Annotated in this window: 101 protein-coding genes and 2 pseudogenes (1 of these 103 only partly in view); 46 read left to right on the plus strand and 57 right to left on the minus strand. The window is 46.1% G+C overall.

Annotated features, from left to right (window positions below; all coding sequences use genetic code 11):
- Window position 1: 1 nt before the first annotated feature.
- Entirely contained in the window at window positions 2-454 is a 453-nt protein-coding gene (locus tag AC0VXX_RS12035; protein ID WP_110458556.1) for a YaiI/YqxD family protein, read from the minus strand.
- Between the two features lie 209 nt (window positions 455-663).
- On the opposite strand from AC0VXX_RS12035, the gene AC0VXX_RS12040 reads away from it, so the two are divergent.
- Both AC0VXX_RS12040 and AC0VXX_RS12045 read left to right on the plus strand, forming a co-directional pair.
- The gene (locus tag AC0VXX_RS12040) at window positions 664-1,368 is read left to right on the plus strand and encodes a DUF2461 domain-containing protein (RefSeq protein ID WP_475514436.1); all 705 of its coding nucleotides are present in this window, start codon (window positions 664-666) and stop codon (window positions 1,366-1,368) included.
- Between the two features lie 113 nt (window positions 1,369-1,481).
- Window positions 1,482-2,111, plus strand: coding sequence for a glutathione S-transferase (locus AC0VXX_RS12045; protein ID WP_475514437.1), 630 nt, complete (start codon window positions 1,482-1,484; stop codon window positions 2,109-2,111).
- 287 nt (window positions 2,112-2,398) lie between these two features.
- Here the strand turns inward: AC0VXX_RS12045 and AC0VXX_RS12050 are convergent, their stop codons facing one another.
- Both AC0VXX_RS12050 and AC0VXX_RS12055 read right to left on the minus strand, forming a co-directional pair.
- Window positions 2,399-3,181 carry a 2OG-Fe(II) oxygenase family protein gene (locus AC0VXX_RS12050; protein WP_475514438.1) on the minus strand — a complete coding sequence of 261 codons (783 nt, stop codon included), beginning with the start codon at window positions 3,179-3,181 and terminating at the stop codon, window positions 2,399-2,401.
- Between the two features lie 122 nt (window positions 3,182-3,303).
- Window positions 3,304-4,635, minus strand: a complete 1,332-nt coding sequence (locus tag AC0VXX_RS12055; protein WP_475514439.1) for an aldehyde dehydrogenase family protein — start codon at window positions 4,633-4,635, stop codon at window positions 3,304-3,306.
- 161 nt (window positions 4,636-4,796) lie between these two features.
- On the opposite strand from AC0VXX_RS12055, the gene AC0VXX_RS12060 reads away from it, so the two are divergent.
- Complete coding sequence (locus AC0VXX_RS12060; protein ID WP_475514440.1) at window positions 4,797-5,132, plus strand: winged helix-turn-helix transcriptional regulator; 336 nt, start codon at window positions 4,797-4,799, stop codon at window positions 5,130-5,132.
- A gap of 531 nt (window positions 5,133-5,663) precedes the next feature.
- On the opposite strand, the gene AC0VXX_RS12065 is transcribed toward AC0VXX_RS12060, so the two are convergent.
- The 11 genes from AC0VXX_RS12065 to betI all read right to left on the minus strand — a co-directional run bounded on the left by AC0VXX_RS12065 (window position 5,664) and on the right by betI (window position 16,366).
- On the minus strand, window positions 5,664-6,464 hold the full coding sequence (locus tag AC0VXX_RS12065; RefSeq protein ID WP_475514441.1) for a PhzF family phenazine biosynthesis protein: 801 nt from the start codon (window positions 6,462-6,464) through the stop codon (window positions 5,664-5,666).
- A 95-nt stretch (window positions 6,465-6,559) separates the two neighbouring features.
- Entirely contained in the window at window positions 6,560-6,955 is a 396-nt protein-coding gene (locus tag AC0VXX_RS12070; protein WP_475514442.1) for a DUF3465 domain-containing protein, read from the minus strand.
- Window positions 6,956-7,052: 97 nt separating this feature from the next.
- Entirely contained in the window at window positions 7,053-7,475 is a 423-nt protein-coding gene (locus tag AC0VXX_RS12075) for a VOC family protein (protein WP_475514443.1), read from the minus strand.
- Between the two features lie 263 nt (window positions 7,476-7,738).
- On the minus strand, window positions 7,739-8,140 hold the full coding sequence (locus AC0VXX_RS12080) for a carboxymuconolactone decarboxylase family protein (RefSeq protein WP_475514444.1): 402 nt from the start codon (window positions 8,138-8,140) through the stop codon (window positions 7,739-7,741).
- Between the two features lie 214 nt (window positions 8,141-8,354).
- Complete coding sequence (locus AC0VXX_RS12085) at window positions 8,355-9,209, minus strand: patatin-like phospholipase family protein (protein WP_475517014.1); 855 nt, start codon at window positions 9,207-9,209, stop codon at window positions 8,355-8,357.
- 407 nt (window positions 9,210-9,616) lie between these two features.
- A complete protein-coding gene (locus AC0VXX_RS12090) occupies window positions 9,617-10,093 on the minus strand; it encodes a MarR family winged helix-turn-helix transcriptional regulator (protein WP_475514445.1) in 477 nt (158 codons plus the stop codon).
- A gap of 274 nt (window positions 10,094-10,367) precedes the next feature.
- Complete coding sequence (locus AC0VXX_RS12095) at window positions 10,368-11,099, minus strand: TorF family putative porin (RefSeq protein ID WP_475514446.1); 732 nt, start codon at window positions 11,097-11,099, stop codon at window positions 10,368-10,370.
- A gap of 57 nt (window positions 11,100-11,156) precedes the next feature.
- Window positions 11,157-12,374 carry a BCCT family transporter gene (locus tag AC0VXX_RS12100; RefSeq protein WP_475514447.1) on the minus strand — a complete coding sequence of 406 codons (1,218 nt, stop codon included), beginning with the start codon at window positions 12,372-12,374 and terminating at the stop codon, window positions 11,157-11,159.
- 225 nt (window positions 12,375-12,599) lie between these two features.
- On the minus strand, window positions 12,600-14,297 hold the full coding sequence (betA, locus tag AC0VXX_RS12105) for a choline dehydrogenase (protein ID WP_475514449.1): 1,698 nt from the start codon (window positions 14,295-14,297) through the stop codon (window positions 12,600-12,602).
- Window positions 14,298-14,306: 9 nt separating this feature from the next.
- On the minus strand, window positions 14,307-15,770 hold the full coding sequence (gene betB / locus AC0VXX_RS12110; RefSeq protein WP_475514450.1) for a betaine-aldehyde dehydrogenase: 1,464 nt from the start codon (window positions 15,768-15,770) through the stop codon (window positions 14,307-14,309).
- Window positions 15,761-16,366 carry a transcriptional regulator BetI gene (gene betI / locus AC0VXX_RS12115; RefSeq protein WP_475514451.1) on the minus strand — a complete coding sequence of 202 codons (606 nt, stop codon included), beginning with the start codon at window positions 16,364-16,366 and terminating at the stop codon, window positions 15,761-15,763. Before betI ends, betB begins: the two co-directional genes overlap by 10 nt.
- 892 nt (window positions 16,367-17,258) lie before the next feature.
- On the opposite strand from betI, the gene AC0VXX_RS12120 reads away from it, so the two are divergent.
- Window positions 17,259-18,662: an RsmB/NOP family class I SAM-dependent RNA methyltransferase gene (locus tag AC0VXX_RS12120; RefSeq protein ID WP_475514452.1), complete on the plus strand. Its 1,404-nt coding sequence runs from the start codon at window positions 17,259-17,261 to the stop codon at window positions 18,660-18,662.
- A gap of 250 nt (window positions 18,663-18,912) precedes the next feature.
- Complete coding sequence (locus tag AC0VXX_RS12125) at window positions 18,913-19,401, plus strand: glutathione peroxidase (RefSeq protein ID WP_475514453.1); 489 nt, start codon at window positions 18,913-18,915, stop codon at window positions 19,399-19,401.
- Between the two features lie 1,278 nt (window positions 19,402-20,679).
- Here AC0VXX_RS12125 and AC0VXX_RS12130 read toward each other — a convergent pair.
- The 7 genes and pseudogenes from AC0VXX_RS12130 to AC0VXX_RS12160 all read right to left on the minus strand — a co-directional run bounded on the left by AC0VXX_RS12130 (window position 20,680) and on the right by AC0VXX_RS12160 (window position 28,657).
- Window positions 20,680-22,464, minus strand: a pseudogene (locus AC0VXX_RS12130) (M1 family metallopeptidase).
- 538 nt (window positions 22,465-23,002) lie between these two features.
- A complete protein-coding gene (locus AC0VXX_RS12135; protein WP_475514454.1) occupies window positions 23,003-23,974 on the minus strand; it encodes a PstS family phosphate ABC transporter substrate-binding protein in 972 nt (323 codons plus the stop codon).
- A gap of 292 nt (window positions 23,975-24,266) precedes the next feature.
- On the minus strand, window positions 24,267-25,574 hold the full coding sequence (gene phoR / locus AC0VXX_RS12140) for a phosphate regulon sensor histidine kinase PhoR (RefSeq protein ID WP_475514455.1): 1,308 nt from the start codon (window positions 25,572-25,574) through the stop codon (window positions 24,267-24,269).
- Window positions 25,575-25,668: 94 nt separating this feature from the next.
- Window positions 25,669-26,358 carry a phosphate regulon transcriptional regulator PhoB gene (gene phoB / locus AC0VXX_RS12145; RefSeq protein ID WP_475514456.1) on the minus strand — a complete coding sequence of 230 codons (690 nt, stop codon included), beginning with the start codon at window positions 26,356-26,358 and terminating at the stop codon, window positions 25,669-25,671.
- Window positions 26,359-26,607: 249 nt separating this feature from the next.
- Window positions 26,608-27,432, minus strand: a complete 825-nt coding sequence (locus tag AC0VXX_RS12150; RefSeq protein WP_475514457.1) for a mechanosensitive ion channel family protein — start codon at window positions 27,430-27,432, stop codon at window positions 26,608-26,610.
- A gap of 32 nt (window positions 27,433-27,464) precedes the next feature.
- Entirely contained in the window at window positions 27,465-28,028 is a 564-nt protein-coding gene (locus AC0VXX_RS12155) for an OmpA family protein (protein ID WP_475514458.1), read from the minus strand.
- Window positions 28,029-28,252: 224 nt separating this feature from the next.
- A complete protein-coding gene (locus AC0VXX_RS12160) occupies window positions 28,253-28,657 on the minus strand; it encodes a PACE efflux transporter (RefSeq protein WP_475514459.1) in 405 nt (134 codons plus the stop codon).
- Window positions 28,658-28,742: 85 nt separating this feature from the next.
- Between AC0VXX_RS12160 and AC0VXX_RS12165 the strand changes: the two genes are divergently transcribed.
- On the plus strand, window positions 28,743-29,630 hold the full coding sequence (locus AC0VXX_RS12165; RefSeq protein ID WP_475514460.1) for a LysR family transcriptional regulator: 888 nt from the start codon (window positions 28,743-28,745) through the stop codon (window positions 29,628-29,630).
- 84 nt (window positions 29,631-29,714) lie between these two features.
- Here the strand turns inward: AC0VXX_RS12165 and AC0VXX_RS12170 are convergent, their stop codons facing one another.
- Both AC0VXX_RS12170 and AC0VXX_RS12175 read right to left on the minus strand, forming a co-directional pair.
- Window positions 29,715-30,167, minus strand: a complete 453-nt coding sequence (locus tag AC0VXX_RS12170; RefSeq protein ID WP_475514461.1) for a DUF924 family protein — start codon at window positions 30,165-30,167, stop codon at window positions 29,715-29,717.
- Window positions 30,168-30,425: 258 nt separating this feature from the next.
- A complete protein-coding gene (locus tag AC0VXX_RS12175) occupies window positions 30,426-30,986 on the minus strand; it encodes a DUF4136 domain-containing protein (RefSeq protein ID WP_475514462.1) in 561 nt (186 codons plus the stop codon).
- Between the two features lie 176 nt (window positions 30,987-31,162).
- On the opposite strand from AC0VXX_RS12175, the gene AC0VXX_RS12180 reads away from it, so the two are divergent.
- From AC0VXX_RS12180 to ruvX, 4 genes are all read left to right on the plus strand, one after another.
- On the plus strand, window positions 31,163-31,474 hold the full coding sequence (locus AC0VXX_RS12180; RefSeq protein ID WP_475514463.1) for a hypothetical protein: 312 nt from the start codon (window positions 31,163-31,165) through the stop codon (window positions 31,472-31,474).
- Between the two features lie 198 nt (window positions 31,475-31,672).
- Entirely contained in the window at window positions 31,673-32,002 is a 330-nt protein-coding gene (yciH, locus tag AC0VXX_RS12185; RefSeq protein ID WP_475517015.1) for a stress response translation initiation inhibitor YciH, read from the plus strand.
- A gap of 17 nt (window positions 32,003-32,019) precedes the next feature.
- Window positions 32,020-32,577: a YqgE/AlgH family protein gene (locus AC0VXX_RS12190; RefSeq protein ID WP_475514464.1), complete on the plus strand. Its 558-nt coding sequence runs from the start codon at window positions 32,020-32,022 to the stop codon at window positions 32,575-32,577.
- 19 nt (window positions 32,578-32,596) lie between these two features.
- Window positions 32,597-33,016, plus strand: coding sequence for a Holliday junction resolvase RuvX (ruvX, locus tag AC0VXX_RS12195; RefSeq protein ID WP_475514465.1), 420 nt, complete (start codon window positions 32,597-32,599; stop codon window positions 33,014-33,016).
- 232 nt (window positions 33,017-33,248) lie between these two features.
- On the opposite strand, the gene hemH is transcribed toward ruvX, so the two are convergent.
- The 4 genes from hemH to AC0VXX_RS12215 form a co-directional block, all read right to left on the minus strand.
- Window positions 33,249-34,265, minus strand: a complete 1,017-nt coding sequence (gene hemH, locus AC0VXX_RS12200) for a ferrochelatase (RefSeq protein WP_475514466.1) — start codon at window positions 34,263-34,265, stop codon at window positions 33,249-33,251.
- Between the two features lie 23 nt (window positions 34,266-34,288).
- Window positions 34,289-34,831 carry a glutathione peroxidase gene (locus tag AC0VXX_RS12205; RefSeq protein WP_475514467.1) on the minus strand — a complete coding sequence of 181 codons (543 nt, stop codon included), beginning with the start codon at window positions 34,829-34,831 and terminating at the stop codon, window positions 34,289-34,291.
- A gap of 177 nt (window positions 34,832-35,008) precedes the next feature.
- The gene (locus tag AC0VXX_RS12210; protein ID WP_475514468.1) at window positions 35,009-36,121 is read right to left on the minus strand and encodes a PilT/PilU family type 4a pilus ATPase; all 1,113 of its coding nucleotides are present in this window, start codon (window positions 36,119-36,121) and stop codon (window positions 35,009-35,011) included.
- A 14-nt stretch (window positions 36,122-36,135) separates the two neighbouring features.
- Complete coding sequence (locus tag AC0VXX_RS12215; protein WP_110458530.1) at window positions 36,136-37,173, minus strand: type IV pilus twitching motility protein PilT; 1,038 nt, start codon at window positions 37,171-37,173, stop codon at window positions 36,136-36,138.
- 35 nt (window positions 37,174-37,208) lie between these two features.
- Here AC0VXX_RS12215 and AC0VXX_RS12220 point away from each other — a divergent pair, with 35 nt between their 5' ends.
- The 7 genes from AC0VXX_RS12220 to hemW all read left to right on the plus strand — a co-directional run bounded on the left by AC0VXX_RS12220 (window position 37,209) and on the right by hemW (window position 42,306).
- Window positions 37,209-37,904, plus strand: coding sequence for a YggS family pyridoxal phosphate-dependent enzyme (locus tag AC0VXX_RS12220; protein WP_475514469.1), 696 nt, complete (start codon window positions 37,209-37,211; stop codon window positions 37,902-37,904).
- 243 nt (window positions 37,905-38,147) lie between these two features.
- The gene (gene proC, locus AC0VXX_RS12225) at window positions 38,148-38,966 is read left to right on the plus strand and encodes a pyrroline-5-carboxylate reductase (RefSeq protein ID WP_475514470.1); all 819 of its coding nucleotides are present in this window, start codon (window positions 38,148-38,150) and stop codon (window positions 38,964-38,966) included.
- A gap of 27 nt (window positions 38,967-38,993) precedes the next feature.
- The gene (locus tag AC0VXX_RS12230; RefSeq protein WP_475514471.1) at window positions 38,994-39,542 is read left to right on the plus strand and encodes a YggT family protein; all 549 of its coding nucleotides are present in this window, start codon (window positions 38,994-38,996) and stop codon (window positions 39,540-39,542) included.
- Complete coding sequence (yggU, locus tag AC0VXX_RS12235) at window positions 39,542-39,835, plus strand: DUF167 family protein YggU (protein ID WP_475514472.1); 294 nt, start codon at window positions 39,542-39,544, stop codon at window positions 39,833-39,835. The genes AC0VXX_RS12230 and yggU overlap by 1 nt, the downstream gene beginning before the upstream one ends.
- Before the next feature lie 124 nt (window positions 39,836-39,959).
- Entirely contained in the window at window positions 39,960-40,394 is a 435-nt protein-coding gene (locus tag AC0VXX_RS12240; protein WP_475514473.1) for a DUF4426 domain-containing protein, read from the plus strand.
- Between the two features lie 170 nt (window positions 40,395-40,564).
- Window positions 40,565-41,167, plus strand: coding sequence for an RdgB/HAM1 family non-canonical purine NTP pyrophosphatase (rdgB, locus tag AC0VXX_RS12245; RefSeq protein ID WP_475514474.1), 603 nt, complete (start codon window positions 40,565-40,567; stop codon window positions 41,165-41,167).
- Window positions 41,167-42,306 (plus strand): radical SAM family heme chaperone HemW, encoded by a 1,140-nt coding sequence (hemW, locus tag AC0VXX_RS12250; protein ID WP_475514475.1) that lies wholly within the window; start codon window positions 41,167-41,169, stop codon window positions 42,304-42,306. The genes rdgB and hemW overlap by 1 nt, the downstream gene beginning before the upstream one ends.
- Before the next feature lie 786 nt (window positions 42,307-43,092).
- Here hemW and AC0VXX_RS12255 read toward each other — a convergent pair.
- From AC0VXX_RS12255 to trmB, 5 genes are all read right to left on the minus strand, one after another.
- On the minus strand, window positions 43,093-44,034 hold the full coding sequence (locus AC0VXX_RS12255; protein ID WP_475514476.1) for a LysR family transcriptional regulator: 942 nt from the start codon (window positions 44,032-44,034) through the stop codon (window positions 43,093-43,095).
- A 343-nt stretch (window positions 44,035-44,377) separates the two neighbouring features.
- Window positions 44,378-45,142, minus strand: coding sequence for a YggN family protein (locus AC0VXX_RS12260; protein ID WP_475517016.1), 765 nt, complete (start codon window positions 45,140-45,142; stop codon window positions 44,378-44,380).
- 315 nt (window positions 45,143-45,457) lie between these two features.
- The gene (glsB, locus tag AC0VXX_RS12265; protein WP_475517017.1) at window positions 45,458-46,372 is read right to left on the minus strand and encodes a glutaminase B; all 915 of its coding nucleotides are present in this window, start codon (window positions 46,370-46,372) and stop codon (window positions 45,458-45,460) included.
- Complete coding sequence (locus tag AC0VXX_RS12270; protein WP_475514477.1) at window positions 46,372-46,695, minus strand: YggL family protein; 324 nt, start codon at window positions 46,693-46,695, stop codon at window positions 46,372-46,374. Before AC0VXX_RS12270 ends, glsB begins: the two co-directional genes overlap by 1 nt.
- Before the next feature lie 80 nt (window positions 46,696-46,775).
- On the minus strand, window positions 46,776-47,492 hold the full coding sequence (trmB, locus tag AC0VXX_RS12275; protein WP_475514478.1) for a tRNA (guanosine(46)-N7)-methyltransferase TrmB: 717 nt from the start codon (window positions 47,490-47,492) through the stop codon (window positions 46,776-46,778).
- A 283-nt stretch (window positions 47,493-47,775) separates the two neighbouring features.
- Between trmB and mutY the strand changes: the two genes are divergently transcribed.
- Both mutY and AC0VXX_RS12285 read left to right on the plus strand, forming a co-directional pair.
- A complete protein-coding gene (gene mutY / locus AC0VXX_RS12280; protein WP_475514479.1) occupies window positions 47,776-48,861 on the plus strand; it encodes an A/G-specific adenine glycosylase in 1,086 nt (361 codons plus the stop codon).
- Window positions 48,862-48,863: 2 nt separating this feature from the next.
- Window positions 48,864-49,142 carry an oxidative damage protection protein gene (locus tag AC0VXX_RS12285; protein ID WP_119977858.1) on the plus strand — a complete coding sequence of 93 codons (279 nt, stop codon included), beginning with the start codon at window positions 48,864-48,866 and terminating at the stop codon, window positions 49,140-49,142.
- A gap of 622 nt (window positions 49,143-49,764) precedes the next feature.
- Here AC0VXX_RS12285 and AC0VXX_RS12290 read toward each other — a convergent pair.
- On the minus strand, window positions 49,765-50,715 hold the full coding sequence (locus AC0VXX_RS12290; protein WP_475514480.1) for a porin: 951 nt from the start codon (window positions 50,713-50,715) through the stop codon (window positions 49,765-49,767).
- Window positions 50,716-51,017: 302 nt separating this feature from the next.
- On the opposite strand from AC0VXX_RS12290, the gene rdgC reads away from it, so the two are divergent.
- The 6 genes from rdgC to AC0VXX_RS12320 all read left to right on the plus strand — a co-directional run bounded on the left by rdgC (window position 51,018) and on the right by AC0VXX_RS12320 (window position 59,295).
- Window positions 51,018-51,929 (plus strand): recombination-associated protein RdgC, encoded by a 912-nt coding sequence (rdgC, locus tag AC0VXX_RS12295; protein ID WP_110458676.1) that lies wholly within the window; start codon window positions 51,018-51,020, stop codon window positions 51,927-51,929.
- Window positions 51,930-52,540: 611 nt separating this feature from the next.
- Complete coding sequence (locus AC0VXX_RS12300; RefSeq protein WP_475514481.1) at window positions 52,541-54,694, plus strand: tetratricopeptide repeat protein; 2,154 nt, start codon at window positions 52,541-52,543, stop codon at window positions 54,692-54,694.
- A 188-nt stretch (window positions 54,695-54,882) separates the two neighbouring features.
- Window positions 54,883-56,439 (plus strand): GGDEF domain-containing protein, encoded by a 1,557-nt coding sequence (locus AC0VXX_RS12305; protein WP_475514482.1) that lies wholly within the window; start codon window positions 54,883-54,885, stop codon window positions 56,437-56,439.
- Between the two features lie 143 nt (window positions 56,440-56,582).
- Entirely contained in the window at window positions 56,583-57,935 is a 1,353-nt protein-coding gene (ppnN, locus tag AC0VXX_RS12310; RefSeq protein WP_475514483.1) for a nucleotide 5'-monophosphate nucleosidase PpnN, read from the plus strand.
- Between the two features lie 65 nt (window positions 57,936-58,000).
- Complete coding sequence (xni, locus tag AC0VXX_RS12315; protein ID WP_475514484.1) at window positions 58,001-58,768, plus strand: flap endonuclease Xni; 768 nt, start codon at window positions 58,001-58,003, stop codon at window positions 58,766-58,768.
- Between the two features lie 140 nt (window positions 58,769-58,908).
- A complete protein-coding gene (locus tag AC0VXX_RS12320; RefSeq protein ID WP_475514485.1) occupies window positions 58,909-59,295 on the plus strand; it encodes a DUF3192 domain-containing protein in 387 nt (128 codons plus the stop codon).
- 70 nt (window positions 59,296-59,365) lie between these two features.
- On the opposite strand, the gene AC0VXX_RS12325 is transcribed toward AC0VXX_RS12320, so the two are convergent.
- Together AC0VXX_RS12325 and AC0VXX_RS12330 are read right to left on the minus strand one after the other, a co-directional pair.
- On the minus strand, window positions 59,366-59,944 hold the full coding sequence (locus AC0VXX_RS12325) for a methyltransferase family protein (RefSeq protein WP_475514486.1): 579 nt from the start codon (window positions 59,942-59,944) through the stop codon (window positions 59,366-59,368).
- Window positions 59,945-60,038: 94 nt separating this feature from the next.
- Window positions 60,039-62,867: an alpha/beta hydrolase family protein gene (locus AC0VXX_RS12330; protein ID WP_475514487.1), complete on the minus strand. Its 2,829-nt coding sequence runs from the start codon at window positions 62,865-62,867 to the stop codon at window positions 60,039-60,041.
- 289 nt (window positions 62,868-63,156) lie between these two features.
- On the opposite strand from AC0VXX_RS12330, the gene AC0VXX_RS12335 reads away from it, so the two are divergent.
- Window positions 63,157-64,164 carry an isocitrate dehydrogenase gene (locus AC0VXX_RS12335; protein WP_475514488.1) on the plus strand — a complete coding sequence of 336 codons (1,008 nt, stop codon included), beginning with the start codon at window positions 63,157-63,159 and terminating at the stop codon, window positions 64,162-64,164.
- Between the two features lie 79 nt (window positions 64,165-64,243).
- Here AC0VXX_RS12335 and rlmM read toward each other — a convergent pair whose 3' ends face one another.
- The 4 genes and pseudogenes from rlmM to AC0VXX_RS12355 form a co-directional block, all read right to left on the minus strand.
- Window positions 64,244-65,329: a 23S rRNA (cytidine(2498)-2'-O)-methyltransferase RlmM gene (gene rlmM, locus AC0VXX_RS12340; protein ID WP_475514489.1), complete on the minus strand. Its 1,086-nt coding sequence runs from the start codon at window positions 65,327-65,329 to the stop codon at window positions 64,244-64,246.
- 94 nt (window positions 65,330-65,423) lie between these two features.
- Window positions 65,424-65,813, minus strand: coding sequence for a DUF423 domain-containing protein (locus AC0VXX_RS12345; protein ID WP_475514490.1), 390 nt, complete (start codon window positions 65,811-65,813; stop codon window positions 65,424-65,426).
- Window positions 65,806-66,552 carry an alpha/beta fold hydrolase gene (locus tag AC0VXX_RS12350; RefSeq protein ID WP_475514491.1) on the minus strand — a complete coding sequence of 249 codons (747 nt, stop codon included), beginning with the start codon at window positions 66,550-66,552 and terminating at the stop codon, window positions 65,806-65,808. Before AC0VXX_RS12350 ends, AC0VXX_RS12345 begins: the two co-directional genes overlap by 8 nt.
- A pseudogene (locus tag AC0VXX_RS12355) lies at window positions 66,533-67,445 on the minus strand (transcriptional regulator GcvA). The gene AC0VXX_RS12350 and the pseudogene AC0VXX_RS12355 overlap by 20 nt, the downstream one beginning before the upstream one ends.
- Window positions 67,446-67,626: 181 nt before the next feature.
- Here AC0VXX_RS12355 and AC0VXX_RS12360 point away from each other — a divergent pair.
- Window positions 67,627-67,860, plus strand: coding sequence for a hypothetical protein (locus AC0VXX_RS12360; protein WP_119977868.1), 234 nt, complete (start codon window positions 67,627-67,629; stop codon window positions 67,858-67,860).
- Window positions 67,861-68,330: 470 nt separating this feature from the next.
- Here AC0VXX_RS12360 and thiI read toward each other — a convergent pair whose 3' ends face one another.
- The 3 genes from thiI to pomA form a co-directional block, all read right to left on the minus strand.
- A complete protein-coding gene (thiI, locus tag AC0VXX_RS12365) occupies window positions 68,331-69,785 on the minus strand; it encodes a tRNA uracil 4-sulfurtransferase ThiI (protein WP_475514492.1) in 1,455 nt (484 codons plus the stop codon).
- A 166-nt stretch (window positions 69,786-69,951) separates the two neighbouring features.
- Window positions 69,952-70,893: a flagellar motor protein MotB gene (locus tag AC0VXX_RS12370; protein WP_475514493.1), complete on the minus strand. Its 942-nt coding sequence runs from the start codon at window positions 70,891-70,893 to the stop codon at window positions 69,952-69,954.
- Between the two features lie 4 nt (window positions 70,894-70,897).
- Window positions 70,898-71,665, minus strand: coding sequence for a flagellar motor protein PomA (gene pomA / locus AC0VXX_RS12375; protein ID WP_475514494.1), 768 nt, complete (start codon window positions 71,663-71,665; stop codon window positions 70,898-70,900).
- Window positions 71,666-72,062: 397 nt separating this feature from the next.
- On the opposite strand from pomA, the gene xseB reads away from it, so the two are divergent.
- The 3 genes from xseB to dxs are packed head-to-tail and all read left to right on the plus strand — an operon-like array spanning window position 72,063 to window position 75,075.
- A complete protein-coding gene (gene xseB, locus AC0VXX_RS12380) occupies window positions 72,063-72,302 on the plus strand; it encodes an exodeoxyribonuclease VII small subunit (protein WP_110458496.1) in 240 nt (79 codons plus the stop codon).
- On the plus strand, window positions 72,303-73,184 hold the full coding sequence (gene ispA / locus AC0VXX_RS12385) for a (2E,6E)-farnesyl diphosphate synthase (protein ID WP_475514495.1): 882 nt from the start codon (window positions 72,303-72,305) through the stop codon (window positions 73,182-73,184). It begins immediately after the preceding gene.
- Window positions 73,185-73,206: 22 nt separating this feature from the next.
- Entirely contained in the window at window positions 73,207-75,075 is a 1,869-nt protein-coding gene (gene dxs / locus AC0VXX_RS12390) for a 1-deoxy-D-xylulose-5-phosphate synthase (protein ID WP_475514496.1), read from the plus strand.
- Between the two features lie 87 nt (window positions 75,076-75,162).
- Here the strand turns inward: dxs and grpE are convergent, their stop codons facing one another.
- Window positions 75,163-75,798, minus strand: a complete 636-nt coding sequence (grpE, locus tag AC0VXX_RS12395; RefSeq protein ID WP_475514497.1) for a nucleotide exchange factor GrpE — start codon at window positions 75,796-75,798, stop codon at window positions 75,163-75,165.
- Between the two features lie 100 nt (window positions 75,799-75,898).
- Between grpE and nadK the strand changes: the two genes are divergently transcribed.
- Window positions 75,899-76,777, plus strand: a complete 879-nt coding sequence (gene nadK, locus AC0VXX_RS12400) for an NAD(+) kinase (RefSeq protein WP_475514498.1) — start codon at window positions 75,899-75,901, stop codon at window positions 76,775-76,777.
- Window positions 76,778-77,033: 256 nt separating this feature from the next.
- On the opposite strand, the gene AC0VXX_RS12405 is transcribed toward nadK, so the two are convergent.
- From AC0VXX_RS12405 to AC0VXX_RS12425, 5 genes are all read right to left on the minus strand, one after another.
- Window positions 77,034-78,098 carry a TonB family protein gene (locus tag AC0VXX_RS12405; RefSeq protein WP_475514499.1) on the minus strand — a complete coding sequence of 355 codons (1,065 nt, stop codon included), beginning with the start codon at window positions 78,096-78,098 and terminating at the stop codon, window positions 77,034-77,036.
- Window positions 78,099-78,223: 125 nt separating this feature from the next.
- The gene (locus AC0VXX_RS12410) at window positions 78,224-79,564 is read right to left on the minus strand and encodes an MATE family efflux transporter (protein ID WP_475514500.1); all 1,341 of its coding nucleotides are present in this window, start codon (window positions 79,562-79,564) and stop codon (window positions 78,224-78,226) included.
- A 130-nt stretch (window positions 79,565-79,694) separates the two neighbouring features.
- A complete protein-coding gene (locus tag AC0VXX_RS12415) occupies window positions 79,695-80,801 on the minus strand; it encodes a CobW family GTP-binding protein (RefSeq protein WP_475517018.1) in 1,107 nt (368 codons plus the stop codon).
- Between the two features lie 202 nt (window positions 80,802-81,003).
- Window positions 81,004-82,275, minus strand: coding sequence for a DEAD/DEAH box helicase (locus AC0VXX_RS12420; RefSeq protein WP_475514501.1), 1,272 nt, complete (start codon window positions 82,273-82,275; stop codon window positions 81,004-81,006).
- 127 nt (window positions 82,276-82,402) lie between these two features.
- Window positions 82,403-85,462 carry an EAL domain-containing protein gene (locus AC0VXX_RS12425; RefSeq protein WP_475514502.1) on the minus strand — a complete coding sequence of 1,020 codons (3,060 nt, stop codon included), beginning with the start codon at window positions 85,460-85,462 and terminating at the stop codon, window positions 82,403-82,405.
- Between the two features lie 697 nt (window positions 85,463-86,159).
- Here AC0VXX_RS12425 and AC0VXX_RS12430 point away from each other — a divergent pair.
- Window positions 86,160-86,600 (plus strand): thioesterase family protein, encoded by a 441-nt coding sequence (locus tag AC0VXX_RS12430; protein WP_475517019.1) that lies wholly within the window; start codon window positions 86,160-86,162, stop codon window positions 86,598-86,600.
- 10 nt (window positions 86,601-86,610) lie between these two features.
- On the opposite strand, the gene AC0VXX_RS12435 is transcribed toward AC0VXX_RS12430, so the two are convergent.
- A complete protein-coding gene (locus AC0VXX_RS12435) occupies window positions 86,611-88,116 on the minus strand; it encodes a putative bifunctional diguanylate cyclase/phosphodiesterase (RefSeq protein ID WP_475514503.1) in 1,506 nt (501 codons plus the stop codon).
- 71 nt (window positions 88,117-88,187) lie between these two features.
- Window positions 88,188-89,030, minus strand: a complete 843-nt coding sequence (locus AC0VXX_RS12440; protein WP_475514504.1) for an HDOD domain-containing protein — start codon at window positions 89,028-89,030, stop codon at window positions 88,188-88,190.
- 904 nt (window positions 89,031-89,934) lie between these two features.
- On the opposite strand from AC0VXX_RS12440, the gene trhP reads away from it, so the two are divergent.
- A complete protein-coding gene (trhP, locus tag AC0VXX_RS12445; RefSeq protein WP_475514505.1) occupies window positions 89,935-91,299 on the plus strand; it encodes a prephenate-dependent tRNA uridine(34) hydroxylase TrhP in 1,365 nt (454 codons plus the stop codon).
- Between the two features lie 13 nt (window positions 91,300-91,312).
- Complete coding sequence (locus AC0VXX_RS12450; protein WP_110458198.1) at window positions 91,313-91,573, plus strand: YfhL family 4Fe-4S dicluster ferredoxin; 261 nt, start codon at window positions 91,313-91,315, stop codon at window positions 91,571-91,573.
- Between the two features lie 294 nt (window positions 91,574-91,867).
- Here AC0VXX_RS12450 and ubiT read toward each other — a convergent pair whose 3' ends face one another.
- The gene (gene ubiT, locus AC0VXX_RS12455) at window positions 91,868-92,380 is read right to left on the minus strand and encodes a ubiquinone anaerobic biosynthesis accessory factor UbiT (protein ID WP_475514506.1); all 513 of its coding nucleotides are present in this window, start codon (window positions 92,378-92,380) and stop codon (window positions 91,868-91,870) included.
- A 196-nt stretch (window positions 92,381-92,576) separates the two neighbouring features.
- Between ubiT and ubiU the strand changes: the two genes are divergently transcribed.
- Together ubiU and AC0VXX_RS12465 are read left to right on the plus strand one after the other, a co-directional pair.
- Entirely contained in the window at window positions 92,577-93,578 is a 1,002-nt protein-coding gene (gene ubiU, locus AC0VXX_RS12460; RefSeq protein WP_475514507.1) for a ubiquinone anaerobic biosynthesis protein UbiU, read from the plus strand.
- A gap of 18 nt (window positions 93,579-93,596) precedes the next feature.
- Window positions 93,597-94,484 carry a U32 family peptidase gene (locus tag AC0VXX_RS12465; RefSeq protein ID WP_475514508.1) on the plus strand — a complete coding sequence of 296 codons (888 nt, stop codon included), beginning with the start codon at window positions 93,597-93,599 and terminating at the stop codon, window positions 94,482-94,484.
- On the opposite strand, the gene AC0VXX_RS12470 is transcribed toward AC0VXX_RS12465, so the two are convergent.
- Entirely contained in the window at window positions 94,481-95,137 is a 657-nt protein-coding gene (locus AC0VXX_RS12470; protein ID WP_475514509.1) for a hypothetical protein, read from the minus strand. The two genes, AC0VXX_RS12465 and AC0VXX_RS12470, sit on opposite strands and share 4 nt — an antisense overlap.
- Before the next feature lie 424 nt (window positions 95,138-95,561).
- Here AC0VXX_RS12470 and AC0VXX_RS12475 point away from each other — a divergent pair, with 424 nt between their 5' ends.
- The 3 genes from AC0VXX_RS12475 to AC0VXX_RS12485 all read left to right on the plus strand — a co-directional run bounded on the left by AC0VXX_RS12475 (window position 95,562) and on the right by AC0VXX_RS12485 (window position 99,852).
- Complete coding sequence (locus AC0VXX_RS12475; RefSeq protein ID WP_475514510.1) at window positions 95,562-97,115, plus strand: methyl-accepting chemotaxis protein; 1,554 nt, start codon at window positions 95,562-95,564, stop codon at window positions 97,113-97,115.
- A 718-nt stretch (window positions 97,116-97,833) separates the two neighbouring features.
- Window positions 97,834-99,111: a YjiH family protein gene (locus AC0VXX_RS12480; RefSeq protein ID WP_475517020.1), complete on the plus strand. Its 1,278-nt coding sequence runs from the start codon at window positions 97,834-97,836 to the stop codon at window positions 99,109-99,111.
- Window positions 99,112-99,447: 336 nt separating this feature from the next.
- A complete protein-coding gene (locus AC0VXX_RS12485; RefSeq protein ID WP_475514511.1) occupies window positions 99,448-99,852 on the plus strand; it encodes a CBS domain-containing protein in 405 nt (134 codons plus the stop codon).
- Between the two features lie 105 nt (window positions 99,853-99,957).
- Here the strand turns inward: AC0VXX_RS12485 and AC0VXX_RS12490 are convergent, their stop codons facing one another.
- Window positions 99,958-101,316, minus strand: coding sequence for an NCS2 family permease (locus AC0VXX_RS12490; RefSeq protein WP_475514512.1), 1,359 nt, complete (start codon window positions 101,314-101,316; stop codon window positions 99,958-99,960).
- Window positions 101,317-101,833: 517 nt separating this feature from the next.
- Between AC0VXX_RS12490 and torE the strand changes: the two genes are divergently transcribed.
- From torE to torD, 4 genes are read left to right on the plus strand one after another with little or no spacing between them, the layout of a single operon-like run.
- Entirely contained in the window at window positions 101,834-102,004 is a 171-nt protein-coding gene (torE, locus tag AC0VXX_RS12495; protein ID WP_475514513.1) for a trimethylamine N-oxide reductase system protein TorE, read from the plus strand.
- A 39-nt stretch (window positions 102,005-102,043) separates the two neighbouring features.
- The gene (gene torC, locus AC0VXX_RS12500; protein WP_475514514.1) at window positions 102,044-103,222 is read left to right on the plus strand and encodes a pentaheme c-type cytochrome TorC; all 1,179 of its coding nucleotides are present in this window, start codon (window positions 102,044-102,046) and stop codon (window positions 103,220-103,222) included.
- 13 nt (window positions 103,223-103,235) lie between these two features.
- Complete coding sequence (torA, locus tag AC0VXX_RS12505; protein WP_475514515.1) at window positions 103,236-105,728, plus strand: trimethylamine-N-oxide reductase TorA; 2,493 nt, start codon at window positions 103,236-103,238, stop codon at window positions 105,726-105,728.
- 28 nt (window positions 105,729-105,756) lie between these two features.
- Window positions 105,757-106,407 carry a molecular chaperone TorD gene (gene torD / locus AC0VXX_RS12510; RefSeq protein WP_475514516.1) on the plus strand — a complete coding sequence of 217 codons (651 nt, stop codon included), beginning with the start codon at window positions 105,757-105,759 and terminating at the stop codon, window positions 106,405-106,407.
- 56 nt (window positions 106,408-106,463) lie between these two features.
- Here torD and AC0VXX_RS12515 read toward each other — a convergent pair whose 3' ends face one another.
- Window positions 106,464-107,687: a DEAD/DEAH box helicase gene (locus AC0VXX_RS12515; RefSeq protein WP_475514517.1), complete on the minus strand. Its 1,224-nt coding sequence runs from the start codon at window positions 107,685-107,687 to the stop codon at window positions 106,464-106,466.
- Window positions 107,688-107,835: 148 nt separating this feature from the next.
- Window positions 107,836-110,835 (minus strand): TMAO reductase system sensor histidine kinase/response regulator TorS, encoded by a 3,000-nt coding sequence (torS, locus tag AC0VXX_RS12520; protein ID WP_475514518.1) that lies wholly within the window; start codon window positions 110,833-110,835, stop codon window positions 107,836-107,838.
- Window positions 110,836-110,931: 96 nt separating this feature from the next.
- Between torS and torT the strand changes: the two genes are divergently transcribed.
- Window positions 110,932-112,023: a TMAO reductase system periplasmic protein TorT gene (torT, locus tag AC0VXX_RS12525; RefSeq protein ID WP_475514519.1), complete on the plus strand. Its 1,092-nt coding sequence runs from the start codon at window positions 110,932-110,934 to the stop codon at window positions 112,021-112,023.
- Here the strand turns inward: torT and torR are convergent.
- Window positions 112,020-112,730 carry a two-component system response regulator TorR gene (gene torR / locus AC0VXX_RS12530; protein ID WP_475517021.1) on the minus strand — a complete coding sequence of 237 codons (711 nt, stop codon included), beginning with the start codon at window positions 112,728-112,730 and terminating at the stop codon, window positions 112,020-112,022. The genes torT and torR overlap by 4 nt on opposite strands.
- Before the next feature lie 323 nt (window positions 112,731-113,053).
- Here torR and AC0VXX_RS12535 point away from each other — a divergent pair, with 323 nt between their 5' ends.
- On the plus strand, window positions 113,054-113,422 hold the full coding sequence (locus AC0VXX_RS12535; protein WP_475514520.1) for a PilZ domain-containing protein: 369 nt from the start codon (window positions 113,054-113,056) through the stop codon (window positions 113,420-113,422).
- A 242-nt stretch (window positions 113,423-113,664) separates the two neighbouring features.
- Window positions 113,665-114,150, plus strand: coding sequence for a mechanosensitive ion channel family protein (locus tag AC0VXX_RS12540; RefSeq protein ID WP_475514521.1), 486 nt, complete (start codon window positions 113,665-113,667; stop codon window positions 114,148-114,150).
- Between the two features lie 265 nt (window positions 114,151-114,415).
- Here the strand turns inward: AC0VXX_RS12540 and radA are convergent, their stop codons facing one another.
- Window positions 114,416-115,343: the 3' portion of a DNA repair protein RadA gene (radA, locus tag AC0VXX_RS12545; protein WP_475514522.1), read on the minus strand. It continues 446 nt past the right edge of the window; 928 of the gene's 1,374 nt are visible here — the last part of the coding sequence; its start codon lies off the right edge, out of view; the stop codon is at window positions 114,416-114,418.

The raw sequence follows: 115,343 nt of genomic DNA on the forward strand, positions 1-115,343 counted from the left end.
ATTAACGCTTATGGTGCTTAGTAATAAACTTATCTAGCTGATTACCAAAGGCCTGCTTCTCACTTTGGCCAATCGCCGCGGGGCCTCCCGTTTGCACGCCACTGGCGCGCATGGTGTCCATAAAGTCACGCATATTAAGAATCGATTTGATATTTTGCGTGGTATACAGCTCACCTCTTGGATTTAACGCAAAACCGCCTTTATCAATCACCTCTGAAGCCAGTGGAATATCGGCGGTGATCACCAAGTCGCCTGCGCTTAAACGTTTGACTATCTCATCATCGGCTACATCAAAGCCTGACGAGACAGTTACTAAATTGATGAAGCGTGACGGCGGAATACGCATTACATGGTTCGCCACTAACGTGACCTCGATTTCGGCGCGATCGGCAGCGCGAAATAGCATCTCTTTTATTACCCCAGGACATGCGTCGGCATCGACCCAAATTTTCATTTACCCCTCCAGCTCGTTTGAGCAAACACTTATGTGCCTAGCATATAGGCCCTGTCGCAGCATGTTTGATTGGCGCCGACTATAGCATAAATCCGCTTAGCGACTGAATATGCCCAGTGCGCTTTTTTGGCCGAGTATCGATTAACACTTTGGTAAAAGATATGGTATTTTTATCCCACAATCAGGGCTTTATTAGTAATCAATTTATTATGACAGTAGTTACCACCAACGCACCTGCGCCAGTCTTTACGCCAGACACCTTCGCCTTCTTAGCTCAGCTGGAAGCGAACAATCACCGCGACTGGTTTAAGGCCAATCAAGCCGACTATGAAGATAAGGTGCGCACCCCTGCACTTCAATTTATTGAAGCGATGGCGCCGCATATTCAGCAACTATCGCCTCGCCTAACGGCGGTGGCCAAAAAGGTCGGCGGCAGCCTAATGCGCCCCCAACGCGATGCCCGCTTTAGCAAAGATAAAACCCCCTATAAAATCAATGTCGGTATCCAGTTTCGCCACTTCCAAGGCAAGGATGTACATGCACCGGGTTTTTACCTGCATATTGCCAACGAAGGTTGCTTTATCGGCGCTGGTATTTGGCACCCTGACAGCAAGGCGTTAAACCACATTCGTAGCTGTATCCTTGACAACCCTAATGCCTATAAACAAGCCTTAAAGCAACTAGCTGATGCCGGTTTCGCCATGGAGGGCGACAGCCTAATCAGGCCACCGAAAGGATTTGATAAAGACCACCCTATGATTGATGAGCTTAAGCGCAAAGACTTTATCGCCATCAAAGCCATCAGCACAGAGCAACTATTTGCCGACGATTTTGAGGTATGGTGCGCCAAGCAATTTAGCCACGCCAACAAGCTTATGGGTTACCTTTGCTTTGCATTAGATCTAGATTATTAACCGTAACCCGCTAAGTTCACGGTGCGTGACGAGCATTAGCACTACACTGTCTATCAGCCCTTTAGCAATGGGCATTCCCGCAGCCATTTACACCATCATGCAGGAGAGAAAACATGAAGCTATATGAACTAGCCATGACCCCGAGTGCGAGGCGGGTCAATATTTTCCTTAACGAGATGGGAATTGAACTTGAGCGTGAAACCGTCAACCTTAGAGCTGGCGGCAACCTTAGCCCTGCATTTAAGGCGCTTAGCGTCAACGGTCGTATTCCGGTGCTGCAGCTTGATGATGGACAAACCTTGTGTGAGTCCATAGCAATATGCCGCTACTTTGACGAGATCTATCCAGCGCCGCGTTCGCTATTTGGCAACGCTGCACTTGAGAAAGCCCAAATTGAGATGTGGCAACGTATCTGTGAGCTACAAGGTTTATTCGTCGCGTTTCAGGCCTTTAGAAATATCACTAAGATTTACCAAGACCGTGAGCGCTGCATCGAAGCTTGGGGGGAAGAGTCACGCCAACGCGTCATCGAATTTCTGCCCACACTCGACATTCAGCTCAGCAAGCAGCCCTATATCGCTGGCAAACATTTTTCGGTCGCCGACATTACCGCTTATGTGATGCTGAGCTTTATCAAACATCTTGAAATAACCCCTGATGAGGCTCAAATACATCTCATCGCTTGGCTAAATCAAATGGAGCAACGCCCCTCGATTCAAGCGGTTAACTCAGGTAAGCACTAACAAGTGACTCAGCCTCAGCACGAATGTCAGTGCTACAAGGTAAATACAGTAATGTAAGTAACTAATGTAAGTGTAAGTAACTAATGTAAATCGCTAATGTGAGTCACTAATCTAAGTCACTACTGTAAGTCACTAATGTAATTCACTAATGTAAGTCACTAAAGGCAAATTGACTGCTGCACTGCGGGTTAATCGGCTGAGTAACGGCGCTGCACCGCCGCTGATCACAGCCTAAGTGAGGCCAATCGGGCTTCACTTAGGCGTAACCGATATAAAGACTAGGGCAGTTAGAGGCTAAATAATACATCGCTGCGAATGATATATTTTACCCCTTTGGTTATCGCCACAGAGCTATGAATACAGTGCATTGGATGCATGCCATGTGGGAAACATAACACGCTACCGGCTGGGGTTCTGACATCGACATTGGTCACCTCATCCCCGGCTTTAGCCGGTTTAGCGGCATCGTTAGCGTTGACCATAAAGCGGGTTTCTCCGCCTTCAAAGTCATCACTTAACAAGATTAAAAAGGTCATTTGGCTAAAACGATCTGGGTAGGCATTGGCAACAAGTTGGTTGTCGATAATGCGGCTACCCGACCAAGCACCATCCGAGTGAGGTTTGAAATAGTCATCTTGGCTATAACGATAAAAACGAAACCGCGCATTGATGCCTAACGCCGTCGCACCGTTAAAAATCCCCTGCCTATCGTCCATCAGATGTGCCACTCGTTGCCAAATTATGCCATCGGTATGAGTATCAACGACCCAAGTTAAGCTATCGTTATGACGAACACTGCGCGGCAGTGATACTGCGGCGTCAGGTAAAAAGCCCAGCTGCTCGCTGAGCGCAATCAATCTCGCGCATTCATCCTTAGACAATACATTTAGTAACTGAAACGCCCCGGGGACATGGGTTAACTCGCGGCGCATGATCTGGCTAATATCAAAGTCACGGCTTAACATGGCCGGGTTAGCAGCAGAGTTTCCCCATGCCGGCAACGCCGGATGCTCAGCCCCTGGCTCAAAGGCGGCAACAAAAAACGATTCTGGCTTATTTTCAGGTTTCATATTTATCTCGAATTACAGTTAATTTTGCGGTGATTAAGCGGCGCATCACTGGCAAACAATTTTCATCTATATCATTAATATCAATTTGATAAGTAACAATTGGCTTATATTATCCAACCGCGTTATCGGCTGAGTACTCTCACCTGCGCAAATTGGCGATGCCCAGCAGCCGTGCCATGAAAACCAAAGCCACTTTGTTTAGCCCCAACCCATGGTCCGACACCACCAGCGCCCTGATTAATCCCCACCATACCCGCTTGCAGCTGCTCGGCTACATCCGCGGCGCCAACACCGCCAAACACAGATGCGCCCAGCCCATAAGGAGTGGCATTCGCTCGCTCAATCGCTTGAGATATATCAGTGAAGCGGCTAATGGCCACAACTGGGCCGAAGGTTTCCTCTTGCTCTAATTGCATGTCGGCGGTGATATCGGCCACTACCGTTGGCTGTATAAATGGTGGCTCATAATGCGCCTGACCGAGTAGGAATCGGGCGCCTTTATCTTGAGCATCGATAAGCTGTGCCATCACGCTCTGATGCTGCTTATGGTTGACTATCGGCCCAATGTTCACATTAGCCTGATCCCAAGCTCCCACGCGATAACGGCTAGCTAGAGCCACCACTTTTTGCTCAAATTCATCAGCAATACGAGCATCGACATAGATACGCTCGGTCGAGGTACACATCTGCCCCGCATTTTCAAAGGAGCTCGCCACAGCAAACTGCACCGCGTTATCAATATCCGCGCTTGCCATGACGATTAATGGATCATTTCCGCCAAGCTCCATGACTAAGCGTTTTAATGAAGATGCCGCTGACGCCATTATGTGTTTACCCGCAGCAAGCGAGCCGGTGAAGGCCACCATATTAATATCGGCATTGACTAAAGCCTTCCCCGTTTCCGCCCCGCCATGGGCAATTTGCAATAGGCCTTCGGGCAACACCTCATTTAACGTGTTCACAAATAAGTCTGCCACCAAAGGGGTTTCCTCTGATGGTTTTAATATCACGCTGTTACCTGCCATTAGCGCAGGAAGCAACAAGTTGTTCGCCATCGCAAGCGGATAATTCCATGGAGAAATCACCCCAACCACGCCTAAAGGTCGGTATTGCAACTCGGCGCCGCGTCCTAAAGGCTCAGCCTTTAGCGCAGCGGCAATCTCTTGGCAAAAATACTCGGCATTTTGTACCGTGCCTGCGGCTTCATAACTCGCTCTGCGATGATCTTTACCCATCTCTTTACTGATTAATAATGCCAGTGATGGTTGGACTTTTGTGAGATTGGCATATGCCTGAACCACTTTTTGCTGCCGCGCGCTTAAGGATAATTGCCCCCAAGAGCGCTGCGCGGCTTGTGCCCGTTTAACTCGCAAAGGCATTTGTGCAAGAGTGGTAATGGCAACCTCACCGAGCGCTTGTTGATCGATTGGGTTGTAAGAGGTGAGCATAGACATCAATTGGTTTCCTTCAAAGGCATTAACTTAGGCTCATGCCAGATACATTATCTTTGGTGATTGAGACATAGTTTGCTAGAGTGGTAAATTAAAGCAACCAGTATACTTTTAGTAACCACCCATATTTTAACGACAATATTAAAAATAATAGTTTAAATACAATGGCTAAAGATAAAGAAATAAATTCACCAAGCTGTGAACAACCTTGTCTGATCGAGCGCGGCATGCGGATTTTAGGCGGAAAGTGGAAGGCATCCATTTTATGGCATTTAAAAGATGGCCCAGTGCGCTTTAATGAACTGTCACGCATGCTGGCAGGCGCCAGTAAAAAAATGGTCGATCAACGCCTTAAAGAACTAGAAGCCCAAGGGCTGGTGACCAGAGAGATCATCTGTACTCGTCCTATTGCTGTGACTTATGAAATCACCGACTTTGGCCGCACTGCACTAGCGATATTAGAAAAACTCAAAGATTGGACCGAAGAGAATAACCTTTAACAGAGATTAACCGTGCGCAGCACTGGGCGATCACATCGCTCAATGCATGTTTATATCGCCGCGGTAACATTAGCTGTACCACTAAACTAGCGTCAGGTTGAGTGTCGTGTTGACCACTCTGACACTGACGTCTTTGGTGCGGGCCTTGGGCTTAGTGGTTACATCAATAATACAGATGTAATCACTACGCCTTAGATTAAGCCACCCAATCGCTTATTCGGCGTTATTTTTGATGACTTTTATAATTAACATCATTGATCACCTAAGCTCATCGTGCCAGCCTATTATCTCGATTAACTTAATTGATGGTTTTGACTCCAATAACGATTGAATATCAAACCTTGCGATACTTTTGATAATAAAGAGTGAGGAGATATGAGTCTCAACAGTGCGACGATACTTAATCACTTCAGCACCTAAGAATGACGTAATTCTTTTCCATGGTAAAAATCATTATCTAACGGCGCCCGCGTTCTAGCCTAATGTCACGCGTTGGACGCCTGTGTTTCATCTTTAGTGCTGAATGCTATGTTATGCGATTTTCATTTGTCCTTTCAGTACCGTAATCGCCTGACCTGATAGTTTAATCAAACCTGATGCCAACAGCTCAACATCAACATAGCCACCTCGCGAAGAGGCCTGAAACCCCTGCATACGAGATTTGTGCAACTTTTCTGACCAATAGAGACACAAGGCACAATGGGCAGATCCCGTCACAGGATCTTCATTAACCCCCACCCAAGGCGCAAAGTAACGGGAAATAAAATCAACTGCGGAGTCTGATTTAGCCGTGACAAGCACACCACGACCTTGAAGCTCTGCTAGACGGCCGAAATTAGGCGAAAGCCGCTTGACGCTATCTTCACTATCGAGCACGATTATGTGTTTAGTATCAAAAGTGCCAGAATCGATAACACTCTCTGCGGTCATACCTAATAACTGAATAAGCGCAGGATCCATGTCACGGCTCATATTTAACCGTGGGGCGGGAAACAATAGATGAATACAATCGCTATCCAGCTCTGCTTGTAATACTCCCGATAGCGTATTGAACTCAATGATGTCACCAGCATGATTGCGCCCCTGTTCTTTAAGTATATGCGCAACGGCTAAGGTTCCATGGCCACACAAGTTGACTTCAACGTCTGGTGTAAACCAGCGTAATTGCATCGTATCAAGTGCTAAAAATGCCGTTTCTGACACCGCCATCTCACCTGAAATGGCCAACATAGTACTCTTATCGAGACTCTGCTCTGTAATACATACCCCTGCTGGATTGCCTTTAAAGACTTCAGATGTGAACGAGTCAACTTGATAAATATTTACTTCCACGGCATCTTCCTAATTGATAATGGTAGGCTTATGGTTGATGAGGCGATGTTCGCGTTGCCGGTAACGGTTTAACAGCACACAGGAGCAACGCTCACTCATTGGTACTTTATCCCTTTGTGCTTTAACCAGCCATGAGGGTGACGGTTTTTAGGATCTTGGTGCGTCCAGTGAATGACGCCGCCTTTTTTATTCCACGCATATTCGCCATAAAATTGCACTGAGTCGCCAATTGCTAGGTTAGGGATCTTGGGGGCGATATCGATATTATGTGCAATTAAAATACTCTGTCGATTATCAAGACGTAAAATAAAGCGTTGGTGTCTTGAGCCTTTATTATCATCAGCTAACAAACGAATCACTGTGCCCTCGCCTTGCACCTGAATATGACTTTGTTGTGATTCATAAGCCTGTTGTAAAAGCGCATCATTGGCCCACACAGGCAAGGACAATAGGCTTAAGCTCAATAGAATACAGGTTAATATCCGCTTCATTCTCACCCTCTCTTGAACCTGGCGCCTATCCACAAGAGACGCGATAACCAGTTCAATCTAATGCTTAAGGCTCATCTGAGCCATTGTCGTTATACCGTTATGCGGTTCTTGATACCATTGGATGATCTGGCTTTAATTGCAATAGATCCCAGCGGTTGCCGTAGAGATCTTCAAACACAGCGACTGTGCCATAATCTTGCTCTGCAGGCTCTCGAATAAAGTTAACCCCAACAGAGACCATGTGATGATAGTCACGCCAAAAATCATCGGTATTAAGGAATAAAAAAACGCGTCCACCGGCCTGATTGCCGATAAAGGCCTCTTGCTCAGGTTTAGATGCTTTAGCGAGCAGTAGACTCATGCCAGTTGAACCCGGCGGCGCGACCACCACCCAGCGTTTATCTTGTTCAGCTTGGTAGGTATCTTCGACCAGATCAAACTTTAACTTATTGACATAAAAATCGATCGCTTCATCATAGTCTTTTACGACTAATGCAATATGAACAATATTTTGTTTCACAATAACGCCTCACTGATTATAGGGCTAGATTAAACGCCGCCGTTGCTGCTAACGTTAATATGCATAGCCGTATGCTTATTCCATGTATCTAGATTACTGGTTAAAGAGTCCATTTTGTGGGTTTGTATTCATTAAATTGAGACAACTAAGGCTAAGCTGTGTCGCTCAGCCTTATCTATACGCTTGCCACCATGCTAATCATTTTTAGGTTAAGAGTCTTGTGGCAAAACGCGCCTCAAAGCCAGCATGGCCACAGTCTAAGGTTACTCTATATCCGCTTGTGAGCACTCGGTCTGCCAAGCCTCAATGGCATCGGCGGCGGCGCGAAATGCCTCGATACCCGATGGCATGCCGCAGTAGACAGTTGAGTGCAGTAACACCTCTTGGATCTCTGCAACTGTGCAGCCGTTTCGCAGCGCGCCTCTTACATGGCCTTTAAGCTCTGTCGGCGCCTTTAATGCTGCCAAAGTGGCAATGGTAATAAGGCTGCGAGTTTGCTTTGAGATCCCCTCTCGCACCCACACTTCTCCCCACGCATTTCGGGTCACCAGATCTTGCAGTGGCTGGGTAAAATCTGTGGCTGAATTTAGCGCCCTATCGACAAATGCATCGCCCATCACTTCTCGCCTTACCGCTAACCCTTGCTGAAACTTATCTTTGTCCATCGGTTGCACTCCTAAAATTCATTAACAATACTTTAAAATACTGTTTGATAATGAGTACCGCAAGTGATTAAAAAACAATACGTTCTGCTTTAATCTATCAGACAGAAACTGAAGCAAACTAAGCAGCAAAAATACGCCAATGATGCCCTAACGATACAGACTTGGTAAAAGCAGCGTTAATTAGGCAAGATTAATTGACCTACTCGCCGCCCAGTTAACCCACAAAATCGAGCAGCTTGGGCAAAAAAGCCTTACCGTCTGATACGCCGCGATGATACACCGCCTCGACTTTTGACACGTCACGCTCTAAACGCGATAACCCCAAAGACGTTTGTGGCTGTAATACCAGCGCACTGCCCGCTGCTTGTGCGGCGGCCAAGTCAGCTAAAGCGTCATTGTATACTTGATGACGGGCTAATATCGCGGCGGCCACTTTAGGGTAACGACGGTAAACGCGCTGTGCTAACCACTTTAATTTAAAGGCTGATTTTCGATAGTCTGGCTCTTGGGTCAAAATAACCACTTGACGTTGGTAACCATCAGCTCTTGCTTGCGCCAAAGGGATAGGCGCTGCAATACCGCCATCTAAATAGGGAGTGTTGTTTAATAGGGTGGGGGAAGAGATAAACGGCAAACTACTCGAGGCAATAAGCACCTCTAAAAATGTGTCATGCTCGGCAAAATCACACTTACCAAAAAATGCGGTCTCACCCGTTAGGCAATTAAAGGCGCCGACTTTAAATTCAGCGTCAGCGTGTTGAAAGGCCTCAAAATCATAGGGTAAGAGCTCATGGGCCATACGCCGATAGGTAAAATCGGTATTAACATAATTGCCATCACGTAAAAAATACTTCAATCCCATATAACGCTTATCGGCAAGATAGTGTTGCTGAATTTTAAGGTTGCGCCCGTGCTGACGCGACAGGTAAGACGCAGGATAAATCGCCCCAGCGGAGACCCCAACCAAATACTTAAAATGAACATCGGCAGCGAGAAAGGCGTCTAATACCCCAGCGGTATAGATAGCGCGCAGCCCACCGCCCTCGAGCACTAAGGCTGTGTCACTAATTGTTAGGCCGCGAGACGATGTTGTCTTGTTCACCGAGTTTAAATTAAGCACCCTACTCCCATTTATCATATGCGCGACTAACACCAGTTAGACTGCACCTGCATTGCCACTACAAGCCTGTTATCGCAATATACCGAATAGCTTGCTTCTATAAAATCGACATTGAGAGTACACAGATAAATTAAAAATAACAAACACCACCATCATAGATTTCATGGCAATGCATTGTTATTAAATGGTTATTTTAATCTGGTGAGGATAGGAGAGCGAACAGTATGGTGGCGAGTTAAGCGAGGCGAGCACAACAGCGAGAAATAACATCAACCAATGAGCAAGCGCCCCGTTAAAGTAGTCAGACCAAAGGTGGACATAACACCTACACTCATTGGCCTGTCACATTATAGGTTTCACTCTTCGGCTTGGATCTGCCCCACTAGCAATACGGGTGCCGCATCGAGCTCTTGGGCATCCATCATCGAGGCGATACGCTCGACAGCAGATAACAGTTGACTCTGCTCCCACTCTTCAAGATTTTGATAACGCTTAATAAAGTGTTCTTGCAACGGTTTAGGCGCCGCACCCAAAATCGTTTTACCCGATTCGGTTAGCGACAAATGCAATTTACGTTTATCGGTTTCACTGCGGGTTCGAGTCACTAAGCCACGGGTTTCTAATCGCTCGATGATGGTAGCAACCGTTGCAGGGCTCAGCGCCACATCTTGAGCAATTTGCTTGGCGAGCGGCACTTCAAGCTGGGCAATTTTCTGCATCACCATCAACTGTGGGCCCGTTAACCCCGATTGCTTACTGAGTTGCCGAGAATGTATATCGATGGCTCTTATTACGCGGCGCAGTGAAATTAATAGTTGTTCGTACTTTTCCATAATCCCCTCTCATTTGAGCTGCACCATAACAGAAATCACGCCCAGACTCATGCGCCACAGTCAAAAAAAGCAGAACAACTTAACCAGTTGCTCTGCTTTCATACTCACTGGCCACCATCAGCCCTAAAATAGCCGATATGATAAGCGCCAGTTGCGCTTTTAGGCTGAGGTTAGCCCCCGCCGTTTATTGGCTATACTTTTTATTCGCTCAGTTAGCGTTAGCCGAGCGAAAACTATCAATGTCGCCTTTAGCACAGCAAACATACCCTATAGATTAAAACGCAAAGGTACGTGAAACCGACAATATCGCGCGGGTATCACTCGTGTCGGTATCCATGCTGGTATCTTCAGCGGCGAGGTTAAAATCAAAGCCTTTCCAGCTGGTCATGTATTCGACGCGATAATGATTATACGCATCTTTGCCGTTCCATAAATATTTGTCTTCATCGAGTGACGTTGAGCGGTCAAGACTGACTCGAATATCGTGACCTTCGGCAATGCTAAAGGTATGCGCGGCCATCATGATGTAATGCCCAGCATCGAGACCGAAATAATCCCAAGAATACCAAAAATTTAACTCAGTTTGCCCAAGTGATGAGCCGTAACCAAACTTAGTGTAAGCTTCCGGATATTGGTAATCGTCAGAGAAAGAGTCGCCATGGTAGGTATAGTAAGCAATACCCGCATCGAGTGACACACGCTCGGTTAGCTGAATATACTTACCGCCGTAAAAATCCAGCTCTAGCCAGGTGTCGTCACCGGCACCAAAATCGACATTTGATGCCCACGCGCCCACGTACCAACCACTGTCGACATCGTAATCTAAGCTGGCTTGCAGTGCCGGGCCATTGTCGGTCTGACTAACACCGTTAAAAGTATAATCAGAGGCCAGATTAACGGTAGAACTTAACCCAGCAAAGGCCGATGTAGGCAAAGCCAGTAACCCCAAAATGGCCATATTTTTGATGGCGGTATTAATGGGACGGTTTACTCTATTTTTTATCATGGTGTTCATCATTTTTCCTATTATTTTTATCGTTTAACGTTGCGATTTACTCAGTGATTAACTGGCAAGTTCAATCTTAGTAAAATCAATCTTGTTCTCTTTCGGTGAACGCTCGATTTCGGCCACTTTCTGATAATGGGTCATCAATATATAAGTAAAGCAACCTAGGATAAGCGCGATGGCTAGCGCACCAACCCACTGAATTTGTAAGAAGTCTAGGCTAAACAGTAAGGTCAACCCACACATCAATACCAGATTACCTATGATGTATTGCGCCTTACCCAAACGCTGTACGGTAAGGTTAAGGTTGTCGGTGTAGAGTCGAATTAGTGAGTCTAATGAGTTGATAACAAAGGTGATGCCAACCGCAACCATGGCGAGATTGTAAAAGCCTGCCGTCGCAATGGCATTGGCGCTGTAGTAATAAAGCACGCTAAACCAGATAGCGATGGGGATAGACGGAAACACCATCATGGCGATTAACACTTGATAGGTTTTCATCCCCCCCACAAAGCGTGAGGTAAACTGACCAATCATAATGCTCCAGGCAAACCACCAAAATAGGTAGAATTCGTGGTAGTCGTTTAACGGCAACACAAAATGGTGCAAGTTACCAAAGTAATCGCCAAGCAGCGCAAAGGTAGTGACAAATTCGCCAACACCTGACTCTGGCGACATAAAGGCGCCCACCCACATCAGTGCAATTAGCCCTAAAAACATCCAGGTGCTGGCAAGGCTAAGGGTGCGAACGTAGCGGATGCTGGTACTCGAATAGACAGCGGCGGCAATCACCACAAACACAATCAGGTAGAAACTACTCACTATGGTTTCACCATCACCCAGCCCTGGTAAATACCAAGGTAAGTTGGTTAGTAATAAATAGGCGGTAAAGGCACAGGTGCCAATAATCACTAAGTTATTAATAAACTTGATCACTGGGATCTCAAAGAATTTAACCCTTGGCTCAATCACACAGAAATAGAAGCAAGTTAAAAAGTAGAATGCCCAGATAAGGAATGCCCAAAAGCCAAACTCAATCGCCAGCGGATTGGTAAAGCCATATTCAGGGTTAGCGGCCAGATCGGCATAACCGGCAAACTCGGTCAGCGGGAACATGATCAAGCCCACATCCAAACCAGAGGTAAATAAAATCGCAATAAAAGTAAAAGTACGCACTGGCGTAACGCCAACACACTTAATGTTTCCCCAGCGGTATATCACCAAAGCGATGGCCGCAAAGGTAAATAAAATGCCAATTGTTAACCATGTCGTCATTGCTATTTCCTTGCCTTCAATATTAGATAAAACATAGAGTTATCTCATTTTTTAGTTTTATATAACGCCAAGGATTAATTTCTAAAGGCTGCAACTATCCCTCAGGCGTTAAATATCGCGCTAACGATATGAAATCCCTGATACAAACACTTAAAAATTAAACCTGACAATCAGGGCCTTTCAGTCAATTGACTTAGGTAGGCCGTGAGCCTAGAAAGTGCTTAGTTAAGCACTCTGTCTTTTGGGCGCACGTTGGCGCTGTTGATCTTGCCAGCCCGGTGCCAATACCACCTTGGCATCGATGGGAGCAAGCGGCTGTTTGCCTAAGATAATATCGGCAGCGCGCTCGGCTACCATGATCGTCGGTGAGTTCAAGTTACCGTTAGGGATTGTGGGGAAAATCGATGAATCGACCACCCTTAATCCCGACACGCCATGCACCTTGGTGTCACTGTCGACAACCGCCATGGCATCTTCACCCATCTTACAAGTACATGACGGATGATAGGCACTTTCCACCGCGCTACGCACAAAGCTGTCTATCTGATCGTCACTTTGAATATGCATGCCCGGTTGGATCTCTTCGCCGCGATATTCATCTAAGGCAGGCTGATTAATGATCTCTCGAGTTAAGCGCACGCAGGCGCGAAAGCCTTCAATATCATCTGGGTGTGACAGGTAGTTAAACTGAATGCTCGGCGCCACCTTAGGATCATCTGATACCACAGTGACCGCACCGCGACTCTTAGGTTTATTATGGCCGATGTGCACCTGAAAACCGTCTCCGGCAAACGCTTCTTTACCGTCATAACGCATCGCTGCAGGTAAGAAATGGTATTGCAAGTCGGGCCATTCCAGTCCCGCTTTAGAGCGAATAAAGCCGCAAGACTCAAAATGGTTAGTCGCACCGAGACCTGACTTATTCAATATCCAGCGCGTCCCAATAAACAGCTTATTGAGCGGATCTAATTTACCGTTCAATGAGACTGGCTTGAGGCACTTAAACTGAAAGTAAAACTCTAAATGATCTTGTAGGTTTTGCCCCACGCCCGGCAGTTCATGCACCTGAGCAATACCCGCTTGCTTGAGCGTCTGCGCGGCGCCAATGCCAGATAATTGCAAAATATGCGGCGAACCAATTGAACCTGCCGATAGCACAACCTCCCGATTACAGCGCACATCATGAGTCTTGCCTTTACGCTCGTAACGAACGCCCACGGCGCGCTTACCTTCAAACAGCACTTTATGTACTAATGCATGGGTGATCACGGTTAAGTTACTGCGCTGCATTGCTGGTCGCAAATAGGCATTAGCTGTTGACCAACGTACCCCATTTTTAACCGTCATGTGCATCGGGCCAAAACCCTCTTGCTGCGCGCCGTTGTAATCTGCGGTCGATAAGTAACCGGCATCAACACCCGCATCAACAAAGGCTTGATAGAGAGGGTTTTTCATCTCGTTGCCGTTGTTTACCCCAAGTGGGCCGCTGTCACCGCGGTACTCATCGCCACCAAAAGCCCAGGTTTCAGCTTTTTTAAAGTAAGGCAAACAATGGGCATAATCCCACCCTTTGGCTCCCTCTTGCTGCCATTCATCAAAGTCACGGGCATGGCCTCGCACATACACCATGCCGTTAATTGACGATGAACCACCCAGTACCTTGCCGCGTGGGCAATGCATACGGCGATTGTCTAGATAAGGCTCGGCTTCTGTTTCAAACTGCCATGCGTACTTCTTGGTATTCATTGGAATAGATAAAGCGGTAGGCATCTGAATAAAAATGCTTTTATCGCTACCGCCTGTTTCTAATAACAACACCTTGTTAGCGGGGTCGGCCGATAGACGATTAGCCAATACACAACCTGCACTGCCTGCGCCCACAATAATAAAATCGTATTCTGCTTTAGGATTAATCTGGCTCATGGGGACTCCTTAAAATGGGCTCTCAAGTGGTTGCATTCCTACATATACCGCCTTGATTTGGGTATAGGCCTTTAAGGTTTCACTGCCATTTTCGCGGCCGATGCCTGACATCTTATAGCCACCCACTGGCATTTCTGATGGTGAGGCGCCATAAGCATTTATCCAGCAAATACCGGCTTGCATCTGATGGATAACACGATGGGCACGAGTAATATCTTGGGTAAATACGCCAGCGGCTAATCCTAGGTGGGTATCGTTAGCACGCGACACGACTTCTTGCTCATCATCGAAGGTTAATACCGACATCACAGGGCCAAAGATCTCCTCTTTAACTATGGTCATCTCATCACGGCAATCGGTAAAAATGGTCGGAGCCACAAAGTAACCGTTAGGGGCATTGTCGGGCTTAATGGCATGACCACCGGTTAATAGCGTTGCGCCCTCTGCTTGGCCTAGGGCAATATAGTCGAGCACTTTCTGTTGATGGGCTTTAGAGATCAGCGCGCCAAAGTTAGTGGCCTCATCCATAGGATCGCCACAAACGATATTATGTTGAGTACGCTCGAGCAGTTTTTCGATAAATTGAGGATAAATCCCTTGCTGTACAAACACCCGAGTGCCATTGGTGCAGATCTCACCTTGAGTGTAAAAATTCGCCAGCATAGCTGCCGATACGGCATTATCGACATCCGCATCATCAAAAATGATCAACGGCGATTTACCGCCAAGCTCCATGGTGACCTCTTTTAGTGTGCTAGCAGCCGCCGCCATCACCTTAGTGCCAGTGCCCACTTCGCCGGTAAAAGAGACTTTAGCAATATCGCGATCATGGGTTAACCAAGCGCCGACTCGACCATCGCCCTGCACCACATTAAACACTCCATCGGGTACACCGGCTTGTGTGAAGATTTCAGCTAGCTTAAGGGCGCCGCGTGGGGTTTCTTCTGACGGTTTAAACACCATCACATTGCCACACGCTAGCGCAGGCGCAGCTTTCCAACAGGCGATTTGCAGTGGGTAGTTCCAAGCGCCAATTCCCGCGCAGATCCCTAATGGTTCGCGGCGGGTATAGTAAAAATCATCGCCAATGGATTGTTGATTACCTTCAATACTCGGGGCAAGGCCTGCAAAAAACTCAATGGCATCGGCGCCAGTGACTACATCGACCACGGAAGCTTCTTGCCAAGGTTTACCAGTATCTTCAACTTCTATTACTGCGAGTTGATCATTGTGTTCGCGCAGCAAGGCCACGGCTTTTAATAAAATACGACTACGCTCCATGGCGGTCATCGATGACCATTGCTGGAAACCAGTTTTAGCACTTTCAATGGCTGCGCGTTGGACCTGTTCATTAGCCACTTCAACCAGATAACTGACTTCACCTGTGGCAGGGTTGATCACCTCAAAGGTTTCACCGGTTCCATTGGACAGGGGCTGACCATGAACATAATTTTGATAAACAACTAGTGACATCTATTTTCTCCGTGCTGCACGATCGCCGCCTCGATAAAGGCTTTGCATAAATATTGCGCCTGCTCGAACTCTTGTTCAGGCGACGCACTTAAGGCACTGCGTAACCAAAACCCATCGATCATTGCTGCGGTCTGTTTGGCTGCGGCAATAGCTGCCGACTTGCCCATAAGGGGCTTAAAAGAAAACAGAAGGTTGCTATACAAGCGTTGGCAGTTGATGTGTTGAAGCCTTGCTAATCCCGGATCGTGCATCGCTTGGGACCAGAAGCTCAACCAGGTTTTGGTGGCAGCATTTGAACGTTGTAATTCGGTGAAATTGGCTTCGACAATCATGGACAACCGCTCAATGGGCGTCAGCATTTTCCCCGCTGTGCGGCTTAATAACGCCTGTTTAAGTTCGTCGAGCAAATATTTAAGTGTGGCTTCTATCAACCCTTGTTTGCCGCCAAAATAGTGGCTGATGATCCCAGACGACATACCTGCTAAACCACTAATGGTGTTGATGGTGGTGTGGTGTAAACCGTAACGCTCAACAGAGATTAATGTGGCGTCAATTAGCTGCTGCTGTCTCACTGTTTTCATCGCTGGTCTAGGCATAAAAGCTGATATCTCCGCGTTAAAAATTAGTTAATTGAACGTTCAATCAACGTAATCATAATAGTTAGAGATGTAACTATCAACAGCAACTTAATATTTGCGACATCAATCACAGAATTTAACGCCAAGTATGATAGGTAGAGGTGAGTCTGTAATACCTTGTTTTATATTGATAAATTTAGAGAGGGAAATTAAAATTTAATAGACGTAAAATAATTTAATAAAAACCCATTAAAAATCAGTCATAGTTGCAACTTCTAAGGTTTAACATTAACGGAAAACTTAGTTTCAACCGTAACTGTTATCTGATGACTTAAACAAAAACACGGTTACCGAAAAATGTTCGGCTAGCAAGTGAGCACTTGTCATCAAGACTGTTTTTATCGAAACCCTTTATTAGTCGCATCTATGAGTAGCTTCAATTGAGTCGCAAAGCACTTAACATAGGCCATCAGCTGAGCGATAAGCCGTTAGCTGAGATATAAGCCATTAGCTGAGATATAAGCCGTTAGCTGAGCGATAAGCTATTGGTTGGGGGAAAGTGCCTCTACTCCTATAGGCCTAGGCCCGCTCAAACGCAATCATCATAGGTAAATCGCCTCATGATTCAGGCCACTTGTCATTAACCGCCACAACGACTGTTTGCCCTCAAAAAGTTCACACAAGTAAGTGTGTGAGTTCTGATAGTAAGCCATGCCCTATAGCAATCAAGTTGCGCTAGAGAGCCACCTTATTTTAAGCACGATTATCATCAAGGCACGCTTTTGGATCACTCGAGAACCGCTGCAACAAAGCAGTAAAAATGCGTCAATCTCTAGCCAAGAGATACCAAAATCGGCCACTTCTGTTAAACTTGCCGCTCTTAACACCTACCAGCGCTGGGCAAATATTCATGGCCGATACCACACCTTCTTCGTTAACCTCTTCTCAAGCTCAAAAGGCAACCGATACTTCCCCAACTTTAGGGTTGCATCATGGTATCAATGCCGATACATCGGCACAAAAACGCGCCCTGAGCTACAGCATCACAATCCACCAGCTCTTTGAACAAGTGATGCAGAGCAAGCAACCTGCCGATCGTATTGTGGCTGAATATTTTCGTATCAATAAGAAGCATGGCTCTAAAGATAGACGCGTGATCCGCGAGAGCCTATTTGGACTCTTTCGTTGGCATGGTTGGTTAAGTCAACTGGCAACTCTTTGCACAGCGCCTAAAGCTTGGTTTGCCTCTTTAGCATTAACCGCCAAAATTGAAGGCCACCCTTGGCAGGAATTTAGCGATGCTTGGCAAACCTTTGCGGCAAACCCAGCACTCGCGCCCCTTAACGATGCTGGCGATCTCACCCGCCTAGCGGCCAAGCAACAACTGCTGCAAACGTGCTTTCCACAGCATGAGTTTGCTTTCACTCAATTAGTCCCAACTTGGTATTGGCAACACTACCCAACAAGCAGTGCTGATGAGCAATATGCCTTGATTGAAGCGCTCTGCTCTCGCCCCCCCATTTGGGGCCGCCTGCAAGGTATTAATAGTGAAGATGCACTCTCCTCACTAAATACTAGCGGTATCGAAGCCAAAATGAGTGACTACTTCGGTGATGCCATCAACCTTGGCCATAAGAGCATCAACCTAAATAGCCTTAAGCTCTACAATGAGGGACAACTGGAGATCCAAGACTTAGGCTCGCAAGTGATTGGGCATATCTGCGCGCCGCGCCCCGATGATAACTGGTGGGACGCCTGCAGTGGCGCCGGCGGTAAAACGCTGCAACTACGCTCTTTAATGTTACAGCAAGACAGCCACAGTAAAGGCAGTATCATAGCTTCAGATATTCGCCGTAAGCCATTAGAAGAACTGGCTAAACGCGTAAAACGGGCCCATTTTAACCAGATCAGTGTATCGCCATGGAAAACTGATGCTTTGCCTGTCGCGAGCGATCAGTTCGATGGTGTACTGGTTGACGCTCCCTGCAGTTGCACTGGGACTTGGCGACGCAACCCTGATATGCGCTGGCTCGATGATGCAAGCGCCATTAGCGACAAACCCGCTTTACAGTTAGATATTTTACAGCGCTCAGCCAAGGCGGTGCGCACTGGCGGAGTACTAGTGTACGCCACCTGCTCCATTAGCCCCACCGAAAATGAAGCTGTGGTTGAGGCGTTCCTCGCCAGCAACCCTAACTTTACATTACAACAGCAGTGCCATCCATTTACCGGTGAGCAGCAATCGATGTTAACCGTATTACCCTATCAAGCCGATAGCGACGGCATGTTTGTCGCGAAGATGATTAAGCGTTAACGCCGCCTTACAGGGCCAGTCACACTAAAGCCGTTTACTGGCCCTGTAGCAAATGTGTTTTTATCAAACTAATCCTTTACCCATCGCTTGGATCGACTCTTGCTAAATCCCCCCGCTTATCACACTGCGGTAGCCATTCACTGCTCATTTAACGCTAAATGACACTCACCTTACTACTTAAATCGCTATGTAAATTGCGCGCAATTTATTTTACTGATAGGCTATCCTTTCATCAAAAAAGGAGAATACGATGTCTATTTATGATTTTTCGCTAACCAATATCGATGGCAGCACGCGCTCAATGCAAGAGTTTAAGGGAAAGGTGCTGCTGATTGTAAATACCGCCAGCAAATGTGGTTTCACACCACAATACCAAGCATTACAGGCGCTATATGAAGATTTTGGCCCAGAAAAATTTGTTGTATTAGGTTTTCCGTGCAACCAGTTTGGGCAGCAAGAACCCGCAGCGGAAGCCGAAATCAATCAGTTTTGTGAGCTCAACTTCGGGGTTAATTTCCCGCTGTTTGCCAAAATTGAAGTTAATGGTGCTAACACAGATCCGCTCTATCGCTACTTGAAGCAGCAGGCAAAAGGGTTGCTTGGCAGTGAATCAATCAAATGGAACTTTACCAAATTTTTAGTCGATAGTCAGGGACAGGTAGTAGAGCGTTTTGCCTCCACTACGAAACCTGAATCTATGAGAGAAAAAATAAAATCTTTACTGAACAAATCCAGCTAGATAGCAATAGGTCAACCTATGACGCCATAAAAAACGCTCATTTTATGAACGTTGCAATGAACTTTATGTGTCGCTTGCACTCCAATAATTGAACGCGAAGATTTGCTGATTCATGTTCATCATTCTCCCTGGGACTTCTAGCGCGGTCCCCTTGATCTGAATAGATCAACAGGCAACCGGTTGAGTTGCCTTTTTTTATACCTGCAATTATCCGTATTAATTACCCCTTCTTTTATCGTCCAGCAAAATTAAATGATTTTTTTAACCGCACAGTGAACTTTTTATTCGATGGCGACTCTGATTACTTGAACGGATTATTGAATTTAGGTGCACAGCACGTAATTTTGTTTCATTGTTCATCATCATCTCCCTTTGGTGGCCGGATGGGCCCCAGGAGCATTAATCCAACGCTAGCGCAATTGGATTAATCACACTCCAACACTTTGTTTATGGCAACCTATTAGGTTGCCATTTTTTTTACCTACTATTGATAACGGCCCGTGTCATTTCATCTGTTCTGGCAATTCATGAGCAAAATAACGCCTTCTGAGCAACATCATAGGTATATCAATGTTGATCCATAACTCTTCAACATTCCGCCACCGTTCTCTACAGTTCAAATTGGCCTTGATATTAATTCGCAAAATTATTTTTTACTCAAGCTGGGAACTAACTTGCAACGGGGCACTCTGATAAGGGGTAACAGATTTTTCATCATGATTTGTTCATCATCATCTCCCTTTGGTGGCCAGATGGGCCCCAGGAGCATTAACCCAACGCTAGCGCATTTGGGTTAATCACACTCCAACACTTTGTTTATGGCAGCCTATTAGGTTGCCATTTTTTTTACCTATTTAGTAAAGGCCCAGGCAATTACCTATAATACGCTGGCAGTGAGTCAATTTATGACGCGCCCTCAACCATGCCATTGTTAGCGTCATACTGCTCGAATAGCTGACCATAGTTGACCAAAGTTCTCTAATATATCGCTATCACGTCCCCATATTCCACTACCGCGCCAAGGCACCAATTAACCTTGAGATTAGGCAGCAATATTATTTTTTACTCAAGCTGGGAACTAACTTGCAACGGGACACTCTGATAAGGAGTAACAGATTTTTCATCATGATTTGTTCATCATCATCTCCCTTTGGTGGCCGGATGGGCCCCAGGAGCATTAACCCCACGCTAGCGCATTTGGGTTAATCACACTCCACCACTTTCGTTTATGGCAACCTATTAGGTTGCCATTTTTTTTACCTATTGATTGGCAAGCTGTTACACGCCCAACTGCTTATCAAGTTGCGCGACTAATGACGGGTGATACCTTGCTCGCGCCTGTTGGTAAATCGCCATTAAAGGCTGTCGATACCCAGCCAGCAGGAGCTCGGCATATAATGGCCGCACAAACTTAGCTCGGCCAATATTTAATAAGAATGTCTCTACCAAGGGCAGCACGACATCATAATGATTGCGAATCGCCACCCGATACCAATCACAGGCGATTTCGGCGTTAGTCGAATGACTAAAACCAAAAGCACTATCTAGCTGTTGTAACTGTTGATGGCTTAATTGTTCAGGCAAGCTATTAATAAAATATTGCCAATGATGAACGCGCCAATCTGCGGTTTGCGCTGGAGTAATATCACCACTGGCTCGCCAGCTCATCAGAAGCGCATCAACTTTATCTAAACTATTTGAATAAGGCGGCGTAAACCATGACGGCATGCCCGTGCCGTAGATCCATTCCAGCAACTCAGCCTCACTCAGTACATCACCATGTTGTTGCAGTAATGTCTGCTGCGCATAATCGATAAACTGCTCTGTGGTGATCGCCTCAAAGGCAAAATGACTCACATAGGCGTTTAAGAATGCATCGAACGCCTCTCTCCCTAAGCGTTTTTCTAAGTCATGTACAAACATCGATGCTTTATCGTAAGTAAAACGGTTAAAAGCCTCATTCGGATCGCCTGCTTGCACATTAGCTGGCAAGGTTTGCGCCGTTGTCGGCATGGAGGCGAGTTCTTGCGCTAGGCGACCATACTCTAAGACTAATTCGAGCTGTGCCTGCTCTTTGCCATAAACCGCTTCAACAATACGGTGGGTAAAATAGGTGGTAAACCCTTCATTAAGCCAAAGGTCGCGCCAAGTTGCATTACTGACTAAGTTGCCGGTTCACGAATGCGCCAGCTCATGGGCAACCGTAGATACTAGGCTCTTATCACCGGCAATTAAGGTTGGTGTCATAAAGGCTAGACGCGGATTTTCCATACCACCGAAGGGAAAACTGGGAGGCAACACTATCATGTCGTAACGCCCCCATGGGTAAGGGCCCAGCAGCAACTCGGCGGTATTGATCATCTGCTCTGTATCTTCAAATTCACTCACCGCCGAACCAAGCACCTCAGGCTCGGCATAAACCCCACTACGCGGTCCTAAACTGCCAAATTGTAAATCGCCAACGGCAATCGCCAGCAGGTGAGTCGGAATAGGCTTTTCCATTTCAAATAAAAACTGGCCATTAAGTGGCGCGTTTGCATCGTTCATCGCGCTCATCACTGCACGCATACCGTGGGGCACATTCACTTTGGCATCAAAGGTGATTCTGGCTTGCGGGGTGTCTTGCAAGGGGATCCAACTGCGGGCATTAATGGGTTGAGACTGACTAAATAGAAACGGTAACTGCTTGCCGCTGGTTTGTTCGGGGGTTAGCCACTGCAACCCTTGTGCATTAGCGCTAGTGTGATAATCGATAGTGATGTTAGCTGAATTTGCATGCAGCTGAATATGCAGTCGCTGCCCCCGGGTAGCATCGTGCTTATCAAAATGAAAGTCGAGCCGATTGTTTTTGTCATCTCGCACCGAGTGGATCACCAGATCGCGGCTATCCAGATACAAGTGGCAGCACTGCTCATCAAGATAGTTCAGCGTTAGCTTAGCAGTGCCAGTTAATCGTTGCAGCTCAAAATCAACCGCAACCGCCAAGCTCAGATGCGATACTCGGATCTGTTCAACATTCGCAAATGAGTGATGATCTTGATTATTGTCCCATTGCTTAGCCACATTTTATCCTTATTATTATTGCCCTAACGTCAATAGCGCTTAGTGTAATCATCGACTAACCGCTTGTCATTGAGATTAAGCAAACTGCTATCTTACGCTTGCATGAGTCCTTAATATCGCTGAGCCCGCATAATAGGTCTCAGCTAAACTCAGTGCTAACAATCAATGCTAAAAAATAATAAAAAAATCGGAACTAAAATAGCAAAGCGGACTCTGATTATATGAGCACAATTGATTTTAACTGATGCAGAGTCCCTTATGGGTCATTGATTGGTTACAAAGGTTTTCATGGTTCATCATCTCCCTTTTCGATAGTCTCTAGCGCGACTATCAACCAAATCCCAACTGGCATTTGTAGCGACCTACTTTAGGTCGCTTTTTTTTGCACGCCAACATGGCAGCCCCCCGTTATCGTATTGTTAGCCACCGAGATAACATGGGTAAAGCGCCGCGCTAGCTCATAACTGATAGCACAGAAAACAAAAAAGGCCTCAAATTGAGGCCTTTGCTGATGGGGTCTCCCCCTAAACCGCGCCCGTTATAGGCGGATGCCAGCTTTTTCTAAATCTTTGGCAGTCACACTCAGTGGTAGTGGAACATAACCGTCTTTCTCTACTGTTTTCTGCCCTTGCTTAGACAAAATAAAGCGCAGGAATTCACGTTCTAATGGTGCTAAGTCTTTATTAGGGTGCTTGTTTACATACACATACAAGTAACGTGATAGAGGATAACTACCATCTGCTGCATTGGCTGCGGTTGCTTCGATGTAATCATCGCCTTTTTTGGCTATAGCCACGGCTTTCACACCTGCAGTCTTATAACCAATCCCTGAATAACCAATCGCATTTAATGACTGAGAGACAGATTGCACTACCGACGCTGAACCAGGTTGTTCGTTAACGTTGGCTTTAAAATCGCCTTTACATAGTGCTTTTTTCTTAAAGTAACCGTAGGTCCCGGAGACCGAGTTACGACCGTAAAGCTGCACATCTTTAGCAGCCCAATCGCCCCCAAGCCCAACGTCAGACCAACGCTGCACGTCATTACCGCCGCACTTATGGGTAGCCGAGAAGATACCATCGATCTGCTCGATACTCAGCCCCTTAATAGGATTATCTTTATGAACAAAAACAGCCAAAGCATCAATAGCAACACGGATCTCTGTTGGCTGATATCCATAGTGCTTTTCAAACGCTTCGATTTCATTGGGCTTCATTTTGCGGCTCATTGGGCCAAACTGTGAAGTCCCTTCAGTCAATGCTGGCGGCGCAGTAGAAGATCCGGCCGCTTGAATTTGAATATTAACGTTAGGGTACATCTCTTTGTACTCTTCGGCCCACAGGGTCATCATATTCGCTAAGGTATCTGAGCCAACAGATGAAAGGTTACCCGATACACCGCTGCTTTTTTCATAAGTGGGCAGTGACGGATCGATAGCAGCCATAGAGGCGACTGAGAATACGCTAGCGGCTGTCAAACTCACCGCACCAACAAGCTGTTTAAGTTTCATTCTTTGCTCCAGTGTTAAGCGACTTGCTTACTCGTTTTATTTAAGTTGCAGTCAGTATCTATCGCAACAATGACAAGTCTATGACGAAGATGTGACACTTAGATGACAGACCATCATAAAAGTGACTTATTTAGGGAAAGGTTACAATTACCTACAGCATCAATAACCAAAAAGCGCCTTGTCGGCGCTATCTCTGTTAATGATGAAAATAAACAGATGTTATTAACTGATTTATTCGGTAGATAAATGACTCCGAGCAACAGGGCTCAGCTGATAAGCTTAACCAATAGGTTTAATGGCCACGTTTGCCCGCATCAATAAGATGATTGGGAATAATAAAACTAAAACAGCTCCCTTTGCCTGGACGGCTTTCTATCATCAAATCACTCTGGTGATGATTAAGCGCATGTTTGGTAATGGCTAATCCTAGCCCTGTGCCGCCCCGCTGCCGAGAGCGAGCGCTATCGACGCGATAAAATCGCTCTGTAAGCCGTGTCAGGTGCTGCGGCGCAATACCCTCACCTGAGTCGGTCACACTAAACTGCGCGCCTAAAGGTACTCGCTTCCAACACACATGAACTGTGCCACCTGGGTCGGTATAACGAATGGCATTAGAGAGTAAATTAGAACAGGCACTTCTGATCTGGACTTCATTACCATAAATGTTCAAGGCCGGATCGCAATCAAAACTCAGTTGATACTGTCCCTGAGCCAAAGCCTGCGCCTCCTCTTTGAGCATATCAATCAGCAGAGCCATATTGACTTTGGCATCGAGATTCACCGCAGAGCCATCTTCAATACGTGATAACACCAGTAACTGCTCGACCATGGAATGCATGCGATTGGTCTGTTGCTGCATTTGCTGCAACGCTTTATGTTGACCAGGATTAAACTCGGCCACCTCCTGCATCATTTCCAAATAACCTTGTAGCACGGTTAAGGGCGTTTTCAATTCGTGCGACACATTAGCGACAAACTCTTTGCGCATCCCTTCGAGTTGACGAATACGGGTAATATCACGGGCGATCAGCAAGCGCTGACCAGCACCGTAGCCCATGATACGAATTTCTAACACGCGCGATTCATTTTGGCTATCGACAAACTCAAAGGGCTCATCAAATGTCGCTTGTTTAAGATAACGAGAAAAATCAGGATGACGCAAAAGGTTATCGATGCGCTGGCCTTTATCTTGTGGCCATACTAACCCCAACAATCGCTGGGCTAATTTATTACACCAGGCAATATTATTGTCTGAATCCAGCACAACAGCAGCATCTGGCAGGGCCTCAGCCCCTTGCCTAAAGCGTGCGAGCAGATCGGCTAATTGCGCCACTCGTTTACGATTTTTACCTTGCAGACGATAGATACCATTAAACACCCCTTCCCAACTTCCGCTGCCATTAGGGGGTGTCAGACGTTTATCACGCCAAAGCCAGAAATTTAGCCTAGATAACTGTTGATAATGCCAAACAAGCAAGCCGATACAGCCAAGCAGCATCACTGGCAATACCTGCCCAAACAACAAGCCAATGGCAAGGCAAGCTAACAAGAATAGCGCTAAGCGACTAAGCAATTGATAGCCAGAGTATGAATTAAACATAGCGAAACCCTAATGCGCAAGTGAGCACAAGATAATCGATACTGAGGCTAACGCCTATTAAATTTTCATGCACCCATTAACTCAACACAAGCCATTAGAGCCGGGTCGAAAAACGGTACCCGGCCCCTCTAACGGTTTGAATCAACCTGTCGTGATTTGAGGGTTCAACGGCTTTACGTAAGCGGCGAATATGCACATCAACGGTGCGGTCTTCAACATACACATTAGTGCCCCACACATTATCGAGCAGTTGTTCGCGGCTATATACTCGCTCTGGATGGGTCATAAAGAAATGCAATAATCTAAACTCGGTCGGCCCCATATCGACTACCTGTTCGCCGACGGTGACTCGGTGACTAACAGGGTCTAGCACCAGACCTTGCACATCGATAGGTTCATCTAAGGCAGTAGGCGCACTGCGACGCATAACCGCCTTGATACGTGCCACCAGCTCTTTAGGCGAAAAAGGCTTGGTGATATAGTCATCGGCGCCCACTTCCAGCCCTTTGACCTTATCTTCCTCTTCGCCCCTTGCCGTCAGCATAATCACTGGGATATGGCGCGTAAATTCATCCTGACGTAGCTTTTTCGCTAATTGAATACCGCTCCCACCGGGAAACATCCAATCCAGCAGCACTAAATCGGGATAAGGTTCTGTCAACATATCTAAGGCTGAGTCAAAATCCTCTGCTGTAGTTGTCGTAAATCCATGTTGTTCTAAAACAAAAGCTAACATCTCTCGGATGGCCAGCTCATCTTCAACTATCAAAATCCTAGCAGTCATATGCGATCTTCTATCAGTGAATACCCACGTTGCCATTATTAGGCCATTTTATTACAAAATTATGAATCAGCCCCCTATATTGTCATAAAGTCGCTTGTTTTTGTCATGAAACTTAAAAACAGAGAGGAGCCAAGGTAATTCTTCGCCGCTATATATCACCGCTTTAGGGTATTCACCTTAGATAAATGGCAAACAAAAAAGCCAGCCGTGAGTAACGGCTGGCTTTAGACCACACAATAAGATTAATGCTTAAGTGGCGGGTGTTTCTTTGACGTAAATATCCATTTGTGGATAAGGAATACCAATATTAGCTTCATCCAGCGCGACTTTAATTTGCTCAAGGATCTCAAAGCGTGCAGGCCAGTAATCACTGCCTTTAACCCAAGGACGCACCACAAAATTAACCGATGAATTAGCCAATTCAACCAGTGCCACTGTGTAGGCAGGATCCTTGAGTACATAGCTATTATTATCTAATACACTTTTTAATACCGCCTTAGTCTCTTTTAGATCGGCATCATAAGAGACCCCAATGACTAAATCGATACGACGAGTGTCCATTGCCGAGTAGTTGGTAATGGTGCCATTCATAACCGAGGAATTAGGCGCAACAATCACCTTGTTGTCAGGGGTGCGCAGTTTAGTCGAAAAAATGGTGATCTCATCGACAGTCCCTGCGATACCTGCAGCCTCAATATAGTCCCCCACACGACAAGGACGAAATATTACCATTAACACGCCAGAGGCAAAGTTTGATAGAGAGCCCTGTAATGCAAGACCCACAGCCAAACCGGCGGCACCGATAACGGCCACTAATGAAGCCGTCTGCACCCCTATCTGTCCTAACGTGGCAATCACGGTAAAGACAAACACCGCTGCCCACGCCAAATTAGACACAAACGAGACAACCGTCGGATCTATCTTGCGTTTAGTTAATAATTTACTGGTGATTTTTTTAGCAATATTGGCAAAGTATTTACCAACAACGAAAATAACCAGAGCTAACACAACCTGCAAACCGTAGGTCATGATAAGCTCTGGCGCTTGTGCAATATAACTATCCAAGTTTTCCATTTTACGCTCCCTCAATAATATAAACCCGGTAACTACCGCGTCTCGACAATAAATTCGGCTCGTCGATTTTGTGCTCGCCCGGCAACAGAGGCATTACTGGCAATGGGCTGAGTGCTGCCTTTGCCTGCGATACAAAACCGACTGGGATTAAACCCATAATCTTCAACAAGTACTTTTTTGACACTCAAGGCCCTATCATAGGACAAAACTTGGTTAAACTCTGCAGTGCCAACATTATCGGTATGACCAACAATACACAACCGAACGGGATACTCAGTTAACCATGTCGCTATGCTGGCAATACTCCGCCATTGTGAATAATCCACCTCGGCACGCGCAAAACGAAAATGCACGCTAACCGATTCATTAAGTTTACATTGTGCCGGATATGTCTCACCACTCATTGTCGGTAAACACAAAGACACACGTTTTGACTTTTCACAGCCTCGGGCGTCGACTCTGGTATCTGCCGCGGTATGCGGACAAGCATCTTTGAGATCAGGGACGCCATCGTTATCAGTATCTTGCCACGAAAACGCATTAGCACAATGTAATAATCCGACAGCTAACAAGCCTATACGGAGCAGTATGTTCATTATTACTTACCTAAAGATGCGCTAGGCTAATTACATTTATTACCAACAAAGGCATGAAAAGCAATTAAAAACTGACCACAACATCTATCTATTTTATCTGCTTCAGCCTTAGCCGCCAACTAAAGAGTCCAACGGATAAGGCAAATGTTTCACAATTATAGCCATCAACAGAGTAAAACACTCCACATTAAACGGCGTGTGGCGCAGCGACAGCTATAAACTTATCAATACCATCTAGATCGACTCCAATCATAAAGCCAATTAAAGATAATGGCATAAAAGAAAAAAACCACTAAAAAAACCGCTTCAAGCATAAAAGCCGCCAAAAATGACAGTTGTAAAAACCAAGCGATCATTGGCACACTCACCAAAATTAATCCCGACTCAAATCCGACACTATGAAGCACTCGCAAGCCCATCGAACGCGAGATACGTTGGTGACCAAATCGATTATCGAACCCTATGTTATAAACATAGTTCCAGATCATAGTGTACAAACTCAAGCCTAAGCTAATAATTGCCACATCAGCCACTCCTTTTCCGGTAAATCCAATAACTAATGGCACCACCAACAACAAGGCAAACAGTTCAAATATAATAGCGTGTATTACTCGCTCTTTTGTCGACATCAAAGTGACTCCACAGATTTAACTTGGCGCTATTATTATCGTGAAGTAGCATGACAAAAAGTTAGTTACCATCAGGAAAAGTGATATGCCGACCATAGAGCAGCTCAGCATCTTTGTTGCTACCGTCGAAACCGGTTCGTTTTCTGCAGCAGCTCGGCGCTTAGGAAAGGTGCAATCTGCCGTCAGTCAACAGATCACCAATATGGAGATAGACCTTAATCAAAATTTATTTGATCGCAGTGGTCGCTACCCACAATTAACCCCTGCAGGAACCGCATTACTAGAACAAGCAAAGGCGGTATTGGCTCAACACCAGAGATTACTCGAACAGATGGCCAAGATAGAGGCCGGAATACCACAGCGATTTAGTTTAGCCATAGACGAAGGCGTACCTTATTCTGGATTGACCCTGCAACTCACAAAACTAGCAGAGCGCTACCCACAGCTTCAGTTAGAACTGTTAACCGCCACCAGCCAAGATATCATCCATTTAGTCAAATCTCGTCGAGTTGACATGGGCGTGATTTTTAGCGAAACCCAATATCCTCAACAAATAGATTTTGAAACCTTAGGCGCCGTTAAGTTTGAACCTTTAGTCAGCTGCACTCATCCACTTGCACAACAAAAAACACCTCATATTGACCGCTTAAAGTTATTTCGACAGTTGGTTATCGGGGCGAAAGATAGCCCGCATACGGCTTATCAATTACAGTACTCACCAGATGTGTGGTATGCAGACAATTATTATGTATTGTTGGAGTTGACTAAATCAGGTTTGGGCTGGGCACTGTTACCCGAGCATTTAGCCCAAGAGGCCATTAGCGAGCAGCAGTTATGCAGTATACCTATGTCATTTGAGCAGTTTGGATGGGTAGCTAACGTCGATGTAATACAACACCATGGTATAGATGAGAAACTCAGTCATTTAGTAAGGCAACTGCTTAAAAACATGATGAGCAGCACGGCCACATAACAAAATATCAGGCCGTGATTACGACCGACAATCCCGTATCTGTACTCGCTCGTCTAAGAATGAGCTTTGACAAATGTAGGTCAATTAATGGCTTGCTACCGATGCTTGCTGATACCAGGCACACCAGGCTGGTTTAGCTGCAGAGGCTAATTGAGACTGCATTCCTTCGAGCAAGCGGATCAGTAAGGCTCTATCATCGGCTTTGGCTGAATAAAATAATGGATCATAAAAGCAGCGGCGTTGCAGTGGCTCTAATTGAGTATCGAAACCTTTATCAACCCCAGAAACACAAAGCTCTCGGGCTTTAAGCTGTAATGTCATGGCACTGTCATCTTCTAAAAGGTGCGCCACAGGTCCCATGAGTAAAATCAGTGCCAACCTGCCTGGTGGATTATGTTGCCAGCTATTAAGTTGACCACTTTTGGCGTTAAGGAGTAAACATTGCCAATGTCGAGTAGTCTCTTGGCTCAAATCACTCGCCTCTACGCCTACACCTTTATCGTAATGATGAAACCATTGCTGTAAAAACTGTTCCACGCTGCCTCCATAACCCATAACCAGTAGATAGTCTGGTGAGAATAGCACCAGAGAGCAGCAATAATATCTAGCACTTTGGTCTAAATACCTCTGCTTGTGGAGTATGCAACTTTTACGCATCTAACCTAATAGATAGAAACAACACAAGCGGCCTGAGCCGCTTGTGTTGTTTTAATGTTAACCATCAAAAGTAAAATTGAGTTTATCGCCTGATAACACTGTTATTGATGCATTACGCTAAGAGTTCAACCCTCAGTACTATTTTACTTCAGCTTTGGGTGGGTAGTGGGTCATCACCTCGGCAATCGCCCGATTAACCACTTCAATACGCTCTTCGGGGGTGTTCTTATTGCGCACGGTATCGGCAACAGAACCACGCCAAATTAACTGCCCAGAACTACGATCAACCAAGTCGACCACTAAAGTACCCACTTCATATTCGCGCACCGTAGTTTGGGTATGCATATTGCCACCCCATGCCCAGCCCGGCCCATAATAGGGGTTGTAGCCAAAGTTGGTATTGAAAGTATCAACATCAATTTTTTTATCGACCTTAGTAAAGTAGTTCACTAATACATCGGCCTGTTCGGCGCGGGTTTTGGTGATGCCTTTAAGTTGCAACTGACTCTCGATAGCACTTCTAACACGTTGATCCATCAAACCATCAAGATGATAAGTCGTATCATCATTTCTTTTATCTACCCAAGCATAACTTTTAATCTGATTAAAATTTACTTTTGGATCATAATCTGAGCTCGACTTCATCGTGCTACAAGCAGTTAACGCTAGCGCAGCTGCTAAAACGATTATTTTTTTCATACTAACTCCAGCAAAAAACAAGGCCTACTATCAACCTAACTCATTAAATTTTAGCTTACAGAGCAAATTTCTGATCTACAACTCTATTTTGGCACACTGTAAAACATAAATACCTTGACTTGAAGCAACCACCAAATGATAATGATTATCAATTAGATTTAAAAAGGGGGTTAAATATGACTTGGTTTATCAGTGCATTTGTTATCGCCAGTGCTATTTTTGTCTTTGCGCCAAAGTCATTAGCCACGCCAACCGCCGACTCTCTCACCCAAATTAAAGGGCAGTGGCGATGCTTGCTACTGCCACTGCTATTGTTGATGTCGCTTGCTTTTATTTTAGCCACCTTAGACAACGCCCCTTACCTTACGGTTGCAATGGCCTTTACCCTTACAGGCTTCGCAGTGGCAGTACCTAAACTACACCCTTATATTATTACTGGCGCGGCATTTACCGCATTAAGCCTGCTATTATTAGTATTACAGCGATAACCCATTTGCTCACACCTTGCGCTAATTCGTTAGTTGCTTTGGGATAATACAGACTTTATATCTCCCTGCAGATTGATATAAAGCCTTATCCATGACCACATTTTTGTGGTCTTTTTTTTGTCTAATGTTGCGAAGACCTCCCACTGGATAGCGCAATTTGGTAAACTCGATATATCGCCCATAACCGTCCGATTAAAGATGAGAATCGATCCTAATGTAGCTTTAGTCTATAGCACAGATATAGGCAAAATCACTGAAAAGAAACAGCCAGAATCCGCCCCACAAGGTGACGGCATAGTCCGAATTCACAAAGACAGCAAAGGCCGTAAAGGCAAAGGGGTCTCTGTTATAAAAGGCCTAGGGTTAGATGAAAAAGAGTTAAAAGCATTAGCACAGAAGCTCAAAAAACAGTGCGGTTGCGGCGGCACGGTCAAAGAGTTCAATATTGAAGTACAAACCGACAATCGCGAACAACTCAAAACCCTACTTGAAAAACTCAATTATCAAGTTAAATTAGCCGGTGGCTAATGACTCTGGAGTGCTAGATGGAAAGTTTGCAGCATCATCTACTTATTGCAATGCCTTCGCTTCACGATACCTTTTTCGAGCGTTCAGTCATCTACTTATGTGAACACAACCAACAAGGCGCCATGGGGCTGATGATTAACCGCCCAGTCGGTATCGATGTTAATGAGCTACTGCAGCAGATGAACCTCAACGAGGTCAATAAAGTTGACAGCATTAACAGTGAAGTACTGCTTGGCGGCCCTGTAGAACAAGAAAAGGGCTTTGTGCTTCACACCCCCCAAGATAAGTGGAGTAATAGTCAGCTTATAAATGATGAAATAATGCTCACTACATCGCGCGATGTACTGGCTTCACTGGGCAGTAACAATGCACCCGACAACTTTATTGTCGCACTAGGTTACGCCGGATGGGGCCGGCAGCAATTAGAGCAAGAGTTAGGGGAAAATTCATGGTTAACCATCCCCGCCTCTCTCGATATTTTATTTAAAACGCCACACGAGCAACGCTGGCAAAAGGCCACCCAAACCCTAGGCTTTGATATTGGCCAGCTTTGCAACCAAATAGGCCATGCCTAACCCCAACAGGACATAAGAGATGAATGCAGCAACAGTGCTTGGTTTCGACTTCGGCACTAAGAGTATTGGCGTGGCAATAGGCCAACAAATTACCGCAAGTGCTACCCCGCTAACGTCAATTAAAGCTAATGATGGCATCCCGCAATGGGAAGAAATTGGCGCGTTAATCGATGAGTGGAAACCCGATATTGTCGTCGTCGGTTTACCACTCAACATGGATGGCAGCGAACAAGAGATGACCCAAAGGGCGCGTAAGTTTGCCAACCGAATCAGCGGCCGATTTGGCGTCAAAACCGCCACCCAAGATGAGCGCTTAACCACGGCCGATGCTAAAGCGCGACTGTTTGAAATGGGTGGCTTTAAAGCACTATCGAAAGGACAAGTGGACTCGATGTCCGCTGTGCTGATTATCGAAAGCTATTTCGAGAACCTTTATTAACCTCACCCGAGCCAGTTGCGACTGGCTTGCACATTCCCCCCCCACCGAGCAGGCGATTAATAACAGTGAAGGTTTGCCCTTCAAACGCTTTCAATAAATGAAAATGCAGCCAACCGCTACTCAAGCAGATGTGATTGCTCTTCATTCCAAGGCCAACAAACTTTGCGCCAAAATAAAATAGGCCTTCATTGGAAGGCCTATAGATATTTACAAGTGATAAATATTGAGTGTGTTAAACCAAGTAAGGCTTAACTAAATTTTCCATCATCGCAATATGCGCATCATCATCGTTTAGCGCAGCAATATAACGATACTGCTTGCCACCAGCTTCGATAAACACCTGACGATTTTCATGTTCAATCTCTTCTAACGTCTCTAAACAGTCAGCACTAAATGCTGGGCAGATAATGGCGACATCATCTACTCCTTCATTGCCCAAGCGTTGCAGCGTCTCATCGGTATAAGGCGTCAGCCATTTTGCCTTACCGAATCGAGATTGGAAGGTGGTAATGTAATCACTCTCTGTAAGACCTAGCTTTTCCACCACTAAACGGGTGGTTTTATGACAAAAACAAGAGTAAGGATCGCCTAAATGTAAATTACGCTCAGGCATGCCGTGATAAGAGATCACTAGCTTCTTCGGCTTACCATGTTTGTCAAAATCACGCTGAATAGAGTCGGCCAATGCGGCAATATAATCAGGGTTGTCATGATAGGTATTAATAAAATGCACGCTGGGTAGATAGCGCCAATTACGCAGTTCTAAGGTCAAGGCATCAAACGCCGATGCCGTGGTTGGCGCCGCATATTGAGGATAAAGCGGCAACACGACTAGCTTGTCTGTGCCTTGTTGATGTAAACGGTTTAGGGTGTCTTTGACACTTGGCTCACCGTAACGCATACAGAAATCGACATTAATGTCATCACCGCGCTCACGAAACCGCTCTGCTAACTTGGCCGTCTGTTTTTGGGTGATCTCCATCAATGGCGAGCCTGACTCTCCCCAAATTTGCTTGTATAACGCGGCCGATTTAGCCGGTCTCACTCGTAAGATAATGCCATGTAAAATGATCATCCAAAGTAGCTTAGGGATCTCGACCACACGCGGATCGGCCAAGAACTCGGCCAAATAACGACGCACCGCTGATGTTGTCGGTGCGCTAGGGGTGCCTAAATTCATCAGCAATACCGTTACTTTCGATCGCTTTTGATGCCCTTGCTCTTTGGTTAAACCAATATATTTAGCCAATTTAACTCCCTGATTTTCAATTTTTATAATTGCTTTTCAATTGCTTCGATTAAAACACTGTCGTTAGGTTTTACACTAGAAGCAAATCGTTGAACTTGTTTACCGTCGGCGCTGATTAAGTATTTATTAAAGTTCCAGCTGGGAGCTTTAGTCACCGCGGCTAAGTGGTCAAATGGACGCTGGGCCGCATCGCCTTTTACCGCGCCTGTGGCTAGCATGGTAAAGGTGACGCCGTAATTGATGTAACACACATCGGCGGTTTTTACCTCCTGTGCTTCTTCTTGATTAAAGTCATTAGAAGGAAAGCCTAATACCACTAAGCCGCTATCTTTATAGCGCTGGTGCAGTTGCTCTAAGCCTTTAAATTGCGAGGTATAGCCACAACGGCTGGCAGTATTGACCACTAATACCGGCTTGCCTTGGGTCAACTTACACAAGTCGAGTTCTTGCTCAGAATGCAACTTAAGCGCCTCAACTTGGAAAAACTCGGCACATTCCGCCGCACTTGCTTGGCTTGATAAGCTTGCCATGCCTAAAACAACTAAGGGTAATAATATCGATTTCATCGTGATATCTCCAGCACTGTAAAGGCGAATATACGTGTTAATCAGTGTATTAGATCACAGCATCGAAAGATTCTTCAGCGGATAATTGGCTTCAGTTAGCGGCATAAAATTAACGTCTACTCACATAATGACAAAGCCGATAACCATAGAGGTTTTTCGGCTTTGTCACATAAGGCGTTAATCTAAGTCTAGAGTTACACCTTCCATAAAACCTGAGCTCGTTGGTTCACTACTTTGTAGCTTAATCATTAAGCGCAAGTCGTTAGGAGAGTCGGCATGATGCAGCGCATCGGCATAGCTTATTTCGCCCTCAACATAGAGCTTTAATAACGCCTGATCGAATGTTTGCATGCCTTGCTCATTAGACTTGGCCATGGTCTCTTTTAACACATGCAGTTCGTTTTTGGCGATCAAACTGGCGACTCGCGGAGTATTGATGAGTACTTCAATGGCGGCTCGGCGACCCGTACCATCACTTTTTGGCACCAGTTGCTGCGCCACAATACCCCGTAAGTTAAGCGATAAATCAAACAGTAACTGCTGATGCTTACTCTCAGGAACTAGGTGCATAATACGATCTAACGCTTGGTTGGCATTATTAGCATGTAAGGTCGCCATACATAAGTGACCCGTTTCGGCAAAAGAGAGGGCAAATTCCATGGTCTCCTGGCTGCGGATCTCACCAATCAAAATGACATCGGGCGCCTGACGTAACGAACTTTTAAGCGCGGCATCAAACGATTCGGTATCGATACCTACTTCGCGCTGGGTAATAATGCTCTTGCGGTGATCATGTACAAATTCAACCGGGTCTTCGATAGTTAAAATATGCCCGCGGGCATTAGCATTACGATAACCCACTAATGCGGCTAAAGAGGTTGATTTACCCGTGCCGGTGCCCCCAACCATGATGATAAGACCACGCTTACTCATGACTAAATCTTTTAGGATGGGCGGTAATTTTAAATCTTCAACCTCAGGGATCTTGGTTTCGATACGGCGCATCACGCAACCGGGAGATTCGCGTTGCCAAAAGGCACTGACACGAAAACGCCCCAGATCTTTGGCCGCAAAGGCAAAGTTACATTCACGACTTTCATGAAACTCTTTACGCTGCGCTTCAGTCATTAACGCTTCGACAAACTCAAGCGATTGCTGCGGCGTAAACGGATTTTCGGCCAGTTGCCTGACCTCACCATCGATTTTGGCGCTAGGGGGAAAGCCTGCGGTAATGAACAGATCCGACGCTTTGCGATCGACCATGACTTTTAAAAAAGGACGAACTTCCATAATACTACCTTAACTTAGAAACTAGCGTTCTTATTGGAACTCTTTGACATGGCGTCTTCGCGAGTGATCAGGCCTCGATTGACCAAGTTTTGTAAACACTGATCTAAGGTTTGCATGCCATGGGCCATACCCGTTTGAATGGCTGAATACATCTGGGCGACCTTATCTTCACGGATTAAGTTACGAATGGCCGGTGTTCCCATCATGATCTCATGGGCTGCAACACGACCACCGCCCACCTTCTTAATCAGGGTTTGTGAAATCACCGCCTGCAGCGATTCTGATAACATGGTTCTGACCATGCCTTTTTCACCTTCGGGAAATACATCGACCACACGGTCAATGGTTTTCGCCGCAGAGGTGGTATGCAAGGTGCCAAAGACTAAGTGGCCGGTTTCTGCCGCCGTCATCGCCAAACGTATGGTTTCGAGATCGCGCATTTCCCCCACCAAAATCACATCAGGGTCTTCACGCAGTGCACTTCTGAGCGCGGCATTAAAGCTGTGAGTGTGGCGATGCACTTCACGTTGGTTAATCAAACATTGCTTATTTTGGTGGACGAATTCGATAGGGTCTTCAATGGTCAAAATATGATCATGGCGGTTTTCATTAACGTAATCGATCATTGCCGCCAAGGTGGTACTCTTACCCGAGCCTGTCGGCCCCGTCACCAATACTAAGCCACGAGGGTAACTGGCTATCTTTTTAAAAATCTCAGGGGCGCCGAGTTTTTCTAGGCTTAAAATTTCACTGGGAATAGTACGAAATACCGCTGCTGCGCCACGAGACTGGTTAAAGGCGTTAACACGGAAACGGGCTAAATTAGGTACTTCAAAGGAGAAATCGATTTCAAGATGTTCTTCGTAATCTTTACGCTGCTTATCATTCATGATGTCATAAACAAGGCTGTGCACGCCTTGGTGGTCTAAAGCAGGCAGATTAATCTTTCTGACCTCACCATCTACACGTATCATTGGCGATACACCTGCAGAAAGGTGTAGATCCGATGCATTGTGCTTTACACTAAAGGCAAGTAACTCTGTGATTTCCATAGTTTGGGATATCCATTTAACCAAAAACGTAGACCATGACAACAATAGCAGACAGACTGGCGCTAGCCCACCAAAGAATCGCTCAAGCGGCGCAAAATTCATCACGTCATAGTGACGAAATAAAGCTACTGGCAGTGAGTAAAACTAAGCCTATTTCACAGATAGTAGCCGCTTATCAGGCCGGACAACGTCTTTTTGGTGAAAACTATGTTCAAGAGGGTGAATCCAAGATTATTGCCCTAAAAGCTGACTACCCCGATATTGAATGGCATTTTATCGGCCCGCTGCAATCGAATAAAACGAAAGTGATTGCCGAGCACTTTGATTGGATGCACACCCTAGACCGAGCCAAGATAGCTCAGCGCCTAAATGATCAGCGCCCGCTTCAGTACGCGCCGCTCAATGTGTGTATTCAAATTAATATCAGCCAAGAAGCCAGTAAATCTGGGCTCCCCCCTGATGAAGAGCTGATAACGGCATTGGCTGATGTTATCGACTCATTACCACATTTATGTTTACGCGGACTGATGGCAATTCCTACTGCAACCGATGATAAACATCGCCAACAACAAGAGTTGTCACACATGCAGCAGCTATATCAAGCATTGCTTGTCAAGTATCCACACCTTGACACTCTGTCGATGGGTATGAGTAACGATTTGGAAATGGCGATAGCTTCTGGCTCGACCCTAGTACGTATTGGCAGCGCCATTTTCGGTGCCCGTAGCTAGCGTTAATCGCCATCTGCAATCGCCATCGCTCTGGAGTCATTGATTAGCAATAGTTGGTTAGTAAGAATAGGCCCGAAATAGCATAGCAATGCGCTAAACAGCGTAAAATTAGGTTGGTGTAAAAGTGCTAATCTAAATGCTGCCTCATCAGCAGGCTAGTCTATTAGATTGACAAGCCTTGTTTTTTCATCACTTGCCCTAATATTATTAACATCAGTTTTAGGCAAAAAAACAGAGACCCTTATGATACAGAAAAAAATATGCTTTATTGGTGCCGGTAACATGACGCGCAGCATCGCCAGCGGTTTAGTCAACAGTGGCTATCCGGCTGAACTCATCCACGCCACCAACCCCAGTGAAGCTAAGCTGCAAGTCTTATCGCAGCAACTCGGTATCAAGGTGTCACATGATAATCGCCAAGCGGCTATTGAAGCCGATGTCATCGTTCTAGCGGTAAAACCTCAGCTAATGCAGCAAGTGTGCGAAGCATTAAGCGACTTAGATTTATCACAAAAACTGATTATTACCATAGCTGCGGGCGTAGCGGCATCACGTTATCATGATTATTTTAAGCAGCCGATAAAGCTCATTCGCACTATGCCAAACACGCCAACGCAAATCGGCTACGGTATGACTGGCCTGTATGCGCAACCGTCGGTGTCATCACAAGACAAAGCCCTGTGCGAACAAATCATGCAAAGTGGCGGCGAAACGGTGTGGGTGTCAAAAGAAGATGATCTTAATCAAGTCATCGCGTTAGCGGGCAGTTCCCCCGCCTATTTTTTCCTGATGATGGAGGCTATGATTGACAGCGCGAAGCAAGATGGCGTTGACGAAGAGCTGGCTCGTCAATTAGTGCAGCAAGCCGCCCTTGGCGCCGCGCAAATGGTTAAGCAAAATCCGCAACTGTCGGCCGGACAGTTACGCGAAAATGTCACCTCTAAAGGCGGCACTACGGCGCAAGCATTAGCGGCATTTGAAGCGGCTAATTTAAGGGGCATCGTCAGAAATGCAATGCACGATTGTATGGATCGCGCCGCAGAGATGGCTAAACAATTTTAATTCAATACCGTTAAATAGAGAGATCCAATGAACGCATTTAGCTTTTTAATCAGTACCGTTTTCGACCTGTACCTGATGGTGGTCATTATCCGCATCTGGTTGCAGCTGGCTCGCGCCGATTTTTACAACCCATTTAGCCAATTTGTGGTAAAAGCCACCCAACCCATTGTGGCGCCAATGCGACGAATTTTACCCTCAATGGGGCCATTAGATACCGCATCAGTGGTACTCGCCCTGTTAGTGGTTGTGGCTAAATTTGTCGTACTCAGCTTGATTGCTGGCGCCGCCATTAGCATTCCGACAATTTTACTGATCTCTGTAGTCTCTGTGGTTAAAGAGGCTGGGGTATTGCTGTTTTGGATGTTGATTTTACGTGCAATTTTAAGCTGGGTGAGCCAAGGCCATAACCCTATCGAAATGGTCATGGCACAACTAACAGAGCCACTATTGTCACCGATCCGCCGTATTTTGCCGCCTATGGGAGGGTTAGATTTGTCGTTACTGGTGATGATGATCATTCTTAACTTTGTTAATATTTTGCTCGCTCAATACGTGCCATTTTGGGCCAATGTTTAATGGCGTCAGTGACACAAGTGCAAGGTGATCTGCTGCTCAAGCTCTATATACAACCTAAAGCCAGCCGGGACCAGATTGTGGGTCCCCACGGTGAGGAGCTGAAAGTGGCGATCACCGCTCCGCCTATCGACGGCAAGGCCAACGCCCATTTGAGCAAATATTTAGCCAAACTGTTTAAGGTGCCGAAAAGCCATATTGTTATCGAAAAAGGCGAATTGGGCCGTCATAAGCAAGTTAAGGTATTGGCGCCAAAGCAACTGCCTGATGAGATAGCAACCTTACTCGCCCCCTAAATTTAGCCACAATAAATCAGCAGCCAAAATTCAATCACTAAGCTTAACGCATCTGCGCTAAAGCCACAAAGTGAAGCATTAAAAGCTATACTAACACCCATTATTGAGTCTCTAGGAGTTAACCATGTTTCGTTCTTTATTTTGCGTACTACTGTTGTCACTTGGCATAGTGGGTCACGCTAGCGCCGAGCAAAAACAGAGCGTGGGCCATTACGATATTCATTATGTCGCCTTAGGCAGCACTTTCATCACGCCAAATATAGCCAAAACCTATGGTATAAAACGCAGCAGCTACACAGGATTGATTAATATCTCGGTGTTGGACACCAGCAAAGAAGGTAGCCCGGCGATCCCGGTGGAAATTTCTGGCATTGCCAATAATCTGCTCGATGCTCGTCTCGATTTAGTATTTCGCGAAATAAGAGAAGGCGACGCCATCTACTACATCGCTGAAGTGCCTTATCGTGATGATCAAGAAATCAATTTTCAGGTAGCGATTAAATACGGCAATAAACTCAATACCCAGATCACCTTTAAGCAGAAATTTTATGTCGATTAAGCCTAAAAAATAACAGTACACAGCGAGCTGTGCCTCACACAGACACGGCACAGCACTTTGCTTTTTAGTCGCCGCTAAAGAGCAAAGTAAAACGCGCTTTCCCCTACCGTTTCGGCCCCAGCTTGGGTATCATTGCCGCCAATTATCTCCATCTCTCATTGGTGCTCCAGATGAATAAAATAGTGTTAGCCAGCGGCAATAAAGGTAAGTTAAAAGAATTTTCTGAAATCTTGGCTGAATTTGGTATCGAAGTACTGCCCCAAAGCCAGTTCAATGTTGAAGAAGTGCCTGAAACGGGCACCACCTTTGTTGAAAATGCGATTATCAAGGCGCGTCACGCCGCAAAAATTACCGGGCTAGCAGCCATTGCCGATGACTCAGGACTAGAGGTCGATGTACTTGGCGGCGCACCAGGGATCTATTCGGCCCGTTACGGCGGTGACAATGCCAGTGACAGCGATAATTACAATAAACTCCTAGCAGCCTTAAAAGATACCTCAGATCAGCGCAGCGCGCGCTTTCAATGTATTTTGGTTTATATGCGTCATGCCGATGATCCGACCCCTATTATCTGCCAAGCAGCGTGGGAAGGAAATATTGCTTTCGAGCCCCAAGGTGATAATGGCCATGGTTACGACCCGATTTTTATCCCAGAGCATCATCAATGCAGCGCGGCACAAATGAGCAGCGAAGAGAAAAATGCCTTAAGCCACCGCGGTAAGGCGATGCAACTGTTACTTACTGAATTACAAGCCAAAGGCGTACTAGGGTAATGTTACTACTGCCACCACTGAGTCTCTATATTCACATCCCATGGTGTGTCCAAAAATGCCCTTATTGTGACTTTAATTCGCACGGTCAACATGGCGAGCTGCCCCAGCAAGAATATGTCGATGCACTGCTGGTCGACTTAGCTAAAGATCATCAATATGTTCAGGGACGTAAGCTACACTCCATCTTTATTGGTGGCGGCACGCCGTCACTGTTTGATGCGAGCCAAATACAACGGTTACTTGAAGGTGTAAGAGAACAAATTGCCTTTAAAGACAATATCGAAATCACCATGGAAGCCAACCCAGGCACCTTAGAGCACGATGACTTTGCCGCCTACCGCGCAGCAGGCGTTACGCGCTTATCAATTGGGGTACAGAGTTTTGCCAGCGATAAGCTTAATCTATTAGGACGCATCCATGATAAAGATGAAGCTCAAGTGGCGGCAGAAAAAGCCCAGCAAGCTAACTACAATAGCTTTAACTTAGACTTGATGCATGGGCTACCTAATCAAAGCTTTGCCGAAGCCATGCAGGATATCGAAACAGCCGCGGCACTTAACCCTCCGCACCTGTCTTGGTATCAACTGACAATTGAGCCAAACACCTTGTTCCACTCTAAACCGCCACAACTGCCCGATGATGAGGCGCTATGGCACATATATGAACAGGGGCAACAACGTCTGGCACAGCTTGGGTATGAGCAATATGAGATCTCCGCCTATGCGAAACCCGGCTATCAATGCCAACACAACCTCAACTATTGGCAGTTTGGTGATTACCTAGGAATAGGTTGTGGTGCCCATGGCAAGATAACCCTCGAAGCTGAACAACGCATTTGGCGCACGGTGAAAATTAAGCACCCTAAGGGTTATCTCAGAGCAGTAGATCACCTGTTTGACAAGAGTGAAGTGCTAAATGAGGATCGCCCGCTAGAGTACCTAATGAACCGCCTTCGGCTCATGTCGCCTATCCCTAAACTGGAGTTCGAGCAGCGCACAGGGTTGCATCGCAGTGTACTCGATAAGGGTATGCTACTGGGTGAGCAAAAAGGCTTAGTTACTACAGGTGACGAGCATTGGCAGCTCACCCCCAAAGGTAATATGTTCGTTAACGAACTACTCGCACAATTTTGCGATTAACCGCCAATATTTTTAATACAGTACTATTCTCCTGCCCGTTAGAACAGACTAGCGGGCCAATCGAAATATCGCGTAATGCGTACCTTCCTTTAGCTACAACCATCTGAATATTTTAGCAGTCATCAATCGATAAACTTGACGATGAAACCACAAATTCAATAGCCATTCCAAGCTCATAAAGACATAGCGATCTTATGACTGAAAACAGCACTCAATTAAACCTGCCGCGCTGGTTAATGTGCTCAAAAATCGAATCATTAGTCGGACAAATAAGAAATAGCACTAGGATAGCTAATGGGAAGTATATTGAAGGGCGCAGGACTATTGATAAAGAAAAATAACCCCAGCAAGCCTTGCTGGGGTAAACCAAAACTAGGATGATGGTTAAGGCTAGCATTGTTTTAGTTATTAAAGCTTTGCTAGCGTCAATTTAAGACTGCATAGTGCTAAATAGTGCTAACCTGCGTAAAACCGATCAAGAGGGGTCATTCTTAATCGACTTGACGGGATCAGGTCATCCCAAATCAACTGCAACTATTGTATTAACTTAAGAACGCAGTGCAACGTGTATTATAGCCATGCGTTCGTTACTGCTAAAAAGTCGTTCTAAAATAAAACCAGCCTAAAAAGTTAACCATATGAATAAAAACAAAAAAGCCCTAAAGTTGATCAACCAAGGGCTTATTATCTTAATGACAAAACAATGTTTTCAATTATATGTTTACTCTCTCACAAGCCCACCGCAGAAACAGGCACTATTGCGAGAACAATAACGAGTCTACGAAATTACTTTCGCTTAGCGTACAGCGACTCATAAGGCGCATCCCAATAAGGTGGTGCACCGATATGCCCCTTAATAAAGTCAATAAATGCACTCACCTTGGGTGCTAAATGTTTACGTCGTGGGTAGACAGCTTGTAAGGGTAAATGATGAGTCAATTGCCATTCTGGTAACAGCGGGACTAAGGTGCCTTTGGCAATCTCATCTTCTAATAGATAACTGGCAAGATACACCACACCTAAACCACTGACCGCCGCCGATTTAAGGGCTGGCGCATTATCGACCCTAAAATTACCCGAGACCCCTATCTCACAATAATCATCTTCTTTCTTAAACTGCCAAACACTGTGTTCGTGCCACTCGCCTTGATACACAAGACAGTTATGGTCGACTAACTGCTCTGGACGCTCGGGATAACCGTGCTTTTCGACATAATCGGGGGAAGCCAGCAGTAAAAACTGACACTTCATTAAGGGTCTTGCCACCATACCCAGCGGCAATTGCTCTGACATAGTTAATAGCAGATCTAACCCTTCGCTGACGACATCCACTTTATGATCTAACAAGCTGACCTGTAATTCTAACTCCGGATGTTTAGCCATGAAATCAGGTAATGCTGGAATAAGATGCATAGTCCCAAAAGACTGTGAAATCCCCACTTTAAGCACACCGCGGGTGGCATCATTAAGATTGTGTACACTCGCAACCGCTTGCTCGGCATCTCTCAGTAACTCTTCACCTTGGGTATAGAGTAACTGTCCGGCCTCGGTTAGACTCAAACTACGCGTAGTACGCTGGATCAGCTGAACACCAAGTTTATGTTCTAAATCAGCAACCTGGGTGCTAACTTTAGATTTAGAAATCCCCAATTTACGCGCGGCGGAACTAAAACTACCTGCACGAGCAACATGAGTAAAAATTGCAATAGGTTCTAAAAGTTCTAACATTTAAATAGCCTTAAGGTGTTTGCGACCATATTAATATATGTTGTAAACCATAGTGATAAGCCACCCGTTTATGGTTATCTCTGTGATAATTAAAAATAACTTAACAGTAGAGTCAAACTGTTACTCATTTCATCATCGAAATTTAGCCAGCATTGTTATAATTTTTCGCAAGTATACCAAAAATTTACGCTTTAATTCTAATTCCTGTCATGCATTAGCATTGATTCTGTGGATAAATGAAGAAATATAACCAACATGCAAACAAAAAAGCCCTACACCCAAGGCAAGTGTAGGGAAAATGTAGCCGTATAAGGCCTACTAGAGAAGATGCAACAATTCGCAGTTATTCTAACAATAGTTTCTGAGGGGTATTCGTTAGGGGATAAGCAGTCAACTCAGGTACTTGTTGACGTAATTGCGACTCAAGCGCAACCAACTGCTGAAAGTCATCACACAATTTATCGGCGCGCTGCTGCAAATCATTACTTTGTTGCTCAATTTGCACTTCGATATCTTTACCGACATTATCCATCTTGGTGGCGAATGCTTGCATTTTTTGCTCAAACGAGTCGCCATCACCTTTCATCATCTCGCTACCAAGCGTCATCATCATGCTACCAATAGAGCTTTGTACCAATTGCTCCATCTGCTGTTCAAACTCCTGGCCGAAAGTCTCTTCCAGTGAAGACTCTGTAGCACCTAGATAAAATTTATCACCATTTTGGTAAGCAACAGTATCAATTCGCTGGCTAAATCCCGTCATCATTTCATCAATTTTTGCACCACTCGCATCGCCAAGCAAAGGGGTTAACGCCATGCTGACTGCTGTTGCAGCAATATCCACAGCATCATGAACAAGAGCAATAACCTCTGGTAACTGCCTCGACACTTCATCAGCGTATTGGTTAACTAAAGTTTGTTGCTGCTCGTTGAGTGCCACCTCAACGCCATCGACATACAGCTTGCCAAGCTCAATGCGATACACCTCTTTTTGAGCCTCTGTTATCACCAGTTTCTGAGGTTCAACCGCCACATCATAGTTAAGGCTTACTTCACACTGATGATTGCCATGATCAAAAGAGAGGCGATTATCTTGCTCGCTTGCCATAGTAGTGCTGGTGACCAGTAGGGCACACAATCCCAAAGAGGTGCTGATGTTGTTCATATCATTAATCCTTAATCATATTGCAGATATCAATTACTAGCGGCATCACGCTGTCGACATAACCAGAAATGGGCATAAGATATCACTACCGTTGACGCTTGTTAGATTGACTTAAGTTAAGCTCAATGAATACAGGTTTTATGCCAAAATTAATATATTATTAACTATCAACAAGTTAAAAATTTCCAGATAAAGATATAAGTGAGACGTTAGCAATTTAAACCAGTAGTTAGTCGATATTGCTAACTTATCAAAAGATTAGAAAATCGAGCGACCCAGGGATTGAGATAGCAGCTCAAGAGCTGCGGTGCCAGCAAGAGAGTTACCATTTTTATCTAACTCGGGCGACCAAACGCATACGCTCATATCGCCGGGGATAACGGCAATAATACCACCGCCAACACCACTTTTACCTGGCATTCCAACACGATAAGCAAACTCCCCTGCACCATCGTACAGGCCAGATGTAGCCAATAAAGCATTGAGTTTTCGGGTCTGAACTGGCGAAACAATCGCCTCACCCGATAAACTTTTACCGCCATTAGCCAAGTAAAGCATCGCCTTAGACAGATCGGCGCAGCTCATGCGCATGGCACAATAATGAAAATAGTTTTTTAAGACTTTATTGACATCATTATTGAAATTACCAAAAGACTTCATCAAATAGGCAATCGCGGCATTTCGGGCGCTGTGATCATATTCTGATGCAGCCACCTGCTTGTCATAGACTATATGTGGGTTACCGCTAAGGGCCCTGACAATCTCCAGCATGCGCTGCTTAGGTGCCCCAAGGCGAGTGTGCAACAGATCGGCAATAATTAGAGCGCCAGCATTAATAAACGGATTACGCGGCACGCCACGTTCAAGTTCAATTTGCACTAGAGAGTTAAATGATTGTCCCGACGGCTCTTTGCCTACGCGAGACCAAATGTCTTGCTCTTCATACAGGGTGAGAGCCACAGTCAGGCTAAATACTTTGGAGATACTTTGTATCGAAAAAGGCTCTAAATAATCACCAGCGCCTATGGTAGTACCATCAATAGTGGTGACCGCAATGCCTAACTTACCGGGATCGACATTAGCTAATGCAGGAATATAATCGGCGACCTTGCCTTGGCCGAGCAGGGGGCGAACTTGCGCCACCACCTGCTCTAATAATGCCTGTTCGGGCATTAATTCCACCAAATATCGTAAAGCTCGCTAACTTCAACCTTGGTTGTCGGTTGTTGCTGCCAAAACGCACGTACCGCTTCACGGTCTTCTTCGGTGCACTTACCGATAGACTGAGTGGCAACAATACCTTCCCACTCTTTATGTCCACCACCGTGGAAGCCTAACTTACGCGCCTCTATCACTTGGGCAATAAACTGATCCACTATAGTGTCGATCTGCTCTTCTGACACTGAATCGTCAAATGTCCAGTTAACATCAAATCCAAACTCTTGAAACTCATCAATACGCAGTTTTTTGCGAAGACGACGGCTACGTGTTGCCATATTTTACCCCGTTAATTGCTAACAATACTTACTCAATACAGCCAGATTAATCATTTGATTATCATGGCAATGTTAAAATCTTATTCACAGCGTTCGAACATTAGATCCCATACGCCATGGCCGAGGCGATGACCACGGGCTTCAAACTTAGTTAAGGGACGATGCTCTGGACGTGGCACAAAATCGCCGGTAACAGACTGATTTTTATAACCAGGTGCCGCGCTCATTACCTCAAGCATATGCTCGCTGTAATTTTCCCAATCGGTTGCCAAATGAAACACACCACCAATCTTAAGGCTGTTACGAATCGTCTGCACAAATTCAGGCTGCACAATACGACGCTTGTGATGACGTTTTTTGTGCCAAGGATCGGGGAAAAACAGCTGCACCCGCGCAAGAGAGCCAGGTAAGATACTGTTTTCGAGCACTTCAATCGCATCATGATGGAACACGCGTAAATTGGTCACGCCCGCTTCGGCGGCTTCGGCTAAACATGCGCCAACCCCAGGCTTATGCACTTCGATACCAATAAAGTTCAGCTCAGGAGCGGCCTTAGCCATCTCAACCAGCGAGGCACCCATACCGAAACCGATCTCAAGTACGGTATCTGCTTCACGGCCAAATATAGCGGCTAAATCCAGTGGCTGTGGCGAGTAATCTAGCCCCATCACTGGCCATTGTTGCTCCATTGCAACCGCTTGACCTTTTGTTAAACGCCCTTCTCGTAATACAAAGCTTCTTACTTTACGAAGGTATTTACCCTCTTCATTAAATTCAGCGGTGGTAACGTCACTCATTGTTTTAGCCTCAATAATCTGCCAGCGATGGCCATATAGTCTCTGATGTAGCTTAAATTAGGGTTATCTGCCGATAACGGCGCCTCACCAGCAAGATTGTAGTTAACCTTGATACTAATATATTTGGAAATCATAAAAAGAAAGGCATTATGCAAAGTTACTGGTGCAGTGCAAGCCCTATTGTCGCCAAAGTATACCAATAATCATCATAGATGCGACCAACGCTATAGGTTAACGCCTATTTAGGTTGAGAAACCAAGATACGCTCTATACACTGTGCGCCATGAAAAAAGAGCCATTTCACCAGCGCATTGTTAGCTGGTACGCCGAACACGGCCGTAAGCACCTTCCTTGGCAACAAGATAAAACCCCTTATAAAGTATGGGTGTCAGAGATCATGTTGCAGCAGACGCAAGTCGCAACCGTTATTCCCTATTTCGAAGCCTTTATGCAGCGGTTTCCGAGCATAAAAGAGCTCGCAATGGCCGAGCAAGATGAAGTGCTGCACCATTGGACAGGCCTAGGCTACTATGCCAGAGCCCGAAACTTGCATAAAAGTGCCCAGCTTATCGTCACCCAGCATGGCGGCGAGTTTCCTATTGAATTTGAACAAGTATTAGCGTTACCCGGCATTGGTCGCTCCACAGCAGGCGCGGTGTTATCGCTATCTCTTGGTCAACATCATCCGATTTTAGATGGCAATGTAAAAAGAGTGCTCGCGCGCCACGGCGCCATCGCTGGCTGGCCAGGAAAAAAGCAGGTTGAGGAGCAGCTATGGCAGCTTACCGACACCCTTACTCCAAAACAGCACATTACCCAATACAATCAAGCGATGATGGATATTGGTGCCAGCATCTGTACTCGCGCTAAACCTAAGTGCGAACAGTGCCCTGTGGCAGTCGATTGCAAAGCCCAGTTAATGGGGCGCCAAACCGAGTTCCCAGGGAAAAAACCTAAAAAAAGCATCCCAGAAAAACAAGCCTTTATGTTGGTGATCCGCAATAACAAGCAGGTCATGATGATTAAACGTCCTCCGGCAGGCATTTGGGGCGGGCTCTGGTGTTTCCCTCAATTTGCCTCTCAAGCCGAGTTGGATAACTATGCCCAACAGCAGGCAATTAGGCTGCACTTAGCTGAGCCGCTCACCAGCTTTAGGCACACCTTTAGCCATTTCCATCTCGATATCACCGCCATAGAGGGCACCATAGTCCAAAGTGACAGCAAAGATAAAGTGGCAGCAAAAGCCCATCTGGTAATGGAAGATGATGCATCACTCTGGTATAACATAACCAATCCACCGAAAGTTGGCCTTGCTGCGGCAACCGAGCGTATTTTAGCCAGCCTAGGTTCAGTAGTCATTAAGGAGTAATCATGGCGCGTACAGTGAATTGCCAATATCTAAAGAAAGAGGCTGACGGCCTAGCCTTCCAACTTTACCCAGGTGAGTTGGGAAAACGTATTTTTGACAATATTAGTCAAGAGGCATGGACACTTTGGCAAGCAAAACAAACCATGCTTATCAACGAGAAAAAGCTCAACATGATGAATGTTGACGACCGTAAGTTCCTCGAAGAGCAGATGGTCAACTTTTTATTTGAAGGTAAAGAGGTCGAAATTGAAGGTTATGTCCCCCAGAAGGATGACCAGTAATCAGTAAAAGGACGACAAGTAAAAGGTCGACAAGTAAATCCTCCTCGCATAACCTCGCAATAAATAGGCGCCACTTAACGATGAGTTAATGGCGCCTGTTTGCATTTATGGCAAGTTAGCCTTACCTGCCAAGTCACCTCTATTCAGCCTATTTGCTTTATCCTAGGGCCTGTTGTTCTTTGCTGGTTGAATTTTGTTCGAGACAAAAACGTTTTAATCGAGGCGAGTGGATTGCAGCCTAGTCATCTAAGCAAAATTCACTTAACAAAGAGTAAAACGTTTTTAGCCGACCCCCTTCGGGCAGCGTTTGTTGGTCATTTCTACTGCGTTCTCAGCTTTTTATGTAGAATAACTACACCACAAAGCTTCTTACTTGTATAAATACCCAACAATTCGCTGCAAAAACAACCTTAAAAGATCAACAGGCCCTAGGCGCAGCTTGCCTATGACACCACAATATCACCTTAATTTAAGTGCCTCCATACAAGGTGAATCAACATAGATATGGCTACCTTTAATGGCTAGCAGGGCTAGATGCCCATCAAACAGAAAACCCTTAATGCTCGCATTAAGGGTTTTTGACTAAGTGTTAATGGCAATTAAAGCCGGCTATAGAGTCACATTAAAATTTATGCTCTAAGCCTACACCGAAGTATTTTTCATCGTTAACTTCAGCTTCTAACGAACGGTTAGTGTAAAAAGCAAATAGCTTAGTCGGCTTACCCAGTTTGTAATCACCACCCACTGACCATGAGTCACCCAAATCTTCCATATCTTGGTATTGCGCTTTCAGCACGATAGCCTCTATGGTGTAAGCCGCACTTAACAAGTAGCCCGTTTTACTCTCGGCGCCGACAACCGCTTCACCTAACTTGGTGTAAGTCGCCTCTTGCTGCTGATACATACCACCTAACACTAAATCGGCAATTTTACCTTGCACCGTGGCGCGCACCACCTCGTAGCCTTTTACGTCTGCATCATAGGCAACCGAGGCGAAGATAGGCGATTTTTTCAACTTAGCATCACCATACATGGCTGCAACGCTAAATCCATCTTGAGCATATTGTGAACTTGCACCTTCTGCGGCATAGGTCACCCCAAGGGTAAAACCGCTAAAGGCTGGCGTAATATAAGTCGCTGTCTGCTCGATACGGTTTTCACCTTTAAATAAGTTTTTCAGATCACCCGAGAGATCGTTAAACTGGTCAACCTTACCTTGAGACACCTTAAGCATAGTGTCGTTACGGCCAACAGAAAAAGCACCAAAGTTACCTTTAAGGCCAACAAACTGATTGCGCGCCTTGAAGTTTTCCTTGGCTGAGTCACCAGTATCGACTTCATATTCCACAGTATAGAAAGCTTCGAGCGATTGGCTTAACTCAAAATCCCCTTTAACACCAAAGCGTGAAGCGTTACTTTGAATCGTCGTCGTTGCATCACCATCGACATCATTAGATTGAGCCGTCACATTTAACTTTCCGTAAACAGTCAATGGATCCGCCGCCTGTGCAGATGCAAGAGTGGCAGTCGCTAACGCAGAAGCAAGCAGAGTTTTACAAAAAACGTTCATCATTTAATCCTTTCGACGTATGTTCGTCTGGGTTATTGGTTTGGACGGCCGAAAGTGTGCAATTTTTATGTTGCAGTTTTATTTCATATTTTGGCATTGCTATCGAGCTAAGCGTATGAAGACGATGAGATTGGCTCTCAAAGCCATACAGAGTAAGGCTTTGAGCAAGGCTAAAAGTAATGTGACAGTTTAATGAATTATGCTAAAAGCGAACTTTTTATGACATTTTGCCGCTAAGCGATAGCAGTTTACCCGACGTCGACAATGGCTTACACTGCGGCTTTATTTTTGATTGGGCGCCTATCATGTGGTTTAAAAATCTTACTGTTTATCGTTTTAATAAACCTTTCTCTGTCGATACAGAAGCGCTAGAGAAGTCACTTGAAGACTTTACCTTTTCTCCCTGCTCAAGTCAGGACATCAGCAAGTTTGGCTTTTCAAAAGCATTAGGCAAACTCGGGCACACCTTAGTCCATAGCGCAGGTGACAGACACCTTATTTGTGTCACCAAAGAGGAGAAAATTCTTCCCTCACAAGTGATTAAAGAAGCACTTGATGAAAAAGTGACGCAAATCGAAGATGCTGAAAATCGTAAACTGGCGAAAAAAGAGAAAGATGCATTAAAAGATGAGATCACCACGACCTTGCTACCACGCGCTTTTTCACGTCGTAGCCAGACTCATGCGTTGATCCTGCCTGAAATCGATATGATTTTAGTCGACAGCTCAAGCGCCGCTAAGGCAGAAGAGTTACTCGCGCTACTGCGTAAAGCATTAGGTTCGCTACCGGTTATTCCATTGAGCTTTAAAACGCCTATCGAAACTCAGTTAACCGATTGGTTAAAAGCCAATAGCGCACCAGCGCCGTTTGAGATGCAAGATGAAGCTGAACTCAAATCTGACTCAGATGAAGGTGGTATTGTACGCTTCAAGCAGCAAGATCTGACCGAAAACGAAGTCCTTGCCCATATCGAAACGGGTAAGCAAGTACATAAGTTAGCACTGCATTTTGCTCAATCCATTGCGTTTGTACTGCAATCAGATGCTGGCATTAAACGCCTTAAGTTTTCTGAAGAGTTTAGAGCAGGCAATGACGAAGTGGGCACCGAAGATCCTATCGCACGACTGGACGCAGACTTTGCCTTAATGGGCAGTGAATTAATTGCTTTGATGAACGCCTTAGTTGAAGTGCTTGGCGGTTTCGAAGATAGCCTGTAAAGCACTTAATCACTAAGTTAGTGAGCAAGGCTTAACCCCCTTATGGGTTAACTGAGCTGCAATTGATAAAAAGCCACCGCAATCCGCGGTGGCTTTTTTTGTCTTAGGTGTCTTGCCCTAAATATCTTTACACATATAGGGTTTCATATGATAACAACCATATCCGCACGCATTAAGCGTTAACACCAGATATGCTCAAAGCGTTAAATTGCTGCTTGCTGACGCCGTTGCAAACGACGACATAATCGCTGCCCATACTCCGCCTTGAAGTTAAGCTTATCGATCAGCGGCGATACTTATTTTTCCTATTAGCGGTATGTTAACCGTTAAGGTGTTCGAATCGGTTATTGCTTTGTTCATTGCATCTCAAGCTTAACCGAGGTAACCGTGAGTTAGACTAAAGTCGATATGATATTTAACTTCAGCATAAGAGTGGGTAATAAAAAGACATTTAAACTCAAAATCAAGCGCATAGCAGGTTTCTCACACGCCTGCTTCTGTTATTATTGTTGCCATATGAGGTTCGTGATTAAAACCTAAAATAATATTGGGTTACGGACATAATTCAAAAATCATAATAAGCCCTTAAAAAGGGTGATTGCGAGATACCTATGCGCGCTTTTTTCTACTGTCTATTAGTACCTGCATTCATGTATTGCTCTGCGGCAACCGCTGCGTATAGTCAACTTCAACTCGTGTCACAAGAGGTTAAACTGAGGGAGACGCCGAGTCTGCTTTTTCAGGAGATGATGCAAACCCTTAACTTTGATCCCAGCTTTAATAATGACACTGAATTTAGACAAATAGCTCATGAGCATGGGTTCGATGCTGATGAATTTGAAGAGCAACTGCAATGGCTGGCGCGCATTTACCTTGAATCTGACTTAGGGGAAAACGCCAGCATATCCAAAGCCTCAGCCATTATTACATCATTAGAAACGATTGCCGACACGCCTTATGATATGAGTAATTTATATATGCTAAAGGCACGCAAAATTGGCAGAGAAAAGCAAGATTACCAACAAGCTATCGCACTCTATACCCAAGCGCTTAATCAACTGGATAACTCTGAAGATGTGCGCACTGTACTACTAAGACACAATATTCATCATCAATTAGGCGACATCTACCGTATCACCTTACAAACCGCTCAAGCTCAGCTCCACCTTAATCAATATCGACAGCTAGCCTATCAACTCAATAATGACTATCTCAGCGCCAACGCTGAAGCGGCCCTAGGTAAGTTTTACACTCAAAATGAACAATTTAATAAAGCATTACAACATTATACCGAAGCTATTCGTCGCTCAGAAAACATCAACCAGCCCTTCTTGAATGCAATATTATCGCTTAGGCTTGCGCGGGTTTATCGCGATCTGCAATCTTGGGATGAAGCACTACAATATGCTCACAAAGCTGCCGACGGTTTTAAAGCGCTCAATAACAATAATTACTTGTCCAGTTGCATGACTGCCATTGCGATTGTTTATGCCGAGCAAGGGTTATGGAATCAAGCCATTGATTATTATCTTAATGCACAACAAATTGATGTTAAAAGCGGTAACCTAACCGCGCAGGCGCTTAACTTCCATAATTTAGGTGAAGCCTATTTTAATAACAATGAAGCCAAAACGGCATTAGACTTTTTAGTAAAAGCTAACAGCTTATTTTTACAAAAAAAGAGTAAACATTATTTGGTATACAACGACTTACTTATCGCTCAGGTTGCCAGCAGTATTGAAGATTGGCGCATGGTTAATAATTATGCCGCAAAGGCCTTTGTTTTGGCTAAAGAAAAAAGCCTTTTAGAGCAGATGATTGAGGCATTACGCTATCGCACTCAAGCCTTTATAGCGCTTGGTGACACAGAAAAAGCTCATAACGCGTTGACTCAACTGCTCGATCTTAGCGATGAGCTTAACCAGCAAGCCAATGAAAAGCCTGAATCCAACGAAAATAGCCTAGCAGAACAAAAGCTTGAGCTGCAATTGAGCCAGTTAAAAACTGCGAGCAATATCCAGCAACAACAAAGCGCTCAATTTAAAACAGCATTAGTGATTAGCCTAGTCTTGGCAGCCATGTTGTTATTGACCTGTATTTATCAATGGCGCAGTAAGCAACAAATTAGCCTACGAAAAATGGCGTTAAAAAAGCGACTCACTAACGAGCCCGTCAGCGAAATTAACGGCTACCGTGGATTAACTGAATCCCTAGCCCAAGCCGATAAACTGGCCATGGTGGGATTAATCTCGCTAACTAACAAACACAATATTGACATTGAATGGGGGCTAGACACCTACCAGCAAGTGATGCTGAAATTTATGTCGCAGTTAGATCGGCAGTTAGAATGCGACAGCTACTTAATTCGCCCCGGTGTACTGGCTATCACCCTCAAGCAATCGATAGCACCAATGACGCTATTAGACGATATTCGCCGCGTGCTTGAAACCCAACCAAAGCTTAATGATGCTCAGTTACATTTAGGCATATTAAGCTTGCCGTTATTACAAGATCCCGATATCAAGCTCGAACCTAATGTCTATTTTAACGTGCTTCAGATGATGGTGGCTGGTGCAATAAGTCTTGGCCATAATAAAGACTATTTTGTCTCTATTATTCCGCTGAGTTTTGCACCTGTTGCTATATTTTCTGCGCCGCTCTATTCACACTTAGAAAAAGGCATCAGTCGCGGCTTGGTTAAAGTGGAATGTAACGATGATAAAACGCTTATTCGTTGGCCAAGTAGTCATATAACCACAGATTAAAGGGTTAAAATTGCGGATAAGCACGCATCTCTGGCCTAAAGTTCGTTTGCTAAGGCTCATGAATGATATACCATTAGTGCTATCGAAATTTGCTTTAAAGTGCTATGCAACTGAACGATTGCTAGATGCGCTGCGCAGGATATTTTTTACCATTATGATTACGCTCAATTACAATTATAAGGTCTAGCATGAAAGACTCTATGGCAAGTGTTTCCCAAGTATCACTTCTGCAGCAGAAGCTTCATAGTGCTAAAACCGCATTGAATGAGCTAAGCGAACAAAAAAATCAAAACCAACATGCCTTACTGCAGTTTATTAGCCAGCTCAGTCTCGCCTGCAAAGGGCAAAATATCGAACTCGATAACAAGTTAGCCAAATTGCGCCATAATCTGGCAAGCATCGAACATATCGAAGAGGTCTTACCTGAGTTAGTCGAAGTTGAGCATTTAGTTAAACATCAATATCACTATATGATGGCGCAGTTAGAAGATAGCCGTGCCAGCTTAACTAAAGTGGTGCGCCAGCTACAGCGATTTGACTCGTTACCCGACAAACTAACAAAAGAGATCGCCTATTTTAAGCAAGATTTAGGTAAACCGTTTTACACCTGCTGGGATTACTTCCCTAAGGTAAAAAGTCTTGTCAATTTTTATAATGCAATTTTACAGGCACAATTAGCCCAAGATGATGCCCTCTCTGTGTTACCTAAACACCGCCAACTCGCCCATGAATTGGCTCAGATGGTCTCGGAAATCGAATTTCGCAAAGATCAGCGCGATCAAGTTTTAGTCATCAAAGACTATTTAGCCGGCGAGATTGATATTGACGGCCTCATAGATGCCTACCAAACCGTATTAACGCTATTGCTGGAGAATATTGCGCTAGAAAAAAGTGCCTCAAAAGAATTTTTGTATGTACTTAACGATGCGCTTTCAGCAGTACGAGAAGTGGTCACAGACTCTTATAACAATAGTCAACGCAGTTTCCAACTCAAGCAGCAACTTAATCGAGAAATTAATTCGCGGGTGGATAACGTGGGTGAAGCTGTCATCGATATTAATAATATTGACCAGCTCAAATCACAGGTGGCAGAACAACTGGTTTCGATCCGCACAGCTCTAGGTCGCAAAGAAGCACTAGAGCAACGTGAGCAAGCCCTGCTGCGCAAATCTATTGAAACCATGCGTGATGAACTTAATGAGCTAAGTAAAGAAGCCAGTGTCTACAAGGAACGACTATTTGAGCAACAAAAGCTCACTATGCTTGACTCCTTAACACAACTACCTAATCGAGCGGCGCTTGAAGAGCGTATGGAGCTCGAATACCGCAATTACCAACGTCACAAACATCCACTATGGGTGGCTGTGGCCGATATCGACCACTTCAAAGCGATTAATGATAGTTTTGGTCACAGCACGGGCGATAAAACCTTACAGGTGATCTCCATGGCGCTGAAAAACTCCTTGAGGGATTCTGAATTTGTAGCCCGTTACGGCGGTGAAGAATTTGTACTACTTATCCCCGATGTCTCTGCTACCGATATAAAACATCTGCTCAATCGTGTAAGGGAAAAAGTAAAAAATATTCCTTTTAAATTTAAAAATCAGAGAATTACAGTTACAGTGTCTATAGGTGCTGCACAACTTCTCGATACTGAGCAGATAAATGAAACTTTCGAGCGAGCCGATGCAGCCCTCTACCAGGCTAAACACGAAAGCAGAGACAGAGTGATTATTGACGCGTAACCCGAAGCACAAACCGAAGATTTAGCCATCGACTTAAGTCCCCTGGCATAGTCATATCGCTAAGGCCTCATCACTTACACCATAGTGAACATCGGGCTTTCTCCTGTCATCTTCATGCGTCATTCTGTACATAAGGAGATGCCATGATCGTCAATATCAGCCCTAGAGGCAGTATGGATCAACTTTCACAACTGGAAGTCGATCGCCTCAAACAAAACGCCAGCAGCGAGCTGTATCAATTATTTCGCAGTTGCGCACTCGCGGTACTCGCCTCAGGCTCCCATACCGATGATCCCTTACAACTATTTGAACAGTATCGTGATTTTAATATCAATGTGCTACGTCGTGAGCGTGGTATAAAGATAGAGTTAATCAATCCGCCAGAAGCGGCTTTTGTCGATGGTAATATTATTGCGGGCATTCAAGAACACTTGTTCGCCGTCTTACGCGATATCGTCTATTTAAGTGACCGCTACGACAACCTCAAGCATATCAACCTCACGAATTCGAGCCACATCACCAATGTCGTATTTGATATTTTACGTAATGCTCAGGCCATTCCTCGCCGCGAGCCCAATATTGTCGTGTGTTGGGGTGGCCATAGTATTAATGCAGAGGAATACCAATACACCCGCGAAGTCGGCTATCAGTTAGGTTTACGTAATCTCGATATTTGTACCGGTTGTGGCCCTGGCGCAATGGAAGGACCAATGAAAGGCGCGGCGATTGGTCACGCCAAACAACGGGTCCGCGATGCAAGATACATAGGGTTAACCGAACCCAGCATCATCGCCGCCGAGCCTCCCAATCAAATTGTGAATGAACTCATCATTCTCCCTGATATCGAAAAGCGCCTAGAAGCCTTTGTACGCCTTGGCCATGGCATCATTATCTTCCCTGGCGGTGCCGGAACCGCCGAAGAGCTACTCTATCTACTGGGTATTTTACTCAATAAAGAAAATCAGCCATTACCCTTCCCTCTCATTTTAACTGGGCCAAAAGAGAGTGAGGATTATTTTAATAAAATTGATGAATTTATTGCTGCGACACTAGGCAAAGAAGCACAGGATAAGTACCAAATCATCATAGATGATCCCGTACATGTTGCTCGCATTATGAGCCATGGCATGGATGACATTAAGCACTACCGCAAAGAGATTGGTGACTCTTACCAGTATAATTGGTCACTAAAAATTGAACCCGAATTTCAATTGCCTTTTACTCCAACCCATGAAGTAATGAGTAATTTAAATCTTTATTTTATTGATAATAAAGCAGAGCTTGCCGCCAATCTAAGGCGCGCATTTTCTGGAATAGTGGCGGGAAATGTGAAAATGGATACCATCAGAGATATTCAAGAGTTTGGCCCATTTGAGCTTAAAGGCGACCCCAAACTCATGGCGATGATGGATACATTATTGCAAGCCTTTGTTGCCCAGCAACGTATGAAATTACCCGGAAGCACCTATCTTCCTTGCTATAAAATAGTCACCTAAGGCATCACGACTTACCTTAAATTGGTAGGTCAATTATCAGCTAACCTAGAGACCCGATACATTTTATGAATACGTTTTTAATCATCGATGGACTGAATCTGGTGCGGCGCATCCATGCCGCCCAACCTAATGAAAACGATGTTAATGGCTTACCCCAACGTGTCGGCTCCGCCTGCTTAAAACTACTCAAAACCCACACCCCATCCCATGTTGCTATTGTATGGGACGGTGATGCCATTTCTTGGCGCAAACGTTTATATGAAGATTATAAAAAAGGCCGAAAACCTATGCCAGATGCGCTAGCAAAGGCATTAGAGGGCATTAAAGGCCACTTGGCAGAGCTGGGAATTAACTCTATCAATGCGCAAGCGGAAGCCGATGATGTCATAGCCACACTCGCCACTAAAATGAGTCAAGCACACAAGGCCATTATCGTCTCGACCGATAAAGGCTTCACCCAATTATTGCACCCCAATATTTTACTGTGGGACTACTTTAATCAGTGTGAAATCAGTATCGCAGAGCGCGAGCAAAAGCTGGCAGTCGATCGTAGCCAATTTATCGACTTTTTAGCGCTGGCTGGTGATAACGGTAACAAGATCCCTGGTGTGCCAGGTATTGGCCCTAAATCGGCTGCAGAGCTATTAAAAACCTATAGAACCTTAGCCAATATCTATGCTTCGCTGGACAATGTCGGGGCTAAACAGGCAAAAAAACTTGAGCAGGGAAAACCACTTGCCAGACTTAGCTATAAATTAGTCCAACTTCAAACAGACATGCCACTCAATACTCATTTGGCCTATTTTAGAGTCACACAGGCAAATGGCGCGTAAACATTGGCTTACTGAATAAATCAACATATTTACTAAGCTAAAGCTATCTTCGCCATTTCATCTGCCTTATATTGTAAAGGTTATGTTAATTACTTAAGCAATGCTTTAATCACCGCCCACTATAAGGAGCCTGTACTGGCATGAAATCAAAAGTCCCCGTTATTATTGGTACTCTGTTTGCTGCTTACGTCGCTTTTGTACTTGTGGTGGTGTTGGTTTATGAACCTAGCCCTGAAGATATGGACTGGCAAGACAGACAGGCCTACAACAATGCAAAGCTTAGCGAATTAACCTTAGGTCAACCATTAGATACAGTCACATTGGTACTAGGTAAAGCCGATTTTTCAGAAGCCAAAACCGTCGAGCAAGATTCACTGCAAGTGTTGTTTTACCGTACTCACCACAGTAAGTCTGACGGTGAAACCACCCGAGATGAATGCACCCCACTGCTGTTTAAAAATAATAAACTTATCGCATGGGGCCAAGATACTTATCAGCAATATTTAACCACTAATGTCGGCGGGTGAGACGCACAGCTAAGCCTTAATTAATCGCGATGGCTAGACACGGGCTGAGCTAGCGCACTAACACCAGCGCCTAACACCAGCGCCTAACACGCTGACAATACTCGCCATACACCTTGGGAAAGCGTGCCCGCAGATAACGCTCCTCAGCCTTAATAGCAATGTAATACACCCCCACGCAACTCGGGATCATACTAAGCATCACCCATAACGAGTCCAGTATCGTTCCCAGCCCGAGGGGATAAATACAAAAAATCATATAAATCGGATTACGCGAGTAACGATAATAGCCACTGGTGATGATGCATGAGGCAGGTCCCCAGGGCTCTATCGAGGTGCGTTTTCGTTTAAAAATCAATAGCAAATGCACAAGCATCAATAAGCCAAGCAACATCAGCGCCTGCGCCAACACCTTTAGTACTTGGGGCAATGCAATACCCGAAGGATAATACTGCTCAGCCACATAGGCTAACGCCATCATAATGATAAAGACAAGCGGTGGTGGAAACCTCACCTTAGCGCCTTGATTGTCAGCGCCTTGATTGTCAGAACCTTGATTGTCAGAACCTTGATTGTCAGGACCTTGATTGTCAGCAAGGATATTAGTTCGCTGTTTATTGTCAGTATCCGCATCGTTATTTTTAACTGTCATTGACACTCCCGCTGTTATCTTGGATAACAAAAAGCCGAGCAAGGTTGCGCTCGGCTTTCACTCAATTTACTCATTGCCTTTGCATTAACATCTCTTAATCAGCTTTTTTATACTCAGTATACGCTTCGCCTTGCTGTAGCCATTGCGGCGCTGGTGTGCCTTTAAGATAATGATCGAAGTACTGCATCATACGTAGGCTGTAGTCCAGTTTATTGGGGTACTTTTTCAGATGATGAGGCTCATCTTCATACTGTAAAAACACCACCTCTTTACCCGCACGTCGCATGGCTAAATAAAGCTCAACGCCTTGCTCCCATGGCACAGCATCGTCTTTATCACCAAACATGATCATCATAGGTGTTTTAATCCGCTCGGCATAGAATATCGGTGAATTTTCGATATATTTTTGCGGCGCATTAAACAGACTTTCACCTATGCGACTCTGGCCCGTTTCGTACTGAAACTGACGCGCAAGTCCTGTTCCATGACGTATGCCACTGTAAGCACTGGTCATGTTTGCCACAGGAGCCCCAGTTACCGCTGCTTTAAATATGTGGGTTTGAGTCACCGCAAATGCGGTTTGATACCCGCCCCACGAATGACCTTGAATACCAATCGCCTCTCTATCGGCAATCCCCATTTCAATCAAATGCTGCACACCAGAGGTTAAGGCCTGAACTGATGTCGCCCCCGGATACCCCACTTCAAAACGTATGTCGGGTAAGAAAATAGCGTAGCCATTGTCGGCATACCAAGCAAAATTGGGCCGATGGTTTAGTTTCATTTGCGGGAAAGCATGCAACCTGTCACTCATAAAACGGTAAAAATAAACCAATACTGGATAACGCTTACCCACTTGATAATTGCTCGGTTTAATTAAAACCCCGTCCAATGGTTGGCCATCACCATTAGTCCAGTGTACCAGCTCAGCATTACCCCAATCGAGACCACGTTTTTGACTATCTAGGTCTGTTTGACGCACAGCGTGCTGCGGCGCGCTAACCTCGCTGCTGTATATATCGGGGTACAGGTCATAACGCTGCTTACTAAATAGTACCGTATCACTGTACTCAGCACGGGCTAAAGGCGTGAGTTTATAATCGCCTTGCATCAATGCCTTAACCCCAGCTACCCCAACCTTAGCCTGATAAAAACCATCTCCTTTAGTACGCTCGTTATAGCCATGCAATAACACGCCTTGGCCATCGGTTAAGATTGTGGGTTTATCTTTATGCTCCACTAAACCTGCGAGTCGATACTGGATCTGCTGCTGACGACCTTGGCCCGCCGTAATAGTAAAGCCCGTTAGTGATTCGGTATTAAATTGCCAAATATCATATTTATCATAAGCTAAAAGCGCCGAGCCATCTTCAAGCCAGGGGCCAAAACCATAACTAGGTGCGGCCGAAGGGTAATCGTGATCTTCGTCGGCAAACGGCGTGTCTATATCCTTAGTCAGGTGCACGCGTCGATCTTGTGCTATCTGATAGAGAAATAGCTCCCCTTGCTGGTAATAGGCCGCAAAACGTTCATTGGGCGATAACCTTGGTGCTTCACTGCTAGGTTGCTGGGGTAAAAACAACTTTTTGCGGCCTGTATTGATATCGACAATATAGTAGTCGCGGTAAAAGCCCGCCCAGGTGATCATTTTAAGGTAAGGCTTATCAGAACTGGCAATCAGATAGCGCTGCTGCTGTTGCAGCTCAATATCTGGTACTTGTAGATCCGCTAGTTGCACCACTTGATTGCTATTAAGGTGCAATACCGCAAGATAACTGCGCTTAAGATCTTTTTGATATTGTTTTATTTCGTTAGGTTTAATCCTAGGATCGTCGCCATGCCAAAGTTTAAGTCCACGCTGAGCGGTGATCATACTAGGGTCAAAAAGATCGGACTCTGACGCCACTTTAGGCAGCTCAAGCTGTTGGCTTACCTGAGGTACGCGGCCAAAAAATAGGCGCTTACTGTCATCAGAGAAGGTCAGTTCACTATAACGATTAAGTGTCCATTCATCTGTATTGGGAACGCTATGGGCGCGGCCATCGGCCAATTGATACAAGCTCAATTGGTATTCACGACCAAAAGGCGCCTCTGACGCGGTGCCAAATGTGTAAGCAACAAAGCGGCCATCTTCGCTTAATGATACCGCACCAATTTGTTGGTCTACATACGCTTGCAACACTGTTTGCTTATCGGTATTAAGATCGATTAACACCAAATTGTGCATATTGGCGGTGATATCATTTTGCGCCACCAGCGCATAACGGCCAGCCTTATCAAAATAATAAGCAGTAACTTGGTCGATTTTTTGACTGCTAGCACCGTTTAAGTTTACTAATTCTAAGGTGCGGCCTTTATCGTATTTATCCACTTTAGGGGCACTTGCATCTGCCTTAGGGCTATTAATCTCAGTAGTAGCCGTTTCTTGAAGGTCACTTTCCGCTTTGGTATCACTTTCATCGGAAGCCTCATCGGCCGCATACCAGATGGCCAGATGCGAGCCAGCCTGATTAAAAGCAAACTGCTCGACGCCGGCATACTGCACTTGGCTACCTGTATCGGTATTGAGTAATACCAACCCCGACTTTAATTGCTTACGCGCCTTATTAGTAGCCATCTCTTGCGCAAGTAAAGTCGGCTCAATCACAAACGCGGCAAAACGACCATCACGATTGATTTGAGGTTTAGACCCGCCTTTCACTGTAAATGACTTCTTTGAGTCGAGTCGTTTCGCTAAACCGTGACTATCGCCGCGATCGGGGGCAACTTCAACGGCAAAGGCGCTCCCTTGGGCTGCTAATACTGGCTTATGCAGTGACTCAAATTTCATGATGGTGTTGGGGGTGACATCTGCGGCAAACGTACCGGCAGAAAAGAGGCTGACACATAACATGGTCAGTGATGCTGTAGGTAATAACTTCAAAGCTTTCCTCATTTATAATTATTTTATTAACGATTTTGTCGCATTCTGTCGCTATATCTTAGACTAAAGTAGACTTTTTTAACGCTTAAGGATCAATCATCGTCATTAGCCTTTATTAATGCAAGTTAAGCGCAACAAATAATGTGATTCCGCTCACTATTTCCTGTAAAACTTGCGCGAAAGTGGTTAAAATAGGGCGGATAAGTTTCTAAACAATTCATAGTCATAAAACCGTGTCTTCGACATGGTCAGACAATAGCAGTAACGACCAACCGTGGAAGGACTCTCCATGTCAAAAAGAACAATTACCGTGATCCCTGGTGATGGGATTGGACCGAGTATTATCGACTCAGCAATCAAAATTTTAGATAAAGCAGGCTGTGATTTTGAGTATGAGTTTGCCGATGCAGGTTTGGCTGCGCTTGAGAAGCAAGGTGAGCTTCTTCCGCAACGTACTCTCGATTTGATTGAAAAAAATCGTATTACCCTTAAAGGTTCACTTACCACTCCAGTTGGCGAAGGCTTTACCTCAATCAACGTGACTCTACGTAAGCGATTCAGTCTTTACGCTAACGTACGTCCTGTATTGTCTTTTAAAGGTACTCAAGCCCGTTACGACAATATCGACATTATTACCGTACGTGAAAACACCGAAGGTATGTATTCAGGCCTTGGACAAACTATCTCGGCCGATGGTGACACAGCCGAAGCCACCAGCATCATTACGCGTCAAGGCGCTGAGCAGATCACCACATTTGCTTATGAACTTGCTCGTAAAGAGGGCCGTAAAAAGGTCACTATCGTGCATAAAGCCAACATCATGAAGTCAACTTCCGGTCTATTCCTGAAAGTGGCACGTGAAGTGAGCCTACGTTACCCAGACATCACGACCGAAGAGATGATTGTTGACGCAACTTGCATGAAGCTGGTGATGAACCCAGAAAACTTCGATGTGATTGTGACGACTAACCTATTTGGCGACATTTTGTCAGACTTGTGTGCCGGTCTTGTCGGTGGCCTAGGTATGGCTCCTGGCGCCAACATTGGTAAAAATGCCGCGATCTTCGAAGCCGTTCATGGCAGCGCACCTGACATTGCGGGTAAAAACTTGGCGAACCCAACTTCAGTGATCTTGGCTTCTATCCAGATGCTCGAGTACTTGGGTATGTCTGATAAAGCCGAAGCTATCCGAGGCGCTGTATCGGCAGTTATCGCCGAAGGCGATCGTACTACCCGTGACTTAGGCGGTACTCACGGTACTACCGATTTCACTCAAGCTGTGATTGACCGTCTTTAATGGTTTAACACCTCATTAAAAAAGCCCCGCATAAGCAATTATGTGGGGCTTTTTAATATCATGCTGTCCAAGATAAGGCTTAGTTCCAAGCCGTATTAGGGCGCAGCCATAAGTGCACTGTCACTTCATCACGATCGTGATACAAATGCTTACAGGCTAAATGAAACTCTTCAATGCCATTCTCTTTTAAGATGGTCTTCATGGTGTCTAATATCGTCGACACCTCTTTATAACGACTCTTCATCGGCAGTTTAAGATTAAAAATAGCCTCTTTAAACCAGCCATTAATTGCCCATGCTTCTATCAACTCCGCCACTCGCGAAGGCTTCTCAACCATGTCACACACTAACCAGTAAATATTTTTACGCGGCGGTTCAAAACGAAAACCATCAGCTTGATAATGTTTTACCTGTCCGGTGTCCATTAAGCCTTGATCCATTGGGCCATTATCGACAGCTGCCACAAACATGCCTCGACGCACCAATTGATAAGTCCAACCACCAGGGCATGCGCCTAAATCGACGGCGTTCATTCCGCTACGTAAACGCTGCTCTTGTTGATCCTTAGGAATAAAATGGATAAAGGCTTCATCCAGTTTAAGCGTTGAACGACTCGGCGCATCCGCAGCCATCTTTAAACGCGGGATCCCCATAAAGTAGGGCGAGCTGTTATTGCTGAGCGAGTAACCCACATACGCCGTGCCTGAACCAACAAAACAGACATGAATAATCGGGCGTTTTGGGTTTTCTTTTTCTAGCAGAGTACCACTGCGCTTTAAGGCTTGACGAAGCGGTACCGTAAACTTACGGCAGAAGTTAGATAACTCTTTCGCTTCATTGGTATCTGGGGTTTCAACCCTCAGCTCACCCGCTTTGCTCACTTTGGCTAGCGCTTCAACGATTGGCGTGACGCGATCGTTTTCAGGCAGTGATTTTAGCAACTCATTGGCGGCGAACATCTGACGAGTAAAAATGAGCGAATCTAACTCCAGCTTTTTAGCCAGAATATCGGCGTCGCCAGCTTGAAAACATTGAAAAATAACGTAACCGTCATTTTTGTTGGTTTTGACAAAGCCACCAATATCCAATTCAGCAGCGCGATGCTGGATCTCGGCGGCGCACTCTTTCTCGTAGCCAGCACGGCAATATAAAAATAGGTTAATCATCAGAACTTCCTGAATAAAAAATGGCGACCAAAACAATCGGCCGCCATTCTACACTTTCTACTAAACGAATACGATTGCCATAACAGGCAAGGCACTAATCATCCAGCTCAACCACCCTGTTACGCCATACCGCAACGGCAATAAACAGCCAACCAAGTAAGAAGCAAAATCCCCCCATCGGCGTTACAGGGCCAGTCCATTTGGCACCGAGCAAGGCATACAAGTAAAGCGAGCCTGAAAACAGCACAATCCCCAGCATAAACAGATATCCAGCCCACGTGATTAAACGCGACTTTAACCAATGACCACCAAAGGCCACCGCAATTAAGGCAAAGGTGTGATAAAACTGATACTCAACGCCCAGATTAAAGATAGTTATCATCTCGGCACTCGTGACCTGCTTTAACCCGTGTGCGGCAAAGGCGCCTAACGCCACGGCCATAAAACCACTGAGCGCCGCCATGAGTAAAAATCCTTTATGCATGTAACCCCCTAATAAAACTCACGCTATAAGATATTGCCTGTTGCAGATTAGCCGCTTGTGTGGTGCCTGACGACTTTCGCGGCGCAAAACTATGATCGCCATCGTTTAACCATAGTAACTGCGCTGAATATGGGGCAAGCCATGGCTCTACTTGCCCTTTGGCGCCAAATTTATCGCGCTCCCCTTGTATCACCAGCAATGGCGCGGGACACAAAGCAATCGGCTCGAGTCTAGGCTCACCCCCTTTCGGTGGCACAAATGGATAACCCAAGCAAATCACGGCATCGACCGCCACTTCGCTCGATACCATAGCGGCCATACGCCCGCCCATAGACTTACCCATTAAAATCAGTTGCCGCGGACGGTAGCGTTTACGTATCGCCTCAATATGTAACTTAAAATCATTTAAGAGTTTAGGCGCCCTGTCTGGCGGGCGTCGTTTTCCATCAATGGCATTGTTACGCATATAAGGGAAATTAAAGCGCACGACACTCATTCCTGTAGCACTTAATCCAGCAGCCAAATCGGCCATAAAGGGATGCGCCATATTGGCACCAGCGCCATGGGCCAACAAAATCAGCGTGTCGATATCTGTGTCTTTGTCCGCCACAGGCCCTGAAAGCCAACATTCGCTACTCGGCAATGCGTTATCAAGCATAGGTTGCTCAAGCAACAAACGGCTAAAGGTAGCCGTCTTAGTATCTTGATTATCCGTAGGATTAACCTGGCAACAGCTCACTACGAGACTCCTCTTCAAACATATCTAACATCCATTGCCTGAAGGCGGCAATCTTACCGATTTCGGCATGATTTTGCTGACACACAAGGTAATAGGCATCTTTGCTTACCAGCACTTCAGAGAAAGGGCAGACTAAACGGCCGGCTTTAATATCTGGTCTAGCCAAAACACTGTAACCTAATGCAACCCCTTGACCATGAGCTGCCGCCTGTAAGACTAACGATGAATGACTAAAAATGGGACCTTTGGTTCACATTAATATCATTAATGCCACATTGCCGAAACCAAGCCTGCCAATCGTGACGACTTGAGTCATGTAATAGGGTGTGATATTTCAAATCACTTGGCTGCTGAAGTGGTTTAGGTCCATTGAGTAACATAGGTGAACACACCGGAATTAATACCTCATTGCGCAGCTTATCGGCACGCACCCCAGGCCAGTTTCCCATACCATAATAGATGGCCACATCGACATCATCGGTAAGCGAACTGGTTTCATCATCGACAGCTTTAATACGTACGTCAATGTCGGGATTCTTTTCACTGAAATTAGATAAACGAGGCACCAGCCACTGAATCGCAAAACTCGGCGAGGTACTGACGGTAAGGGATCCTACGGCGCTTCGAGCAAGTAAACGATCTGTTGCATCCGCCAGCTGAATGAAAATATCTTTGATATCGAGAAAATAACCCTGCCCCTCTTCTGTTAACAGCAAAGAGCGGTTTTTACGACGGAATAATTTTAAGCCTAAATACTCCTCTAACGCCTTAATTTGATGACTAACAGCAGCTTGCGTTACAAACAATTCTTCAGCCGCTCGCGTAAAGCTTAAATGCCTGGCAGCGGCTTCAAATGCTTTGACCGCATTCAACGGAGGTAGACGTCTAGACATAGTGATCCCTGTCGCATATTTTGATTAGTTTTTCTAATCCTAATTGTTACATTTTATCGTTTGTAAAGAAACAGATAATTGGTAAAATTTTCGCCAATTAAACGATGAAATTAGACAGCCTCTACGACGAGAAAAGGGGGAGTGTCTAATCCCCTATAGCAATCGCTCGGAGACGATTAATATGATTAACTTTAAGACTGTTTTTGCCATGGCGTTGCTCTCTGGCTCGACTGTCGTAAACGCAGATGAAATCCTTGTAGATACCACCGATTTACATGCGTCGATCAGTGCACAGTTGGCCGAAGGGTTAACCCAGATGCAACAAGATCTCAATGATGACCTCAACGCTATTTTAATTGCACATGAAGATGAGCAATTAAAGACCGAAGCCGTTAGCGCACAACTTGCAGAGTAGCACAAGTTGCATCATCACGAGCAATAGTGCTTATTGCAAGTCATAAAAAGCCGCATTCTTTGATGCGGCTTTTTTATTACCACTCATTCTTGCCACTTATTCAACCTTTGAGCCAAGCAAAGTAGCTTATTGATAATATTATCAATATTCATCTTGCACCATTATAGCCATCAGCTAGGCCCATTGATGACAGTGCCTCCCATTGTGACTTTTACCTCATGAAGCGAATCTCTTGGCTATATCTTGTCACTTTCTCTTGTCGCTTTATCGCGTAGTTTAAGTCCGCTGACTCAATCAAGTCATATAAACTAAACCTCCGCAGATACACTAACCTGCAGGCTGCATTAGATTAAGGTGCTAAACCCTTGTGAATCGCCATTGTATGTTAACCACATAATGTACTGACTATCGAGTAAACATCAGATAACAAAAAGCCGCCTGTTAGGCGGCTTTTAAAAACTAAATAACAATTAAGGACGATAAACCTTCACGTTATTATAGCCTTGCTCTTGCAGATACAACGCCTGCAACTTACTCATTACCCCTCTATCGCAATACAATAGATAGGTTTTATCTTTATCGAGGGCGGCAAACTGAGTGGCCAACTTAAAGAATGGAATGGTTTTAATCTCGACCCCTTCAATAGTTAATGGGCTCTGCTCTTGCTCTTCTGGAGCACGAATGTCGATGACAACCTCGCCACCACCAATTGAGTCAACGGTTTCAGTTGCCGTGATCTTAGTATCCATGCTGGTTGCTATCTCCCTAATATCAATAATTTCGGCATCGGCAATCACCCTATCTAACAGATCGTCAGAAAACTTAGCTTCTTCGGCCTCGATTTTTGATAATACCGCTTTTACCGTAGGTTTTTGTGAAATAACACCGCAGTATTCGGGTATCGACTTGGCGAAATCTTCGGTGCCAATTTGACGACTCAGATTAATAATATCTTGCTTATCCATCACAATAAGTGGACGTAAAATAAGCATATCGGTACAGCGGTCAATCACATTGAGGTTAGTCAAAGTCTGGCTCGACACCTGCCCCATAGCCTCACCGGTCACTAATGCTTGAATACCCATTTTTTCGGCAACCCGAGTCGCAGCGCGCATCATCATCCGTTTAAGGATAACGCCCATCTGACCATTGTCGACTTTTTCTAAAATCTCGGTCACGACAGGATCAAACGGAACTGAAACGAATTTAACCTTATGAGATTCGCCGTATTTTTGCCATAAGTGGTAAGCAACCTGCTTTACACCGATCTCATGTTGATCGCCGCCAAGATTAAAGAAGCAGTAATGGGTTCGCGAGCCACGCTTAATAAACTGGTAACTCGACACTCCAGAGTCAAATCCACCAGACAACAAAGAAAGTACATCTTCTTGGGTCGCCATAGGGAAACCGCCGAGTCCGTCGATACGTTTTTCAACCAGATAAAGGTGTTCTCTATCGATCTCTAAGTTAACCGTCATATCGGGGTTTTTAAGCCTAACGCCAGTGGCGTCGGTAAACTGATTTAAGCCACCGCCCACGTAGCGCTCAACTTCAATCGAGTTAAACTCATGCTTACCACTGCGCTTGACCCTTACACAAAAGGTTTTTCCCGCAAGTTGGTCTTTATATAGGGCTAGCGTCTGCTGATAGATATCGTCAACCGACTCAAAGGTACTCTCTTTAACTTGCAGCACATGGGCGATCCCAGGAATACAGGCTAAGCGCTCGGCATATACAGCCACCATTTCAGGCTTATCAGCGGGTACCATAACCATGATTTTATCCCACTGGCGCTGGACTTTTGCGTCCTCATCGACCTTGCGCAGTACATTACGAATATTGGTTTCAAGCATCTTGGTAAAACGCATTCTTACCGGTTTGCTTTTCATCATGATTTCGGGAAACAGTTTTACGATAAATTTCATTGAAGTTCCGAGGGGGATAAATTTAGACAGCAATTTAGCCATTATATCAAGGTCACTGCACAAATGCCTATTATGCAGCGCTAAAAGATCGCAATTTTAAGCAGGATTAAATCAAACGAGCCCCATAAGGGGCCCGCTCTCGAATGGTTATGGTATGAGTCAACCGTTATTGTCCAACCCGGATCTCGTCAGTCTCTTTCGCCTTACCTTGCTCAATAGCAATTTCAACACGCCGATTGCGCGTACGATGTTCAGCCGAATCATTAGCCACCAAAGGGTCTGAGCTCGCCATACCGACCACTTTCATCCGTTGTGGTTTAAAGCCGTCGACTTTGATTAACTCATGGGCGACAGCCACCGCTCGTTTACTGGATAGATCCCAATTGGAGCTATAGAGTTCATTATTGATGCTCATGTCATCGGTATGCCCAGATACTGTCACCACACCGGGCACATCTTTTAGCAGCTCGCCAACACGGCGCACTACAGGCTTAAATCTAGGCTGTAAGAAACCGGATCCCGATGCGAAGGCGCCTTTTTCACGAATGCGAATAATGATCTGTTGTCCTAATGATTCAATTTCAATCGCCCCATCAACAATCTCTTTATTGAGGGCTTGGGCCATTTTTTTGACTTGATCGTTAATCTGATCTTGCGAAGAGGCATCTTGCTGAGACTGAGCTTCGGCTTCGGCTTCCGCCTGCTCTTGCGCGGTCGACGCTGCATCGCCACCGCGTTGAGCCCCACGTTGCTGCTGTATGCCACCGGCGCTGTCATCTTCCCCCGCCTGAACTTCAATTGTCGGCTCAGTCATCTCGTTGGTTTGCTGATTAATGATTTCAATCGGTGTTGGTTCGGGCTTGCCGGGGCGAAACTCTAGCGCAATAACAGAGGTGCCCTTAGGGATATCTTTAACTTCGACCTTATTCTGCACCCCGAAGGCGTATTTCATCGAGCCGGCGATCTGCTTAAACTTCATCACATCCATTTCGGAAAATGCCAGCAGCAGCACGAAAAAACACATCAGCAGCGACATCAAATCGGCAAAGGTCGCCAACCACATGGGGGCTCCCGCAGGCGGACAATCGCATTTGACCTTCTTAGCCATACGGCTATTCCCCGTCCGTTGTATCGATTGTGCGTTGTTTCTCTGATAAATAGTTTTTCAAGAAACCTTCAATTACCCTAGGGTTTTGACCATCTTGGATAGCTAATACCGCATCCATGATCAAGTTACGATTGAGCATCTCTTCACTCATACGCAAGGTCAATTTATCGGCAATGGGAATAGCGATCATATTGGCAATGATGGCGCCATATAAGGTGGTCAGCAAGGCGACGGCCATCGCAGGCCCGATAGACTTAGGGTCGTCCATGTTAGACAACATGGCCACCAAGCCGATTAAAGTGCCTATCATGCCCATAGCGGGCGCAACATCACCTAAGGATTTAAAAATACCAATGCCAGTTTTATGGCGATCTTCTGTGAGCGAAATATCCTTTTCCAGTGCTTCACGAACCACTTCACCATCGTGACCATCGACCAACATATCGACCGCTTTTTGCATAAAACTATTACTAATTTCAGCCTCTTCCAATGCTAAAAAGCCGCCCTTACGCGCTGCATCAGCCATGGTAACCGACTGTTCAATCAGCTCATCTGGTTTATCGATTTTAAAGATAAAGGCTTTGGCGGCAATTTTTACTGCGCCTAAAAACTGCTTTAAGTTGTACTTCATCATGACCACAAACAGTGAGCCTATCATCACGATCAGTACCGAGGGCACATCAATAAAAATAGCAATGCCACCACTGGTGAACATGGCGCCGATAATAAAAGCAAACGCACCAATTAGGCCTATCAGTGTCGCTAAATCCACAACTTTTCCTTATCTATAAAATGGGCTGTCTCTAACTTGGTCATCAAAGCGACAAGAGTTAATCAGCTCGATAAAACGCAAAAAATAGGGCCTTTGATAATAACCCCATACTTCCCTAACACAGGCAATTATACGGTGTATCGCTGCCAGATAAAGTCATTATTGGTAACTTATCGCCTTAACGGCCTACACCTCTTTAGGGTATAATACTCGACAAAATTGAGTCTTGATCTATTACCATTATCGGACAGCTTACACGCAAGTTTAGCTATAAATTCAATTTTTTATAAAAAAACCTCCTTAAAGCGTGCTGTTGCACAAATATACGGCAGCGTAATTTGACCCTTAAGGTTGACTGAGATACTTTGTGTGTCGCTAATTTCTTGGGAAAATCACTGTGGCTAAAAAACCTGAAAACCTCACTTTTGAAGAATCCTTATCCGAGTTAGAACGGATTGTCGGCGACTTAGAACAAGGTGATGTATCGCTCGATGACGCATTGAAACAGTTTGAGCGCGGTATCAACCTAGTCAGAAACAGCCAAGCAAAGTTAGAGCAGGCACAACAAAAAGTGTCTATTCTAACCCAAGAGCAAGATCAACCCAGTTTGCACCCCTATATTGCCGAGGGCGAGTAATTGCTAACCGATGCGATAACCCAATATCAGCAGCGTGTCGATGACCAGCTGCGCCATTTTATTCTTGATCAAGATGACACTGAGCCGAAACTCAAAGCCGCGATGGAGCATGGCGCATTACTGGGGGGCAAACGTATTCGGCCCTTCTTAGTGTACGCTGTAGGCGACATGCTCAATGTTCCCTTGGAGCAACTCGACGCCTGCGCCGCCGCCATCGAATGCATCCATGCCTACTCGCTTATCCACGACGACTTACCAGCCATGGACGACGATGCCTTGCGCCGCGGTCAACCGACAGTGCATATCGCCTTCGATGAAGCCACCGCAATTTTAGCGGGCGATGCTTTGCAAACCTTAGCCTTTGAAATTATTAGCCAAGAGCAGTCAGGCTTACAACCAAGTCAGCAATTGGCCATGGTACGCTCACTGGCAAAAGCCTCTGGATATCATGGGATGTGTGGTGGTCAAGCGATGGATCTTAATGCCACTAATAAACAGATAGATTTAACCACATTAACACGCTTACATCGCTTAAAAACTGGCGCACTCATTCGCTGTGCGGTGGAATTACCTATCATTGCCGCTGGCATCACAGATACCGAGCGCGATCTACTGTTAGAATTTGCCGACGCAGTGGGTTTAGCCTTTCAAGTTCAAGACGATGTACTCGATATTACCGCGAGTACCGAAGAGCTTGGAAAACCACAAGGTTCTGACTGTGAGTCCAATAAGAGCACCTACCCTAAACTGCTAGGCTTGTCTGGTGCACAAGCAACCGCGAAAAGTTTGATCCATGATGCCCTATCAGCGCTGGCTAAATTACCATACAATAGCCAGTTAATTGCCGAATTCGCCCGTTTTATCATTGAGCGAAGAGTATAATAAAGAGCCAAAGAATCTCGCTATGAGTTTGGATATAACGAAATACCCTGTGTTAGCACAGGCCAACACCCCTGATGAGCTGAGACAGCTGCCACAGGGCGTGCTCCCAAAACTTGCTGATGAACTCAGAAGTTTTCTGCTGCAATCGGTAGGCATTTCTAGTGGCCACTTTGCCTCAGGGCTAGGCACTGTCGAACTCACCGTTGCCTTGCACTATGTCTATAACACGCCATTCGATAGACTCGTATGGGATGTGGGACATCAAGCCTATCCGCATAAAATTTTAACCGGTCGGCGCGATAAGATGCACACCATTCGTCAAAAGGGAGGCATACACCCCTTCCCTTGGCGTGAAGAAAGTGAGTATGACACCTTTAGCGTGGGCCACTCTGGTACCTCTATCAGTGCAGCATTGGCAATGGCCGTTGCAGCTGAGAAAGAGCAAGCTGGGCGCAAAGTGGTCGCCGTGATTGGCGATGGCGCTATGACTGGCGGTATGGTGTTTGAGGCAATGAACCACGCCGGAGACCTACATAACGATATGTTAGTGGTGCTCAATGATAACGAGATGTCGATTTCGGAAAACGTCGGCGCACTCAATAATCACTTAGCCCAACTGATGTCTGGCCGCTTATACACCACCATTCGTGAAAGCAGTAAAAAAGTGCTCAAAGGGATGCCTGTCATCAAAGAGATGGCTAAGCGAACCGAAGAGCACCTCAAAGGTATGGTTGTACCTGGCACCATGTTTGAAGAGCTGGGCTTTAACTATATTGGCCCTATCGATGGTCACGATGTCGATGCCTTAGTCGAAACCATGCGTAACATGCGCAACTTATCGGGACCGCAGATTTTACATATCATGACGAAGAAAGGTCGTGGTTATGAACCGGCAGAAAAAGATCCCATAGGCTGGCATGCCGTGCCTAAATTTGATCCATCAACCTTTGCCAAGCCGGCCGCAAAACCTTCAAATCCTAGCTTTTCTCAAGTATTTGGCCGCTGGCTGTGCGATATGGCAGAAAAGGATGACAAAGTCTTGGGGATCACTCCCGCCATGCGAGAAGGTTCAGGCATGGTTGAGTTTTCTCAACGCTTCCCGGCGCAATATTTCGATGCGGCGATTGCCGAGCAGCACGCAGTGACATTAGCCGCTGGCTTTGCTTGCGAAGGGTATAAGCCCGTTGTGGCCATCTATTCGACCTTCTTGCAACGCGGGTATGATCAATTAATTCATGACGTGGCTCTGCAAAAGTTACCAGTTATCTTCGCTATCGACCGCGGCGGTATTGTCGGTGCCGATGGTCCAACCCATCAAGGCGCGTTTGACTTAAGCTTTATGCGCACTGTACCGAATATGGTGATCATGGCGCCGTCTGACGAAAATGAATGCCGGCAAATGCTCTATACAGGCTACTGCTATAACGATGGCCCAACTGCAATCCGTTATCCTAGGGGCAGCGCCACCGGCGAGCCGCAAGTGGACACCATGACCGCTATGGAAATTGGTAAGGGTTTGATTAAGCGTCAAGGCCAAAAAATTGCCATTCTTAACTTCGGCACTACCTTGGCTGCGGCAGATTATGCGGCCCAAGCCTTAGATGCCACACTGGCTGACATGCGTTTTGTTAAGCCATTAGATGCTGAACTGGTTAAGCAATTAGCCACCAGCCACGACCTCTTAGTGACAGTGGAAGAGAATGCCATTATGGGCGGCGCAGGTTCTGGCGTATTGGAACTACTGCAACAACTGAAATTACCCATGCCGGTGCTCAATATCGGTTTGCCCGATGAGTTTATTAAACATGGTGATTCGGCGGAGATTTTGGCAGAGCTCAAACTCGATGGCGAAGGGATTTTACATCAGATCAACGCCTATATCGGTGCGTGATCTGTCAGTATTTCTAGTCGAACAGTGACAAAAAAATAGGCCTCAACTTGAGGCCTATTTTTTTATGCTAACGGCACCGAATACCTATTAGGCTTGGGTATCGATTGAGCCTGTATCGGCAGAGTCACCGCCACCTTGCGACACCATCACCATGGCTGGGCGCAGTAGACGGTCATTAAGAATGTAACCTTTTTGCATGACCATCATGACGGTGTTTGCCGGAAACTCATCACTTGGCTGCATACCAATGGCTTGATGATGATCAGGATTGAAGGCTTCGCCTTGAGGATTCAATGGCGATAGACCAAACTTTTCAACCGCAGTGGTAAAGCTCTTAAGCGTCAGCTCTACCCCTTCATAAATCGCCTTAGTGGCCTCATCTTCAACATTAGTGCCTTGCAGCGCACGCTCCATATTGTCGATAACGGGTAACAGTTCATTGGCAAACTTTTCTAGGGCGAACTTATGGGCCTTTTCCACATCCATTGCCGCACGGCGACGCACGTTATCCACTTCTGCAGCAGCACGGATCACCGAGTCTTTCTGCTCTTCTACTTTCGCTTCTGCCGCGGCGAGTGCTTGTTCAAGCTCTTCTATACGAAAATTAGCTTGGGTCAGCTCATCCATCAAATTGGCCGCATCTTCAACCACTTCGGTGTCGACTTCTGGCGCGATATTTTTATCAATCTGTGGCTCTTGTGCTTTATTTGATTCGTTGCTCATTGTTACTCCAGCTAAAAATGCTTTGTTTCTGCATACTCTGGGCATATTATGGGGATCAAATTTGAGGTTTCAAGCCCTAAGGCATGGATCAAAGACAAATATGAGCAAAGCGTTCCACACAATTGGCTTAATTGGCAAACCCCATCACCTTGGGACACATAAAACCCTAAAACAGCTGCATCATTGGTTAACCCAAAACGGGTATGATGTTTATGTTGAGGAGAGAGTTTCCGCCGAAATAGGTGCCCATGTCAAATCGGTCGACTTACTGCAAATAGGTGAATACTGTGATTTGGCCATCGTTGTCGGTGGTGACGGCAATATGTTAGGCGCAGCGCGCGTGTTAGCCCGCTTTGATATTGGGGTTATCGGCGTCAACCGCGGTAATTTAGGCTTCTTGACCGATCTGCCACCCGAAGGGTTTGAACCAGCATTAACGAAAGTGCTCGAAGGGGATTATAAAACCGAATACCGCTTCTTACTCGAATCGGAAGTCCATCGTCACGGCAATGTAAAAGCCAGCAACACCGCCGTCAACGAAACCGTGCTCCATCCCGGTAAAATTGCGCATATGATTGAGTTTGAAGTCTATATTGACGACAATTTTATGTACAGTCAGCGCGCCGATGGCATGATAGTGTCGACCCCGACAGGCTCTACAGCCTATTCACTTTCTGCTGGGGGAGCCATTTTAACCCCTAATCTTGAAGCGCTTATTTTAGTGCCCATGTTTCCGCACACTTTGTCTTGCCGACCCATAGTGGTCGATGCGTGTAGCACCATCAAACTGGTAGTGTCACCAGATAATGATGATGCCTTAGAAGTCAGCTGTGATGGTCATGTCACTTTAGCGGTACTGCCAGGCGATGAAATTATTATCCGCCGCAGCAAAGAGCGCTTACATTTGATCCACCCAACGGGATATAACTACTTTAACGTGTTAAGAAGTAAACTCGGTTGGGGCAGCAAGTTGTTTTAACTCAGTGACGTGCTTATGGTTACAGCTAACAACGCCTCTCTCCACAGGATCACGTAAATCATGGGCACAAGATACCTTTACAAGCTGTTGATGTACTTAAAACAATCCACAAACCATTAGACCTATGAGCCAGTGGTAAATCAAAAATAAGCCCTCGTCATTACACGAGGGCTTATTAGTTAACTAGTTCAATTAATTGCTTTAATAGCTAAAAACACTAAGCTTACTCAGCCGCTTGAGGCATGCAGAACAAACGTTAACCTTGTACTTCAAACAATAATCTTACTGTGGTTTGCGCCGCAACGGGCTTACCATCGACAAACTTAGGCGCATAACGCCATTGCTTTATCGCCTTCAGCGACTCTTTTATAAATAAAGGGCCGCCTTCAGAGGCCACTGTAACCGGATCTTGGACAAACCCTTGTTCATCGACAGTAAATTCAATCTGCGACCATCCTTCGCGTCCAGCACGGATATAGGACATAGGATATTGAGGCGACGAACGAAACAGCGGCGTTTGCTCTTGCTGATCATCCCAAGGCGTCATACTGCCAATCGCAATACAGTGGGCTGTGGCCTGCTCGCTCTCGCCCTCATGCTCATATAGCTCGACTAAACGTGCATGGGCTGACAGCTTATAGGGATGACTAAAATCGAGCACAGCAAACTGCTTGACCACCTCTTCTAGATGGCTAATAGCATCACTGTATCGCTTTTCACTCGCCTTTATCACGCCAACGTAATAAGTTGCCGTTATCCGGCGGATATCATTATTAGGCAGCTGCTGATAGATCTCATAGGCATCTAATACATCACTGCGAATATCACGACCGTAATATTCCGTCGACACCAATGCCTTAAAAGCCAATAACTTGATCTCGGCGGTAAGTAACAGGTTATCGCTTGTCTGTGCAATGGAGATAGCTTCTTTAAACAGCGACTTTTGCTCTTTAGACGCCGACATGGTTTGCGCAGCGCCCAGTAGTGGGTCGATAACCTCAATGGCATCCGCCCCAAAATATGACCTATAAGTCTCTAAAACCTGCAAAAACTGTTGATGCGCGGCCTCGAGATCGCCTTTGGCCTGCAAGGATGTTGCCCAATTCAATTGCAGATGAGTAATGTCGATAGCGCCAGGCTCAAAATACCCCTGACCGAGCAGATAGGTTTGCTGTGCATACTGCTCAGCAGCCTGAATATCTTTAACTTCAATGGCGTGTTGATAAGCGGCATAACTGTCGCTAAAAGGTGAGGCGCCAAGCGATGCAGAATTGATTAACAGTACTGCACTTAGCGCCAATAGCGGTAATTTTAAAACCATATAAACAAATATCCTTATTTGTGAAAATAAACTAACGCAGCTTTTCCCTGCTTTATATTAGGTAAACTCGACTTATTTTAGACAAGCATTTCACTGGTTAAAAGCCATCCTATCAGCCTCCCCAATTATTGCAAACTCTTGTAAAGTGAGCTTAATCGCCTGACCATCCATAAGGTCAGTAAGGCGCTACAACACGCCAAAGAGATCCACACGCCTGTCACCCCAAACGCCCAAGCAAACAGATAAATAATAACGGCAATTAATATTAACTTGCTGCCGGTTAACATGGCCGCGTCTTTAGGGCGATTGATCGCCTGGAAAAATGCCGCGCCGGTAAGAATAACGCCTTCAAAAGGCAGTCCCCAAAAATAGAGCCGCATCCCTTCGATAGCCACAGGTGTTAACTCGGCATTATCGCCGGCAAAAATATACACCAAATATTTCGGCAGCAAATAAATAAACAATAAACCGATGGCCGCCGTCACTAAGGTCATCAAAGTAGCAATTTTAAACGTCTGGAACACTCTATCGAACCGGTTAGCTCCCGCGTTAAAACTAAAAATGGGTTGCGTGCCGAGCGCTATCCCCTCAAAAATCAAATAAAATAATGCCTCGGTGTAACTCACCACTCCATAAGCGGCAACATGTATTGGCCCACCGACCCATAAAAACGCCATATTATGCAGCGTTAAAACAATCGAGAGATACAGGTTCATTAAAAAGCTGGGAAAACCCACTTTTACAATGTTGAGGCAGTGATCTAGAGTCAGCTTCATCTGCTCGATATCGATACCGAGGCGAGTTTTGCGCGTAAAAAAATGTTGCAAACAAGCCAAGCCTGTCACTGCTTGACAGATCATAGTAGCAATGGCGGCGCCAGCTAGCCCGAAAGGAAACACCACAATAAACAGCCAATCGAGTAGCGCATTAAGGCAACCGCTGATGATCAATACCCAAGTTACAAAACCTGGGCGACCATCGTTTCTTAACAGCGCTGCAAACGCGATGGCCAAAATAGGAAAGACACCTAAGGCAAAATACCAAAACAGGTATTCATCGGCGCTGCGTAATACTTCTCCCTCGGCGCCCAGCCAAATTAAGATATCACCACTGAAAAAGGTGCCCACCAGCGCAAATAAAACGCCGGAAATTAAACAGAGGGTAAAGGTATTACCGAGAATTTTTCGCGCTCGCGCCGGATCATTACGTCCCAAATTGATAGACACTAATGAGGCGCCGCCCATCCCCAACAGCGCACCAACTGCATACAAAATCGCCCCGACCGGATACGCCAACATCATTCCGGCCAAGCCGACTTCGCCCAGATAATGGCCAATAAACATGCCGTCTATCACCATATACACCCCAGTCACTAACATAGATAAAATCGTGGGGATGGTGTAACGCCATACTAATGTTGGGATTGGGTCTGTCGCTAACGATTGATCTTGTGGTACGTCTTGCATAGTCAGTTATCTATCTGCTCAGTAAAAAAGACAAAGAAATCATGTTAACCATTCATTATAACGCGGGCCTAACCGCCACCTTACCAACAATGATTGACTACTATGATTGACAATCATAAGCGCCACATCGTTAAACGGCGTAGCGCTTGGCAAACGACAGCAGCTGCAGCTCGGTTGTGGATATAGTGATTGGCTGGCGAGAAATCAACTCAATACGAGAGTCCAGCGCATCATCAAGCTCTACAACCTGCAGCTGCTTATCTACATAGTTAAGAGCAGCAATACCTTCATCGCAAATTAACAAGGCTTTTAAACGCAGGCAGTCCTGACGCTTTACCCACGCGACAATAGCTTCAAAATCAAATTCATAATGGCAATCAAATACCCAGCCAGCACTGTATATCCCCTCATGATGATTATCATTGCGATAGATACCAAGCTGATCAAATTCCGCCGTCGGCGGTGTTTGTGGCTCCATAGCAGATGGGGCTAAAAAAGGGCTTAGCGGCATTGAAGCTGAAAAAAGTAACGAATTCGAGCCAAAAGATGAGCCACTGTGCGCCGATAAGCTGACCTGCGCGTTAGGGAGGCGCTGAGCACTGGCACAATCTAACACCTGCTCCGCTAACCGATTAAATAACGCCGGAGTTTGGCTCTCTTGCTCGCGGGTTAAATTGATTGATTGCACTGGCGCGCTAATAGACTGCTCGGCAAGAAAGGTGCGCAACTGTGGCAAATCCTCATCTGCCGCTAAATCACCTTTGGTGACTAAAATCAGGTCGGCAATGGCTAGCTGCTGCTTAAAAATGTCGCTTTCTCGATAGCGGTTGTCGCTCACCTTACGCGCATCCACTAAGCAGATGGCACTTTTTAAGGCGATCGCCTGTTGAAAATGCGGTTGGCTCAGGGTGTCGATAATCGCTTTAGGGTGCCCTAACCCTGTGGGTTCAATCAATAATCGGTCGGGCTTAGCTTGTGCAAGTAACTGATTAACCGCCACCTGAGTGGGCACGCCTGCGGCGCAGCAAATACAGCCACCAGCTACCTCTTTTATCTGCACCTTACCCGATGGCTTACCGATAAAACTGGCATCAATACCAACCTCACCGAACTCATTAACTAACACAGCCCATACTTGGTTAGCGGGCTTATTCGCTAATAAATATTTAATGAGCGTAGTCTTACCCACACCTAAAAAACCGGTGATCACATTAGTTGCGACGGGCTGAGTTATGATCGGTTTGCGCATTTTGTTCTCGCTATGGTTGCATTATGGCTAAGGCTTATCAGCTTGGCTAACCTTTAGGCTAACTAATCCTGTGTCAGCGGATAGACTCGTCGACGGGTTAACTCATTGCTATCGCCACGTTCACCATGACGCTGTATCGATAGCCTAGAATTAGGTTAGCCAACTGTAACCGACAATGTTGCCAATCCCCTTATACCTTGCGCGACTTATTAGCCCGTCGGCTGGCATAACTATGATGTTGGTTGTCGCGTGCTGAAGGGCGCTTCGCTCGCTTGGGTTTATGTGATGGGCTGGTCGTTTCCAGTTGCAACTCACGGTAACGGGCAGGTAATGGCGCACCTATCTCATATCCAGGCACTATGTGTCTTGGCAAGGTTTGCCCAATTAAGGCTTCAATTTCTTGTAGCATTTTTTCATCATTCAATGCCACAAATGAGATGGCATGACCGGCTAAACCTGCGCGGCCGGTGCGGCCAATACGATGCACATAATCTTCGGCATCCAGCGGCAATTCAAGGTTAATCACCAGTGGTAACGCCGCGATATCCAATCCTCTGGCGGCAACATCGGTCGCAACCATCACTCTGAGTTCACCCGATTTAAACTGCTCGAGCGCCCGATTTCGCGCCCCCTGGGTCTTATCACCATGGAACACGGCATTTTTTATACCGTCTAGTTTTAGCTCTTTGTGCAGCGTCTCTGCACTCTCTTTACTGCTGACAAAGACCAATACTTGTTGCCAATTATTACGCCCAATCAGCTCAGCCAAGAGCTCGGCTTTACGGCGCTTATCGACCGGGTAAACCTCCTGTTTTATATTGGCTGCGGTGGTGTTTTGCGTCACATTAATCCACTCGGGATCGTCTAGCATCTTAGTGGCTAGCACCTTAATCGCCTTGCTAAAGGTCGCCGAAAATAGCTGAGTGGAATGGCGCGGAGCAATAAGGTTTTTAACTCGCTCAATGTCTTTAACAAAGCCTAAATCCAACATACGGTCGGCTTCATCGATAACCAGCTGCTCGACCGACGACAGATCCAAGCCATGCTGGCCTATTAGGTCAAATAAACGTCCTGGGGTGGCAATTAAAATATCGACCCCCTTTGCCAGAGCCTTACGCTGAGGGTTAATATTAGCGCCACCGTAAACCGCCAGTGACGTTAATGGCGTCAACTGACTGTACTTGGCAATACTCTCGCCCACTTGTATCGCTAATTCACGGGTTGGCGTCAGCACCAGCACACTAAGCTGGCCTAATGGCCTGTCACTCTCAAGCAGCTTGTGTAGGAAAGGCAGGCTGAAGGCCGCTGTTTTACCCGTGCCCGTTTCGGCGCAGGCCATCACATCACGGCCTTGCAATGCAATCGGAATCACCTTGGCCTGCACTTGGGTTAATTGTTGATAACCGCATAGCGCTGTCGCTTGGATAAGCAGAGGATGCAGAGGGAGTGAATCAAAATTCATAATGGGCTCGATGGTCAATGGCTATTGGGTCAAAACTGAGCGCGGAGTCTACCAAAAACCGCGCCATAAGGATAACGATTCAACATGATTAGACTGTCACTGGCCGTTAATATAGAGCGCTAGCCACTTAATGAGTTCCCTCAATGAAGCCTGACGAGCTTGAGCGCTGATTTAAGTAAGCTTGTTCAAACTCCGCTTGCGGCAACGGCCGAGCAAACAGGTAGCCTTGGGCATAATCACAACCAGCCTTGGCTAAAAAGTCACGTTGGAATTCGGTTTCAACCCCTTCGGCAATCACTTTAATCCCCAGCTTGTGAGCCATCACGATAATGGCTTCGCACAAGGCCACGCCATCGGTGTCGGTTTCTAAGTTACGGGTAAAAGATTGATCAATTTTGAGATAATCGATATCAAATTTTTTCAGATAGGCTAACGATGAATAACCCGTCCCAAAATCATCTAGCGAGACTTGGATACCAGCATCACGATAGGCGAGTAACTTTTCGGTGACCCCCATAGATGCATCCAATAACAACCCTTCGGTTATTTCGACGCAGATGGCATTACTAGACAGTTCGAGATGCTGCAATAAGGTGAGCCAGCCACTAAAGGTGTCACCTTCGTCGCGAAACTGCACTGGCGATTTATTAATGCTTATCTGTATTTCGGTGCCAAACTGCTTACGCCACTCGGCACTTTGATGCGCCGCCTTTTCAAACACCCAGTTACCGATATCGTTGATTAATCCCGTCTCTTCGGCAACCGAAATAAACTCACTGGGTGACACCATGCCCCGCGATGCATGATTCCAGCGGATCAAGGCTTCCACCTTGTAAATATCGCCACTGTTCATATCGATGATCGGTTGATAATAAAGCTCAAACTCTTTATGGCTAATGGCATGACGCAGATCTTTAATCAACGCCATACGATAACGGGCAAACTCTTGCATCGAAGGAGTAAAATAATGAAAGCGATTTCGTCCTTGCTCTTTGGCGGCATACATCGCCTGATCCGCATGTTTTAATAACCCTTCAATGCTGGTCGCATCGTCGGGATACATAGTAATCCCAATACTGGCACTGATATATGTGGTTTCATCACCTAGGTTATAAGGTTCACTAATGCGCTGTAAAATGCACTGCGCCACCCGCTCGACTCCGCCGGGAAAATCAATGCCCGACAACACCACGGTAAATTCATCGCCCCCCAACCTGGCACACATATCGAGTTCACGGATACAGCCCTTTAACCGTTTGGCGGTTTCTTGTAACAGTAAATCGCCCATATCGTGGCCTAAGGTATCGTTCACCTCTTTAAAAAAGTCTAAATCCAAAAACATTAAGGCAAAATGGCTCTCATCACGGTCAATGCGCAACATCTCACTGCTTAAATATTCGAGTAACATACGTCGATTGGGTAAGCCGGTGAGTGGATCGTAATTTGCCTGCTTCCAGATAATCTGTTCGGCTTGTTTTTTATCAGTAATATCAGAAAACAACGCGACGCGACGAAAAACCTCACCCTGGTGGTCATAAATGGTATTAATGGTAAACCACACCATATACTCACCGCCCTGCTTGCTTTTCAAGCATAGCTCTCCCTGCCAACGTCCAACCTCACTAACGGCTTTAGTTAACTGAGCATATTGTGATTTATCACCGTATTCACACTGTAACAGACTGATATCTTTATTGAGCACGTCTTGTGGTTGGTAGCCGGTAATCGCAGTGAAGGCGGCGTTAACCGTGATAATTTTACCTTGATGATCTTGCACGCTCATCGCTTCGCTCGAGTTATTGTAGACCGAAGCGGCAAGCTCTAATGACTCCTGTACCTGCCGTTGTTCAGTAATATCGCTGTGCACGCCACACATGCGCAGTGGCCGGCCGTGATTATCATAGCTCACGGTTTTACCCGTATCGACTATCCAACGCTCCTCACCCGTTAAGGTGATCAGCCGATACTCGGCAATGTACTTGGGGGCTTCCCCTTTGAGATGCTTATCCATGGCATTTAAAACCGCGGATCTATCTTGCGGATGAATGGCATCTATCCAAAGCCGCGGGTCATTATTGAGGCGCTCTAATTCACACCCAAGCACCTTAGCGCACCATGGATTACGTTCCGTTTTATTGTGGCTGATATCCCAATCCCACAAGCCTAAGTCACTGCTTTCTAAAACTAACGCTAATCTTTCTTGGCTAGTTCTTACCGCCAGTTCGGCTTGTTTGTTGGCAGTGATATCGATAATACCGGCAATCACCATATCGACCTGATGATTCACACGTCGACACGCGACCGCGAGATGGGTATAAACAATTTCACCATCTTTGGCCACATAACGCTTATCCATCTCGTAAGCGTCAATCTCTCCATTAAGTAAGCGCTTATACTGATCTTCGTCGGCCTTAAGATCTTCAAAATAGGTCAACTCAGACCAAGTGCGCTGGAGCAGTTCTTGCTCGGAGTATTTCAGCATCTTGCACAACCTCGGATTGACTTTCATCCAACGTTGATCGACAGAAGTGATGGCGATCCCCATATTGCCAATGTCAAATTGCGAGCGAAAAATAAAATCATCTTGCAGCTTAATTTTAGCGTCACGTTCTACTTCGAGCCGACGTGACAATAGCAGCCCAATTAACGCCGTCACTAAGGGAAAGATCATCATCATTGGCAGCGCGGCAATAGATAAAATATCGACAAATAGCTCAAAAGGCAGTAGCGCTAACAGGGATAGAGTGAGCAGATGCAAAACAACCCCAAATAGCAATAACTCTTTAAAGGTCATATCGGCAATGTCATTTTTACGATGGTAACGCCATAGACTGCCCAAACTGGCGGCCACGATCATCACCATAATGCCGGTAAGCATCGCTGGGCCACCTTCGAATACGCGAAAGATGATCCCCACAAGCGTGGCCACTAAAGTGGGTAAACCACCAAAAAATAGTCCTGAAATCCCTAAAATAACCGCGCGCGCATCGACAAAAATACCCGTTTGATATTCCCATGAGGTGATCATGGTGATCACTGTCACCACGCCAATCAGTAAACCTGCCAGCACACGCCACAACCAAGAATATTGGTGACGTCGCTGACGCGGAACAGCATCATAGATAAAAACTAATACCAGCAAAATTGCGGCATTTTGAAAAAAAACGGATAACGTATCTTGGCTCATAAGCAACTTAACATCTTATTATCAAGTAGATAACACTCAGCAGAGTGTAGCAGAATTGGGTTAAAAAAATACGCTCAACAATGATTGAAAGTAACCATTTATAAAGGTAATACGCCATTTAGAAACAAATTGCCCATGCTAACCAATGACTGCGTAACGGTTTAGACATAGTGCAACCCTCCCTTCAAGGCTGCAAGGCGCCCGCTCGACGCAGCACTCAAACACCGCCTTAGATAAGCCACTTCACGTAAGTTGCCCGCATAAGTCAGCGGCACTGGCACTGGCACTGGCACTGGCACTGGCACTGCAGCATCGCGAAGATCAAAAACACTTGTATAGCAACAGCTTATCGACCCCTGTATTTCACAACCCATTAAATCCACGACCATACAGCAAGGCTGACATCGGGCCTGAATACTTGTCATACAGTGAGCAGCATAAGGCTCGTCGTTCTGCGAGTTACCCTATCGGTTCGTGCCCGCCAAAGCAGATGCTGAACATAACGGAAAGCCTAGCGCTATGTCTATTGCGCTAACAGAGCGATAATTGCCCAACATCAATAACGGCTCACATAGCTCCCCTAGTGTAGCTATGGCGACCGTAATCCCTCGAAACTGAATAGCAAATCGGTAAGATGCCCCACTTAACTCAATATGCTAAGCTAACGGCCTTGATCATCGCCACTCACATTTTGTATATGAAGCAGCCAGCACAAGCGCAATACAGCACCCAGTTTCATTTTCCGGTGCAGATTTATTATGAAGATACCGATTTTTCAGGCGTGGTGTATCACCCTAATTTCTTAAAGTATTTTGAACGCGCCAGAGAACATGTCATAGGTGCCAAAACGTTGGCTCACCTTTGGGCTCAACAGGGTTTAGGCTTTGCCGTCTATCGTAGTGACATGCTATGTCATGATGGGATCGAGTTTGCAGAGATTGTCGATGTGCGTACTCAGTTTTATTTTGAAAGTAAATATCGCACTGTATGGCGACAAGAGATCTGGCGAGCACAAGGCAAAAAGCCGGCAGTTACCGCCCAAATAGAGATGGTGTGTATGAATAAGGCTCGGCAGATGACCCCAATGTCAGCTGAACTTATCGCCGAGCTCAGTCGTCATATCACAGAGCAAGAGTGACGCTGTCCCCCTAAGATGCCCCCCCAATGGGCCGATTAAGTGTCGGCCAGTGCATTTCAAGCTCGGCCGCGCTCATCGGTTTAGCAAACAACTCCCCCTGAATTTTATCGACGCCCATCTGTTGCAGTAACATAAACTCAGTTTGGGTTTCTACACCCTCCACCGTGACCGTAAATCCAAGGCCTTGTGCTAAAGAAACCGTACTACTAAGAATATGTTGACCACGACAGTCGGTCGCCACATTATCCAAAAAGGCTTTATCTACTTTAACCTCGTTAACTGGTAGGTATTTAAGATACGCCAAAGAGGAGTGCCCTGTGCCAAAGTCGTCGATTGCAGCGTTAATGCCAGCACGTTTGAGGCATTCAAGTACATTAACCGTGCGCTGCATATCCGTCATTAATTGACTCTCGGTAACCTCAATCGCTAACACATCGGCGCTCAATTGCCACTGCTGCAGCAGCGTCACAATCCACTGACACAACTGACGTGCGCATAAATCATCTAGCGCCAGATTCACCGCCACCTGCAACCTCATACCGCTTTGGCGCCACAAACTTTGCTGGTGAAGTACCTGCTTAATAACCCATTGGCTGAGCATAGTGATCATGCCAGCACGCTCGAGCAAAGGGATAAATTCTGCCGGTGAAACCGAGCCTAATAATGGGCTTTCCCAGCGGATAAGCGCCTCTACGTGACTGCAATTCTCGCTGACAAGATTGTATTTAGCCTGATACACCACATAGAGTTCATTTTGTGCTAACGCCTTAGGAAAACAGCGAATAATAGTCAGCTGTCGATGCTGACTCGTATCGTCCCCCGCTTGATAAGAGGCGATTAAGCCAGAGCTCGACTTTGCTCGTACTAAGGCCAAATCGATACGCCTAAGCATCTGACTAACGTCGGCATAGTGCAGTGAAATATCCAAATACCCAAGCTGCACCTGTAGATTTATCACTGTATCATTAATAGAAAATGGCTGTTGCAAGTGACTTTGTAATGCCTTTAGCTCGTCATCGCTTAATGGCACTTTAAACACCACTAAAAACTCATCTTCATTCATGCGCGCCACAATATCTTGGTCATTGAGCTGCTGTTTAATTCGCTCACTCATGGCCAGCAGTAACTGATCGCCAAACGAGAAACCAAACAGGTCATTAACATAGCGAAAGCGATGAATATCAATAAGAACAAACATGCCTTGATTAAGAGGCATAAGGTGAGATAAACGTGATTTCAGCCCAACCCGATTAAACAAGCCGGTGAGCTTATCTCGCCCAAGCGGTGGAGGTAACTGGGTTAACAATCGCTGTAACTGCAGGTATAGCGGAATATAATCGGTAGGAACAGCGTCAATTGCTAGCGGCTTACGAACTTTATCTTGTTGCTTTAATTGGCTGGTTAGTTGTCGCAAAAAGCGTAGGCCAGTGCGTCTATGCCAGTACCAATAAAGGGTACCAGCGACGCCAATGGCTATAATATAAGCCATTATCCAATAGAGATTTGCAACATCCACACAAAGCCTTAGTGTTTAAACGTAACGGAAAAATTAACGCTATTATTAACAGAGTTAATCGGCGGTCACAACTATTCGTAACTCATCTTAATAGAATGATAATTATCGAGAAATTCATCAGAGCCTAAATACTCTGGCGATACGGGCAAGCCACGCTTCACAAACACATCTAAACGCTCTTCAAGCTCATGACCCGCTCTTAGCTCGCCGGTATAAAAGGCCGCCGAACGCACAAAATCTAAATAGGTCACCCGCTCAGGTAAATAAGGTAAGTCGGCCCATCGCTCAACCACTTCCATCACCTCTGGCGAAAAGTCCCAACTTTTCAATACGGCTCGGCCTATCGGTCCCTGCATTTTTCTCACCAAGGCGCGTAATTGATCTATGCTGGTAAACAGATGCGGATTAGCTTCCGCCTCGGTCAATACAGGTAAGGCGCCAATATTGTGCACTAAGCTGGCAAGCGTCAGGGTGTCATAATTTAAGCCACAACCTTTATGCGTCTTAGAATACTTGAGTAGCAGAGCACAGGCCGCAGAAGTCACCTCGATTGACGAACGCCACACTTCATCCATCACCTCCCATACCATCTCATTAGTAGAGATAAACAATTGCTCCATAGCAACCGATGTCGCGATAGACTTTATCTGGGTTAAGCCGATACGGGTTACGGCGCTGTTGATATTTTCTGCTTTAGTGCCGCGGCTATACATAGCGCTGTTGGCGACTTTTATCATACGCGCCGATATCGCCGCATCTTGACCAATAATTTCCGCCACCTGTTTGGGGCTGGAATCGGGTCTAGCAACGACCTCTTGGACGCGCATTGCTACCTCGGGTAAAGTTGGCAACACTAACGCATCGGCCTTTAACTTTTTTAATAACCCAACCAGTAGTTGATGCTCGCTAGACATGCTGACTCCTTAATAAAATATCACTGCTTAATAATGCGCTAGAGTATATCAGGACTGATTGCCAAGCGTGATGGTAAAATGACTTAGCGAGGGCCTGCTGATCTTTCAAGGTTGTTTTTGCAGCGAATTGTTGGGTATTTATACAAGGCGGAAGCTTTGTAGTGTAGTTATTCTACATAAAAAGCTGAGAACGCAGTAGAAATGACCAACAAACGCTGCCCGAAGGGTTCGGCTAAAAACGTTTTACTCTTTGTTAAGTGAATTTTGCATAGATGACTAGGCTGCAACCCACCAGCCTCGATTAAAACGTTTTTGTCTCGAACAAAACTCAACCAGCAAAGATCAACAGGCCCTAGACTCAAAGGAGCTAAATATCGCTTAAATTTAAGCAGATAAATTAAGGCCTGTTGCTATTTTAAGCGTAAATATTAGTTAAAGGTCATCATGCGGCAACACATATTGGCCGATAAAAGCCCTCGCCGCTGGTGTAACTCCGCCTATTTTTACAGCCGACTAACAAGACTAACAATAAGCTATCACCGACTACCAACTAAATGGTTCTACGATAGCCGCTGCGCCCACAATCAACGCTGATATAACACCAAGCACTAAGGGGGCATTTTGGCAATAATGAATAAAATAGGCTATTACAAGGTAAGTCGCGACCCCATGACCCCTAAAGCAAACCAGCTGAACATGATAGCCACCAAACAAGGGCAGCAATCACTGTCATCAGGCTACAAGGGCAAGTATGCGGCGTAAAACAGGGAAATAAGAAGCCTATTTATGGCGGCAATGGGCGGTTGACCACAGAATAAACAAGGTTACTATTTGCATAAGACTCCCTGCATTGAGTAAAATGCCCGCCCCAAGTTAGTTTGCTACCTGTTAATTGAGAGAAATTATGTTTAAACCTGAGCTACTGTCTCCTGCTGGGACCTTAAAAAATATGCGTTACGCGTTTGCCTATGGCGCGGATGCGGTCTATGCCGGCCAGCCTAGATATAGCCTGCGTGTTAGAAACAATGATTTCAAAATGGAAAATCTCGCTACCGGTATTCAAGAAGCCCATGCTTTGGGCAAAAAACTCTACGTGGTAAGCAACATCGCGCCGCATAACACCAAATTGAAGACCTATATCAAAGATATGGAGCCTGTGGTTGCCATGCAACCTGATGCGCTGATCATGTCAGATCCTGGGCTTATCATGATGGTACGTGAAGCGTTTCCCGATCAAGTGGTGCACCTGTCCGTACAAGCTAACGCCATCAACTGGGCCTCGGTTAAGTTTTGGCAACAACAAGGCATTAAGCGGGTGATCTTATCCCGTGAGCTATCGCTCGATGAGATTGAAGAGATCCGTCAGCGCTGCCCCGATATCGAGCTTGAAGTCTTTGTGCACGGCGCCTTGTGTATGGCTTATTCTGGCCGCTGCCTGCTGTCGGGTTACATCAATAAACGCGATCCAAACCAAGGTACTTGCACCAATGCGTGTCGTTGGAAATATGACGCTCATGAAGCAGTGCAAACCGACACAGGTGACATTGTCGCGGTGAACCCAGATGTACAACTGCATAACCCTACCCTAGGCGCCGGCGCACCGAGTAATGAGGTGGTGTTACTGCAAGAAGCGGGGCGCCCAGGTGAATACATGCCCGCCTTTGAAGACGAGCATGGCACCTACATAATGAACTCTAAAGACTTACGTGCCATCCAGCATGTTGAGCGCCTGACCAAAATGGGCATCGACTCGCTTAAAATCGAAGGCCGCACCAAGTCATTTTATTACGTGGCACGTACCGCACAGCTTTATCGCCAAGCGATTGAAGATGCCGTTTCTGGTCGTGAGTTTAACCCTGCACTGATGCACCAACTGGAAGGACTGGCTCACAGGGGATACACCGAAGGCTTCTTGCGTCGCCATGTGCATGATGAATACCAAAATTACGACTACGGTTACTCTATCAGTGACACTCAACAATTTGTGGGGGAATTCACTGGCAAACGTAACGATAAAGGCATGGCCGAAGTGGATGTGAAAAACAAATTTTCGGTTGGCGACAGTGTTGAGTTGATGACGCCGCAAGGCAATATTAACCTGACCATCGAACATTTAGAAAACCGTAAGGGCGAAGCCGTCGAGGCCGGACTCGGTTCGGGACACTTTGTGTTTTTACCGGTACCCCAAGAGGTTGATGTCGATAAAGCGATATTAATGCGTAACCTTAATAGCGGGCAAAACACTCGCAACCCGCACCAAGCGGTGTAACTGGACCCAGATAATGGCATTACTGATAGACGATAGCTGCATTAACTGCGACATGTGCGAGCCTGAGTGTCCAAACCAAGCGATCACTATGGGCGAGGAGATCTACGAGATAGATCCAGACCTGTGTACCGAATGCGTTGGCCATTATGATAAGCCCACCTGTGTGTCGGTATGCCCTATCGACTGTATCGACCCAGATCCACAACATATTGAGTCTGATGAAGCGCTGTTGCTGAAGTATCACCTGATCACCGGCAAACCGCTGAGCGAGTGATTAACTCAACCCATTAATGACGCAAAACTATAAAAAAGCGAAGTGTTACACTTCGCTTTTTTATTAACTGCACGCTGTAATTAACTGCGCTTTTTTTATTAATTGTCCTCTAGTTATCAACTACGCTCTTGCAAACATTGATGTAAATATTGATGAAAATATTGAGCACTTCATTTACCTATCGCTTGGATTATCTAAGCTTAGCTAAACTTGATTTAGGCTTTATTTAGGCTTGAGTTACCGAAGCCCAAACCCAAGCTCAAGGGCTGGCGCAACACCATCACATTCAGGATCTTATGCCCAGCGCGCATCGGCTTGACGTTGCAGTTTCTCAAGCAGCGAAGCTAAGGCGGTTAGCCCTTCTCTAGCCAAGCGAGGCATAGTGTCAAACTCGATACTCAACAATAAATTTTTCACCTCGAGTCCCAATTCGGTATCACCTTCGATAGCCAAGTGACGTTGAAAAAACAGCGTGTCGGGATCTTCTTTGCCGGCGGCAATCAATACCAACTCTTTGCTGCGGCCGCTAAACGTCACCTCGGCCTTCGCGGGCGCTCGCACCACAAAGTGTTTATCAAAGCTGACATCAAAACTCAGCTTCATATCGACAATATCGATGTTAACCCAACGCTGCTGAAGAAAGAGCAACTCATCATCCTCGATTTGCTCCGCCATTAACAAGTTCAATAGCTTTTCTAATATGCGCGCCTTCACGGTAAAAGGCACTATAGTTAACGGCTTGGCCATCACCTGAGGACCAAATTGCAACAGATGTTGAGCGGTATTGGCTAGCACACTTTTTTGCATAGCGTGAATAACTCCTTATGCAAGCGTGACCAACTCGCGTCAACCCCGCTTAATATTAATGATCGATTCGGCTTTCACCCCGAAAGTGAGAGATAATTCAATTTTACCCAGCTTTTATGATCGCAAACCTGTTTTACATCAACATATAGGCGGCCATTCCCTTTTACACTGCACACTTTTTAAGAAAGAGGCAGTTATGGAGCTCTTATGCCCTGCGGGAAACTTAGCCGCATTGAAAGTGGCACTCAATGCGGGTGCCGATGCGATTTATGTTGGCCTTAAAGATGACACCAATGCGCGCTCGTTTGCCGGCTTAAACTTTACCCCCAAGAAACTGGTGCAGGCGGTGCAATACACTCATCGCTTGGGGAAAAAGTTATTTTTGACCATCAATACGTTTCCTCAACCGGGAGAAGAACAGCGTTGGTATCAGGCTATCGATATCGCTGCCGATCTTGGCGTCGATGCCTTAATTGTCGCCGATTTATCACTACTTGATTACGCCCATAGCCGCTACCCTCAGCTGCCACTGCATTTATCGGTGCAAGCCAGCGCCACCAATCTTGGCGCCTTAAGCCTCTATAAACGCGAGTTTAATATTGAGCGAGCCGTGTTGCCGCGGGTGTTGTCAATGAAACAGGTACGCGACCTTGCTAAGGTGACGCCTGTGGATCTGGAGGTGTTTGCCTTTGGCAGCTTGTGCATTATGGCCGAAGGGCGTTGCCACCTTTCCTCCTATGTTACCGGGCAATCGCCCAATACTGGTGGCTCCTGCTCACCCGCCAATGCGGTGCGCTGGCAAGAGGTTGACGATCAACGCTTAACGCGCCTAAACGAAGTGCTTATTGATAAGTCCAACATTAACGAGCAGATGGGCTATCCCGTGGTGTGTAAGGGCCGCTATATCACCGCAGATAACAAGCAACCGAGCCATATCTTAGAATCACCCACCAGCCTTAATACCCTCAGTTTATTGCCAGAGCTGGCAAAGGCAAACGTGGCATCTCTTAAAATCGAGGGGCGCCAACGTAGTCCTGCCTATGTTGAGCAAGTCACTCGCGTTTGGCGTCAAGCTATCGACACTTTTTTACATCATCCCGAGGCCTATACGACCCAAGCTCAGTGGGACAAAGCGTTAGCCAAGGTCTCCGAAGGCCAGGTTACGACACTTGGAGCCTATGAGCGCACTTGGCAGTAGCCAATAACAGGAGCAAATATGAACATATCTTTAGGCCCTATTCAATATTGCTGGTCAAAGGCACAGGTCAGCGCGTTTTATCAACAAGCAGCCAGTAGCGACATAGAACTGATCTATTTAGGTGAAACCGTCTGTAGCCGTCGCCGCCAACTGAAATTTAGCGACTACCTTGAGCTAGCTCAGATGCTCAAGGCATCGGGTAAACAAGTGGTACTCTCTACGCTGGCGCTGATTGAAGCCCAATCGGAATTTACAGCCTTAAAACAGCAAATCGATAATGGTGAGTTTATGGTTGAAGCCAACGATATGGGCGCCGTTGAGGTAGCGAAATCACTCGGCTTACCTTTTATCTGTGGGCCAAGTATTAACAACTATAATGCGGCAAGTTTGCAGAAATTAGCCGCTTGGGGAATGCAACGATTTGTTATGCCACTGGAGCTATCAAAGCACTGGCTCGAACGAGTATTAACCGACTTGGCCCCAAGGCAGATAGAGGTGGAAGTCTTTGGTCATGGCTACATGCCACTGGCACACTCGGCACGCTGCTTTACCGCACGCCAACAAGGATTAACTAAGGACAGCTGCCAAACCATCTGTATTGACTATCCGCAAGGTGTATTAGCGCAAACCCAAGAATCCCAGCCATTGCTGCGCCTTAATGGCATTCAAACTCAATCGGCCAGTTATATTGACTTAAGTGATCAACAACAGGAGATGCAGCGCCTAGGGGTCGACTATTTTAGGGTTTCCCCCAGTAGCTTGGCTTCAATTGCGTTAGCCAATAACTTAACCAAAAACTTGGTCGACAAGGGAGCCACTCACGCTAATATAGAGACCACCAGTGAAACCAACTTAGCCTGTAATGGATACTGGTTTGGACAAGCGGGATTTGAGCAAAGGCGCTAGTCGCGCGTAGGGCGCTGAGTCCACACCAAGGCCGCGCTCCAACCAAGAAACAGCAGTAACGCTAACCACTCAACGATGGCGGGCCACCAAAATTCAGGGCGTGGCTCGATCATCATCATCCCATGGTAAAATGCTTGGCCACTATTAATTAAGCTGCTATCAACTTGTGCAAGGAAAACAAACAAGCCAAATACAGCGATACACAGCAGGCTCAATACACTGCTGCCTTGATAAGCAAAACGCTTAACGGGCTTTGCGGCCAACCTTGCGCCCTGCCATAAATAACCCAAGTAACACCCGATACTCAACAGTGAAAAATAAAAGAAATATTCAATGCCTAAGGTGTGTAAGTGATACACATTGATGGGAAATAAACCCGTGATGGCCAGAGAAAGCATGGCTAAAATCAGCAATAACAAGCAGGGATACAGCAATGGACTGTCGCAATGTTGCAATGAAAACAAGCAAAATAACACCAAGCTTAAGCTACCAAAAAACAACCCACCATTAAACACTACCGCTAATTGAGAGTGGCCATATTGGCCCAGTTCACTTAATGAAAAATTAAAAAAGCTAAAACCATTACCATTAAAATCATTAAATCCCAACGATGCCACGAGTAAGCTAAGTACATGCACAGTCATGCCCAGCATGCCAAATCTAAACCCCAGTGTTGATAGTTTTCGCTGTGATGAATTCATAGTCCGTTGATAATGCAATGCTGTCGTCCTACTAGATTATATGGAATTGTGATTTTATGCCGAGCTTTAGCGCATATTTCTTATAACAACTTTAGTAACATTTTTAGCCAAACCCACAGCGACTACACAGATAACCTTATAATATAAAAGGGTAAACGAATATACGTCACATCATCACTGAGTCAATATTTTTATTGGAGCAAGATCAAAATCTTAGCATTTAATTTACGCGCAACATCTCACTATAAATAGATTTGTGAGGTGGCTAACAAAATGTTCAAGTGCCTGATAGAATGCCAATGAATTTTTTATTACGCCACTAACCACTTACACAAGTAAAGGCTGGAGATGGCGACTTGCTGAAGACCTCCTTTACATGACTACAACTAGACATACTAACCTCTCTACGTCGACGCGAGAGGTCAAGCTTAACGATAAAGACGAGCTTATTTCGAGCACAGATACCCGTGGAGTGATCACCTATGTCAACCAAGCCTTCATCGATATTTCTGGCTACAGCGAGTCAGAATTGTTGGGCCATAATCACAACGTGGTGCGTCACCCCGACATGCCTGCCGCGGCATTTGCCGATCTTTGGCAAAAATTAAAAGCCGGTCAATCATGGCGCGGTATGGTGAAAAACCGCTGTAAAGATGGCGCGTTTTATTGGGTAGATGCTTTTGTCTCACCTATGTACGAACAAGATAAACTCATAGGTTATCAATCTGTACGGGTAAAACCTGATGCAAAAAAAATCACCAGTGCGCAGGCCCTATATAAGCAAATAAACCAAGGTAAAACAGTAAAAGACCCACTTTCATTAGTACAAAAACGCATCATCTCAGCAGTCGTTACCACCCTAGGCCTAGCGCTAGCCGGCTACGTTTTAGGCTGGCAGACCATTGTAGTCGGCTTGGCGCTTATAGGACTCAATTTAGCCATTTTTTACGATGAGGCCTTTAGGATCCCTGCGCAGTTAATGGCGATGAAACAAGAGTATGATTCAGTCAGCCGCTTTGTCTATTGCGGTAAAGACTCCTCCTCGCTGCTTAAGTTTCAGATATTGATGAAAGACGCCAAGATGCAAGGGGTGTTAGGCAAAAACCAAGATAGCGCAGATAAGATAACCGACATCACTAATCAACTGATTGTCGCCGTCAACCAAACCCACAGTGGTATCGATAAAGAGCATCAAGAAATTGAGCAGATGGCCAGTGCCATGGAGGAGATGGGCGCGACCCTAAATGAGGTGGTGAGTAATATTCAATCAACATCAAACCATATCGATGACACTTACCAAATTTGTCACGATAATCGCACTAAGATGCAGCAAAACAGCCAAGATATCGACTCGCTCACACAAAGCGTCACCCATGTGGCAAAAAATACTCAGCAGCTGCACCAAGAAGCTGAACATGTGGCCAATGCCATGGGCGAAATTGATGCCATCGCCGAGCAAACCAACTTACTCGCACTCAATGCCGCCATTGAAGCCGCCAGAGCTGGCGAACAGGGCCGCGGTTTTGCGGTCGTTGCCGACGAAGTCAGGGCACTGTCGAGTCGCACTCAAGAATCGACGACCAGCATATCCCAAAGTGTCGACAAAATGTTTAAAATGCTCAGCGATTGGAGCGAAGAGATGCGTCAAAGCCAGCAATTGGCCGAACACTGCGCCCAGCAAACTGAGTCTTCGGCGGTAAAGCTGGATGAACTCTATACTTCCATCAGCAGTATTCACGAATTTGCCCAGCAAAATGCCGTCGCAGCGCAGCAGCAGATGCAAGTGGTACAAGAACTAAATCAAGGGATTAACCTGATCACTCAGGCATCGAACAATAATTTAGATGCGTTAGCCAGCGTTGAAGACTCAATTTCTGAGCTAAAAATTAACGCTGATAAAGCCAAGAGCCTAAGGCAAACCTTCGGATAACCTAAGGCCACAATAGGCAGGCACTTGGCTACTGACATCTTGCTTGCTTGATGCATTACAAATGTCAATAACAACCAACCTACATTGAGCCGCTGGCACCTAGCCACGGCCCAATCTATTTAGCCTATCCCGCTGTTCTTCGCCTCACGCCTCTGCCCTATTTGCCACTTAGCTCGACACAAACCCCAGATCCACCCAATGCTGTAATCAGGCCTTATATGCTTGGTATCGCCCAGTAAAGGCGGCTGGCTAACTGACTCGCTCTGCCTTAGATTAAATGGGTAAACCAGCGCAAGTAACTACCCTGCATTTCTCCTACACGCTAAGTCTAGGCGCTACAGCCAACACTCTTCGCGGCTAAGGAATATAAAACCAAGCAATAACATTGTCTTAATCATTTTTTAACTAAAAAGTACATGGTGCAAATGCAACTTTTTTCAGTACAATATAAATAGTCATAAAGTGCAAATAACTATGCTATAGCTGTCAGTCACAAGATTGCGCATTAAATGGTTTTACATCACTGGACTTAGGCGGTAACCTCCGTCGATTAGATGAATGGATATTCATTATAAATTGAATTATGGATTTAATATTTAATTCTTGCCGTTGTACAGACAGCGTAATTTAAGGCAAAAAAGTGGCTAAAAAACAAAAAACTAACATAAAAACGTTACTTACATTTCTCATCCCTTCGCTGATCGGCTTGTTACTGTTTATGACACCGATTAGCTATCAAGATGCGATCACCATTCCTATCGCTATCGTATCAAAAGGATTACAAAGCTTATTAGGCGATGCGCTAACCGGCATAGTGACCTTTATAGTGGTCATTACCGCTATCGCGACGCTCATCTGCAAGTGGCTAAAACCTAACGCTTTGCTGCAGCATCACTTTATCAATGCATTACTTAACGTAAACCCTATGTGGGCTATCGTTCGCATTATTGGTGCAGTCTTCATTGTATTGACCTACATGGGCATAGGCCCTGAAGCTATCCGTTCGGGGAATACGGGCGCCTTAGTACTGAATGACCTGCTACCCGTATTATTTTGCGTATTTATTTTTGCCGGCATGTTATTGCCATTATTGCTTAACTTCGGCTTGCTGGAGATGTTTGGTACCTTGTTAACCAAAATTATGCGGCCAGTATTTAACTTGCCAGGTCGCAGCGCCATTGACTGTATGGCCTCTTGGCTTGGCGATGGCAGTGTCGGCATTTTAATGACCAGTAAACAATATGAAGCCCGCCTTTATACTCAACGCGAAGCGGCTGTGATCGGCACCACCTTCTCGGCGGTTTCAATCACCTTCTCATTAGTGGTGATTTCGCAAGTTAAATTAGAGCATCTGTTTGCGCCATTTTACTTAACCGTATGTTTGGCTGGTGTGGTCGCGGCGGTTATCGTGCCTAAATTACCACCACTGCGTTGGAAAAAAGATCACTATATTGACGATACGCCACGTCATCCAGACGATGAAGTCGTGCCACACGGTAAGGGCGTTTTCGCTTGGAGTTTTGAGCAAGCAATGGCTAAAGCGGCGCATGCGCAAGGCGTGTCGCACACCTTAAAAGATGGCCTAAAAAATGTCATCGACATGGTATTTGGCGTGATCCCTGTTGTCATGGCTATCGGGACCATCGCATTAATGATCGCCGAATACACACCGCTGTTCGACTACCTTGGCATGCCATTTATCCCACTGCTAGAGTTACTGCAAATTCCAGAAGCGGGCGAGGCGTCTAAAACCATTATGGTTGGCTTTGCGGATATGTTTATCCCCTCGATTTTAGCCAGTTCAATCGAGTCTGACATGACCCGCTTTATTATCGCCGCCCTGTCGGTCACCCAGCTTATCTATATGAGTGAAGTGGGTGCCTTGCTGATAGGCAGTAAGATCCCGGTCAATATTGCCGAATTGTTTGTGGTGTTTATTTTAAGAACCCTAGTCACCCTGCCTGTTATTGCGGGTGTTGCACATCTTATCTTCTAAGACATTCGACACATAAAAACCGAACATCAGCCTAGGATCACCTGGGCTGATTTATCCCCCCCGCTAATATCACTACTGCAATCGCGGCACTTCATCCAAAGGCATGCCATCAGATAGCCAGCAGTCATTGCCCTGTCGTCATCATTAAAAACACCGCGAGATGGTTAGTCACCCTACAAGCTGTTTGCAGACATTATCAGCATAACCCTAACAGACCAAACAACGCTTAGCAGGCCTGTTCTCAATGATTAGCTCATCAATCGCCTCAGCAAACATGTTGATTTGTTGAACTGTTAATAGTCTGTTATAAATAGCATAAACATGAGGAAATAGACTATGAGCGTCACAGTTGCCGACATTATGAGTACCCGAGTCGTCACTATCGACATGGACGATCGACTCACCATAGTCAAAGAGATTTTTGACAGTGCGCCGTTTCATCATCTATTGGTGGTTGAAAACGATAGGCTACAAGGGGTGTTATCTGAGCGAGATTACCTGCGCACATTGAGCCCCCATATTGGCGCTATCAACGAAACCGAGCGTGATGTTGAAACCCTGCAGCGCCGAGCCCATCAGGTCATGACACGCAGCCCTATCACCACCACACCCGAGTGCTCCTTACATGCTGCAACTCAGTTATTGTTGCAACACAATATTGGCTCACTGCCGGTGTTAGCACAGGGTAAGATTGTCGGTATTGTTACTTGGAAAGATCTGCTACGCGCTTACCGCCAATAAAAAAGACGAAAGGATATTTCGTCTTTTGAGTTACATCTTTTTTATGCACATGGGGCAAACCCAGCTACATCAGTATGTTTGACAGGCTTTGATATCAATAAACGTTTAAATCGCCCAGCCACCGAGATAGAAAACCACTAAACCGATAGTGATCGCTAACACACCCGGCTTGATGGCACGCCATTCGCCACTGCACAATCTGCCTATCACTAACGTGACAAAGCCCAGCATGATCCCAGTGACAATGTTACAACTTAAAATGATAAACACCGCGCAGGTTAACCCAGCCATGGCATCGACTTTATCGTCAAAATCAAGCTTGGTCACATTGCTCAACATCAACAGTCCCACATACATCAGTGCAGGTGCTGTAGCGTAGGCAGGCACTAAATAACTCAGTGGCGCCAAGAACATCATCAGTAAAAACAGCACACCAACAATGGTCGCTGTCAGGCCAGTTTTACCACCAGCGGCGGTTCCTGCAGCCGACTCGATATACACTGCAGCAGGCGCGCCGCCCACTGCACCGGCAAAGATACTGCTTACCGAGTCAGAGGTCAGCGCCTTACCGCCACCGACAATATTATCGTCTTTATCGAGTAATTCGGCTTGCCCCGCCACCGCACGGATTGTCCCTGTGGCATCAAAAATTGCCGTCATCACTAACGCCAACACAATAGGTAACACTACAGGATTTAACGCCCCCATAATATCGAGCTGACCAATTAATGATTTGTCAGACATCAGATCGGGTAAGGCAAACAAGCCTTGATAGGTCACCGAAGGGTCAAACAATAGGCCAAATACCGACAATGCGATAATCACCAACAAAATACCACCGGGTACACCGCGGCGCTCAAGACCAATGGTGGCCGCCAAGCCGATAATGGTCGCAAGCACAGGTAAACTATGGATATCGCCTAACTTCACCGGTAAACCCGCATCGTTGGCGACGATAAGCTGCACACTGTTGGTGGCAATAAGCAGGAGGAATAAGCCGATACCGATACCCGTACCGTGAGCAATACCTTTAGGCAAGTTGGTCAGTACCCACTGACGAACCCCAGTCACACTCACTAGCGTAAACACTATCCCCATTAAAAAGATGGCGCCTAACGTAACCGGAATCGAGATCCCTTGACCCAACACCATGCTAAACGCGGTAAAGGCGGTCAACGAGATAGCGCAGCCAATCGCCATTGGCAGGTTAGCCCACAGCCCCATTAACAACGAGCCAAAGGCGGCGATTAAACAGGTCGCAATAAAGACCGCGCCAGCATCAAAGCCTGCAGTGCCGAGCATATTAGGCACCACAATGACCGAGTAAACCATGGCCAAGAAGGTGGTAAATCCGGCAATTACTTCTTGCTTTACGTTACTGCCACGGGCAGAAATAGCAAAAAAACGATCCAACATCGAACTTGTAGGTACAGCAGGGGTATCGAGAGTCTGTTCAGACTTCATAATTATTTACCTTTATTGTTCTCTTAGTTTTACAAGGTTATGGCAGTGAGGATCCCGCTCAACACTATCGGGTTAGAGAACCACCGAGTACTTGTGACGTACCTTACGTGCGCTGCAGACTTACACATTGAATGCGAAGCCAAGAGCTGCTCGGTTAACCGAACGCTCACATAACCTAGGTTGGCGCGAATTTTACAGGAAAGCTGACGCGATAAACTAGCGTAAATTAACAAATCATTAGATATTTTTATTTTTGGCTAATTGCCCCACGCACCACTGAATTATAAGGGCATTAAGCACACGTCACACCTAGGATGACGCTCGTTTAAATATGCATGCAACTCCTTTTAAATCAAAACACTAGCCTTGATACCGCTTAATATTCCGTATCACCAGAATTGATTTTCACATTTTTTCATAACTTGTCGATGTTCATTCATCCTAGGTGTGACAGCCATTAACAATCCTCCTCTAATATTGTAGCCATAGACAAAGATCACCACTAAGAGAGCAGATCATGGCAGAACAAGATTTAGCGACTAAACCCAGTCAGGTGAAATCCAAAGAGTTTAAGGCGCTGGGCTTCATCATTTTTTTACTGTTTCCCATTTTAACGATCAGCGGCATAGGGGCTTATGGCTTTGTCATTTGGATGATCCAAGCATTTGGCGGCATCGTCTCTCACTAAGTTAAATAATTACCTGATCTATTTTTTAAGGATGCTGTTATGAAGTGGTTTATTACTATCTGGCGCACGCTCAACAAGCCCGCCAAGTACCTCACCTTAGGTACCATCAGTTTGTCAGCCTTTCTCATGGGTATTATTTTCTGGGGTGGTTTTAACACCGCACTGGAAATGACCAATACCGAAGCGTTTTGCATTAGCTGCCACAGCATGGAAAGCAAGCCTTACCAAGAGCTGCAACAAACGGTGCACTGGTCAAATCATTCAGGGGTACGTGCCACCTGCCCTGACTGCCATGTGCCGCACAACTGGACGCGTAAAATTGCCCGTAAAATGGAAGCCTCTCACGATGTCTGGGGCTGGTTGCTACAAACTGTCAACACAGATGAAAAATTTGAAGCTAAGCGGCTTGAAATGGCTAGCCGCGAATGGAAACGATTCGATCGCGACGACTCGCTAGCCTGTAAAAATTGCCATAACTATGCCTCAATGAAATGGGAAAGCATGTCAAAACTGGCGCAAAAACAGATGAAACGCGCCGCTGAAATCGATCAAAGCTGTGTTGATTGCCACAAAGGTATTGCTCACAAACTGCCTGATATGGGCACCTCTCGCGCACCTGAACTCATCGCTCAAGTGGGCTCTGGCGAAAGCAGCCTACAAGTGGGTGACACCTATTTCACCGCGCTCACCAAACCGCTCTACTTTAATGGCACCACAGATGTCGAAGCCGGCACGCTCAACATCGCCACCAAAGTGACTGTACTCGAAACCCAAGGCGACCGCGTTAAAGTCGGCATTGATGGCTGGCGTAAAAAAGTGGGTGCTGGCCGGGTGATCTACTTCGATTTTGGTCTCAATATTTTGTCGGCACAACTGTCAAAAGAAGCTGCGCTGGAAGAGGGGGTCATGGAAATTTTCGAGCAGAAAGAAGATCCAATGACCGGACTGCAGTGGCAACGAGTCGAGGCCAAGATTTGGACCGAGAAAGATTTCCTCGTCAAAGATTTACAACCCCTGTGGGACTATGCACGTGAGACTTACTCCACCAGTTGTAGCGTCTGTCATACCCAACCTAGCGAAGCACATTTCGATGCCAACACTTGGCCCGGCATGTTCCAAGGCATGATAGCGTTCGTCAACATGGACCAAGACACTCAAGCGTTAGTACAAAAATACTTGCAAGAACATTCATCAACTTTCGATAAGTCGGCGCACTAAAAAGGATATCAACATGAACAGAAGAGATTTTCTTAAGGGCCTTGCAGCCACCTCTTATGTGACCCTCAGTGGTGCGTCAGTATTGGCCCCCCTTAATGTCCTCGCCAGCACAGGCGCCAACGCCAATGATGGCTGGTTAACGACCGGGTCGCACTTTGGTGCATTTAAGATGAAGCGTAAAAATGGCGTTATCGATCAGGTGATCCCATTTGACCGAGACCAATATCCAACCGATATGATTAACGGTATTAAAGGCTTGGTCTACAATCCATCTCGGGTTCGTTACCCTATGGTGCGCTTAGACTTTTTGCTTAACGGCCACAAGAGTGACACCAGCCAACGTGGTGATTTTCGCTTTGTACGTGTGACCTGGGATAAGGCCTTATCACTGTTTAAAGATTCACTCGATGAAGTGCAAACCAAATATGGTCCCTCAGGCCTACACGCTGGCCAAACGGGCTGGCGCGCCACAGGCCAACTGCACTCTTGTACCAGCCATATGCAACGCGCTGTGGGCATGCACGGTAACTTCATCAAAAAAATCGGTGACTACTCAACCGGAGCCGGTCAAACCATCATGCCTTATGTGCTCGGCTCGACCGAGGTATATGCCCAGGGCACCTCATGGGAGCTGATCTTACAAGAATCCAACACCATTATTTTATGGTCAAATGATCCCTATAAAAACCTACAGGTCGGCTGGAATGCCGAGACTCATGAGTCATTTGCTTACCTTGCGCAACTTAAAGAAAAAGTGAAACAAGGCAAGATCCGAGTGATCAGCATAGATCCTGTGGTCACCAAAACCCAAAAGTACTTAGGTTGTGAACAGTTATATGTCAATCCGCAGACCGATGTCGCCTTAATGCTGGGGATCGCCCACGAAATGGTGAGCCAAAACCTGCATGATAAATCGTTTATCGAAGGCTATAGCTTAGGATTCGATCAATTCCTTCCCTACCTTATGGGTGAGTCTGACGGTGTTCCAAAAAACCCCGAGTGGGCGAGTAAGATTACCGGCGTTAGCCAAGAGATCATCCGCGATCTTGCCAAGGTGATGACCGCAGGACGTACCCAAATCATGATGGGCTGGTGTATTCAGCGTCAACAACATGGCGAGCAGCCCTATTGGATGGCCGCCGTACTCGCCACCATGATAGGCCAAATTGGCTTACCGGGCGGTGGCATCAGCTATGGTCATCACTATTCGGGTATTGGTGTACCGTCATCGGGTGCCGCGGCGCCGGGCGCGTTTCCGCGTAACCTAGATGAAGGCCAAAAGCCGTTATTTGATAACAATGACTTTAAGGGCGCCAGTAGCACTATTCCGGTCGCGCGCTGGATTGATGCCATTTTAGAGCCAGGCAAAACCATTGAAGCCAATGGTTCTAAAGTCACCTATCCAGACATTAAGATGATGGTGTTCTCCGGTAACAACCCTTGGAATCATCACCAAGATCGTAACCGCATGAAACGCGCATTTCACAAACTCGAATGTGTCGTCACCATAGATACCAACTGGACAGCCACTTGCCGCTTCTCTGATATCGTACTGCCAGCCTGTACCACCTTTGAGCGCAACGATCTGGATGTGTACGGCAGTTATGCCAACCGTGGGATCTTGGCAATGCAAAAGATGGTTGAGCCACTGTATGAAAGCTTGTCAGATTTTGAGATATTCACCCGCTTTGCCGCCTTGATGGGCAAAGGAGAGCAATACACTCGTGGCATGAGTGAGTTTGACTGGCTCAAAAAACTGTATAACGACTGCAAGGCCGATAACGACGGCAATTTTGCCATGCCTGACTTTGACACCTTCTGGCAGCAAGGTTATGTCCACTTTGGCGAGGGTGAGCCATGGACACGTCATGCCGACTTTAGAGACGACCCTGAAATCAACCCGCTGGGCACGCCATCAGGCTTAATTGAAATTTTCAGTCGTAAAATAGCGCAATTTAATTACGATGATTGTCCTGGTCACCCCACATGGATAGAAAAAACAGAGCGCAGCCATGGCGGCCCGGGTTCAGATAAACACCCGATTTGGCTGCAATCTTGCCACCCAGACCATCGCCTGCATTCACAGATGTGCGAATCAGAACAATACCGAGCCACTTATACGGTTCAAGGCCGTGAGCCTGTGTTCCTTAATCCGCTGGACGCTAAGCAGCGCGGCATTAAAGATGGTGATATCGTGCGGGTATTTAATGACCGTGGCCAACTGCTTGCCGGTGCGGTGGTGTCTAACCGCTTCCCTCAAGGCATAGTGCGCATCCAAGAAGGCGCTTGGTATGGCCCTGTCGGTAAAGATGGTAGCAAGCAAGGTGGCAACGAAATTGGCGCATTGTGCAGCTATGGCGATCCTAATACCTTGACTCAGGATATCGGTACCTCAAAATTGGCCCAAGCCTGTTCGGCCTACACCTGTTTGGTCGAATTTGAGCGTTATCAAGGTAAAGTGCCTGAGGTCAGCTCATTTAGCGGCCCTATCGAAACGGTGATTTAGATAATGGCCAACGCCAAGGAGACAGACAATGAGTCACAGTAACGCACACGACAATAGCATTAACCAAGGTAGAGCCATGGTCTACCGCTTACTGTCGGCATTATTTGCTAAAGAGATCGACCAGCCGCTATTGCATGAGCTGACCAGTGCGCCAGCGCAAGCTTTCTTGGCACAACTGGCAAGCGACCCGCTTTTGGGCACTGATGTGGCTAAGATCAACGCGGTATTGCTAGGCTTAACCACAGATAAAGCGCTGCTGGAACTGGCTGCCGACTATTGCGGCCTGTTTTTAGTCGGAACCAAACACAGCGCTAGCCCGTACGCCAGCCTGTATATGGCCAGCAATAAACAAGATGGTGATGAAGTGCTGCTATTTGGTGAGCAACATCAACAGATGCTCGACCATTTAGAACAGAGTCAATTACAGGTTCAGAGTGAATTTCCTGAACCAGCCGATCATCTAGCGGTGATTTTGGCCTATGTAGCTCATCAAACAAATCGGGTCGATAGCGCCACACAACAGGCGTTTATCAACGATTATCTTAACAGTTGGTTGGCGACATTTAGCGATAAAGTGGGTCAGTGTGATAATGGTCAGTTTTATACCGCACTCGCCAACTTAACCACCCATTGGGTTAAGAGCGACGGTGAAGCGCTCGCCGCATCACAATCGCATTAAATCCGCACAACACGAAAAAAAGCGCCGCTTCTGCGGCGCTTTTTTATAGGTACTGTTCAGCCGCGACCACGGCGTTTCGCGCGGCGTTTTTGTGCAGACTTCCCCATCTTACCCGCCAACGGCGCCATTTTAGTCAGATCCGGCTCAAACCCTGGCAACCACTGCTGCGGCAAACGCTTGTCTAATAGGGCTTCGACCTCTTCGAGCAGTAAGGCATCCTCCTCCTCGCTATACAGGGTAATAGCCACTCCTTTTTGTCCGGCTCGCCCAGTACGGCCAATGCGATGCACATAATCTTGCGCCGCAAACGGTAACTCATAATTAACCACATGATCGAGCGAGGCAATGTCGATACCACGAGCGGCCACATCGGTCGCCACCAACACATTAATATCGCCAGCCTTAAATGCTTGCAACACTTGCTCTCGCCCGCCTTGCGACAATGAACCATGAAGTGCCCTAGCCATGATACCCGCATCAATTAAGCGCTGAGCTAACTTATCGGCAGCGATCTTTTTACGACTAAACACCAAAACCCGCTGCCACTGACCTTGACGAATAAGATGGCTGAGTAGAGCGAACTTATTATCACTATCGACCGCATAAACCCGTTGTTCTATGTCGCGCGCCGCACTATGAGGGGCGTCGACCTCGATACGTTGGGGGCTGCGCAGCAGATTGCGACTAAAGCTCAGCACACTATCGTCAAGGGTTGCTGAAAATAACAAGGTCTGGCGAGTGCTTGGCAGCTGCGCCATCACGGCGTTTATCTCATCCATAAAGCCCATATCCAACATGCGGTCAGCTTCATCAAACACCAGGTATGAGACCGCGTCCACACTCAATCCGCCACGGCGTAGGTGGTCGAGTAACCGTCCTGGGGTTGCAACTAACAGGTCAACACCTTGATGTAATTGGCTTTGCTGAGCATCGATACTGACACCACCATACACAACGGCGCTGCGCAATGACGTCATCTGCGCAAGGGCTTGTACACTCGCTTGCACCTGCAGCGCCAGCTCGCGTGTTGGGACTAAAATGAGCGCCTTAATCGCCACGGGTGAGTGACTCCCGTCATCCTGCTGCGCCAGCAGCTGTTGCAATATCGGCAACACAAATGCGGCGGTTTTACCTGTGCCCGTTTGCGCCGAGGCGAGTATGTCTTGCTGCGCTAAAATGGCCGGGATGGCGGCGGCCTGAATCGCCGTTGGCTGAGCAAAGCCTAAGAGTGTCAGCGCGCGGAGTAATGATGGATGTAAATCTAACTGAGCAAATTGCATTCAAATCAACCTGTTGCTTGCAGATACAAGCGTAAAAACAATAAGTAACGAGTAAGAGACAATCAATAAGCGTCAAGTTTACCAGATTTACGCCCGCTGTAAGCCACCTCTCCCGTTAAGGCTGCTGCAACGCTGGCACTGTGTTTCATTACGCCTCTTTATCCAACTCAGCGGTCATGGCAGCTAACGAGGCTAGCCATAAGGCTTCTAGCTGTTGATACTGCTCAAGAGTCAAAGCAGTTCCCGCAGCCAGTTGCGCTTCGAGTAATTGGCACCGCTGCATCAACGCCAACATGCCCATGCTCGCGCTGCTGCCCTTTAACCCATGCAGCCATTTAGCAGCATCTTCGGGTAACGCGCTTAAACGGGCTAGCTGCTCGCGGCTCGAGGTTTGAAACAAGTTAAACATCTCGACTAGAGTGGCTTTGCCTATATATTGCCTATCTTCATCTAACTGGCGCTGATCGAGTAACGGGTGAGACTGTGTTGCATCTTCTGCTATTGCCGCGCTATCAGTGTGTTCACCTGCTTGCTTGACTGGCTCATCTGGCGTTGCAGGGGCATCTTTAACTGCAACCACACCAATCCAACTCATCAAGGCTTGCATATTGAGCGGTTTAGCCAATACCACATCGAAACCCGCTTGCTGATAACTGACAACATCCTCGCTTTGGATCTGCGCCGTAAATGCCGCAAACGTTACCGATGATATGTTGGTGTCATTGTCAGGTTTCAATTGCCTCAGTAGTTCAAATCCCGAACCATCACCTAGCTGAATATCAAGCATAACGGCATCGAAACCACGCGCGTCAGCATAATAGCAATTGAGCGCTTGTGCACAGCTGGTCGCCAGTACGGCCTCATGCCCTAAATGGGCTAAAAAGCCTTGCGCCACCATGGCATTAACCTTGTTGTCCTCAACGACAAGCACTCGCTGCTTTAACACTGTGTTGATGATTTCGCCGTGGGCCTCGATTGGGGGCTCACAGGCAATAAATGGCACACTAAAACCAAATATACTGCCTTTATCTTGCTCGCTTTGCACCCATAGTCTGGTGTGCTCACTCGTTGAGTGTTCACTTGCCTCTTGATTCATCACATCCACCAGCTCTTTACTGATGGCTAAGCCAAGCCCAGTGCCACGCGAGCGACCTTGATTGGGTAAGTCACTGTACACTTTAAACAGTTGCGCTTTAGCCTCATCACTGATGCCTACGCCAGTATCGGCCACCTCAAAGTAGAGCCGATTGTCCTGTGCGCGCACACGCAAGGTTACCCCCCCTTCGGGAGTAAACTTTATCGCATTGCCGAGCAAATTAAACAAAACTTGACGCAGTTTGGGGCCATCAAGTAACACCCAGTCGGGCACATTGTCACTGGCGAGCCTGAGCGATAAACCTGACAATCCCGCGCCAGCTAACATAATGGCCACGATATCGTCGAGCAACGCGGGTAAGTTAACAGGGCGAGGCTCATTATAAAACTGGCCTTGCTCTAAACGTGAAAAATCTAAAATATCATTTAATACCGTTTGCAGCAGCGTGCCGCTGTATTGCGACAGGGCCAGCATCTGTTTTTGCGCTGTGGGCAGCGGCGATTGTCCCAGCAAGGTTAAGGTGCCTAATAATCCACTGAGCGGCGTGCGAATTTCATGGCTCATAGTGGCTAAGAATAACGATTTGGCTTTACTAGCCTCCTCGGCAATAACCCTTGCCGCGCTGTGCCCCTTAGCTTCAGCGTCGAGCTGACGATTAGCCTCGGCAAGCTGTTGGGTTCTAGCTTGAATGGTTTTTTCCAACGAGGCTTTATGCTGGATAAGCTCAGCTTGTAAATTCTGATTATGCCGCGTCTTTTGCTTAAACACTTCGATAGCCGACGCCATGGCGGTAAGTTCATCATCACCGTGCGGGTCTAATACCACAGAGGTGTCACCGCGACTGAGGCGTGATAGCGCATGGGTCGCCTCGTTTAAACGCAGTGCAATACCACGATAAATTACCCGATAAACCACCAGCAGCATTAAGATCAGCATCAATAAACCCGTGCCCCATAATCCGGCTTTAGCCCAAAACAGTTGTTGTAAAAACTGCTCTCGCGCCTCGGTGGCTTTGGCTTGCTGCGCTTGCATGGCCTCATCTACCGAGCGATTTAACAGCGCCAGTTTTTCGGTTAAATTGAGTAGTTGCCGATTTTGCTGCGTTAATACGTGACCATAGCTTTGCTGCAACGCGAGCCCTTCGCTCACGCCGCGTAAAATGGCTAACTCTTTATCTAACTCGATGGCGCGCTCAGGATCGCGTATCAAGCCCTTTAACAGCTCCAGCGGCATCATATTTATTTGAGTGAATGGCAGCATCAGCGCCGAATCGGCCAATGTTGTAGGATCAACTTGATACACTTTACGCGTTGTTGGCACTAGATTGGACATGCTGATCAGCACCTTATTTAAGCCTAGTTGCTGCTCGGGTGACTGAAGTAACTGCCCCACCAGAGCGATATGATGCACTAAAGCTAAGGCACGATTAAGTCGTTCTTGAATATCGAGATCTTGCTCTATGATGGTGTCGAGCAGATGAGCAGTTTGTAACTCCCCGACGACTTGTGGATAGGCCAAGCTTAGTTTAGCCAGTACGGCCGAGTCCACAATAGCCAGCTCTGCCTCTAGTAACTCAATGGCACGGCTGGCGGCGTCTGTTAATGCTTGTCCCTGCTCACTTAGTTCTTTAGCCAAAATTAAACGCTCACCCACATGACGGCCTAATTGTGATAAATCACGTAAAATGTCGCCCGCGGCAAGCTCTAAACGGCGATCGTCTTCGACATTTAACGTTTTTAAACGTGCAATAGCTCCCAGTAAGTTACTGCCTTCTAATGATAATTTTCGACCTAAAAATGCACGCTGTACTTCCTCTTCAACCTGCTTTAGCCCTTGAGCGTTATCCAGTAAGGCATTGGAGGACTGCATTAATTGCCGCGCGGCCTCGGAGGCTGGCAATGCCTCTTCATAGAGGTATTGGTCCGCCTCTTTAACCCAATAAAGCGACACGTTGCCTAGGGAGACGAGCAATAACAACAGCAGACCTAGCAGACTAAACGCTACCATTAAACGGCCAACTAAGCTTTTACTTGATAATGATAACGCGCTCACCACACTCCTCAAACTGTTACACTACAATGATGCAAGTTAAACTAAGACGCAGCTCCATGAGCTTACCCTTCATTCGCTATCGATGAGCATCACTCTATGAGCCGCCTAAAAACACCCTTGCTCTACCTCACATTGATCTTGATATGGTTAAGTTATCCAGCAACAGCAGACAATCATAGACCATGGATACTTGAGCAGCGCAGCCCTTATAATGCCAAAGTGCAACAGACAAGCATTTTTGAACACACCGCTCTATTATCGTCTAAAAAACCTTGGCACGTCTGCGTGTTAGTACCGCATCTTAAAGATGCCTATTGGATAGGCATCGATTATGGACTCGTCACCCAAGCCACACAACTGGGAATTGAACTCGAATTATTTGAAGCGGGCAGTTATTACGATAAAGACCGCCAACTGGCACAGCTTGAACACTGCATGCAACAAGCTTTCGATGCCATATTACTTGGCAGTGTCGATCCGCTATTGCTACGAGGTTACCAAGGACAGGTCAATAAGCCGATTATTGCGCTCGTCAATCGCCTCGACAGTGAACTGGTAACGACTCGCATTGGGGTAAACTGGTATCAAATGGGCTGGATTGGCGGCGACTATATCCGCCAATTGCTGACCAAGGCGCCATTGAAGGACAATGTCCGTTTGGCGTTGCTCACTGGCCCCGAAAAAGTGGGCGGCACTACTTGGGTTGAACAAGGCGTAATTGACGCGTTAGCTAATAGCCCAGTTATCATCTCATCGAATCGTCATGCCGATAATAATCGCAACCTATATCGTGACCAACTGCATCATTTACTCAAAGATCATGTGCCAGACTATATTCTAGGCAGTGCGGTTGCCATTGAAGCAGCAATAGGTGCATTGCAACATCAGCAACTGGACGCCAAGGTCACTCTCGTCAGCAGTTATTTGTCGCCCGCTATCCTTAGGGGGCTTTATCGACACAAAGTGGCTTTTAGCGCCGATGATCAGGTGGTATTACAGGGCAAACTGGCCGTCGATATTGTGGTGCGTGAACTTCAGGGCGCCGCTGCCTTTGGTGATATTGGACCAAAAATTATCGGCTTACACCAAGAGGAGCCCTCAGCCCATCAATTGAGTGACAGCTTAGCCCCTGCCGATTTTTATCCCATCTATCGGGTCACCGCGCCTAATAAAGGTATCGACAACTAGTTGTCGACTTTGGCCGCAAACAGGTATCCCTCACCATGGACGGTAACAAACAGCTCTGGATGTAGTTTATTGCGCAGCCGGCGAATAATGACATCTATAGTTCTGTCATTAACGTCCTGATTTCGATGACTGGTTTGCTGCATCAAACGCTCGCGAGACAGCACTTGCTGAGGGTGTAACGAAAATGCCGCCAACAACTCAAACTCAGCTTTGGTTAGCTTGATGATCTCATCGCCACACTTTAATTTACGGCTATTAAGCTCTAAGGTGTATCCCTCAAACTCAATCACATCATCTTTACACTCTAGCTGGGCAATGGTTTCTTGCTGCGCTTTTTTTACCAATGACATACGCCAAAGCAGGTTTTTGACGCGCACCAGTAGTTCACGTAACTCAAAAGGTTTAGTCACATAATCATCGGCGCCCATTTCGAGACCGATGATCTTGTCAATGGCTTCATCACGCCCTGTCACTAAGATGATCCCCACATCGGAGCGACTTCTGAGCTCACGCGCTAAACTCAAGCCATCGACACCGGGAAGATTAATGTCTAACATCACTAAATCAACATGTTGACGAGAAAACTGCTGCCACATCTGTTCGCCATCTTCGGCTTCTATCACCCGATAGCCCTCTTTCTCAAAATAGCCCTTTAACCGAGCACGAATGACCGCCTCGTCATCAACCACCAGCACTGTATTAATCATAAGAGAATGAGCCATTACCCGCCCTGAATCGGTTATTCACCTGAGAATAATGTCATTATTCACAATTTTTCATATTTGCCTACAAGCATATAAGTAATATTGTAAAACTGCGAACCTAAGCAAGAGCTGGGGGGGCGCTTTTGACATAAACCTGTCATCAATATCGACATGAGCCGCAGCATAGCTCACCACTTAAGCTCTCATGAAGCGACTAAATAAAAATCCTCCATATAAAACAAGATTTTTACAGGTCGGCCATGTTAGCTTATGCTTACTCAATGGTATAATGCCAGCCCTTAAAGCGTGACAGGTAAGGACAGATTATGAATGAAAGGCGCCAATTTTCGCGGATCTTATATGACGCGAAAGCGACACTCACTCAGGGACAAAACACCTGGCCAACCACAATCCATGATCTCAGCCTCAATGGCGCTCTTGTAGAGCAACCAGACGGATTGTCGCTAAACGACCAACCACTGCTATTAAGCTTTACCTTAGGCGACTCAGATGTTGTGGTATCGATGGAAACTCAATTGAGCCATCGACAAGATGATCTACTGGGGTTGTCTTGCCTCTATATCGACCTTGATAGCATCAGTCACTTACGGCGAATGTTAGAACTTAACTTGGGGGATGCAGAGCTACTCAATCGTGAGCTTAAACTGTTTGTAAAAGTGCACGAGCAAACTTAAATCCTCAGTAGCAGCCTTAGGTCAATGGCTTAGCCCAGTTGATCGATACAAAAACGTAAGCGTTCACCCCATAATTAAAGTCATAATTGATTGAAATCCATAAGGCGCCTTGGCAATTCGCTATTGAGTGATAATACAAGATTAAAAATCACTTTAGTGTTTTGTTTAAGCCATTTACACTGTGCATTAGGGTTATTTCGCCAGCATTAGCTGGCATTATTTTAATAAAATGAGCAGATTAAATGAGCCAACAGATCATCCTCGCCATCATGGTTTTTGCCGCATTTTTTATCTTAAGTGTAGTTATTGATAAGCTACTCAAAAAAGTCGAGACTCGGTTCGATTCGACTGCGTCTGAATCATTTCGATTAATCTCTAACTCGCAAAAAGCCATGTTACTTTTTATTGGTAGCATATTAGCCCTGTCAAAGATGGGCTTTGATGTAGGCGCGTTAGTGGCAGGCTTAGGATTAACAGGCTTTGCGCTTGGCTTCGCCTTAAAAGATGCGATATCAAACTTAGTCGCCGGGATAATGATAGTACTTTATAAACCCATAAGAATGGGCAATACCATTGAAGTAACGGGTTCTAAAGGTACAGTGATTGACTTGAACTTACGTTATATCACCATTAAAGGAGATGGGGTGACTCACTTAATTCCTAATTCGCTGATTTTAAGTAATAAGTTGTCGATTATTGAGCCGCAAGCCAGCTGCGAATCTGAATAGCCTCTCTCTGAATAGCCATAGCCAAAGTAGCCCTGCGGTGACAATTGATGACTTGCTAACATCACATCGGCGTCACTGCATCGGCTTGAATGCCGCTCTTTCGAGCTCAGCCCTGTGACTGAACTCAGTTTCAATTTAGATTAGAATTGGCTTATCCAGTAACTGCGCGTCACTTTGATGTCACGCGCAATCACTTAAGCGATTCGCTCCCCTTTGCCAGCACAATCTGCGAGTCAATTGATATAACCAGTTATTTGATAAACCACTAGTTAATCAACTCGAGTAGCTCATGGATCGTTTTTATTGGGTGGATCTTAGCTCCTAAGCCTTCCATCGATTTATGATAATTTCGAAACGGAATATAGATCTCAGTAAACCCATGTTGCACCGCCTCTTTCACCCGTGGAACACCACTATCTATGGGGCGCACATCGCCATTGAGGCTCAGCTCACCCATGATGCAGGTGGTTCTGGGCACCACAAAATCATTTAAGCTACTCAGCAATGCCGCAACCAAGGCTAAATCGATACAGGTTTCTGACTCATCGATTTTTAATCCGCCAACGAGATTAAAATAGGTGTCATGGAAAATCTTAGTACGGGTATGCTTACGCAATATGCCGGTGAGCATCTTAATGCGGTTCATATTCAAACCAACACACACCCGCTGGGGAAACTCGCCCTCTGTTTCTGTGGTTAAACATTGGATTTCTAACAACAAGTTACGATTACCCTTGCGGATACAGGTAATGGCTGCTCCCGGCGAGTCGGTCGTGGAGCCCGACAGAAAGATTTCGCTGGGATTATCCACGCTTATCATGCCGCGCTCGGTCATCTTAAAAATACCCACAGTATCGACATCACCAAAACGGTTTTTATTGGCTCTGAGGGTACGCACTTGACCATCATTGCACTCTAAATGGGTTAGACAGTCAACAATGTGGATCAGGGTTTGCGGCCCTGCGGTTTCATTATTTTTATTCACATGCGCCACTAAAAACATGGTGACGTTATTTTGCTTACAATATTGCGTCAGCGCCTGAGCACTACTTTTGACTTGCGAAGGCGATCCTGGGCTGCCATTGGCTAAGTCGGTCACCACCGCCTGAATAGAGTCGATCACCGCAAACTTAACTTGTTTGGCCTCAAGCTCGGCAATAATCGCCTCGACACTGGTTTCGGCCATCAAGTAT

The sequence above is a fragment of the Shewanella sp. QJM3NY_23 genome (assembly GCF_056173105.1).

Coding starts and splice junctions, on each gene's coding strand:
- AC0VXX_RS12035 (WP_110458556.1), bottom strand. CDS start 454: ATGAAAATTTGGGTCGATGCCGACGCATGTCCTGGGGTAATAAAAGAG.
- rdgB (WP_475514474.1), top strand. CDS start 40,565: ATGAATAAAATAGTGTTAGCCAGCGGCAATAAAGGTAAGTTAAAAGAA.
- AC0VXX_RS12345 (WP_475514490.1), bottom strand. CDS start 65,813: ATGCATAAAGGATTTTTACTCATGGCGGCGCTCAGTGGTTTTATGGCC.
- glsB (WP_475517017.1), bottom strand. CDS start 46,372: ATGCCCGAACAGGCATTATTAGAGCAGGTGGTGGCGCAAGTTCGCCCC.
- AC0VXX_RS12175 (WP_475514462.1), bottom strand. CDS start 30,986: ATGAAAAAAATAATCGTTTTAGCAGCTGCGCTAGCGTTAACTGCTTGT.
- AC0VXX_RS12180 (WP_475514463.1), top strand. CDS start 31,163: ATGACTTGGTTTATCAGTGCATTTGTTATCGCCAGTGCTATTTTTGTC.
- AC0VXX_RS12135 (WP_475514454.1), bottom strand. CDS start 23,974: ATGAAACTTAAACAGCTTGTTGGTGCGGTGAGTTTGACAGCCGCTAGC.
- AC0VXX_RS12100 (WP_475514447.1), bottom strand. CDS start 12,374: ATGACGACATGGTTAACAATTGGCATTTTATTTACCTTTGCGGCCATC.
- torE (WP_475514513.1), top strand. CDS start 101,834: ATGGCAGAACAAGATTTAGCGACTAAACCCAGTCAGGTGAAATCCAAA.
- AC0VXX_RS12540 (WP_475514521.1), top strand. CDS start 113,665: ATGAGCCAACAGATCATCCTCGCCATCATGGTTTTTGCCGCATTTTTT.
- AC0VXX_RS12480 (WP_475517020.1), top strand. CDS start 97,834: ATGACACCGATTAGCTATCAAGATGCGATCACCATTCCTATCGCTATC.
- AC0VXX_RS12040 (WP_475514436.1), top strand. CDS start 664: ATGACAGTAGTTACCACCAACGCACCTGCGCCAGTCTTTACGCCAGAC.
- AC0VXX_RS12260 (WP_475517016.1), bottom strand. CDS start 45,142: ATGGCAAGCGAGCAAGATAATCGCCTCTCTTTTGATCATGGCAATCAT.
- rdgC (WP_110458676.1), top strand. CDS start 51,018: ATGTGGTTTAAAAATCTTACTGTTTATCGTTTTAATAAACCTTTCTCT.
- AC0VXX_RS12155 (WP_475514458.1), bottom strand. CDS start 28,028: ATGAACATACTGCTCCGTATAGGCTTGTTAGCTGTCGGATTATTACAT.
- rlmM (WP_475514489.1), bottom strand. CDS start 65,329: ATGATTAACCTATTTTTATATTGCCGTGCTGGCTACGAGAAAGAGTGC.
- AC0VXX_RS12205 (WP_475514467.1), bottom strand. CDS start 34,831: ATGAAATCGATATTATTACCCTTAGTTGTTTTAGGCATGGCAAGCTTA.
- yciH (WP_475517015.1), top strand. CDS start 31,673: ATGAGAATCGATCCTAATGTAGCTTTAGTCTATAGCACAGATATAGGC.
- AC0VXX_RS12320 (WP_475514485.1), top strand. CDS start 58,909: ATGAAATCAAAAGTCCCCGTTATTATTGGTACTCTGTTTGCTGCTTAC.
- torC (WP_475514514.1), top strand. CDS start 102,044: ATGAAGTGGTTTATTACTATCTGGCGCACGCTCAACAAGCCCGCCAAG.
- AC0VXX_RS12430 (WP_475517019.1), top strand. CDS start 86,160: ATGAAGCAGCCAGCACAAGCGCAATACAGCACCCAGTTTCATTTTCCG.
- AC0VXX_RS12325 (WP_475514486.1), bottom strand. CDS start 59,944: ATGACAGTTAAAAATAACGATGCGGATACTGACAATAAACAGCGAACT.
- grpE (WP_475514497.1), bottom strand. CDS start 75,798: ATGAGCAACGAATCAAATAAAGCACAAGAGCCACAGATTGATAAAAAT.
- AC0VXX_RS12125 (WP_475514453.1), top strand. CDS start 18,913: ATGTCTATTTATGATTTTTCGCTAACCAATATCGATGGCAGCACGCGC.
- hemW (WP_475514475.1), top strand. CDS start 41,167: ATGTTACTACTGCCACCACTGAGTCTCTATATTCACATCCCATGGTGT.
- ppnN (WP_475514483.1), top strand. CDS start 56,583: ATGATCGTCAATATCAGCCCTAGAGGCAGTATGGATCAACTTTCACAA.
- betA (WP_475514449.1), bottom strand. CDS start 14,297: ATGAGCCAGATTAATCCTAAAGCAGAATACGATTTTATTATTGTGGGC.
- AC0VXX_RS12070 (WP_475514442.1), bottom strand. CDS start 6,955: ATGAAGCGGATATTAACCTGTATTCTATTGAGCTTAAGCCTATTGTCC.
- AC0VXX_RS12515 (WP_475514517.1), bottom strand. CDS start 107,687: ATGCAATTTGCTCAGTTAGATTTACATCCATCATTACTCCGCGCGCTG.
- AC0VXX_RS12240 (WP_475514473.1), top strand. CDS start 39,960: ATGTTTCGTTCTTTATTTTGCGTACTACTGTTGTCACTTGGCATAGTG.
- betB (WP_475514450.1), bottom strand. CDS start 15,770: ATGTCACTAGTTGTTTATCAAAATTATGTTCATGGTCAGCCCCTGTCC.
- AC0VXX_RS12190 (WP_475514464.1), top strand. CDS start 32,020: ATGGAAAGTTTGCAGCATCATCTACTTATTGCAATGCCTTCGCTTCAC.
- torR (WP_475517021.1), bottom strand. CDS start 112,730: ATGATTAATACAGTGCTGGTGGTTGATGACGAGGCGGTCATTCGTGCT.
- torA (WP_475514515.1), top strand. CDS start 103,236: ATGAACAGAAGAGATTTTCTTAAGGGCCTTGCAGCCACCTCTTATGTG.
- AC0VXX_RS12535 (WP_475514520.1), top strand. CDS start 113,054: ATGAATGAAAGGCGCCAATTTTCGCGGATCTTATATGACGCGAAAGCG.
- AC0VXX_RS12360 (WP_119977868.1), top strand. CDS start 67,627: ATGATTAACTTTAAGACTGTTTTTGCCATGGCGTTGCTCTCTGGCTCG.
- trmB (WP_475514478.1), bottom strand. CDS start 47,492: ATGAGTGACGTTACCACCGCTGAATTTAATGAAGAGGGTAAATACCTT.
- AC0VXX_RS12485 (WP_475514511.1), top strand. CDS start 99,448: ATGAGCGTCACAGTTGCCGACATTATGAGTACCCGAGTCGTCACTATC.
- AC0VXX_RS12160 (WP_475514459.1), bottom strand. CDS start 28,657: ATGTCGACAAAAGAGCGAGTAATACACGCTATTATATTTGAACTGTTT.
- AC0VXX_RS12095 (WP_475514446.1), bottom strand. CDS start 11,099: ATGATAAAAAATAGAGTAAACCGTCCCATTAATACCGCCATCAAAAAT.
- thiI (WP_475514492.1), bottom strand. CDS start 69,785: ATGAAATTTATCGTAAAACTGTTTCCCGAAATCATGATGAAAAGCAAA.
- AC0VXX_RS12470 (WP_475514509.1), bottom strand. CDS start 95,137: ATGCTGGGCATGACTGTGCATGTACTTAGCTTACTCGTGGCATCGTTG.
- AC0VXX_RS12215 (WP_110458530.1), bottom strand. CDS start 37,173: ATGGAAATCACAGAGTTACTTGCCTTTAGTGTAAAGCACAATGCATCG.
- torD (WP_475514516.1), top strand. CDS start 105,757: ATGAGTCACAGTAACGCACACGACAATAGCATTAACCAAGGTAGAGCC.
- AC0VXX_RS12450 (WP_110458198.1), top strand. CDS start 91,313: ATGGCATTACTGATAGACGATAGCTGCATTAACTGCGACATGTGCGAG.
- torT (WP_475514519.1), top strand. CDS start 110,932: ATGAGCCGCCTAAAAACACCCTTGCTCTACCTCACATTGATCTTGATA.
- AC0VXX_RS12465 (WP_475514508.1), top strand. CDS start 93,597: ATGAACATATCTTTAGGCCCTATTCAATATTGCTGGTCAAAGGCACAG.
- AC0VXX_RS12305 (WP_475514482.1), top strand. CDS start 54,883: ATGAAAGACTCTATGGCAAGTGTTTCCCAAGTATCACTTCTGCAGCAG.
- xni (WP_475514484.1), top strand. CDS start 58,001: ATGAATACGTTTTTAATCATCGATGGACTGAATCTGGTGCGGCGCATC.
- ubiT (WP_475514506.1), bottom strand. CDS start 92,380: ATGCAAAAAAGTGTGCTAGCCAATACCGCTCAACATCTGTTGCAATTT.
- ubiU (WP_475514507.1), top strand. CDS start 92,577: ATGGAGCTCTTATGCCCTGCGGGAAACTTAGCCGCATTGAAAGTGGCA.
- AC0VXX_RS12055 (WP_475514439.1), bottom strand. CDS start 4,635: ATGTCTATGCTCACCTCTTACAACCCAATCGATCAACAAGCGCTCGGT.
- AC0VXX_RS12060 (WP_475514440.1), top strand. CDS start 4,797: ATGGCTAAAGATAAAGAAATAAATTCACCAAGCTGTGAACAACCTTGT.
- proC (WP_475514470.1), top strand. CDS start 38,148: ATGATACAGAAAAAAATATGCTTTATTGGTGCCGGTAACATGACGCGC.
- AC0VXX_RS12440 (WP_475514504.1), bottom strand. CDS start 89,030: ATGTCTAGCGAGCATCAACTACTGGTTGGGTTATTAAAAAAGTTAAAG.
- phoB (WP_475514456.1), bottom strand. CDS start 26,358: ATGACTGCTAGGATTTTGATAGTTGAAGATGAGCTGGCCATCCGAGAG.
- AC0VXX_RS12370 (WP_475514493.1), bottom strand. CDS start 70,893: ATGGCTAAGAAGGTCAAATGCGATTGTCCGCCTGCGGGAGCCCCCATG.
- AC0VXX_RS12490 (WP_475514512.1), bottom strand. CDS start 101,316: ATGAAGTCTGAACAGACTCTCGATACCCCTGCTGTACCTACAAGTTCG.
- betI (WP_475514451.1), bottom strand. CDS start 16,366: ATGCCTAGACCAGCGATGAAAACAGTGAGACAGCAGCAGCTAATTGAC.
- AC0VXX_RS12120 (WP_475514452.1), top strand. CDS start 17,259: ATGGCCGATACCACACCTTCTTCGTTAACCTCTTCTCAAGCTCAAAAG.
- AC0VXX_RS12410 (WP_475514500.1), bottom strand. CDS start 79,564: ATGCAAGACGTACCACAAGATCAATCGTTAGCGACAGACCCAATCCCA.
- AC0VXX_RS12475 (WP_475514510.1), top strand. CDS start 95,562: ATGACTACAACTAGACATACTAACCTCTCTACGTCGACGCGAGAGGTC.
- ruvX (WP_475514465.1), top strand. CDS start 32,597: ATGAATGCAGCAACAGTGCTTGGTTTCGACTTCGGCACTAAGAGTATT.
- AC0VXX_RS12335 (WP_475514488.1), top strand. CDS start 63,157: ATGTCAAAAAGAACAATTACCGTGATCCCTGGTGATGGGATTGGACCG.
- AC0VXX_RS12080 (WP_475514444.1), bottom strand. CDS start 8,140: ATGGACAAAGATAAGTTTCAGCAAGGGTTAGCGGTAAGGCGAGAAGTG.
- AC0VXX_RS12255 (WP_475514476.1), bottom strand. CDS start 44,034: ATGTTAGAACTTTTAGAACCTATTGCAATTTTTACTCATGTTGCTCGT.
- trhP (WP_475514505.1), top strand. CDS start 89,935: ATGTTTAAACCTGAGCTACTGTCTCCTGCTGGGACCTTAAAAAATATG.
- dxs (WP_475514496.1), top strand. CDS start 73,207: ATGAGTTTGGATATAACGAAATACCCTGTGTTAGCACAGGCCAACACC.
- AC0VXX_RS12425 (WP_475514502.1), bottom strand. CDS start 85,462: ATGAGCCAAGATACGTTATCCGTTTTTTTTCAAAATGCCGCAATTTTG.
- mutY (WP_475514479.1), top strand. CDS start 47,776: ATGAAAAAAGAGCCATTTCACCAGCGCATTGTTAGCTGGTACGCCGAA.
- AC0VXX_RS12405 (WP_475514499.1), bottom strand. CDS start 78,098: ATGGTTTTAAAATTACCGCTATTGGCGCTAAGTGCAGTACTGTTAATC.
- AC0VXX_RS12270 (WP_475514477.1), bottom strand. CDS start 46,695: ATGGCAACACGTAGCCGTCGTCTTCGCAAAAAACTGCGTATTGATGAG.
- AC0VXX_RS12150 (WP_475514457.1), bottom strand. CDS start 27,432: ATGGAAAACTTGGATAGTTATATTGCACAAGCGCCAGAGCTTATCATG.
- AC0VXX_RS12285 (WP_119977858.1), top strand. CDS start 48,864: ATGGCGCGTACAGTGAATTGCCAATATCTAAAGAAAGAGGCTGACGGC.
- AC0VXX_RS12300 (WP_475514481.1), top strand. CDS start 52,541: ATGCGCGCTTTTTTCTACTGTCTATTAGTACCTGCATTCATGTATTGC.
- phoR (WP_475514455.1), bottom strand. CDS start 25,574: ATGTTTAATTCATACTCTGGCTATCAATTGCTTAGTCGCTTAGCGCTA.
- AC0VXX_RS12165 (WP_475514460.1), top strand. CDS start 28,743: ATGCCGACCATAGAGCAGCTCAGCATCTTTGTTGCTACCGTCGAAACC.
- AC0VXX_RS12230 (WP_475514471.1), top strand. CDS start 38,994: ATGAACGCATTTAGCTTTTTAATCAGTACCGTTTTCGACCTGTACCTG.
- AC0VXX_RS12090 (WP_475514445.1), bottom strand. CDS start 10,093: ATGGAAAAGTACGAACAACTATTAATTTCACTGCGCCGCGTAATAAGA.
- AC0VXX_RS12045 (WP_475514437.1), top strand. CDS start 1,482: ATGAAGCTATATGAACTAGCCATGACCCCGAGTGCGAGGCGGGTCAAT.
- AC0VXX_RS12220 (WP_475514469.1), top strand. CDS start 37,209: ATGACAACAATAGCAGACAGACTGGCGCTAGCCCACCAAAGAATCGCT.
- nadK (WP_475514498.1), top strand. CDS start 75,899: ATGAGCAAAGCGTTCCACACAATTGGCTTAATTGGCAAACCCCATCAC.
- AC0VXX_RS12290 (WP_475514480.1), bottom strand. CDS start 50,715: ATGATGAACGTTTTTTGTAAAACTCTGCTTGCTTCTGCGTTAGCGACT.
- AC0VXX_RS12420 (WP_475514501.1), bottom strand. CDS start 82,275: ATGAATTTTGATTCACTCCCTCTGCATCCTCTGCTTATCCAAGCGACA.
- yggU (WP_475514472.1), top strand. CDS start 39,542: ATGGCGTCAGTGACACAAGTGCAAGGTGATCTGCTGCTCAAGCTCTAT.
- AC0VXX_RS12050 (WP_475514438.1), bottom strand. CDS start 3,181: ATGAAACCTGAAAATAAGCCAGAATCGTTTTTTGTTGCCGCCTTTGAG.
- AC0VXX_RS12210 (WP_475514468.1), bottom strand. CDS start 36,121: ATGGAAGTTCGTCCTTTTTTAAAAGTCATGGTCGATCGCAAAGCGTCG.